Annotated in this window: 116 protein-coding genes, 3 pseudogenes and 1 riboswitch (2 of these 120 cut by a window edge); of the genes and pseudogenes, 56 read left to right on the forward strand and 63 right to left on the reverse strand. The window is 63.3% G+C overall.

Annotated features, from left to right (window positions below; translation table 11 throughout):
• On the reverse strand, positions 1–851 hold the 5' portion of the coding sequence (locus tag ACVWWD_RS05330) for an NAD(P)H-quinone oxidoreductase (RefSeq protein ID WP_352550698.1). The gene continues 160 nt to the left of window position 1, outside the view; 851 of the gene's 1,011 nt are visible here — the first part of the coding sequence; it begins with the start codon at positions 849–851; the stop codon falls past the left edge of the window.
• A gap of 122 nt (positions 852–973) precedes the next feature.
• Between ACVWWD_RS05330 and ACVWWD_RS05335 the strand changes: the two genes are divergently transcribed.
• From ACVWWD_RS05335 to ACVWWD_RS05345, 3 genes are all read left to right on the forward strand, one after another.
• Entirely contained in the window at positions 974–1,168 is a 195-nt protein-coding gene (locus tag ACVWWD_RS05335) for a DUF1192 domain-containing protein (protein WP_023773972.1), read from the forward strand.
• 82 nt (positions 1,169–1,250) lie between these two features.
• Positions 1,251–2,498: an MFS transporter gene (locus tag ACVWWD_RS05340; protein ID WP_023773971.1), complete on the forward strand. Its 1,248-nt coding sequence runs from the start codon at positions 1,251–1,253 to the stop codon at positions 2,496–2,498.
• A 31-nt stretch (positions 2,499–2,529) separates the two neighbouring features.
• Entirely contained in the window at positions 2,530–2,793 is a 264-nt protein-coding gene (locus ACVWWD_RS05345; RefSeq protein WP_352550700.1) for an ArsR/SmtB family transcription factor, read from the forward strand.
• A gap of 26 nt (positions 2,794–2,819) precedes the next feature.
• Here ACVWWD_RS05345 and ACVWWD_RS05350 read toward each other — a convergent pair whose 3' ends face one another.
• From ACVWWD_RS05350 to ACVWWD_RS05370, 5 genes are all read right to left on the reverse strand, one after another.
• On the reverse strand, positions 2,820–3,284 hold the full coding sequence (locus tag ACVWWD_RS05350) for an SRPBCC family protein (RefSeq protein WP_352550702.1): 465 nt from the start codon (positions 3,282–3,284) through the stop codon (positions 2,820–2,822).
• Between the two features lie 17 nt (positions 3,285–3,301).
• Positions 3,302–3,673: a nuclear transport factor 2 family protein gene (locus tag ACVWWD_RS05355; protein WP_352550704.1), complete on the reverse strand. Its 372-nt coding sequence runs from the start codon at positions 3,671–3,673 to the stop codon at positions 3,302–3,304.
• 13 nt (positions 3,674–3,686) lie between these two features.
• Positions 3,687–4,010 (reverse strand): ArsR/SmtB family transcription factor, encoded by a 324-nt coding sequence (locus ACVWWD_RS05360; RefSeq protein ID WP_031241517.1) that lies wholly within the window; start codon positions 4,008–4,010, stop codon positions 3,687–3,689.
• 5 nt (positions 4,011–4,015) lie between these two features.
• Positions 4,016–4,672 carry a glutathione S-transferase family protein gene (locus ACVWWD_RS05365; RefSeq protein ID WP_352550706.1) on the reverse strand — a complete coding sequence of 219 codons (657 nt, stop codon included), beginning with the start codon at positions 4,670–4,672 and terminating at the stop codon, positions 4,016–4,018.
• A gap of 88 nt (positions 4,673–4,760) precedes the next feature.
• Positions 4,761–5,597 carry an alpha/beta fold hydrolase gene (locus ACVWWD_RS05370; protein ID WP_352550708.1) on the reverse strand — a complete coding sequence of 279 codons (837 nt, stop codon included), beginning with the start codon at positions 5,595–5,597 and terminating at the stop codon, positions 4,761–4,763.
• A gap of 92 nt (positions 5,598–5,689) precedes the next feature.
• Between ACVWWD_RS05370 and ACVWWD_RS05375 the strand changes: the two genes are divergently transcribed.
• The 3 genes from ACVWWD_RS05375 (at position 5,690) to ACVWWD_RS05385 (ending at position 7,115) form a co-directional block, all read left to right on the forward strand.
• Positions 5,690–6,211, forward strand: a complete 522-nt coding sequence (locus ACVWWD_RS05375; RefSeq protein WP_352550710.1) for a winged helix-turn-helix transcriptional regulator — start codon at positions 5,690–5,692, stop codon at positions 6,209–6,211.
• Positions 6,212–6,287: 76 nt separating this feature from the next.
• Positions 6,288–6,521 carry a hypothetical protein gene (locus ACVWWD_RS05380; protein ID WP_023773965.1) on the forward strand — a complete coding sequence of 78 codons (234 nt, stop codon included), beginning with the start codon at positions 6,288–6,290 and terminating at the stop codon, positions 6,519–6,521.
• A gap of 162 nt (positions 6,522–6,683) precedes the next feature.
• Positions 6,684–7,115 (forward strand): GlcG/HbpS family heme-binding protein, encoded by a 432-nt coding sequence (locus tag ACVWWD_RS05385; RefSeq protein ID WP_457102942.1) that lies wholly within the window; start codon positions 6,684–6,686, stop codon positions 7,113–7,115.
• Positions 7,116–7,124: 9 nt separating this feature from the next.
• Here ACVWWD_RS05385 and ACVWWD_RS05390 read toward each other — a convergent pair whose 3' ends face one another.
• The 3 genes from ACVWWD_RS05390 to ACVWWD_RS05400 form a co-directional block, all read right to left on the reverse strand.
• Positions 7,125–7,526: a hypothetical protein gene (locus ACVWWD_RS05390; protein WP_023773963.1), complete on the reverse strand. Its 402-nt coding sequence runs from the start codon at positions 7,524–7,526 to the stop codon at positions 7,125–7,127.
• A 254-nt stretch (positions 7,527–7,780) separates the two neighbouring features.
• Positions 7,781–7,963: a 50S ribosomal protein L32 gene (gene rpmF / locus ACVWWD_RS05395; protein ID WP_008834724.1), complete on the reverse strand. Its 183-nt coding sequence runs from the start codon at positions 7,961–7,963 to the stop codon at positions 7,781–7,783.
• 141 nt (positions 7,964–8,104) lie between these two features.
• A complete protein-coding gene (locus ACVWWD_RS05400) occupies positions 8,105–8,866 on the reverse strand; it encodes a biosynthetic peptidoglycan transglycosylase (protein WP_031248212.1) in 762 nt (253 codons plus the stop codon).
• A 219-nt stretch (positions 8,867–9,085) separates the two neighbouring features.
• Between ACVWWD_RS05400 and ACVWWD_RS05405 the strand changes: the two genes are divergently transcribed.
• Positions 9,086–10,003, forward strand: coding sequence for a polyprenyl synthetase family protein (locus tag ACVWWD_RS05405; protein ID WP_023784526.1), 918 nt, complete (start codon positions 9,086–9,088; stop codon positions 10,001–10,003).
• 112 nt (positions 10,004–10,115) lie between these two features.
• Positions 10,116–12,455 (forward strand): response regulator, encoded by a 2,340-nt coding sequence (locus ACVWWD_RS05410; RefSeq protein ID WP_352564203.1) that lies wholly within the window; start codon positions 10,116–10,118, stop codon positions 12,453–12,455.
• A gap of 13 nt (positions 12,456–12,468) precedes the next feature.
• Here the strand turns inward: ACVWWD_RS05410 and ACVWWD_RS05415 are convergent, their stop codons facing one another.
• The 4 genes from ACVWWD_RS05415 to ACVWWD_RS05430 all read right to left on the reverse strand — a co-directional run bounded on the left by ACVWWD_RS05415 (position 12,469) and on the right by ACVWWD_RS05430 (position 15,966).
• Positions 12,469–13,335 (reverse strand): Stf0 family sulfotransferase, encoded by an 867-nt coding sequence (locus tag ACVWWD_RS05415; protein ID WP_352551155.1) that lies wholly within the window; start codon positions 13,333–13,335, stop codon positions 12,469–12,471.
• Positions 13,336–13,345: 10 nt separating this feature from the next.
• On the reverse strand, positions 13,346–14,200 hold the full coding sequence (locus ACVWWD_RS05420; protein ID WP_352551153.1) for a lytic transglycosylase domain-containing protein: 855 nt from the start codon (positions 14,198–14,200) through the stop codon (positions 13,346–13,348).
• A 5-nt stretch (positions 14,201–14,205) separates the two neighbouring features.
• Positions 14,206–15,456 (reverse strand): flavodoxin-dependent (E)-4-hydroxy-3-methylbut-2-enyl-diphosphate synthase, encoded by a 1,251-nt coding sequence (gene ispG, locus ACVWWD_RS05425; protein ID WP_023773956.1) that lies wholly within the window; start codon positions 15,454–15,456, stop codon positions 14,206–14,208.
• Between the two features lie 330 nt (positions 15,457–15,786).
• Positions 15,787–15,966 carry a YdcH family protein gene (locus tag ACVWWD_RS05430; RefSeq protein WP_015315338.1) on the reverse strand — a complete coding sequence of 60 codons (180 nt, stop codon included), beginning with the start codon at positions 15,964–15,966 and terminating at the stop codon, positions 15,787–15,789.
• Between the two features lie 238 nt (positions 15,967–16,204).
• On the opposite strand from ACVWWD_RS05430, the gene ACVWWD_RS05435 reads away from it, so the two are divergent.
• Positions 16,205–16,408, forward strand: coding sequence for a YdcH family protein (locus ACVWWD_RS05435; protein WP_015315337.1), 204 nt, complete (start codon positions 16,205–16,207; stop codon positions 16,406–16,408).
• 33 nt (positions 16,409–16,441) lie between these two features.
• On the opposite strand, the gene ACVWWD_RS05440 is transcribed toward ACVWWD_RS05435, so the two are convergent.
• On the reverse strand, positions 16,442–17,230 hold the full coding sequence (locus ACVWWD_RS05440) for an IclR family transcriptional regulator (protein WP_031241699.1): 789 nt from the start codon (positions 17,228–17,230) through the stop codon (positions 16,442–16,444).
• A gap of 170 nt (positions 17,231–17,400) precedes the next feature.
• On the opposite strand from ACVWWD_RS05440, the gene ACVWWD_RS05445 reads away from it, so the two are divergent.
• The 11 genes and pseudogenes from ACVWWD_RS05445 (at position 17,401) to ACVWWD_RS05495 (ending at position 25,672) form a co-directional block, all read left to right on the forward strand.
• On the forward strand, positions 17,401–18,231 hold the full coding sequence (locus ACVWWD_RS05445; RefSeq protein WP_174361987.1) for a transporter substrate-binding domain-containing protein: 831 nt from the start codon (positions 17,401–17,403) through the stop codon (positions 18,229–18,231).
• Between the two features lie 73 nt (positions 18,232–18,304).
• Positions 18,305–18,970 carry an amino acid ABC transporter permease gene (locus tag ACVWWD_RS05450; RefSeq protein WP_352551148.1) on the forward strand — a complete coding sequence of 222 codons (666 nt, stop codon included), beginning with the start codon at positions 18,305–18,307 and terminating at the stop codon, positions 18,968–18,970.
• Between the two features lies 1 nt (position 18,971).
• Positions 18,972–19,622 carry an amino acid ABC transporter permease gene (locus ACVWWD_RS05455; RefSeq protein ID WP_352551146.1) on the forward strand — a complete coding sequence of 217 codons (651 nt, stop codon included), beginning with the start codon at positions 18,972–18,974 and terminating at the stop codon, positions 19,620–19,622.
• A gap of 5 nt (positions 19,623–19,627) precedes the next feature.
• On the forward strand, positions 19,628–20,422 hold the full coding sequence (locus ACVWWD_RS05460; RefSeq protein ID WP_023773952.1) for an amino acid ABC transporter ATP-binding protein: 795 nt from the start codon (positions 19,628–19,630) through the stop codon (positions 20,420–20,422).
• Between the two features lie 37 nt (positions 20,423–20,459).
• Positions 20,460–20,921: a RidA family protein gene (locus ACVWWD_RS05465; protein WP_023773951.1), complete on the forward strand. Its 462-nt coding sequence runs from the start codon at positions 20,460–20,462 to the stop codon at positions 20,919–20,921.
• Between the two features lie 25 nt (positions 20,922–20,946).
• Positions 20,947–22,152: an aminotransferase class V-fold PLP-dependent enzyme gene (locus ACVWWD_RS05470; RefSeq protein ID WP_352551142.1), complete on the forward strand. Its 1,206-nt coding sequence runs from the start codon at positions 20,947–20,949 to the stop codon at positions 22,150–22,152.
• Positions 22,153–22,287: 135 nt separating this feature from the next.
• Entirely contained in the window at positions 22,288–22,509 is a 222-nt protein-coding gene (locus tag ACVWWD_RS05475; protein ID WP_352551140.1) for a hypothetical protein, read from the forward strand.
• A gap of 43 nt (positions 22,510–22,552) precedes the next feature.
• Positions 22,553–23,094, forward strand: a pseudogene (locus tag ACVWWD_RS05480) (sigma-70 family RNA polymerase sigma factor).
• Entirely contained in the window at positions 23,091–24,002 is a 912-nt protein-coding gene (locus tag ACVWWD_RS05485; protein WP_352551136.1) for an anti-sigma factor family protein, read from the forward strand. The pseudogene ACVWWD_RS05480 and the gene ACVWWD_RS05485 overlap by 4 nt, the downstream one beginning before the upstream one ends.
• Positions 24,003–24,101: 99 nt before the next feature.
• Positions 24,102–24,599, forward strand: coding sequence for a 5-(carboxyamino)imidazole ribonucleotide mutase (gene purE / locus ACVWWD_RS05490; RefSeq protein ID WP_023773946.1), 498 nt, complete (start codon positions 24,102–24,104; stop codon positions 24,597–24,599).
• Positions 24,596–25,672: a 5-(carboxyamino)imidazole ribonucleotide synthase gene (locus tag ACVWWD_RS05495; RefSeq protein ID WP_352551134.1), complete on the forward strand. Its 1,077-nt coding sequence runs from the start codon at positions 24,596–24,598 to the stop codon at positions 25,670–25,672. Before purE ends, ACVWWD_RS05495 begins: the two co-directional genes overlap by 4 nt.
• Before the next feature lie 12 nt (positions 25,673–25,684).
• Here ACVWWD_RS05495 and ACVWWD_RS05500 read toward each other — a convergent pair whose 3' ends face one another.
• Positions 25,685–26,104, reverse strand: a complete 420-nt coding sequence (locus ACVWWD_RS05500) for a lysozyme inhibitor LprI family protein (RefSeq protein ID WP_023773944.1) — start codon at positions 26,102–26,104, stop codon at positions 25,685–25,687.
• A 241-nt stretch (positions 26,105–26,345) separates the two neighbouring features.
• On the opposite strand from ACVWWD_RS05500, the gene ykgO reads away from it, so the two are divergent.
• From ykgO to ACVWWD_RS05520, 4 genes are all read left to right on the forward strand, one after another.
• Entirely contained in the window at positions 26,346–26,471 is a 126-nt protein-coding gene (gene ykgO / locus ACVWWD_RS05505) for a type B 50S ribosomal protein L36 (RefSeq protein WP_006327841.1), read from the forward strand.
• Between the two features lie 110 nt (positions 26,472–26,581).
• Positions 26,582–27,229 (forward strand): tetratricopeptide repeat protein, encoded by a 648-nt coding sequence (locus ACVWWD_RS05510; RefSeq protein ID WP_352551132.1) that lies wholly within the window; start codon positions 26,582–26,584, stop codon positions 27,227–27,229.
• Between the two features lie 81 nt (positions 27,230–27,310).
• Positions 27,311–28,378, forward strand: coding sequence for an alpha/beta fold hydrolase (locus ACVWWD_RS05515; protein ID WP_352551130.1), 1,068 nt, complete (start codon positions 27,311–27,313; stop codon positions 28,376–28,378).
• Positions 28,320–28,934 carry a hypothetical protein gene (locus ACVWWD_RS05520; RefSeq protein WP_457102943.1) on the forward strand — a complete coding sequence of 205 codons (615 nt, stop codon included), beginning with the start codon at positions 28,320–28,322 and terminating at the stop codon, positions 28,932–28,934. Before ACVWWD_RS05515 ends, ACVWWD_RS05520 begins: the two co-directional genes overlap by 59 nt.
• Here ACVWWD_RS05520 and pyk read toward each other — a convergent pair.
• Both pyk and ACVWWD_RS05530 read right to left on the reverse strand, forming a co-directional pair.
• A complete protein-coding gene (pyk, locus tag ACVWWD_RS05525; protein ID WP_352551128.1) occupies positions 28,904–30,337 on the reverse strand; it encodes a pyruvate kinase in 1,434 nt (477 codons plus the stop codon). The genes ACVWWD_RS05520 and pyk overlap by 31 nt on opposite strands.
• The gene (locus ACVWWD_RS05530) at positions 30,334–30,780 is read right to left on the reverse strand and encodes a DUF1036 domain-containing protein (RefSeq protein WP_435053042.1); all 447 of its coding nucleotides are present in this window, start codon (positions 30,778–30,780) and stop codon (positions 30,334–30,336) included. The genes pyk and ACVWWD_RS05530 overlap by 4 nt, the downstream gene beginning before the upstream one ends.
• A gap of 285 nt (positions 30,781–31,065) precedes the next feature.
• Here ACVWWD_RS05530 and ACVWWD_RS05535 point away from each other — a divergent pair, with 285 nt between their 5' ends.
• From ACVWWD_RS05535 to ACVWWD_RS05545, 3 genes are all read left to right on the forward strand, one after another.
• Entirely contained in the window at positions 31,066–31,863 is a 798-nt protein-coding gene (locus tag ACVWWD_RS05535) for an N-formylglutamate amidohydrolase (protein WP_352551126.1), read from the forward strand.
• 12 nt (positions 31,864–31,875) lie between these two features.
• Positions 31,876–32,184, forward strand: coding sequence for a DUF1244 domain-containing protein (locus tag ACVWWD_RS05540; RefSeq protein ID WP_023773937.1), 309 nt, complete (start codon positions 31,876–31,878; stop codon positions 32,182–32,184).
• A 99-nt stretch (positions 32,185–32,283) separates the two neighbouring features.
• Positions 32,284–33,465 carry an MFS transporter gene (locus ACVWWD_RS05545; protein ID WP_352551123.1) on the forward strand — a complete coding sequence of 394 codons (1,182 nt, stop codon included), beginning with the start codon at positions 32,284–32,286 and terminating at the stop codon, positions 33,463–33,465.
• Here ACVWWD_RS05545 and ACVWWD_RS05550 read toward each other — a convergent pair.
• Positions 33,423–34,337 (reverse strand): LysR family transcriptional regulator, encoded by a 915-nt coding sequence (locus tag ACVWWD_RS05550; RefSeq protein ID WP_457102944.1) that lies wholly within the window; start codon positions 34,335–34,337, stop codon positions 33,423–33,425. The two genes, ACVWWD_RS05545 and ACVWWD_RS05550, sit on opposite strands and share 43 nt — an antisense overlap.
• Positions 34,338–34,453: 116 nt before the next feature.
• On the opposite strand from ACVWWD_RS05550, the gene ACVWWD_RS05555 reads away from it, so the two are divergent.
• Positions 34,454–35,413, forward strand: a complete 960-nt coding sequence (locus ACVWWD_RS05555; RefSeq protein WP_457102945.1) for an SDR family oxidoreductase — start codon at positions 34,454–34,456, stop codon at positions 35,411–35,413.
• 63 nt (positions 35,414–35,476) lie between these two features.
• Here the strand turns inward: ACVWWD_RS05555 and ACVWWD_RS05560 are convergent, their stop codons facing one another.
• From ACVWWD_RS05560 to ACVWWD_RS05580, 5 genes and pseudogenes are all read right to left on the reverse strand, one after another.
• On the reverse strand, positions 35,477–35,635 hold the full coding sequence (locus tag ACVWWD_RS05560; protein ID WP_023773933.1) for a DUF3309 family protein: 159 nt from the start codon (positions 35,633–35,635) through the stop codon (positions 35,477–35,479).
• 97 nt (positions 35,636–35,732) lie between these two features.
• A pseudogene (locus ACVWWD_RS05565) lies at positions 35,733–38,910 on the reverse strand (efflux RND transporter permease subunit).
• 80 nt (positions 38,911–38,990) lie between these two features.
• Positions 38,991–40,166 carry an efflux RND transporter periplasmic adaptor subunit gene (locus tag ACVWWD_RS05570; RefSeq protein WP_352551115.1) on the reverse strand — a complete coding sequence of 392 codons (1,176 nt, stop codon included), beginning with the start codon at positions 40,164–40,166 and terminating at the stop codon, positions 38,991–38,993.
• Positions 40,167–40,994: 828 nt separating this feature from the next.
• The gene (locus ACVWWD_RS05575) at positions 40,995–42,125 is read right to left on the reverse strand and encodes a patatin-like phospholipase family protein (RefSeq protein ID WP_352551113.1); all 1,131 of its coding nucleotides are present in this window, start codon (positions 42,123–42,125) and stop codon (positions 40,995–40,997) included.
• Between the two features lie 219 nt (positions 42,126–42,344).
• Entirely contained in the window at positions 42,345–43,433 is a 1,089-nt protein-coding gene (locus tag ACVWWD_RS05580) for a citrate synthase/methylcitrate synthase (RefSeq protein ID WP_352551112.1), read from the reverse strand.
• A gap of 93 nt (positions 43,434–43,526) precedes the next feature.
• Here ACVWWD_RS05580 and ACVWWD_RS05585 point away from each other — a divergent pair, with 93 nt between their 5' ends.
• Entirely contained in the window at positions 43,527–44,669 is a 1,143-nt protein-coding gene (locus ACVWWD_RS05585; protein WP_352551110.1) for a citrate/2-methylcitrate synthase, read from the forward strand.
• A gap of 20 nt (positions 44,670–44,689) precedes the next feature.
• On the opposite strand, the gene phaR is transcribed toward ACVWWD_RS05585, so the two are convergent.
• Both phaR and ACVWWD_RS05595 read right to left on the reverse strand, forming a co-directional pair.
• A complete protein-coding gene (gene phaR, locus ACVWWD_RS05590) occupies positions 44,690–45,298 on the reverse strand; it encodes a polyhydroxyalkanoate synthesis repressor PhaR (protein ID WP_023773927.1) in 609 nt (202 codons plus the stop codon).
• A gap of 81 nt (positions 45,299–45,379) precedes the next feature.
• Positions 45,380–45,508 (reverse strand): hypothetical protein, encoded by a 129-nt coding sequence (locus tag ACVWWD_RS05595; RefSeq protein ID WP_023773926.1) that lies wholly within the window; start codon positions 45,506–45,508, stop codon positions 45,380–45,382.
• Positions 45,509–45,594: 86 nt separating this feature from the next.
• On the opposite strand from ACVWWD_RS05595, the gene ACVWWD_RS05600 reads away from it, so the two are divergent.
• The 7 genes from ACVWWD_RS05600 to ACVWWD_RS05630 all read left to right on the forward strand — a co-directional run bounded on the left by ACVWWD_RS05600 (position 45,595) and on the right by ACVWWD_RS05630 (position 53,615).
• On the forward strand, positions 45,595–46,773 hold the full coding sequence (locus ACVWWD_RS05600) for an acetyl-CoA C-acetyltransferase (protein WP_023784815.1): 1,179 nt from the start codon (positions 45,595–45,597) through the stop codon (positions 46,771–46,773).
• A 107-nt stretch (positions 46,774–46,880) separates the two neighbouring features.
• Positions 46,881–47,606 (forward strand): acetoacetyl-CoA reductase, encoded by a 726-nt coding sequence (gene phbB / locus ACVWWD_RS05605; protein WP_352551107.1) that lies wholly within the window; start codon positions 46,881–46,883, stop codon positions 47,604–47,606.
• A 193-nt stretch (positions 47,607–47,799) separates the two neighbouring features.
• Positions 47,800–48,102 carry a hypothetical protein gene (locus tag ACVWWD_RS05610; protein ID WP_156939419.1) on the forward strand — a complete coding sequence of 101 codons (303 nt, stop codon included), beginning with the start codon at positions 47,800–47,802 and terminating at the stop codon, positions 48,100–48,102.
• A gap of 231 nt (positions 48,103–48,333) precedes the next feature.
• Complete coding sequence (locus ACVWWD_RS05615; RefSeq protein WP_457102946.1) at positions 48,334–51,696, forward strand: helicase-related protein; 3,363 nt, start codon at positions 48,334–48,336, stop codon at positions 51,694–51,696.
• 10 nt (positions 51,697–51,706) lie between these two features.
• Entirely contained in the window at positions 51,707–52,093 is a 387-nt protein-coding gene (locus ACVWWD_RS05620) for an RNA-binding S4 domain-containing protein (RefSeq protein ID WP_023784817.1), read from the forward strand.
• A 232-nt stretch (positions 52,094–52,325) separates the two neighbouring features.
• Entirely contained in the window at positions 52,326–52,664 is a 339-nt protein-coding gene (gene fdxA / locus ACVWWD_RS05625) for a ferredoxin FdxA (RefSeq protein ID WP_015315302.1), read from the forward strand.
• A 369-nt stretch (positions 52,665–53,033) separates the two neighbouring features.
• Positions 53,034–53,615: a CarD family transcriptional regulator gene (locus ACVWWD_RS05630; protein ID WP_015315301.1), complete on the forward strand. Its 582-nt coding sequence runs from the start codon at positions 53,034–53,036 to the stop codon at positions 53,613–53,615.
• A 79-nt stretch (positions 53,616–53,694) separates the two neighbouring features.
• On the opposite strand, the gene ACVWWD_RS05635 is transcribed toward ACVWWD_RS05630, so the two are convergent.
• The 3 genes from ACVWWD_RS05635 to ACVWWD_RS05645 form a co-directional block, all read right to left on the reverse strand.
• The gene (locus tag ACVWWD_RS05635; RefSeq protein WP_023773922.1) at positions 53,695–54,465 is read right to left on the reverse strand and encodes an amino acid ABC transporter ATP-binding protein; all 771 of its coding nucleotides are present in this window, start codon (positions 54,463–54,465) and stop codon (positions 53,695–53,697) included.
• Entirely contained in the window at positions 54,462–55,142 is a 681-nt protein-coding gene (locus tag ACVWWD_RS05640) for an amino acid ABC transporter permease (RefSeq protein ID WP_023773921.1), read from the reverse strand. Before ACVWWD_RS05640 ends, ACVWWD_RS05635 begins: the two co-directional genes overlap by 4 nt.
• Before the next feature lie 134 nt (positions 55,143–55,276).
• Entirely contained in the window at positions 55,277–56,050 is a 774-nt protein-coding gene (locus ACVWWD_RS05645; RefSeq protein WP_023773920.1) for an amino acid ABC transporter substrate-binding protein, read from the reverse strand.
• A gap of 302 nt (positions 56,051–56,352) precedes the next feature.
• Here ACVWWD_RS05645 and ACVWWD_RS05650 point away from each other — a divergent pair, with 302 nt between their 5' ends.
• Positions 56,353–57,216 carry an RNA polymerase factor sigma-32 gene (locus ACVWWD_RS05650; RefSeq protein WP_023773919.1) on the forward strand — a complete coding sequence of 288 codons (864 nt, stop codon included), beginning with the start codon at positions 56,353–56,355 and terminating at the stop codon, positions 57,214–57,216.
• A 16-nt stretch (positions 57,217–57,232) separates the two neighbouring features.
• On the opposite strand, the gene ACVWWD_RS05655 is transcribed toward ACVWWD_RS05650, so the two are convergent.
• The 4 genes from ACVWWD_RS05655 to thiB form a co-directional block, all read right to left on the reverse strand.
• Positions 57,233–58,702: a M48 family metalloprotease gene (locus ACVWWD_RS05655; RefSeq protein ID WP_023773918.1), complete on the reverse strand. Its 1,470-nt coding sequence runs from the start codon at positions 58,700–58,702 to the stop codon at positions 57,233–57,235.
• Between the two features lie 230 nt (positions 58,703–58,932).
• Positions 58,933–59,709, reverse strand: a complete 777-nt coding sequence (gene thiQ, locus ACVWWD_RS05660; protein WP_352552816.1) for a thiamine ABC transporter ATP-binding protein — start codon at positions 59,707–59,709, stop codon at positions 58,933–58,935.
• Complete coding sequence (gene thiP, locus ACVWWD_RS05665) at positions 59,702–61,321, reverse strand: thiamine/thiamine pyrophosphate ABC transporter permease (protein ID WP_352552818.1); 1,620 nt, start codon at positions 61,319–61,321, stop codon at positions 59,702–59,704. Before thiP ends, thiQ begins: the two co-directional genes overlap by 8 nt.
• A 78-nt stretch (positions 61,322–61,399) precedes the next feature.
• Positions 61,400–62,398, reverse strand: coding sequence for a thiamine ABC transporter substrate binding subunit (thiB, locus tag ACVWWD_RS05670; protein ID WP_352552820.1), 999 nt, complete (start codon positions 62,396–62,398; stop codon positions 61,400–61,402).
• A gap of 43 nt (positions 62,399–62,441) precedes the next feature.
• Positions 62,442–62,556: riboswitch (TPP riboswitch) on the reverse strand.
• A gap of 86 nt (positions 62,557–62,642) precedes the next feature.
• Here thiB and ACVWWD_RS05675 point away from each other — a divergent pair.
• From ACVWWD_RS05675 to ACVWWD_RS05690, 4 genes are read left to right on the forward strand one after another with little or no spacing between them, the layout of a single operon-like run.
• A complete protein-coding gene (locus ACVWWD_RS05675; protein ID WP_352552822.1) occupies positions 62,643–63,302 on the forward strand; it encodes a thiamine diphosphokinase in 660 nt (219 codons plus the stop codon).
• A 1-nt stretch (position 63,303) separates the two neighbouring features.
• Positions 63,304–65,124, forward strand: a complete 1,821-nt coding sequence (locus ACVWWD_RS05680; protein ID WP_457102947.1) for an ABC-F family ATP-binding cassette domain-containing protein — start codon at positions 63,304–63,306, stop codon at positions 65,122–65,124.
• Between the two features lie 54 nt (positions 65,125–65,178).
• Complete coding sequence (locus tag ACVWWD_RS05685) at positions 65,179–65,421, forward strand: type II toxin-antitoxin system CcdA family antitoxin (RefSeq protein WP_352552826.1); 243 nt, start codon at positions 65,179–65,181, stop codon at positions 65,419–65,421.
• Positions 65,421–65,720 carry a CcdB family protein gene (locus tag ACVWWD_RS05690; RefSeq protein WP_023773911.1) on the forward strand — a complete coding sequence of 100 codons (300 nt, stop codon included), beginning with the start codon at positions 65,421–65,423 and terminating at the stop codon, positions 65,718–65,720. The genes ACVWWD_RS05685 and ACVWWD_RS05690 overlap by 1 nt, the downstream gene beginning before the upstream one ends.
• 18 nt (positions 65,721–65,738) lie before the next feature.
• Here the strand turns inward: ACVWWD_RS05690 and ACVWWD_RS05695 are convergent, their stop codons facing one another.
• Both ACVWWD_RS05695 and ACVWWD_RS05700 read right to left on the reverse strand, forming a co-directional pair.
• Positions 65,739–67,541, reverse strand: a complete 1,803-nt coding sequence (locus ACVWWD_RS05695; protein WP_457102948.1) for a hypothetical protein — start codon at positions 67,539–67,541, stop codon at positions 65,739–65,741.
• A gap of 75 nt (positions 67,542–67,616) precedes the next feature.
• Entirely contained in the window at positions 67,617–68,915 is a 1,299-nt protein-coding gene (locus tag ACVWWD_RS05700) for an adenylosuccinate synthase (RefSeq protein ID WP_023775399.1), read from the reverse strand.
• Positions 68,916–69,126: 211 nt separating this feature from the next.
• Here ACVWWD_RS05700 and ACVWWD_RS05705 point away from each other — a divergent pair, with 211 nt between their 5' ends.
• Complete coding sequence (locus tag ACVWWD_RS05705; protein ID WP_023775398.1) at positions 69,127–70,023, forward strand: DMT family transporter; 897 nt, start codon at positions 69,127–69,129, stop codon at positions 70,021–70,023.
• Between the two features lie 16 nt (positions 70,024–70,039).
• On the opposite strand, the gene ACVWWD_RS05710 is transcribed toward ACVWWD_RS05705, so the two are convergent.
• From ACVWWD_RS05710 to glmM, 6 genes are all read right to left on the reverse strand, one after another.
• Positions 70,040–70,444, reverse strand: a complete 405-nt coding sequence (locus tag ACVWWD_RS05710) for a c-type cytochrome (protein ID WP_352552832.1) — start codon at positions 70,442–70,444, stop codon at positions 70,040–70,042.
• A gap of 1,103 nt (positions 70,445–71,547) precedes the next feature.
• On the reverse strand, positions 71,548–73,149 hold the full coding sequence (serA, locus tag ACVWWD_RS05715) for a phosphoglycerate dehydrogenase (protein WP_023784281.1): 1,602 nt from the start codon (positions 73,147–73,149) through the stop codon (positions 71,548–71,550).
• Between the two features lie 63 nt (positions 73,150–73,212).
• Positions 73,213–74,388 (reverse strand): phosphoserine transaminase, encoded by a 1,176-nt coding sequence (locus ACVWWD_RS05720; RefSeq protein WP_352552834.1) that lies wholly within the window; start codon positions 74,386–74,388, stop codon positions 73,213–73,215.
• A gap of 260 nt (positions 74,389–74,648) precedes the next feature.
• The gene (locus tag ACVWWD_RS05725; protein WP_352552836.1) at positions 74,649–75,425 is read right to left on the reverse strand and encodes an outer membrane protein; all 777 of its coding nucleotides are present in this window, start codon (positions 75,423–75,425) and stop codon (positions 74,649–74,651) included.
• A 208-nt stretch (positions 75,426–75,633) separates the two neighbouring features.
• Complete coding sequence (locus ACVWWD_RS05730) at positions 75,634–76,494, reverse strand: outer membrane protein (RefSeq protein ID WP_023775392.1); 861 nt, start codon at positions 76,492–76,494, stop codon at positions 75,634–75,636.
• Positions 76,495–76,741: 247 nt separating this feature from the next.
• Positions 76,742–78,097, reverse strand: coding sequence for a phosphoglucosamine mutase (glmM, locus tag ACVWWD_RS05735; RefSeq protein ID WP_457102949.1), 1,356 nt, complete (start codon positions 78,095–78,097; stop codon positions 76,742–76,744).
• A 368-nt stretch (positions 78,098–78,465) separates the two neighbouring features.
• On the opposite strand from glmM, the gene ACVWWD_RS05740 reads away from it, so the two are divergent.
• Positions 78,466–79,338 (forward strand): hypothetical protein, encoded by an 873-nt coding sequence (locus tag ACVWWD_RS05740; protein ID WP_457102950.1) that lies wholly within the window; start codon positions 78,466–78,468, stop codon positions 79,336–79,338.
• Between the two features lie 293 nt (positions 79,339–79,631).
• Positions 79,632–80,084 carry a hypothetical protein gene (locus ACVWWD_RS05745; RefSeq protein WP_023784277.1) on the forward strand — a complete coding sequence of 151 codons (453 nt, stop codon included), beginning with the start codon at positions 79,632–79,634 and terminating at the stop codon, positions 80,082–80,084.
• Positions 80,085–80,153: 69 nt separating this feature from the next.
• Here ACVWWD_RS05745 and ACVWWD_RS05750 read toward each other — a convergent pair whose 3' ends face one another.
• Both ACVWWD_RS05750 and ACVWWD_RS05755 read right to left on the reverse strand, forming a co-directional pair.
• Positions 80,154–81,023, reverse strand: a complete 870-nt coding sequence (locus ACVWWD_RS05750; protein WP_352553723.1) for an NAD(P)-dependent oxidoreductase — start codon at positions 81,021–81,023, stop codon at positions 80,154–80,156.
• Between the two features lie 28 nt (positions 81,024–81,051).
• Positions 81,052–81,816, reverse strand: coding sequence for an SDR family oxidoreductase (locus ACVWWD_RS05755; RefSeq protein ID WP_457102951.1), 765 nt, complete (start codon positions 81,814–81,816; stop codon positions 81,052–81,054).
• Between the two features lie 231 nt (positions 81,817–82,047).
• On the opposite strand from ACVWWD_RS05755, the gene ACVWWD_RS05760 reads away from it, so the two are divergent.
• A complete protein-coding gene (locus tag ACVWWD_RS05760) occupies positions 82,048–82,368 on the forward strand; it encodes a winged helix-turn-helix transcriptional regulator (RefSeq protein WP_352553727.1) in 321 nt (106 codons plus the stop codon).
• Between the two features lie 67 nt (positions 82,369–82,435).
• Here ACVWWD_RS05760 and ftsH read toward each other — a convergent pair whose 3' ends face one another.
• The 9 genes from ftsH to ybgC form a co-directional block, all read right to left on the reverse strand.
• On the reverse strand, positions 82,436–84,364 hold the full coding sequence (gene ftsH, locus ACVWWD_RS05765; RefSeq protein ID WP_023775386.1) for an ATP-dependent zinc metalloprotease FtsH: 1,929 nt from the start codon (positions 84,362–84,364) through the stop codon (positions 82,436–82,438).
• A gap of 122 nt (positions 84,365–84,486) precedes the next feature.
• The gene (tilS, locus tag ACVWWD_RS05770; protein WP_457103615.1) at positions 84,487–85,854 is read right to left on the reverse strand and encodes a tRNA lysidine(34) synthetase TilS; all 1,368 of its coding nucleotides are present in this window, start codon (positions 85,852–85,854) and stop codon (positions 84,487–84,489) included.
• Positions 85,855–85,912: 58 nt separating this feature from the next.
• On the reverse strand, positions 85,913–87,007 hold the full coding sequence (gene ybgF / locus ACVWWD_RS05775; RefSeq protein ID WP_352553718.1) for a tol-pal system protein YbgF: 1,095 nt from the start codon (positions 87,005–87,007) through the stop codon (positions 85,913–85,915).
• A gap of 212 nt (positions 87,008–87,219) precedes the next feature.
• Positions 87,220–87,726 carry a peptidoglycan-associated lipoprotein Pal gene (pal, locus tag ACVWWD_RS05780; protein ID WP_015315272.1) on the reverse strand — a complete coding sequence of 169 codons (507 nt, stop codon included), beginning with the start codon at positions 87,724–87,726 and terminating at the stop codon, positions 87,220–87,222.
• A gap of 249 nt (positions 87,727–87,975) precedes the next feature.
• Positions 87,976–89,286: a Tol-Pal system beta propeller repeat protein TolB gene (gene tolB, locus ACVWWD_RS05785; protein WP_023771672.1), complete on the reverse strand. Its 1,311-nt coding sequence runs from the start codon at positions 89,284–89,286 to the stop codon at positions 87,976–87,978.
• Between the two features lie 39 nt (positions 89,287–89,325).
• The gene (locus ACVWWD_RS05790; RefSeq protein WP_352551099.1) at positions 89,326–90,483 is read right to left on the reverse strand and encodes a TonB family protein; all 1,158 of its coding nucleotides are present in this window, start codon (positions 90,481–90,483) and stop codon (positions 89,326–89,328) included.
• A gap of 7 nt (positions 90,484–90,490) precedes the next feature.
• Positions 90,491–90,946: a protein TolR gene (tolR, locus tag ACVWWD_RS05795; RefSeq protein WP_140712589.1), complete on the reverse strand. Its 456-nt coding sequence runs from the start codon at positions 90,944–90,946 to the stop codon at positions 90,491–90,493.
• A 10-nt stretch (positions 90,947–90,956) separates the two neighbouring features.
• Positions 90,957–91,667: a protein TolQ gene (tolQ, locus tag ACVWWD_RS05800; RefSeq protein WP_352551097.1), complete on the reverse strand. Its 711-nt coding sequence runs from the start codon at positions 91,665–91,667 to the stop codon at positions 90,957–90,959.
• Between the two features lie 269 nt (positions 91,668–91,936).
• On the reverse strand, positions 91,937–92,416 hold the full coding sequence (ybgC, locus tag ACVWWD_RS05805) for a tol-pal system-associated acyl-CoA thioesterase (RefSeq protein WP_352551095.1): 480 nt from the start codon (positions 92,414–92,416) through the stop codon (positions 91,937–91,939).
• A gap of 55 nt (positions 92,417–92,471) precedes the next feature.
• On the opposite strand from ybgC, the gene ACVWWD_RS05810 reads away from it, so the two are divergent.
• Complete coding sequence (locus tag ACVWWD_RS05810; RefSeq protein WP_352551093.1) at positions 92,472–93,722, forward strand: glycoside hydrolase family 5 protein; 1,251 nt, start codon at positions 92,472–92,474, stop codon at positions 93,720–93,722.
• Positions 93,723–93,730: 8 nt separating this feature from the next.
• Here ACVWWD_RS05810 and ACVWWD_RS05815 read toward each other — a convergent pair whose 3' ends face one another.
• The 8 genes from ACVWWD_RS05815 to ACVWWD_RS05850 all read right to left on the reverse strand — a co-directional run bounded on the left by ACVWWD_RS05815 (position 93,731) and on the right by ACVWWD_RS05850 (position 99,166).
• Entirely contained in the window at positions 93,731–94,627 is an 897-nt protein-coding gene (locus ACVWWD_RS05815; RefSeq protein ID WP_352551091.1) for a metallophosphoesterase, read from the reverse strand.
• 210 nt (positions 94,628–94,837) lie between these two features.
• Entirely contained in the window at positions 94,838–95,875 is a 1,038-nt protein-coding gene (ruvB, locus tag ACVWWD_RS05820) for a Holliday junction branch migration DNA helicase RuvB (RefSeq protein ID WP_457102952.1), read from the reverse strand.
• A complete protein-coding gene (locus ACVWWD_RS05825; RefSeq protein WP_032924243.1) occupies positions 95,872–96,276 on the reverse strand; it encodes a PIN domain-containing protein in 405 nt (134 codons plus the stop codon). The genes ruvB and ACVWWD_RS05825 overlap by 4 nt, the downstream gene beginning before the upstream one ends.
• Positions 96,273–96,557 carry an AbrB/MazE/SpoVT family DNA-binding domain-containing protein gene (locus tag ACVWWD_RS05830; RefSeq protein WP_023771680.1) on the reverse strand — a complete coding sequence of 95 codons (285 nt, stop codon included), beginning with the start codon at positions 96,555–96,557 and terminating at the stop codon, positions 96,273–96,275. Before ACVWWD_RS05830 ends, ACVWWD_RS05825 begins: the two co-directional genes overlap by 4 nt.
• 68 nt (positions 96,558–96,625) lie before the next feature.
• Positions 96,626–97,246: a Holliday junction branch migration protein RuvA gene (ruvA, locus tag ACVWWD_RS05835; RefSeq protein ID WP_023771681.1), complete on the reverse strand. Its 621-nt coding sequence runs from the start codon at positions 97,244–97,246 to the stop codon at positions 96,626–96,628.
• Positions 97,247–97,259: 13 nt separating this feature from the next.
• Positions 97,260–97,772, reverse strand: a complete 513-nt coding sequence (ruvC, locus tag ACVWWD_RS05840) for a crossover junction endodeoxyribonuclease RuvC (RefSeq protein WP_023771682.1) — start codon at positions 97,770–97,772, stop codon at positions 97,260–97,262.
• Between the two features lie 94 nt (positions 97,773–97,866).
• Positions 97,867–98,400: a protease adaptor protein RcdA gene (gene rcdA / locus ACVWWD_RS05845; RefSeq protein WP_457102953.1), complete on the reverse strand. Its 534-nt coding sequence runs from the start codon at positions 98,398–98,400 to the stop codon at positions 97,867–97,869.
• A gap of 385 nt (positions 98,401–98,785) precedes the next feature.
• Positions 98,786–99,166 (reverse strand): hypothetical protein, encoded by a 381-nt coding sequence (locus tag ACVWWD_RS05850; RefSeq protein WP_023794857.1) that lies wholly within the window; start codon positions 99,164–99,166, stop codon positions 98,786–98,788.
• Between the two features lie 326 nt (positions 99,167–99,492).
• Here ACVWWD_RS05850 and ACVWWD_RS05855 point away from each other — a divergent pair, with 326 nt between their 5' ends.
• Positions 99,493–100,044, forward strand: coding sequence for a DUF2269 family protein (locus ACVWWD_RS05855; protein ID WP_457102954.1), 552 nt, complete (start codon positions 99,493–99,495; stop codon positions 100,042–100,044).
• A gap of 14 nt (positions 100,045–100,058) precedes the next feature.
• Here ACVWWD_RS05855 and ACVWWD_RS05860 read toward each other — a convergent pair whose 3' ends face one another.
• Positions 100,059–100,829 carry a sulfite exporter TauE/SafE family protein gene (locus ACVWWD_RS05860; RefSeq protein WP_352551086.1) on the reverse strand — a complete coding sequence of 257 codons (771 nt, stop codon included), beginning with the start codon at positions 100,827–100,829 and terminating at the stop codon, positions 100,059–100,061.
• 205 nt (positions 100,830–101,034) lie between these two features.
• Here ACVWWD_RS05860 and ACVWWD_RS05865 point away from each other — a divergent pair.
• Positions 101,035–101,160: pseudogene (locus tag ACVWWD_RS05865) on the forward strand (transposase); the annotation flags it as partial.
• A 103-nt stretch (positions 101,161–101,263) separates the two neighbouring features.
• On the opposite strand, the gene ACVWWD_RS05870 reads toward ACVWWD_RS05865, so the two are convergent.
• From ACVWWD_RS05870 to ACVWWD_RS05880, 3 genes are all read right to left on the reverse strand, one after another.
• Positions 101,264–101,440, reverse strand: coding sequence for a hypothetical protein (locus ACVWWD_RS05870; protein ID WP_023771688.1), 177 nt, complete (start codon positions 101,438–101,440; stop codon positions 101,264–101,266).
• A 214-nt stretch (positions 101,441–101,654) separates the two neighbouring features.
• Positions 101,655–101,921 (reverse strand): DUF6894 family protein, encoded by a 267-nt coding sequence (locus ACVWWD_RS05875; protein WP_352551084.1) that lies wholly within the window; start codon positions 101,919–101,921, stop codon positions 101,655–101,657.
• A gap of 186 nt (positions 101,922–102,107) precedes the next feature.
• Positions 102,108–102,557: an Lrp/AsnC family transcriptional regulator gene (locus tag ACVWWD_RS05880; protein ID WP_023784265.1), complete on the reverse strand. Its 450-nt coding sequence runs from the start codon at positions 102,555–102,557 to the stop codon at positions 102,108–102,110.
• A 131-nt stretch (positions 102,558–102,688) separates the two neighbouring features.
• On the opposite strand from ACVWWD_RS05880, the gene ACVWWD_RS05885 reads away from it, so the two are divergent.
• The 8 genes from ACVWWD_RS05885 to ACVWWD_RS05920 form a co-directional block, all read left to right on the forward strand.
• Positions 102,689–103,594 carry a DMT family transporter gene (locus tag ACVWWD_RS05885; RefSeq protein ID WP_352551082.1) on the forward strand — a complete coding sequence of 302 codons (906 nt, stop codon included), beginning with the start codon at positions 102,689–102,691 and terminating at the stop codon, positions 103,592–103,594.
• Positions 103,595–103,727: 133 nt separating this feature from the next.
• Positions 103,728–104,375, forward strand: coding sequence for a thiamine phosphate synthase (locus tag ACVWWD_RS05890; protein ID WP_352551080.1), 648 nt, complete (start codon positions 103,728–103,730; stop codon positions 104,373–104,375).
• A gap of 46 nt (positions 104,376–104,421) precedes the next feature.
• On the forward strand, positions 104,422–105,417 hold the full coding sequence (locus tag ACVWWD_RS05895; protein WP_435054027.1) for a tetratricopeptide repeat protein: 996 nt from the start codon (positions 104,422–104,424) through the stop codon (positions 105,415–105,417).
• Positions 105,418–105,581: 164 nt separating this feature from the next.
• Positions 105,582–106,148, forward strand: coding sequence for an elongation factor P (efp, locus tag ACVWWD_RS05900; RefSeq protein ID WP_015315249.1), 567 nt, complete (start codon positions 105,582–105,584; stop codon positions 106,146–106,148).
• 89 nt (positions 106,149–106,237) lie between these two features.
• Positions 106,238–107,038 carry an inositol monophosphatase family protein gene (locus ACVWWD_RS05905; protein ID WP_023771696.1) on the forward strand — a complete coding sequence of 267 codons (801 nt, stop codon included), beginning with the start codon at positions 106,238–106,240 and terminating at the stop codon, positions 107,036–107,038.
• Positions 107,039–107,170: 132 nt separating this feature from the next.
• The gene (gene trhA / locus ACVWWD_RS05910) at positions 107,171–107,857 is read left to right on the forward strand and encodes a PAQR family membrane homeostasis protein TrhA (protein ID WP_352551076.1); all 687 of its coding nucleotides are present in this window, start codon (positions 107,171–107,173) and stop codon (positions 107,855–107,857) included.
• 120 nt (positions 107,858–107,977) lie between these two features.
• A complete protein-coding gene (locus ACVWWD_RS05915) occupies positions 107,978–109,003 on the forward strand; it encodes a MotA/TolQ/ExbB proton channel family protein (RefSeq protein ID WP_023771698.1) in 1,026 nt (341 codons plus the stop codon).
• A gap of 1 nt (position 109,004) precedes the next feature.
• Positions 109,005–109,192 carry the start of a peptidoglycan -binding protein gene (locus ACVWWD_RS05920; RefSeq protein ID WP_023784262.1) on the forward strand. Its footprint extends 844 nt past the window's final position, so 188 of the gene's 1,032 nt are visible here — the first part of the coding sequence; it begins with the start codon at positions 109,005–109,007; its stop codon lies beyond the right edge, outside the window.

Raw genomic sequence — 109,192 nt, forward strand, 5'->3', positions numbered from 1 at the left:
GCCGCCTTGAATTCGACGGTGCGCGGCCTGAGCGTGGAGCCCGTATGGGTCAGTCGCTTGACCATGATCTTGGAAAAATCGGCACTGGCGACAGCACCTGCCTGAACCGCGATCTGCACGATCCGGCCCTCGACAGCGGCGGCCTCGTAGTTTCGCTGGACATAATCGCCACCGACCATATCGAGGATGACGTTGGCGCCTCGGCCTTCGGTCGCCTCCTTGACCGCGGTGACGAAATCCTGCTCGCGGTAATTGATCGCACGGTCGGCACCGATCTTCAGGCAGGCGTCGCATTTCTCCTGGGATCCGGCGGTGGTGATCACATAAGCGCCGAAGACCGAGGCGAGCTGGATCGCGGTGGTGCCGATGCCGGACGAGCCGCCATGGACGAGCAGTGTCTCACCCTTCTTCAGGCCGCCCCGTTCGAACACATTGTGCCAGACGGTGAAATAGTTTTCCGGCACCGCCGCCGCTTCCGTGTGGGTGAAGCCCGCCGGCAGTGGCAGAACGCTGCCTGCATGAACCCTGACATATTCGGCATAGCCGCCGCCGGGCGTGAGCGCGCAGACCCTGTCCCCGATGCGCCAGCGCGATATCTGGTCACCAAGGGCCGCCACTTCTCCCGACACCTCGAGGCCCGGCAGGTCCGATGCACCGGGCGGAGGCGGGTAGGCCCCCTTGCGCTGTTGCACGTCCGGCCGGTTGACGCCGGCGGCATGCACCTTGATCAGGATTTCGCCGGGGCCGGGCTGCGGTACGTCGCGCGTTTCCGGTTTCAGCACCCGTGGGCCACCCGGCTCCGAGATAGCGATCGCCGTCATCCGTGCCGGAATTTTCTGTCCGCTCGCCATGAAGTTTTCCGTCTTTCCTCGCCGCACTCTTACCGGCTGTTTGCATCGACGTCCTTGCCCTATGTATGCTCATTGCCAAATCAGGCAAATGGCCAATCTGGTCTGGCGGAGGAGGAGCAACCATGGCGATCTTCGACGACGAACCCAAGAAGAAGGCACGTCCGCACGAGATCGGGCAAGACCTGTCGCTGCTTTCCGTCGGTGAACTGTCCGAGCGCATCGGCATCCTGCGCGACGAGATCTCCCGGCTGGAGGCCGAACTCAAGACCAAGGACACCACCAAGTCGGCTGCCGAGGCGCTGTTCCGCCGCGGATAAAAAATCCCTAGGTCGCCGCCGAAAAGCCCGAATGCGACTGTCTTCAAATCGCGTCCCGCCCAGTCCCCAGCCGGATCAAAAAATGCTCGCAGCCTACAGACCGATCCTTTCCCTGCTTCGCGGCACTGCCTTTCTTCTGGCTGCATCGGGACTGCACGGGCTGCTGTTGCCCTTGCGCGGCCAGGTGGAAGGGTTCTCGACCGCTTCGCTCGGCCTGATGGGCACGGCCTGGGCCGGCGGCTTCGTCACCGGCTGTTTCTTTGCGCCGCGCATAGTGCGCCGCGCCGGACATGTGCGCGCCTTCGGCGCCTTTGCCGCGTCCGGCGCCATCGTGGCACTGCTCACGGGCCTGGTCATCGACGAATATATCTGGATCCTGCTGCGTGCCTTCACCGGTTTTACCATGGCCGGCGCCTTCATGGTCATCGAGAGCTGGCTGAACGAAAAGGCCACCAACGAGAACCGCGGCACCGTCTTCGGCCTTTACATGATGGTCACCTATGCCTCGATCATGGGCGGCCAGATGATCGTCGCCGGCGGCGACGTGAAATCGGCGTCGTTGTTCATGATCACCGGCATCCTGTTTTGCCTGTCACTGATCCCGACCGCGGTGTCGACCGCCTCGCATCCCAAGCCGCTGCAGGACGTCAAGCTCGACGTCAAGGGACTCTACGCCAACTCGCCGGTGTCGGCGATCGCTTGCCTTTTGATCGGCATCGCCAACGGCGCCTGGGGCACGCTCGGCGCCGTCTACGGCGCGCGCATCGGTATCTCCACGGCCGAAATCGCCTTGATGATGAGCCTGGTGGTCGTCGCCGGTGCTGCCATGCAACTTCCGGCCGGGCGCCTCTCCGACAAGACCGACCGCCGTTTCGTGCTGGCCGGTGCCGCCTTCGGCGCGGCGCTGTTTGCGCTTCTCATCTTCCTGTTCGAGCCGCGCTCGGCGGTCTTCGTCCTCGTCTTCACCGCCGCCTATGGCGCTTTCGCCTACACGCTCTATTCGATCGCCGTGGCGCATGCCAACGACCACGCCCGGTCGGAAGATTTCGTCAAGGTATCGGGCGGGCTGCTGCTGCTTTACGGCTTCGGCACCATGATCGGGCCATTGCTGGCCGCCGCCCTGATGGGCTGGATGCGCCCGGAGGGCCTGTTCCTGGCGACAGCCTTCGCGCATCTGTCGCTGGCCGGCTACACGCTGCTGCGCATCAGCCGCCGCGCGCCGGTGCCGATCGGAGATCGCGATGCCTTCAAGACGCAGCCGGCCGACCGTTCGGTGACCCCCGAAGCATTGCGGCTCGATCCGAGAAGAAAAGCAGAAGCAAACAGTTGAGATTTGAAAAACTTTGCCTCACAAATGAGGCATGATGTTTTCCGACGCCTTCATGGCGATCGCCGACCCCAATCGGCGCCATCTTCTGGAAGAACTTCGACGCGGTCCGAAGACCGTCAACGAATTGGCGGCCGGGCTGCCAGTCTCCCGCCCGGCGGTATCACAGCATCTGAAAGTGTTGCTCGACGCCGGACTGGTCAATGCCAAGGCTGAAGGCACGCGCCGTGTCTATATGGTGAGCAATGCCGGCTTCCTCAGACTCAACATCTGGCTCGATCAATTCTGGGAAGCCTGATCCTCTTCGATCGGCAGCCACAATATTTAGGTTTCCATCCGCAAAAACTTGCCGAGCAGATCGACCAACACCCTGGTCCCATGCTCGCGTGTGTCGGACGTGTCATGGCCATCGAGGAAAGCGCCCTGCTCGGTCAGCACCAGGCGCGTGCCCTTGTCCTCGGCAAAAAGTTCGATCGTGGCCAGCGACACCGAAATTCTGATATTGCCGAACAGCATGTCGTAGCTGTAGACGATGCGCTGATCCTGCACGATGTCCTGATAGGTGGCGGTGTAGACATGCATCGGCCCATCCTTTGGCCCACCAGCGTTGATCTCCTTGCCGCCGACGCGAAAGTCCATCTCGAAGCGGCCAGGCATGGGATTGTCTGGATCGGTGAACCATTGTCGCTTGGCGTCAGGGTTGCTAAGCGCGAAGAAGACTTTCGCCGGCGCGGCCGGATAGAAGCGCTCGATGACAAAAGTGGAATGAACGACGGAACGTTCGGTCACGGTTGGGTCCTCGTTGGTCAGCTTGATGGATTCTGCGGAATGAAGGTGCCACCGCGATAGCTCGCGCCGAAATAGACCTCGACGCTGCGCAACTCGTCGCCGCGAAACGAATGCAGTTCGGTGTTGCGAAAGGTCTTTCCTTCAAGCGTCTCGCAGCTGTATCGAACGAATACGTCATTGCCGTCTTCGCAGATCCGCTCGATCGTCATCGACCGGAACAGCTTGCCGTTCGGCCAGCAGCGCTCGAAATAGGCCTTGCGATCGATGGCGTCGTCATAGGGGCTGGTGAAGGTGAAATCGTCGGCCAGGGCCGCCTCCATGACGGCGCGGTCGCCGGCCTGAAAGGCCGCGAAATAGCCGCGGACCAGATCGGATTTTCTCTTTGACATGGCATGCTCCTCTTCATTTCTCCGCAAGAAAGTCGCCGAGCCTATCCAGCCGGCGTTCCCATGAGAGACGCCGCTCGTTGATCCAGTGCTCGGCCGCGCGCAGTGCCTTCGGCTCGATCTGGCAGGTGCGCACCCGTCCCACCTTTTGCGTGCGCACGAGGCCGCTCGCCTCCAGGAGATTGAGGTGCTGGATCACCGCCGACAGCGACATCGCCAGCGGCTCGGCCAACTGGCTCACCGACGCCGGGCCGCGTGATAGCCGGTCGACCATCTGCCGCCGCGCCGGATCGGCGAGCGCCTGGAACATCAGGTCGAGTTGGGCGGGATCGTGCAACATTGCGATCAGCCGTTGTTGTAGGGAAAGAACTTGAAGTAAGGCTGCGCCTCCTCGATCACCCTGGCGAAGGCGGCGCGCCGCAGCAGGCGGTCGTGATAGCGCTTCACGGCGGGATACCTATCGCCGAACGGTTCGACCTTGTTGGCATAGAAGAGCGCCGGAGACGCCGCGCAATCGGCCATGGTGAAGGCATCGCCCACAGCCCATTCGCTCGACTGCATCTCCCGTTCGATGATGGCGTAGGAATTGCGCAACTGGCTCCGCGCCTGTTCGACACCGAATGGATCGGTGTTGTCGAGGGGCCGCAACCTGTCGCCGACGATCTTCTGCATCGGCTCCTGCACATAGAAATCATAGAAGCGGTCGGCTTGGCGGACAGCCAGCCCCAGGTCGACGTCGGCTGGAATGAGTTCGGCCGGTCCCGGATAGTGCGCGGCCAGATATTCCACGACGATGGTCGATTCCAGCACCGTCCGGTCACGCGCGTCGTCGCGCAGCGCCGGCATCTTGCCGGTCGGCGAAACCTTCAGAAAGGCCGCGCGCGATTGCTCATCGCCTAGATCGACGACGACAGACGCAAATGGCGTGGCGTTCTCATAGAGCGCGATCAGCGGCTTCCAGCAGAAGGAGGCCAGCGGATGGAAATGCAGCGTCAGGGACATTCTTGTGCTCATCTGTTCTGCGGCAACACTGAAGCATTTCCTTAACTATTGCGGCAGGCCTCGCTCGTCAAGGGCCGCCCGCGAAGTCTCAGCTGGATCGAACATGCTCGATGATGGCAGCTTCAAAATCAGGCCAGTCATCCGGATGCAGTTCGTGACCGCCGCCTTCGACACGAATGAGTTTCGCGCCGGCAACAGCTTGGGCCAGGGCCTCGCCATGCTCGACCGGAAAGATCGGATCCGACGTGCCGTGGATGACAAGAAGCGGCGCCGCCAGTTCGTGCAGACGACCCTTCCATCGGTCATTGCCGTTGAGCATGAAGTGATTGGTGGCGCTGAGCAAGCCGCCGGACCTGGTATAATCCCGCTCGATGAATGCCCTCATCCCGGTCTCGTCGAACAGATGCGCGGTGCTGGCGATCGCGCGTGCATCGCTGACCATGAAGTCGATGACTTGGCGGCGGTCCGCCCAGTCGACTTTGGCCCCATAGGCCGAATGCTCCATATAGGCGTCGGTCGTTTGCGGCAGATGCGAAGTGTCGGTGCCCACGGGCGAACTGCTGATCACGGTCAGCGAAGCGACGCGCGAAGGGTGCCGGAGCGCGACAAGCTGCGCGATCATGCCGCCCATCGACATGCCCGCGACATGCGCATTGCCGATGCCATGGCTGTCGAGAACGGCTATCGCGTCGTCAGCCATGTCGTCGAAAGTGTAGGGCGGCTGTCCCACCGGATATTTGGTCGACCGGCCGGTATCGCGATTGTCGTAGCGGATCACGTAAAGGCCGGCATCCGCGAGCTTCCGGCAAAACGCCTCCGGCCACCACAGCATCGAGGCCATCGCGCCCATGATCAGCAGCAGGGCGGGATCGGCCCGATCGCCAAAGGCTTCGGATACGATCTCGGGACGATCATTGCTCGTCATTTCATGGCCTCCTAAACTGATTGCATTTTGCAATCGGTTGCACGATATTAAAACCGATACGATAATGCAACCGGTTTTGTGGAGAAAATCGGATGACCCTCGATCGCCGGTCCGGCTGCCCGATCAACCTTTCGCTCGAGGTGTTCGGCGACCGCTGGAGCCTGATCATCCTGCGCGACATGATTTTTGGCGGCAGGCGCCATTTTCGCGAGCTGCTCAACGGGTCGATGGAAGGCATTGCCTCCAACATCCTCGCCGACCGTTTGAAGCGGCTGATGGAGCTCGGCATGCTGACCAAGGCGGACGACCCCAGCCACAAGCAGAAGGCGATCTACAGCCTGACCGAGATGGCCATCACGCTGGTGCCCATCCTCGCCCATCTCGGCGCCTGGGGCCGCGTCTGGCTGCCGACCAGCGAGGAACTCTCGATCCGTGCCGAACTCCTGGAAAAGGGCGGCCCTCCAATGTGGGAGAAATTCATGGACGAATTGCGCGATGAGCATCTCGGCACACCCCTCGATACTGCGGCCGGCTCCTCCGTCCGCGCGACGCTGCAGGCCGCCTATGAAGCGGTGGTTACCGAAAAGGCCCGCAACACCAGCCCGGCTGCCTGACCAACTATTTTCCCCGTTGAAAGGCCGGCTCTGCTACAAAGGATGGAAATCACACTTCACGGGATAGGATAGACTCTTGGTTGAGAACTCTAGGGACACTGCCCGCGCGCGTGCCGATCTGCGCTTCAAGAAGCAGGAAGAGGCGGCGACGGTCCGGCAGAAAGCCATGGCCGAATACGTCGCCGAGAGCGATGCCCGCAAGGCCAAGACCGACAAGCTGCGGGCGCTGCGGCTGGCGAAGGAAGCCGAAGATCTAGCCAACGCGCCTGCTGCACCTGCCAAGAAGCCGGCTCGCGCCAAGAAAAAATAACCCCGTCTCTCTGCCAATGCCTCGTCCTGGATCGAGCGGTCGTGACGCATCCGACAGGCGCGCCTTTAATCCCGCTGCTTCGCAGGAAGCAATTTCAACCGAAAGCGGGATTGCCTGGTCCGGCTGGCAGGCGATGATTGGGCTGTTCAACAGGAGATTGCCATGACCGCGCTGTCGCTCGAAAAAGCCGTCGAGATCATAAATGCCGCCTTCGCCAGGGGCGCCGATCTCAACCTCAAGCCGCTCGGCGTCTCGGTGCTCGACGCTGGCGGGCACCTGGTCGCCTTCCAGCGCCAGGACGGAGCCTCGTTCCTGCGCCCGCAAATGTCGGCCGGCAAGGCTTATGGCGCGCTGGCGATCGGCATGGGCTCGCGCAAGGTCGAGGCCTTCGCCAAGGAGCGCCCGCATCTGGTTGCCGGCATTTCCGACGTTTCGGGGGGACGCGTGCTGCCGGTCGTCGGCGGCGTGCTGATCCGCGACAAGGCAGGGAGTGTCGTCGGCGCTGTAGGCATTTCCGGCGACACGTCGGACAATGACGAGGCGGCCGCGATTGCCGACATCGAAGCCGCCGGCTTCACCGCCGATCCGGGCTGAGGCTCCGGTCTAATTCAAATTGATGTCGCGGCTGGCCGACCGCATCGACACCGCGAACCCGGCCAGCACGTCGAACAGCGCGATGATCATCAGCGTGAAGAAGATGGAGTGCGCGGCACCCTTCACCAGCAGGAACTCGACCAGGAAGGCAACGAAGACAAGCGTCGACAACAGATGGTCCATGATCGAGGCGGTGGTTGTGCGCGCCGACTTCACCATTTCAAGGAAGAGAAAAATCAGCCCGATCAGCACGATCAGGTCGCCGAGCGTCATCGAGAACACCCCGCCCGACATCATGCGGAACGAGAACATCTCGCTCGCCCACGGATCGTCGCCGCCGCCGAATATACCGAGCAGGCCGAGATTGTAGAGCACGAAAGGCACGATCAAAAGCGGGACGGCACCGAACATCTGGCGTCTCCATATGGGGGCACCTTCTGTAGAATGCCCCACAGGCACGGCGTCAAGATTTTTCGTGCACGGCCGCAAACACGGTCGAATACCGGATGCAATAACCATGTCAGCCGGTTGCCCGGCCGACATGAAAAACGAGAGACGAAAACTCAGCGCTTGAAGTAGCCGGCGCGCACGGCGAGGCCAAACGCAAAAGACCGGCCAAACGCCGGTCTTTTGTAGCTATAGTCTAGCCTTCGGAAAAGCTGGTCTCAGCTTTCCTTGGGCGTCAGCACCTGGCGACCGCGATACATGCCGGTCTTCAGGTCGATGTGGTGCGGGCGGCGCATTTCGCCGGAGTTCTTGTCCTCGACATAGGTCGGGGCCTTGAGGGCGTCGGCCGAGCGGCGCATGCCGCGCTTGGACGGAGAGGTTTTGCGTTTCGGAACGGCCATGGATGTGCTCCACTACATGGTCAAAAGCCCCGCCCGCCCTCGTGAAAGGGCCATGTCGGGGCCTAAATCTGAGAAAGTCGGGTGCCTATACACGCCTGACACCGTTTTGGCCAGCACCGCGGTGAATCTTTTTTATACCGGCTAGTCTAGGCAGCCGACATAGGCGCCGGAGCGGCCGGCGCGCCGCTCGATCAGATTGGCGAGCCTTCTCAAACCCGGCCCTGGTTTTGCGGGATTGCGGGCGATCGGATTGGGCAGCGTGACGGCGAGAAGGGCCGCCTGCCGTCTGGACAGCTGCTTTGCCGAAATGCCGAAATGGTGCTGCGCCGCCGCCTCGATGCCGTAGATGCCGGGTCCCCACTCGGCGATGTTGAGGTAGATCTCCATAATGCGCCGCTTCGACATCACCGCGTCGAAATAGACGGCCAGCGGCAGTTCGATGACCTTGCGCACAGAGCCCAGCGGCCGCGACCACAGGAAGAGGTTCTTCACCGTCTGCATGGTGATGGTCGAGGCACCACGCGTCGCCTCGCCGGCCAGCGCATCGTCGACGACCCCCCTGAGTTCGCCGAGGTCGACGCCGCGGTGAAAGCAGAACTGCCCGTCCTCCGACATGATGACGGAATGGGCGAGCACAGGCGCGACGTCATCGATCGACACCCAGCGCCGGTCGTAGCCGGAGAATGTCGCAAGGTCCTTCAGCATCAGCGTCGATACAGGATGCACGAAGAACGGTAGGTAGAGAAAGGTCAGCACCACCGGGATAAGCGCCAGCACGGCGGCCACGACGATGCCGCGCCGGACCCAGCGCCTGAGACTGCGGCGGCTCACGCCTCGCGATCTCGTCGCCATGTCCAGCTTTTCGGTCTCATGATCGACGATCGGTTCCGCCAAGCCGCCCAACCCATGCCAGAGAACTCGTTTTGAAACTGGCTGTCAGTCATGTGACGGTGTTTTCGAGAACCGGAGCGGAGCGTACATTCGAGTACGTGAACACCGGAAGCGCGGAAAACACCTTCAGATGACCGCAGGAGATGAGTTTCCAAACGGGCTCTTACTGCCCCGGCATAATGGCGCTTGCCTTCTTGCGCAACGTCTGAGTGTCGGCTACCGGTCCCGGCCATGACGAATGACGACGAAATGGCGTTCGAAATGGCGCTCATTAGGCGCGCGGCCGCCGTCGAGGTGATGCTGCGCCGCTTGCTCGACGACCGACCGCTTTCGGGCGAGATCGCGCGGCCCGATCGTCTGATGGCGGCGATGCGCCATGGCGTGTTGAACGGCGGCAAGCGCCTGCGCCCCTTCCTGGTCATGGAAAGTGCCGCCCTGTTTTCCGCCGATGGCGAAGCGGCATTGCGTGTCGCGGCGGCGCTCGAATGCGTGCATTGCTATTCGCTGATCCACGATGACCTGCCGGCCATGGACGATGATGACCTGCGCCGCGGCCAGCCGACCGTGCACAAGGCCTTTGACGAAGCCACTGCCATCCTGGCCGGCGACGCCTTATTGACTCTGGCCTTCGACATCATCGCCGGCGAAGCGACGACGCTGCCGGCGGGGCGCCGCGCAGCCCTGGTGCTGGCGCTCGCCCGCGCCGCCGGGGCCGGTGGCATGGTCGGCGGCCAGAAACTGGACCTCGAAGCCGAGCAGGTGCGACCGGACGAGGCCGGCATCATAACATTGCAGGCGATGAAGACCGGCGCACTGATCCGCTTCGCCTGCGAGGCGGGTGCGATCCTGGCCGGCGCACAGCCGGATGACCTGGAAAGGCTTGCCGAGTTCGGTTCGGCGATCGGCCTAGCCTTCCAACTGGCCGACGACTTGCTGGATCTGACGGCCGACGCCAAGCAGATGGGCAAGGCGACCGGCAAGGATGCCGCCGCGGGCAAGGGTACGCTGGTGGCCTTGCACGGCGCGGATTGGGCACGCAAGCAGCTCGACGGCCTCGTCGGCCAGGCGCACGCGCTGCTCGAACCCTATGGCGAAAAGGCCGCCCTGCTAAAGGCCGCGGCGATCTTCGTCGCAACCCGTAACAGCTGACGGCAGGCTCATATGGGTTGCGCGGTGCACCTGCGGTTGTGCCAACGAAATCTTAATGTAAATGAAGCGTAATCCCGATCCTTAGAATGATGCGTATGTGTTGGGGTTGCGCATGCCGGAATATTCTTCCTTCATCCGGTCCGTCCGGATACGTTATCTTTCAGGATTGTTGGTTTTCGCGCTGGCTTCAGCCGCCATCATGGTTTCGCTCAATCGCGTCAATTCCTTGCGCCATGAAATCGATGCGCTGAGCAGCAATCTCGTCATTTTTACCCGCGATCTGCGCAACGCCACCAGCTTCGCCGAGACAACCAGTTCCGCCTGGCGGATCGAGACGCGCGATGCGCTGACAGCTTCGGCGCGAGACCATTCCGAGCGGCTGACCGGCGAGATCGAGACGTTGACCGCCCAGCTCGCCGCGATCCGCCCGCGCCTGTCGGCCAAGACCGTCAGCGAGCTCGCAGCCGCTTCGGTCAATGGCGACCTGTTCTGGTCGCCGCGAGACATGGTCCGCAACTTCAACCTGATGTCGGTGGCGCAAAAGACCGATGAATGGAGCCCTCGCGAGATCCGCAACCAGAACGACCTGTTCGTTCAGCCCATGCTGGTGCGTGTCCGCACCGCGATGGACGACGAACGCCATCAGGCGGATGCCTCTAGCGACCGGCTGCTTTTGTGGGCCAGCGGCCTGTTGTTTGCCGTCCTGGGCATCGTCGCTTTCTGGATCTTCCGGCCGATGGAACAGGCAATCCGTCGCGCCTTCGCCCAGTCTGCCGAATCCTTGTTCAAGGCAGAGGCCGCCGATCGTGCCAAGTCGGAATTCCTGGCCAATATGAGCCACGAGATCCGCACACCGATGAACGGCGTGCTCGGCATGGCCGAATTGCTGGCCAAGACCGAGCTCAACCCGCGCCAGAAGACGTTCACCGACGTTATCGTCAAGTCGGGCAACGCGCTGCTCACCATCATCAACGACATCCTCGACTTCTCGAAGATCAATGCCGGGCAGTTGACGCTCGACCCAGCCCCCTTCCGCCTCTCGGAAGCGGTGGAGGATGTGGCGACGCTTGTCTCGGCGCGTGTCGCCGAGAAGAACTTGGAACTTATCGTGCGCGTCGACCCCAGGCTGCCGGCCTATGTGGTCGGCGACGCCGGCCGCTTCCGGCAGATCGTCACCAACCTGGTCGGCAATGCGGTGAAATTCACCGAGAAGGGCCATGTGCTGATCGATGTCGGCGGCGAAACCGTCAACGACGTCGTCCAGCTCAAGCTGCGCGTCGAGGACACCGGCATCGGCATCCCGGCCGAGAAATTGCAGAACGTGTTCGAGAAGTTCGCCCAGGTCGATGGCTCGTCGACCCGCCGTCATGAAGGCACCGGCCTTGGGCTCGCCATCGCCGCCCGTCTCGTCGACCTGATGGCCGGCAAGATCGGCGTCGAGAGCGAGATCGGCCGCGGCTCCGTCTTCTGGTTCGCCGTGCCGCTGCCGGTCCACCGCGCCGAGGCGCGCGACGCCATCGTGCCGGTCGACGTCACCGGTGCGCGTGTGCTGGTCATCGATGACAATCCGGTCAACCGCGAGATCCTGCTCGAACAGCTCAGAAGCTGGAGCTTCGACTGCGCCGCCGCCGAAAGCGGCGCGGTTGGCCTCGCCTTCCTCGATCGCGCCTGCCAGCTCGGCGCCAGCGTCGACTGCATCATCCTCGATTATCAGATGCCCGGCATGAACGGCGCCGATGTCGCCCGGGCCATCGCCGCCGACAGCCGGCTGTCCACCATCCCGGTCGTTATCCTGACCTCGGTCGACCAGGTCGATTTCGGCAAGATGATCATCGACTTCGGCATATCGGCGCATCTGACCAAGCCGGCGCGCTCGGCGGTCCTGCTCGGCACCGTCATCTCGGTCATCCAGAAGGCGCGTTCGCAGGTCGGCAAGGCGCACTTCATTCGCGAACCGATCCAACCGATGCCTCAGCCGGCGCCGCCGGCCTTCACGGTTATCCGCGGCCCCGCCATGCCGATCGCGGCAGTGCCGGAATCGAATGCCGCGCCGAACATCCCGATCGACATCCTCATCGCCGAGGACAATGACGTGAACCAGATGGTGTTCGGCCAGATCCTCAATGGGCTGGGCTTGAGCTACCGCATCGCCGGCAATGGCCGCACGGCGGTCGAGATGTACCGGTCGCTGCATCCGAGGCTGGTTCTGATGGACGTCTCGATGCCGGAAATGAACGGCTACGAGGCGACACGCGCCATCCGGGCGATCGAGGCATCGTCGGGTGGCCACATCCCCATCATCGGCGTCACCGCGCATGCGCTGAAGGGCGACCGCGACAAGTGCATCGAGGCCGGCATGGACGACTATCTGCCCAAGCCCGTTTCGCCCGATCGACTCGGCGCCAAGATCGGCACCTGGCTCAGCGAGACGGTGGTGGCCAAGACGGCCTGAACTCCGTCCGGCGTCAGACGGTTGCGTCCAGATGGTAGCGGCGCATCCAGTCGAGGCTTGTCGCGTCGGCGAGCTTCGCGACAGCCGGTTTCACATCCCCGGCGTTCGGCGGCTGTAGGCCCAAGGCCTGACAGATGGAAATCAGCGTTGCCGCCGGGCTGCTTGAAAGCCACTCGTAGCCAATCCGCAGCGGCGTTATGTCTTGCTCGGCGAACCATGTGTTCCACGCTGCGTCATAGGCTTCGAGCTTGGCGACTTCATCCCTGATACGCTGGAAGTCGTACCGTGGTTCTCCTGGCGATCCGACCCTTTCGATCTCCGTTCCATCGGAAGCGACGTGCCAAAGGCCGGTCTGCTCCGCCTTGACCAGGGAGACAGCCTGCGCAAGCTTGTTCTCACGCGACAGATGCACATAGAGAACGCGACCGAAAGCCCTTTCGAAACGCGCCTTGTCCGACGCAAGCCCCGGAAAGGTCCGGTCGAGGATCGCTGAAAGCTCGTCCAGGTTTTCTCGCATCAGGCGCAGACCGAAGATTTCCGTACCACCCTTGCCGGCATCGATCGCCGCATTGAGATACGCAAGCTGGAATTCAGGCTCGCCCATCAGGTCGCGAGGGGGCAGGTTCCATTCTTCGGCCCACTCCGACACATCCTGCCGCCGATAGAATGAGTGTGGATCGCCGGTCGTTCTGGTGGCCGCCAGCAGTTTGCACAGCAAGGTACTGCCGGTTCTAGGCGTGCCGCAGATAATGTACGCGTCGAACATCGCTGTCCCTGTAGCTGTCGAAGGCGGGCCAGCCCACCGGCCCGGCGCCGCTATAGCTGAAATCGTTGCTGGATACGATGGCGCATTCAAGCGGCGTGAGCCCGTGCAGCCCAACCCTCCTAGGCTACCGGTTGCGCACCACCACGCAGGCGCCACCGATGCTTTGCAGTTTCTGGCAGATGACATTGGCGGCGGCGCGGTCGTCGATGCCGATGCGGACCGCGTAGATGCCGCGCCGGCCGATCGGCGTACGCACTCGGCTGACCACCGGATCATGCCCGGCAAGCAGAGCCGGAAAACGGCCCCGCACCCTGAGCCATTGGCCGATCGCGGCGCTGCGGCGGAAATTGCCCGCCACCTGGATGCCCCATGGCTTGATATTGATTGAGGCCATCGCCACGGTTCTGGACATGATCACCGGCAGCTTGCGGCAGGCGACCGCGAAATCCAGCTTGGCATCGAGTGGCTCGACTTTGCCGGCATAGGCCCGGTCGGTGAACTTGTCGACCGGCTCGCCCATCACGTCGAAGACATAGCTTTCCGTCTCCATCGGCAGGAAGCCACCAGAATTCAGCCAGCGCGACACCCGGCTCTCGCCGGCATTGTAGGCAGCGGCCGCCAGACCGAGATTGCCATAGCCGGCCTTCATTTCCGCGAGATATCTAGCCGACGCCGGAATCGCCTGGTTGATGTCGAAGGAATTTTCCAGCCCCCGCATCTTGGCGGTGCCCGGCATGAACTGGGCGATGCCTTCGGCGCCGACAGGGCTCACCGCGTTGGGGTCGAACCGGCTTTCCTTCCAGATCAGGCGGGCGAAGAAATCCCGGGGCAGGCCGTTCTGGTCGGCATGCGCCTGGATCAGGTTACAGACCTTGTCGATCAGCCGCTGCTTGGCCGATTGCGGTGGATCCGCCTGGGCAAGCGTCGACCAGGCCATACCACACAGGACAATCAGCGCCACCCAGGGGAAACGCCGCATCTGGCCTACTCTGCCGCAGCCTTGCCGCGACCAAACCGTTGCTCGATATAGTCAGCGACCATTTTCTCGAAATCCGCCGCGATCGACGGCCCGCGCAGCGTCGCCGCCTTCTTGCCGTCGACGAAGACCGGCGCGGTCGGCGTTTCTCCGGTGCCGGGCAGCGAAATGCCGATATCGGCATGCTTGGATTCACCGGGACCGTTTACGATGCAGCCCATCACCGCGACCTTGAGGTTCTCGACGCCCGGGTATTTCTCCCGCCACACCGGCATGTTCTTGCGCAGGTCCGCCTGGATGTTCTGCGCCAGTTCCTGGAACACGGTGGAGGTGGTGCGGCCGCAGCCGGGGCAGGCCGCGACGATCGGCACGAACTGCCGGAATCCCATGGTCTGCAGCAGTTCCTGCGACACCTGCACCTCGCGGGTGCGATCACCATTCGGCTCCGGCGTAAGCGAGATGCGGATGGTGTCGCCGATGCCTTGTTGCAAGAGGATGCCCATGGCCGCGGAGGACGCGACGATGCCTTTGGAGCCCATGCCGGCCTCGGTGAGGCCGAGATGCAGCGCATGGTTGGAACGCGTCGCAAGCTCGGTGTAGACGGCGATCAGGTCCTGCACGCCGCTGACCTTGGCCGACAGGATGATCTTTTCGCGGCCAAGGCCGATCTCTTCGGCCATCTCGGCCGACAGGATCGCCGACTGCACGATCGCCTCGCGCGTCACTTCCTGCGCCGTCAGCGGGAAACCCTTGTCCTGGTTGTCGTCCATCAGCCGGGTGAGAAGCTCCTGGTCGAGCGAACCCCAGTTGACGCCGATACGCACCGGCTTGTCGTGCTTGATCGCCATTTCGACGATATCGGTGAACTGCCGGTCCTTCTTGTCCTTGAAGCCGACATTGCCCGGATTGATGCGGTATTTGGCCAGCGCCTCGGCGCAGGCCGGATGATCGGCGAGCAACTTGTGGCCGATATAGTGGAAGTCGCCGACCAGCGGCACGTTGATGCCAAGCCGCAGCAAGCGCTCGTGAATGCGCGGCACGGCGGCCGCGCTCTCGTCGCGGTCGACGGTGATGCGCACGATCTCGGAGCCGGCGCGGTGCAGCGCCGCGACCTGCGCGACTGTCTGGTCGATATCGGCAGTGTCGGTGTTGGTCATCGACTGAACGACCACCGGCGCGCCGCCGCCGACGACCACGCCGCCGACATCGACGCCGACCGAGGTGCGGCGGGGGAAGGGAGAAGAAAAATATCCGGTCATGCCGGCAGCCTTTGTCTCTGAGCGCTATGCGTCTCTCTTGAAGCGCATGCGTCCACCTGGACGCACAAGCCGGGCCGATGCGCTGAAGTCCGGCATGAGGTGGAGGAGCAAGGATGGCTTGTCAATGGCGACAGGTCGCCACTGGCAGCAATTGGTCACGGCCGGGACCTGAACAGCACACGACCTGGCGGCGGCCAGGTGGGCAAAATAGGTCCGAAGGATATTAGTTTCCGCTTATGGTGCAGCGCTGAAAATCGCAATCACTGCACCGGCGGCTGGCGCCGCCGGTAAGGAAGACCGCCAGTGGTGAGCGGCTATGTCAGGTGAGGATCAATGCGTGGTTGGTTGCGCCCTCAGTTTCTCAATCGCATCCTTGAGTGCCAGCTTGCGTCGCTTGAGATTTCCGATTTCGAGGTCGTCAACCGACGGGTGGTTCATCGCGTCATCGATTTCGCGTTCGATGTCGCCGTGTTTCCGCTGCAACTCATCAAGATGGGATGCAAGAGACATGATTGGTTCTCCCTTTCATGGTTTCCTCGATTGCAGCCGCCTAGGCACGTCCACCGCAGGTCGTATCTGTGACGGCACAATGACAGTGTGCCACCATCGAGCGGCGATGTCGAATGCTGCGTGGTAGCATTCCACGACAACGTGAAATGTGATATGGGCTGCGCGCCGGTGGCAGAAATTGCCGCCCCCGCCCAACCAGGCCCAGTTTTGGGCGCCGCAGACGTGCAGACGGTAGAGAATGTCCGATCAGGAACAGGCCGATACTCGCCTCGAATTTTCCCGGCTGAAGCAGGAACACGCCGATTTCGACGCCGCGATCAACGCGATGATCGCCATGAATTGCGACCCGCTGCAGATCCAGCGCATGAAAAAGAAGAAGCTGTTCCTCAAGGACCGGCTGATGAAGCTGGAAGACAGGATCATTCCAGACATCATCGCCTGAGACGCGAGCGCCCGCGCCGCCGGCGCTTTCCGCCTATGCGCCGATCGAGAGCCCAGCGGCGCGGCCGCGCAGCAGGCCGATGAGATCGGCGGTGCGCTCCTCCGACGTATCGATCGGAACCACCAGGCACATCGTCGCCTCGACCTTGCCTGGCGCTGAAAAAACCGGCACGGCGAGGCATTTCGTATAAGCGTCGACCAGGCCCGAGGTGACGCAGTAGCCGGTTACCCCTGCCCTTGCGATGTCGGCGATGAAATCGTCGAGCCGCAGCTTGCGCCCGTCAGGCAGCACGAGATCGTCATCAGACACCATGGCTTCGACCGCGGCTCTATCCTGCCCCGCAAGCAATAGCCGGCCAGACGCGGTCCAGGGCAGCGGTATCTGCAAGCCAGTGGCCGAACTGATGCGGAACGGCCTGCTACCAGGGCTGGAATGGACGATCGTATAGCGGCCGCTCTGCAGCATGCACAATTCCGAGGTCTCGCCCGTCTCGCGCGACAGATGATCGACCTCCTGGCGCCCGCGCCGCAACAAATCGTTGCCGCGCACATAGTCCATGCCGTAGAGGTAGAGCTTCTTGCCGAAATAGACGCGATTGCCATCACCGGCCATTTCCAGGAGGCCGGCATCGACCAGCGACCGCACCAGCGTGTAGGTGGTCGAACGCGGCGCATTGACGCCCTTGGCGAGATCACCAATCCCGATCGCACGCTGCGTAGTGTGAAGGAACTCCAGGATCTCCAGGACCCGGTTGAGGCCCTTTTCACGAGAGCCCGGTACCTTCTCGTCGGCCGAAGCAGCCAAAACACTCCCATCTTGCATTGTCGATTCCCGGTGCTAGTATCTGTCTTGTACAGGATACATGTGTCTCTTGTAATAGACAACCTGTGATAATCATTGCCGCGTGTATGGCCTGTGCATAGGGGAACACAACACGAAAGGAGGTCGCCGTGAACGACACATCCGGAAGACGTGATTTTCTGAAATTGGGAATGGCGGGACTTGCCACGGCCGGCGTCCTGGCAGCCGTCGATGCGCAGAAGGCCGCCGCACAGGCCGCATCCGACAGCCTGTTGCGCACCGTGCTCGACAGAGGCAAGCTGATTGTCGGGACCGGCAGCACCAACGCACCCTGGCATTTCGAGAACGATGCCGGCGAACTGGTCGGCATGGACATCACCATGGGCCGCATTCTCGCCAAGGGCCTTTTCGACGACCCGACCAAGGTCGAGTTCGTCATGCAGGATCCGGCCCAGCGCATTCCCAACGTGACCACCAACAAGGTCGACATTACTATTCAGTTCATGACCATGACGGCGCAGCGCTCGCAGTTGATCAATTTCTCCCGGCCCTACTATGTCGAAGGCGTTGCCTTGCTGACCCTGCCGACCGCCGAGAACAAGACCTTCGACAAGCTGCTGGCCGGTGGTTCGGCGACACGCATTTCCATCCTGCAGAATGTCGACGCCGAAAGCTCGGTCCACTACGCTCTGCCGCAGGCCCAGGTGTTGCAGATCGACACCCAGGCGAACGTGCTGCAGGCGCTGGAATCCAAGCGCGCCGACGCCGCCGCGGTCGACTTGTCCACCGTGCGCTGGCTCGCCTCGCGCAATCCCGACAAGTATTTCGATGCCGGCAAGAGCTGGTATTCGATGCTTTACGGCGCCGCACTGCGGCAAGGCGATTTGGACTGGCTGACCTTCGTCAACCAGACTTTCACCATCGCCATGTTCGGCCATGAATCAGCGCTCTATGACGCCGCCTTCAAGGACTATTTCGGCCAGGAGCCGCCGGCGCGTCACCCGGGCTTCCCGGTCATCTGATCCCGGATTGCGGAAGGGTGGCGTTGTCGCTCTTCCGCAATCGACTCGAGGTCCTTCACACCGAGGCGGATGCATGGGCTATGCCCTTAACTTCAACCTGATCTGGCGGCACTTCGACAAGCTCTGGGGCGGCCTGCTGCTCAGCCTCGAGCTTGCCGTGATCTCGATCGCCATCGGCGTCGTCATCGGGCTGGTGCTGGCGGTCTGGTACGTCTCGGCCGGACGCGTGGTGCGGGCGCTGATCGCCGCTTATGTCGAATTCATCCGCAACGTGCCGCTGATCCTGCTGGTCTATCTCGTCTTCTACGGCCTGCCGACCGTGGTCGACCTAGCCTACAGCGCACCAACCTCGTTTGTATTGACCCTGTCGGTCTATAGCGGCGCCTATCTGGTCGAGGTGTTTCGCTCCGGGCTCGAGGCTGTCCCGCGCGGCCAGCTCGACGCCGGCAAGGCGATCGGCCTGACGCCGTGGCAAAGGCTGTTGCACGTGCGTCTGCCGACCATGCTGCGCATCACGCTGCCGGCGCTCTCCAACACTTTCATCTCGCTGTTCAAGGACACCTCGATCGCCTCGGTCATCTCGGTGCCCGAACTCACCTTCGGCGCCCAGTGGATCAACTTCAACACATTCCGCATCGTCGAGGTCTACCTGGTCACCACGGCGATGTATCTGGTAACCGGCTATGCGCTGCTTTTCGGGCTGCGGCTCGTCGAGCGCCGATTCAGGGCGGCGCGCTGACATGCTGAGCCAGATCCTCTACGCACTGCCCTTCCTTGCCGAAGGCTTCGCCGTGACCTTGTGGGTGTCGCTGCTGGTCGTGGTGCTGTCGCTCATCGCCGGCGTCCTGCTGGGCGTCGGCCTGGTCTATGGTCCCGCTCCTTTGCGCTGGGCGGTGCGCATCTTCTCGGACACCATTCGCGGTATTCCGATCCTGGTGCTTATGTTCTTCGTCTATTACGGCCTGCCCGCGATCGGGCTGCATCTGCCGTCGTTCTGGGCCGCGGTCTCCGCACTCACCCTGTTCAAAACGGCGCAGGTCATCGAATACCTCAGGGGCGCGGTCGGCTCGATCCCGAAGGGACAGTCCGAAGCCGCGATGGCGATCGGGTTGACCTTTCGCCAGAGGCTCACCCACGTCATCTTTCCGGAGGCCTTCAGGCGCTTCCTGCCGCCCTGGATCAATGGCGTCACCGACGCGGTCAAGGGCAGCGCGCTGGTGTCGCTGCTCGGCATCACCGATTTGATGCAGGCCATCAACCAGGTCATCGGCCGCACCTACGAAGCGATGCCGCTCTATATACTGGGCGCGCTCCTCTATTTCGCGGTCAACTACGCACTCTCGCTCGCCAGCCGGCGGCTTGAGCGGCGTTTCTCCTTCATCCGGGAATAGCAACGATGTCCGAAGCCCCAAACGCCAGTCCCGCGCTGCTCGACGTGCGCGATGTCTCCAAGGCCTTCGGCGCCGTCGAGGTGTTGCGCTCCGTCAGCCTTCAGGTGAAGCGCGGCGAGGTGGTGACCGTCATCGGCCCTTCCGGCAGCGGCAAGACCACGCTGCTGCGCTGCGTCAACTTTCTGGAGAGCTACGACAGCGGCTCGATCCGCATCGACGGCAAGGAGGTCGGTTTTCGCGAGGCCGGAACGCGCCAGCGCCGCAGCGAGCGCGATCTTGCCGCCATGCGCGCCGAGACCGGCATGGTGTTCCAGAGCTTCAACCTCTTCCCTCACCTGACGGCGGCCGGCAACATCATGCTGGGTCTGACCAAGGTGCGCGGAAAAAGGGATGCCGAGGCGCGATCGATCGCCGAGCACTGGCTCGGGCGCGTCGGCCTTGGCCACAAGGCTGACAGCCTGCCGGCCGAACTCTCCGGCGGCCAGCAGCAGCGCGTCGGCATAGCCCGCGCCGTGGCCATGGAGCCGAAGATCCTGCTGCTCGACGAGATCACCTCCGCGCTCGATCCCGAACTCGTCGGCGAGGTGCTGGCAGTGGTGCGGAGCCTCGCCGAGGACGGCATGACCATGCTGATGGTGACCCACGAAATGGCCTTTGCCCGCGACGCTTCGAGCCGCATCGTCTTCATGGCCGATGGCGGCGTCAGCGCCGTCGGGCCGCCGAAGGAGATCCTCGCGGCGGAGACCAGCAACGAGCGCCTCCGCACTTTCCTGGCGCGCTTCCGCGCCTCGCATTTCTAAACTCAGGCGGCCAAAGCCGCCCAAGGAGCCTTTATCCATGACGCCTTATATCAGGCTCGCCGAACTCGGCCTGACGCTGCCCGAGCCGCCGACGCCCATCGCCAACTTCGTCACCCATGCCGAGAGCGGGCGGCTGATCTTCCTCTCCGGCCAGGGGCCGCTGCGCGCCGACGGCACGCTCTGCACCGGCAAGGTGGGCGAGGACGTGACGGTCGAGCAGGCCTATCAGCATGCACGGCTGACCGGGCTCAACCTGCTTGCCGTCATGCATGCCGCCGCCGGCGATCTCGGCCGTATCGTGCGCGTCGTCAAGCTGCTCGGCTTCGTCAACGCGACGCCGACCTTCAGCGACCACCCGAAAGTGGTCAATGGCTGCTCGGACCTATTCGCCGATGTCTTCGACAAGATCGGCGGCCATGCCCGCTCGGCGATCGGCGCCGGCTCTCTGCCTGGAAACATCACCGTCGAAATCGAAGCGGTCGTCGAGATCGCCGCCTGACCTGCCACCCACGGGATTAGCTCACATGAAAACCTCTTCCGATACCGGCTCCAACACCACCATCCGCGAGCGGCTGGGCTTGCGGCCGATCATCAACGTCTCCGGCACCATGACCGCGCTCGGCGCCTCCATTATCGTCCCGGAAGCAATCTCCGCCATGGCCGAAATGGCCTCGCAATGGGTGGAAATGGACGATCTGCAGCGCGCCGCGAGCACGGTCGTCGCACGCCTCACCGGCGGCGAGGCCGGCTTCATCACCGCCTGCTGCGCCAGCGGCATCACCATGGCGATCGCCGGTGCGATGACCGGAACCAACCTGCTCGCCATCGAGCGCCTGCCCGACGACACCGGCGATCTCAAATCGGAGGTCGTCATCCAGCTCGGCCACATCGTCAATTACGGCGCCCCGATCGACCAGTCGGTCCGCGTCGCCGGCGCCAGGGTGGTGCCAGCCGGCACGGTCAGCGTGACCCAGGACTATCATGTACGCGAGGCGATCAACGAGCGTACGGCCGCAGGCCTCTATGTCGTCGCCCACCACACCGTGCAATACGGCATGCTGTCGCTGGAGGAATTCTGCGAGATTTGCCATGCCAAGGGCGTGCCTGTGATCGTCGACGCCGCGTCCGAGTATGACCTGCGCGGTTTTCTGGCGCGCGGCGCCGATGTCGTCATCTACAGCGGCCATAAATTCCTGAGCGGACCGACCAGCGGCATCGTCACCGGCCGCAAGGACCTGGTGCGGGCCGCCTATCTGCAGAACCGCGGCGTCGCGCGCGCCATGAAGGTCGGCAAGGAAAGCATCGCCGGCACCATGGCGGCACTCGAAGCCTGGGAGAAGCGCGATCATGCCGGCATCCGCCGGCGCGAGGAGGCAGCACTCAATCTGTGGAAGGACGCGCTGCAGGGATTGCCCGGCATCGCCGCCATCATCATTCCCGACCCCACCGCCAATCCGCTCGACCGCCTACAAATCTTCATATCGCCCGAAAGCCGCTTCACCGCCGCCGGTCTTGCCTCTGTCCTTGCCGCCGGCTCGCCGCCGATCATCGTGCGCAACCACGAGGTCGAGCGCGGCCATTTCTTCCTAGACCCCTGCAACCTTCACCCCGGCGAGGCGGAGATCGTCGCCGAACGGCTGCGCGCCGTGCTGACCGCAAAGGAGCGCCCGGCCGACGCGATGAAGGTCGCTCGCAAGGATTCGTCAGGCGTCTTGCGCTGGCCGGATTGATCGTTGAACCGGCCATGCCGAAGGCACCCGGCTGATCACGCGACTGTGAACAACCGGATTTGCCGGCGCGGGAATAAATCGTCTCTTCAACAAGTCTCCTCGACATACGCCACGGCTGGCGTCGAGGAGACTGGCATGCCCCATCATCGCGAGCACAGCGGACACGGCTGCGACATCAGCTGCCGTCATGCGCTGCCGAGCATGATCGTCATCAGTCCCTCCTCTATGGCGCCCTTCTTTTTCATTGCGCTTGACACTGGTGACGCGGATGAACTCACTTTCAGCAAGGCAGACGACTTTGCGCGTTTCCGGAGGCTTTGCTCCTGCAAGCCAGGCGAAATCGCTGTCGCATCTTGAGGCGGCACGGTCTGTCCGCTCCGGAGGGGATCATGGTGCTGCTTTGAGCGACAGGGCCCTGGCGGAGCGTTTCAGCGACGTAGTGCTGCCGCATCTCGGCGATGCGCTGGCGCTTGCCCGCTGGCTGACCGGCAATGCCGCCGACGCCGAGGATGTCGTTCAGGACGCCTGCATCAAGGCTCATGCCGGCATATCAGGCTACGCTGGCGGCAATGCCCGCGCCTGGCTGCTGACTATCGTGCGCAACACCTCCTACACCTGGATGGCGCGCAATCGGCCGCGCGCCATGATGGCCGTCGGCGACCTCGGCGATCTCGACGACATGGCGGCGGGCCCACGGCACCAGCCTACCGGAGGAGGACGGTCCGGAAGCGAGCCTGATCGCCAGGGCCGACACGGCGGCACTGGAGGCGGCGATCGCCGCCCTGCCGCAGCCGTTTCGCGAAACGCTCGGTGCTGCGCGACATTAACGGCCTCAGCTATCGCGAGATAGCGGCCATGCTCGACGTGCCGATGGGTACGGTGATGTCCAGGCTGGCCCGCGCCCGCGGCCTGCTGGCATCCGAACTGGGGAGAGCGCCATGACCAGCCATGACGACGGACTGCCCAATGATCCCGAAGGTATCAGACTGATGATCCACGCCCTTGTTGATGGCGAGCTTGATGCGGCGGCGGCCCTTGCCGTGGAGCGTCGCATCGCCGTCGATCCCCGGCTTGCCGCCGAGCATGCCCGCATCCTTGCCTTGCGAGGCGCGGTCAGCCGCTTGCCGCGCCCCGACGTGAGCGACGCCTTTCGGGCCCGCATCGCGGCGATCGGCGTGGCGGATACCGAACGGCAGGATCACGCAGAGGTGGCGCAGCCGCAGCGCGGCACGCCGCCGGCGCTGCCGGGCTTGATTGCGGGCGCTGGCGCAGGCCAGCGGCGTGAAGCCGGGACGCGTCCTTCGCTGGCGCGGAGATCGCCGAGGGCAAGCCGCTTCGGCTCGTTCGACTGGCGCGCCATGGCGGCGTCGATCATGATCAGCGCGGTGCTGGCCAGCGGCGCGACGCAATGGGTGATGTTCAACGGCGCCGAAGACGGCTTGGCGGCGGCCGTCGCCAGCGGCCATCGTCGCAGCCTGCTCGCCGCGAGCCCGATCGACATCGTTTCCTCCGACCGCCATACGGTCAAACCGTGGCTCGACGCCCGCATCGGCGTCTCGCCGCCGGCGCCGGACCTTGCCCAGGACGGTTTCGCCCTCATCGGCGGCCGGGTCGAGGTGATGTCGGGCCGGCCGGTGCCGGCACTGGTCTACCGCCACCGCGAGCACCTGATCACGCTGGTCGCCGAGCCGCAGCAGGGCGGCAAGACCACCCAGCCGGACGATCTTTCCTCCGGCGGCTTTTCGATGGTGCACTGGAGCGACGGCGCCTTCTCCTACTGGGCGATCTCCGACATGGAGCGCCCCGAACTCGACGACTTCGTCGCTCGCTTCCGCAAGGCGGCGGTATGAGTCGGAACGTGGCCGTCGGCATCTCGTCGATGGCCTGAAATCCTTGCGGCCCCGCGCGAATTCCGCTAAGGCGCGCCTTTGTCGCCGGGGAGCAGAAGCTTGGACGATCAACGCGCCGACGTCGCCATCATCATGGGCAGCCAATCCGACTGGGCGACGATGCGTCAGGCAGCGGAGACGCTGGAGGCGCTTGGTGTGCCCCACAAACGGCTGATCATTTCGGCGCACCGCACGCCCGACCGGCTCTATGAGTTCGCCAAGGGCGCCAAGGCCGCCGGCTACAAGGTCATCATCGCCGGCGCCGGCGGTGCCGCGCATCTGCCCGGCATGACGGCGGCGATGACGCCACTGCCGGTGTTCGGCGTGCCGGTGGAATCGAAGGCGCTGTCGGGCCAGGATTCGCTGCTGTCGATCGTCCAGATGCCGGCCGGCATTCCTGTGGGAACGCTGGCCATCGGCAAGGCTGGTGCGGCCAACGCGGCCCTGCTGGCCGCCGCCGTGCTGGCGCTCAACGACGACAAGCTTGCCCAGCGCCTCGATGCCTGGCGCGCCTCGCAGACCGCCAAGGTCGCGGCCGAACCGACGGACACGCCGTGAGCCTGCCCGCCGGATCGACCATCGGCATCATTGGCGGCGGCCAGCTTGGCCGCATGCTGGCAATGGCCGCCGCCCGGCTAGGCTACCGCACCATCGCGCTGGAGCCTCAACCGGATTGCCCGGCGGCACAGGTCGCCAACCGGCAGATCACGGCCGCCTATGACGACCCGGCCGCGCTTGCCGAACTGGCGGCTGCAAGCGCCGTCGTCACCTATGAGTTCGAGAACGTGCCGGTCGCCGCCGCAACCGCGCTTGCCGCCAAAGTGCCGGTCTATCCGCCGCCGCGCGCGCTTGACGTGGCGCAGGACCGGGTGAACGAAAAGACATTCCTCAACGGCATCGGCATCGCCACAGCCGCGTTCCATCAAGTCGACACCGACGAGGAGTTGGCGGCGGCGCTGAAGGCATTCGGCGGCAGCGGCATCCTGAAGACGCGGCGAATGGGCTACGATGGCAAGGGCCAGCGCGTCTTCCGCAACATGGAAGCCGGCGGTTTCGCCGGCATCTGCGAGGCGATGGGCGATGTGCCGCTGATCCTGGAAAGCTTCGTGCGGTTCCAGCGCGAGATTTCCGTCATCGCCGCGCGAGGGCTGGACGGCACTGTCGCCGCCTACGATCCAGCCTGGAATGTGCACCGCGACGGCATTCTGCACACATCGACCTTGCCGGCCGGCGTTGCGCCGGCAACCGGGCGGGACGCGAAAGACGCGGCGACGAAAATCCTGTCGGCGCTCGACTATGTCGGCGTCCTCGGTGTCGAGTTCTTCGTACTGGCCGACGGCTCGCTGCTGGCCAACGAGATCGCCCCCCGCGTCCACAATTCCGGCCATTGGACCGAAGCCGCCTGCATCGTTTCGCAGTTCGAGCAGCATATCCGCGCCATTGCCGGCCTGCCATTGGGAAGCTCGAACCGTCATTCCGATTGCGTGATGCAGAACCTGATCGGCGACGACGTGCTGCGCGTTCCCGCCTTGCTCGCCGAGCCCGACCTGATGCTGCATCTCTACGGCAAGGCCGAGGCCCGGCCCGGTCGCAAGATGGGTCATTTCACCCGCATCAGCCGCCGGGGCTGATACCAGACACGCCTATTGCACCTCGTCGCTGTCCGCGTCGGGGCTGGCGCAACTTACATCGCCTTCCTCGCAATTGGCGGAGGCGGCGAGCTGCTTGATGCGATCATCGGTCAGCCTGGTCAGGCATTGCGAGACCTCCATCGCATGGATGGACCCGCCCTGGCTGGCGGCGGTGTTATGCGCGCATTCCGCATCCCGGAAGCTGATCCAGGCGCGTTGTGCCACCTGAAGCAATCTCTTGCCGTCGGCATCATCGGAGCCGATCAGCGCCTGATAGGTCGCATTGAGCCTGGCGTCGGCCGCCTGATATTCCTCGCCGGCACAGATATTCATCATCTGCTGGCTGTCGTCGGAGCGGTCGCATTCCTGCGCTCGGACAGCCGAGCTCGCCGCCAGGATGACGAGGCAGGCGGAGAGGGATATTCGGCGCATGGTCGTCCCCAAATCACTTGAGATAAACTGCATCATCCCAGCCGGCTCATGGCCGCGCAATGCCACGGGGCGGACATGGCGGATATTTGATGATATCAGGACATGGAGCACGCTTGCGGTTGACTTACGGTTGACATGGGCAAGTCTCCTCGTTTATGAGCCACCCACCGTTCAAAAGGCGCGTCTTCTGGCGCGCCTTAAAAATTCGACCCGGACCGGGTCCAGACCGACAGGCAAGACCATGAAGATCAAGAATTCGCTCAAGGCGTTGAAGGCGCGTCACCGCGACAACCAGCTGGTTCGCCGCAAGGGCCGCGTTTACATCATCAACAAGACCGCCCCGCGCTACAAGGCGCGCCAGGGTTGAGTTTTCGGCCGGAGGCTTTTTTCGCCTCCGCCCATGATGCTTGTCGGCCAGCCGGCCTTCCCATGCTAAAGTCACTTTGATGTTCCGCCGCCCGGGATTAAACTCGGGCGATGCGGATTATTTTTGTATTCTTGACGACTTTGCTGGTTTCCGGCGTCATCTCCCTGCCGACCCAAGCCGGTGATCGGCCGATCGCGCTGGCGGCCGCGGATGGTCAGCCGGCGCCCGCCGATGCCCAGCCAGCGGCTCCGGACACTCCGGCCACGCCGATGACGAAACAGGCCCGGCTCGACAAACTGTTCTCCGAACTGAAGCGCGAGCGCAACGAAAAGGCCGCCGAGCGCATTGCCGGCAACATCTGGAACGAATGGTTCCAGTCCGGCAGCGCCTCGATCGACCTGATGATGCAGTGGTCGCAAAAGGCGATGAACGAGCAGAAGTTCGACGTCGCGCTCGATTTCCTGGACCAGGTGGTGACGTTGCAGCCAAGCTACGCCGAAGGCTGGAACCGTCGCGCCACCGTTCATTTCATGATGAAGAACTACGGCAAGTCGATGGCCGACATCGACCGCACGCTGCAGCTCGAGCCACGCCATTTCGGCGCGCTGTCGGGCCTGGCCCAGATCATGGCCGAAACCGGCCACAAGCAATCGGCGCTCGAGGCCTGGCAGAAGGTGCTGGCCATCTACCCGATGATGCGCAGCGCCCAGAACCAGGTCGCAACCCTGTCGGAAGAGCTTGCCGGCGAAGGCATTTGATAGATCAGGAAATAGCCATTGGGCGCTGGAGCCAGCGCTACTGCCTCACAACTTATCCCCCTGCATTCCCGTATATCCCGCATGAACCTGATCTATGCCACGCTCGCCTTCCTGATGGCGCTTGTCCTTGCCCTTGTCGGCGTCACCCGAGCCGGCTCGTGGCTGATCGAGCGCCGCGGTCCGTCGGTCGGCGCGTTCGCCGACATCAACGGTGCCCGCATCCACTATGTCCACATCCCCGCCCCAGCCAATGCGGATCTGCCGCCGATCGTCTTCATCCATGGCGCCAGCGCCAATTTGAAGGACCAGATGCTGCCACTCAGGCCGCTGCTTGAAGGCCGCGCCGAAATGCTGTTCTTCGACCGGCCTGGTTTTGGCTGGTCCGGCCGCGGTCCAGGCAACAATGAGGACCCATCGGCGCAAGCCGCAACCATCGCCGCCCTCATGGACCGTCTCGGCATCACGAAGGCGATCATCGTCGGCCATTCCTTCGGCGGCGTGGTGACGGCGGCTTTCGGCCGCGAGCATGCGGACAAGACGCTCGGCCTGGTCTTCCTGGCGCCGGCGACCCATCCCTGGCCGGGCGGCGCGACGTCCTGGTACTACGACCTGACGATCATTCCGGTGATCGGCCGGCTGTTCTCCGAGACGCTGACCTACCCGGCCGGATCGCTGCGGATGGCGGACGCCACGACCTGCGTCTTCTCACCCAACAAGGTGCCGGACAATTATCTTGCCGCAACCTCGATCCCGCTGGTGCTGCGGCCGTCGGCTTTTCGCGCCAACGCCACAGACGTTGCCGGCCTCTATCGCTATGCGCTCGGCGCCGCACCGCACTACAAAGAGATCACGGCCCCGACCGTGGTCATCTCCGGCGACCGCGACAAGGTCGTCTATGCCCGGATCCACTCCCTCGGCCTCGTGCGCGACATCCCCGGCGCCGAGCTCGTCTGGGTGCATAATCTCGGTCATAAGCCGGACTGGATCGCATCCGACCTCGTCGTCGGCGCCATCGAGAAAGTCGGCGGCAAGGATATCGATCTGGAAGCAATCGCCAGGACGGTGGAGCTACGGATTGCCGGCGACACGTATGGCGCGGGCAAATGCTCCGACATCAAAGAACCTGAAGCGGAACTCGCGCCGACCTGATGCGTGCCGTCCGAAAACGGCCATCGCAGGCCGCCATTGGGATCAGAGCGGAATGTACGTCCTGAAACACGGCATAAAGAGAAATCCGCAAAAGCGATGGGCGCTGCCGGATCGCATCTTCTTCGGTCACGGCGCATGCGCCATTCTCGCCGGCACCTTCCTCAGGCATCCGCCATTGGAGGGATTTTACGGCGAACGGATCATTCCTGACGTAGGTTTTTCAGGAAACCATATCTATGTGACGAACGGCCTGATCGCTTTCGACTATCACGGCAATTGCGCCCGAGAGCGGTTGCTCGAACACCATGAAAGAAGCTGGGCTTCGCGCAACGCCGGATGGCATTGCACGATTGCGAAAGTGGATTTCGATCTGCTCGATAAGACCGAACTCAACCGGCGAAAGATGCTCGGCCCGGATCAGTATCCGCATGACCCCATTCCTCGCGCGCGACAGTTTCTCCAGCGAAGAAACCACGCGGAAGCCGCGGCAAGAGCGCTCAGGGCTGCAACGAGGTTGGCGGCCGACTACCGGCCGGCTGTTTCCGATCCGACATAGGCGATGCGCAGCATGTTGGTCGATCCCGGAGTCCGCAGCGGCACACCGGCGGTGATGATGACCCGGTCGCCCGGCTTGCCGAAGTCTTCTTCCAGCGCAATGCGGCAGGCGCGGTCGACCATGTCGTCGAGATCGGTCGCATCGGGCGAGACGACGCAATGCGTGCCCCACAAAAGCGACAGCCGTCGCGCCGTGTTGAGGATCGGCGACAGCGCGATGATCGGCACCTGCGGACGTTCACGCGCGGCGCGCAGGCCGGTTGTGCCCGATGCCGTGTAGGTGATGATCGCAGAAAGTTTCAGCGTTTCGGCGATTTCGCGTGCGGCCAGCGAAATGGCATCGGCGCCCGTCGCTTCCGGCTCGGAGCGTTGCGCGTTGATGATGCCGGCATAGGTTGGATCGGTTTCGACCTTGGCGGCGATGCGGTTCATCATCGCCACCGCTTCGACCGGATAGGCGCCCGCCGCCGATTCCGCCGACAGCATGATCGCATCGGCGCCTTCGAAGACGGCGATCGAAACGTCGGACACTTCGGCGCGGGTCGGCACAGGGGCCGTTATCATCGATTCCAGCATCTGCGTGGCGACCACCACCGGCTTGCCGGCGCGGCGCGCGGCGCGCGTGATCTGCTTCTGGATGCCGGGCACCGCTTCCAACGGCATTTCGACGCCGAGATCGCCGCGGGCGACCATCAGCGCGTCGGACAGTTCGATGATCTCGGCCAGCCGGGCCACGGCCTGCGGCTTTTCGATCTTGGCCATGATCAGCGCCCGGCCGCGGGCGATCTTGCGCGCTTCGGCCAGATCTTCCGGCCGCTGCACGAAGGATAGCGCGACCCAGTCGACGCCCGTGGCGAGCACCGCGTCGAGATCCTTGCGATCCTTCTCGGTCAGCGCGCCGACCGGCAGGTCGGTATCGGGCAGGCTGACGCCCTTCTTGTCGGAAATAGTAGTGCCGGCAATGACAGTGCAGACGATCGACTTGCCGTCGCTCTTTACCGCCTTCAGTTCGAGCTTGCCGTCGTCGATCAGGAGGCGATGGCCAGCCTCGACCGAGCTCAGGATTTCGGGATGCGGCAGGTAGACCCTTGTCGAGGTGCCGGGCTCGGGATTGGCGTCGAGCGTGAATGTCTGGCCCAGCGTCAAGACTTCCTTGCCATTGGCGAACTTGCCGACGCGCAGCTTCGGGCCTTGCAGGTCTGCAAGGATGCCGATCGGCCTGCCGACTTTTTCCTCGACGGCGCGGATGCGGGCGACCAGCGTGCGCATCAACTCATGATCGGTATGGCTCATATTGATGCGGAACACATCGGCGCCGGCTTCGAACAGCTTCTTCAGCATCTCCTCGGAGGAAGATGCCGGACCGATTGTGGCTAGGATCTTGACCTTGCGGCTACGTCTCATTGACTGTTCGTTCCCGGGGCGGCTGGAGCGCCTCCCGTTGCGGGCTCGTCGGTGAGCTGGACCATCCAGCTTGCCTGCTCGCCCGTGTCATATTCCTGGAATCCGGCGCGCTGGAAGCCCCGGGCGACGCAGTCGCTTACGCCGGCAATCCTGAACTCTTTTTCAGCCACGCACATGTTGATCGGGCCGTCCCAGCGTCCACCGCGCTCGGCGTCTTCTGCATAAAGATAGTAAAACCTTGATGACAGCGGCCCTTCGATCAACGTCTTGCAGCTCGATCCCTCGATGTGCCACCAGCCCTCGGTGATCCAGCCGGCCTTGGCCCGGTAGCCGATTCCGACGCCGACCAGGTTCTGCGTGGCGTTGCAGACGCGGAAGTCGGCGCGCGCCGGCGAAGCTGTGACCATCGCGGACAATCCCACGGCGAGCGTCAGGAGCGGCATGGCTAAGGCAAGGCGCGCGCGCTGCCCGCCGGCGGAAGCCATCCTAAAACCCCTCAAGAACCACATCAGCATCTCTCTGCGCCCCTTTTCGGAAAAGTCCGGGCGCATGTCAACGCGCCGTTTTGACCAATTCCAATCGATTTAGGAAGGCTCCCGGCGCGCGACCGTCGCCCGGTGCCAGATTTTCCGGGAACCTTGGCTAAACAACGGCATTGCGCAGAGGTCGTCTTCATGGAATGACGATAGCATCCTCCCCGAAGGCCAGCGAACGACCATTTTCCGCCAATGACCCGATCCACAGTTTTCGCGCCCTTCGACATTGTCGAGGGCGACCGCAAGCGAGGCATCGTGCTTCTGGCCGATCATGCCCGCCGCGACCTGCCGGAAGAGTATGGCAGCCTGGGGCTGCCCGCGGCCGAATTCGACCGCCATATCGCCTATGACATTGGCGTCGAAGCGGTGACGCGTGAACTAGCCGCCCTGCTCGGTGCGCCGGCGGTGCTCGCCAATTTCTCGCGGCTGCTGATCGATCCCAACCGAGGCGAGGACGATCCAACACTCATTCGCCAGCTTTACGACGGCACCATCATTCCGGGAAATTATCCCCTGGCGCAGGAGGAACGCGAAAGGCGGCTCGATCGCTTCTACCGCCCTTATCACGACGCGGTCGGCGCCGTGATTGCGTCGGTCGCGCAAGCTTCCGGGCAAGCACCTTTCATCTTCTCGGTGCATTCCTTCACCCCTGCCATGCAGGGCAAGCAACGTCCGTGGCATGTCGGTATCCTTTGGGACAAGGACGATCGGGTGGCGCGACCGCTGATCGATCTGCTGGCTGAGGACAAAGAACTCGTCGTCGGCGACAATGAGCCCTATGACGGCGCTTTGCGCGGCGACACCATGTTCAGGCACGCCATTGTCAATGGCTATGCCCACGCGCTGATCGAAATCCGCCAGGATCTGATAGCGGACCAGAAGGGCATTCTCGCCTGGGCCGGGCGGCTCTCACCGATCGTTGACGCGATCGACCACCGTCCCGATATACATGCGGTGAAGATGTTCGGCTCGCGCACCGGGCCGCTATGACGGAGGTTTCGGATGACCGAACTCAGCGACGAACAGAAGCGCGACTTCGAGGCCGCCGCCTTTCGGCGACTGGTCGAGCACTTGCGTGAACGGGGCGACGTGCAGAACATCGATCTGATGAACCTCGCCGGCTTCTGCCGCAACTGCCTCTCGAACTGGTACCGCGAAGCAGCCAATGCCGAAGGCGTCGAACTCGGCAAGGACCAATCGCGCGAGATCGTCTACGGGATGCCCTATGCGCAGTGGCAGGCGCTCAACCAGACAGAGGCTTCGGATGCCAAGAAGGCGGAATTCGAAGCGCGGCGCCCCAAGGATCACTGAGTCCGTTTGGCCCAAATGCTTTCCCATTAACAGCGCTTGACTGAAAATTGAATCGATCTAATTTGCCGCGCATAGCCATTTTCTGACCGGATTCGTCCCATGAACGCTTCGAACCCCATGCAGACTGCCATTCGCGGGCGATGGGCCGTGGCGGCCATTTTCCTCGCCAATGGTTTCCTGACCGGCAGCTGGGCGCCGCAGATTCCTGTCTTCCTGACCCGGTTGGACATCTCGAAATTCACGCTCGGCCTGCTGATCCTATTGTTCGGCGCCGGCGCGGTCACCGCCATGACATGGTGCGGCCACCTGATCTCCAAACACGGCTCGCGCACCGTGCTGCGCTGGTTCGGCCTCTGCGGCAGCCTCGGCCTGCTGGTCGTGGCGCTGGCCCCCAACGTGCCGCTGGCAGCCATCGCCATGTTCATCTTCGGCGGCTCCATCGGCGGCATGGATGTCGCCATGAATGCCAATGCGGTGGTGGTGGAACGGCGGCTAGGGCGCGCCATCATGTCATCGTCGCACGGCTTCTGGAGCCTGGGCGGTTTCGCCGGCGGCGCCCTTGGCGGCTACGCCATCCAGACTTATGGCCACCTCGCCCATGCCGCGGTGGTGACCGCGCTTGCCTTCGCGGCAATCGTGGCGGCGGTGCCCCACATCGTGGCCGAAAACAAACCGCAGGCGACCGAGCATCATAAATTCGCTCTGCCGGCAAATCCATTGGTCTACCTGATCGGCCTGATGGCCCTGCTGACGATGATTTCAGAGGGCGCGGTGCTCGATTGGGCGGCGCTGTACCTGCGGCAGGAACTCGGCGCCGACCTCGCCGTCGCCGGTCTTGCCTACGCCGCCTTTTCCGGGGTGATGGCGATCATGCGCTTTTTCGGGGATGGCGTCCGCAACCGCTTCGGCGCGGTGATGACACTGCGCGGCTCGGCCATCGTCGCGGCCGCCGGCATGCTGATCGCCGGCCTGTCGCCCTCGCCTTGGCTCGCCATCGCAGCCTTTGCGCTTTGCGGCTTCGGCATCGCCAACATGGTGCCGATCATCTTTTCCGCCGGCGGCAACCAGGAGGGCATGTCGTCGGGCACCGGCATGAGCGTCGTCACCACCATGGGCTATTCCGGCATTCTGGTGGCGCCGTCGGCGATCGGCTTCGTCGCCGAACATTCCAGCTTCGGGCCGATCTTCATCGCCATGTCGGTGCTGCTGATCGTCGTCTTGCTGATGGCGGGTCTCGCTCACCGCGCCGAATTCGCTCCCGACGTCGCACCAGCCGAATAGCGTTTCAATTCCTCATGGAGAAAGTCGGCCACGCGGCGTATGCGCACGCTGCTGCGCACGTCGCGATGCATCGCCAGCCATACCGGCAGCTCGGGCAGCGGCAGGCCGGGCAGCACCTTCTCCACCAGCGGATCGCGATCGGCCAGCGGCTCCTGGCCAAGACCAATGCCGTTTCCCGTCCGCACCGCCTCCCACAGGACCACTTGGCTGTCGGCCCTGAAGCGGAAGCTGCTTCGGCTGACCGGAATGCCTAATTGCGTAAAGCCCCGGATCATCTCGTCGCTGCGATCGAAGCCGATCAAGGGATGATCGACGAGATCGGCCGGCCCGAGCGGACGGCCGCGCCGGTCGAGATAGGCAATGGCCGCGCAGGCGCAGAGTGCGATATCGCAGACCTTGCGCGCCACCAGTTCGTTCTGCGCCGGCTTGACCATGCGGATGGCAATGTCGGCATCCCGGCGCAGCAGGTTTTCGACCTGGTTCGAGGCAACGATCTCGACCTCGATGCCGGGTTCCTCGATGCCGAGTCGCGCCATCATTTCGGGCAGCACATAGGCAGCCACCACTTCGCTGGCGGCGATGCGCACAGTGCCTTCGATGGCCTCGACCGAACCCAGCGCCAGCCGTGAAAAGGCACTGGCCTGTTCGCTGACCGTTTTTCCGCGCTCGAACAACGTGGCCCCTGCTTCCGTCAGCGCATAACCGCTTCGCCCACGCCGGAACAGGGTAACGCCGAGCGCATGTTCCAGTTCGGTGATGTGACGGCCAAGCGTCGGCTGGCTGGCCGACAGCTTTCGCGCGGCGGCCGACAAGCTGCCGGTTTCCGCGACCGTGACGAAGCTCTTGATCAGGTTCCAATCGATGTCAGTCATTCAATAATGAATATCAAGACTGCATCCATAGTCAATTTCAATTCATGCGTGAGGCACGCATATTCACCCTGCAAACAGCGATACGAACTGCAACCACTAACCAGGAGATCTCAGAAATGATCAGGATCGCAATTCTCGGCGCCAATGGCCGGCTCGGCCGCGTGGTCGCCAAGGCTTTCATCGATGCCGGCTTCGATGTCCGCGCCGTTACCCGCACTGGCAACGTACCGGCCGAACTCAAGGGCGCCACGACGGTTGCCGGCGATGCGCTGGACCGTCAATCGCTGATCCAGGCCACCGAAGGGGTGGATATCATCTTCAACGGCCTCAATCCGATCTACACCGACTGGGGCAAATGCCTGCCGATGGCTGAAAATGTCATGGCCGCCTGCCACGCCAACAACGCGCTGCATCTCTTCCCCGGCACGGTCTATAATTACGGCTCGCCCATGCCGGCGGTGATATCGGAAGACACGCCGTTCCATCCGACGACCGAGAAGGGTCGCATTCGCTGTGCCATGGAGGATCTGTTCCGCCGTGAGGCCGAGGCCGGTCGGGTGCGCACCGTTGTTCTGCGGGCCGGCGACTTCTTCGGCGGCACTGGCAGTGGCTCCTGGTTCGACCTTGTCGTCGCCGCCAAGATCAACAAGGGCATCTACACCGCGCCCGGCCCGGCCGACCTCGTGCATGAATGGGCCTATCTGCCCGATTTCGCCGTAGGTTTCGTGGCGCTCGCCAGGACCCTGGACAAACTCGGCTCCTATGAAGCGCTGAACTTTCCCGGCCACGCGGTCACCGACCTGCAGATCAAGGCGGCCGCCGAGAAGGCGGTTGGCTATCAGCTCAAGATGACTTCGATGCCCTGGTGGGTGCTGCGTGCCGGCAGCCCGTTCGTGGCGATGTGGCGCGAGATCGTCTCGATGTCCTACCTGCGCTTCGAACCGCACCAGCTGGCTTCGACGCGGCTGGAAGGCATCATCGGCGAAATCCCGCATACGCCGCTCGATCAGGCCGTGAACAAAGCCTTGCAGGATATCGGCATCGCCGTCGCGCCCGCCCGTCGCCAGGCCGCCTGATCGAGCTTGCTGGCCAGATGAGAACGGCTGGGCTCAGTAAGGGTCCGGCGGTGATAGTTGTCGTCAGATCCTTCCCAGCACAAGCAGGATCAGCACCACGACCAGGATGACGCCGACAATGCCCGATGGTCCGTAGCCCCAGGAGCGGGAATGCGGCCATGCCGGCACCGCGCCGATCAGGATCAGGATCAGGATGATAACGAGAAGTGTGCTGATGGCCATTTTGAGCCCTCGCCGTCTGGTTGCATTCCAGGGAACAATGCGAAAGGCCGTCCGGTTGTTCCCGGACGGCCTTTGTTGCTCGGGCTTGCGAAACGCTCTATTCCGCGGCCTTCGGGAAGCTGACCGCCGGCTCGGCGCCGACATCTGCCAAAGGTCCTTGGGACGAGATCTCGCCCTTGCCGCGCCGGAAGAGACGGCTGATTAAGCCGCGCCGCGCGCCGGGCTTGACCTTGGCGCGGGTGAAAACCATCAGCATCGACGGCGTCACCACCAGCGTCAGAATGGTGGCGAAGGACAGGCCGAAGACGATCGCCGAGGACAGCGAAATCCACCATTGCGTCGACGGCGCATTGATCGTCGTCTCGTGATGGAAGATTTCGAGCCCAAGGCCGAAGGCGATCGGCAGCACGCCGAGAATCGCCGACACCGCCGTCAGCACAACCGGTCGCGCACGCTCGCGGCAGGTCTGCAGCACCGCGTCCATCTTGTCCCAGCCCTCCTCGCGCAGCCGGTCGTAGGTGTCGATCAACACGATGTTGTTGTTCACCACCACGCCGGCCAGCGCGATGACGCCAATGCCGGACATGACAATGCCGAACGTCTCGCCTGTGATAAGCAGTCCGAGGAACACGCCGATTGTCGCCATGACCACGCAGGACAGCACCAGCCATACGCTGGTGAATTTGTTGAACTGCGCGAGCAGCACCAGGAAGATCAGGAAGATCGCCGCGCCGAAGGCCTTGCTGAGGAAGGCGCTGGCTTCCGCGCTGTCCTCATTCGATCCGGCGAGCTTCCAGCGTATTCCGCTACCCAGATTCATATCCGTGACGGCCTGGGTGACCTCCTGCTGCACGACAGCGACTTGGCTGCCGGCCGTGACGTTGGCCTGCACCACCACGGTGCGGGCGCCGTCGATGCGGTTGAGGATGCCGACCGTCGGCTCGGGTTTGCGCACGACGAAGTTCGAGATCGGCACCGACCCTTGCGAGGTCTGCACCCTGAGCTCGTCCAGCGTCGACAGCGTGCGCCGGTCTTCCGGAAGACGAAGGCGGATGTCGACGGCATCGTCGGCGCCAGCGGGCCGGTATTCGGAAAGCTTCAGTCCGTTCGTCACCAGCTGCACCACGGTGCCGACGGAAGTCGGGCTGATACCGTATTGCGCGGCCTTGGCGCGGTCGACCTCGAGAGCCCAGTCGACGCCAGGGCGGGGGCAGGCCATCGGAAATATCGATGACGCCCGGCACCTTGGCGATACGCGCAGCCACGGCGCGCGCCTTGTCGTCGAGGCCGGTTGGATCGACGGCCGAGAGCCTGATCTGGATCGGCTTGCCGGTTGGCGGACCGGCTTCCGGCACGCGCACCTCGACGTCGACCCCGGGAATGCCAGCCATCACGCCGCGCAGATCGCTTAGTATCTGGTTCGCGGACTTGCGTTCGCGCCAGTCGATGAATTCGTACTGGATGACGCCGACGACGTCCTCGGGCACATCCTGGCCGCCGCCCTGCGTCTTGCCGACGCGGGTGTAGACCGACTTCACGCCGGGCCAGCCGAGCAATCGGTTTTCGGCGATCTTGGTCGCCGTATCCATTTCGGCCAGCGAAAGGTTGCCGCGGGCATGCACGTAAAGCAGGCCATAGTCGGGTTCGACGCTAGGGAAGAATTCGACGCCGGCACCGTACTTTGAATAGCCAACGAAAATACCCGTCAGCAAGACGACAGTGAGCACGATCACGGTGATGGGAAAGCGCACCGCTTGCTTGACGACAGCCATGTACCAGCCGTCGCGATTGTCATCCTCGTGATGCTGCGGCGCCTTGGCGAATATGGCGCCCAGCGTCGGCGCGAAAACCAGCGCATAGAGCATCGAGGCCGACAGCGTGACGATTAGCGTGATCGGCATGTACTTCATGAAATCGCCGATGATCCCTGGCCAGAACAGGAGCGGCGAGAAGGCGGCGATACGCGTCATCGTGGCTGCGATGACCGGGCCGGCCATGCGCTTGGCGGCGAGCGCGAAGGCTTCCTGCTTCGGCATGCCCTCGCTCATCCGTCGTTCGGCGAACTCGGTGACGATGATAGCGTCGTCGACCAGCATGCCGACCGCCAGAATAAGGCTGAACAACACGATCATGTTGATCGTGTAGCCCATCATGGCAAGCAGCAGGATACCGATCAGGAAGGACGACGGAATGGCAAGGCCAATCAGCAGCGAGGCCCGGCCGGACAGCGCGTAGAGGATGACGATGAACACCAGGATGACGGCGATCATCACGTGGTTCTGCAAGTCGCCCAACAGCTGGTTGACGAAGACGGACTTGTCCTGCGTGTAGGTGACGTGCATGCCCTCGGGCATCGCCTTGACGAAAGCGTCGGACACCTCCCTGACCTTGGTCAGCGTATCGATCAGATTGGCGCCGATGCGCTTCTTGACTTCGATGGCGATGGCCGGCTTGCCGTTGAGGCGCGTGATTGTCGTCGCGTCGGCGAAGGTCGAGCGTATCGTCGCGATGTCCTTGGCCTGCACCACGGCATTGGGCCCGGCGACCACGGGCAGTGCCGCGACATCCTCCGGTGTCTCGATAAGCGACGGCACCTTGACGGCATATTTGCCTTCCGAGCCCTCGATATTGCCGGCGGCGACCAGGCTGTTGGAAGCACCGACAGCGCCGATCAGCTGGTCGAGCTGCAGGCCATAGGACGACAGCTTCATCGGATCGATGACGACTTCGACCAGATCGTCGCGCGAGCCCTGCAACGAGCCTTCCAGCACGCCGGGCACTTCCTCGATGCGATCACGCAGTTCACGGGCCGCAGCCGTCAAAACGCGCTCCGGCAATTCGCCGGAAAGCGTGACGACGAGCACCGGGAATTCCGAGATGTTGACCTCGGTGACGACAGGCTCCTCGGCCGCCTGCGGCAGGTCGGCCTTGCCGTCCTGCACCTTGGAGCGCGTATCCTGCAGCGCCGTCGCCAGGTTCGTCTGCGGCTGGAACTCGACCAGAACGTAGCCGCCGCCCTGGAAGGCGGCCGAGCGCATCTCCTTGAGGCCCTTCAGGCTTTTCAACTTGCTTTCCATCGGCCGCAGCAGAAGACGCTCGGAATCCTCCGGCGAAATGCCTTGATAGATCAGGCTGACATACATCATCGGAATCGGAACGTCGGGTTCCGCTTCCTTCGGTGTCGACTGATAGGCGACCCAGCCTGCAATCAGCAGGAAGACCAGGACCGAGATGGTCAGGCGGGCATTGTTGATTGCGAGTCTGACGATATCCATGACTTATGCCTGCTGTTGCTTTCGGGAGTGGCGAACGGACATGCTGTCGCCGGACAGGGCCCGGCGCCGGCGCCCACGCGCTACTGCGTCCCGGCGGTGGCTTCGCCGATCAGCTTTTTGATGGTCGCCTGATCGGCCTCGACCGGATGGACCTCGTCGCCTTCCTTCACCAGTTCCTGGCCTGCAACGATGATGCGCGCATCGGCCGGGATGCCGCCAAGCACGAGACCGGTCGGCGTATCGTCGACCAGATCGATCGGAAAGAACGCCACCTTGTTGTCCTTGCCGACGGCGCGGATCCCGAGATCGCCCTTGTCGCCCAGCGTCACCACCGAGCGCGGCAAAAGCACCGCGTCGGTCGGCAACGCGCTGAGCTGGATTTCGGCCGTCATGCCGGCCGGCACCGAGCCATCGGCATTGGGGATGGCAATCTCGACACGGAAGGTGCGGGTCGCCGACGAGGCGTCTCGGCTGATATAGCGCACGGTGCCTTCGACGGTCTGGCCGCTGACCAGCCGAACGCTGGCCTTGTCGCCGATCTTGAGATAGCCGAGGTCGCGCTCGCTGATTTCGCCGCGCGCGATCACCGGGTCGAGCTTGAGGATCGTCGCCACCTCGCCGCCCTGCATGACGGAGCTGCCGAGTTCCACCGGCACCCGGTCGATGACGCCGTCGAACGGCGCCTTCACTTCGTTGCGGTCGAGCTCGGCCTGCGCGGTATCCAACTGAGACTGCGCCTGGGTCAGGTTGGAACGGGCGGTGTCGAGCTGCAGCTTCGGCAAATTGCCTGTCTTGGCCAGCCGCTCGGCGGCATCGAGTTCGGCGTTGCGCTGCGCGACAAGCTGCTTGGCATTGTCGACCATCGAGATCTTTTCCTCGGCGGCGAGCATCAGCACCAGGTCGCCGGTCTTGACGTGGTCGCCCTGCTTGACCGGCAGCTTGTCGATGACGCCGGCGACGCGGGTTGCCAGCACCGCGCGCTTGTCGGCTTCGGTCAGCCCGGAAATGCGGATGGCGCGGGCATAGGTCTTGCGCGGCGGCGTCACCACGGCGACGGTACGCAGCGGGGCCTTCGGTTCGGCTTCCGCCGTCTTCGGCTTGCTCGCGTCCGGCGTCTTGCCCTGCTCGACTTCGGCTGCCTTGGCCTTGTTCGCCGCTACGCTGCCGACCGACGAGAACTCGCCCGTCGCCATCCACGCCGCGAAACCGATGAGCACAACAATGGCTGCAAGCTTGTGAAACCTGATTTTAGGCATCGTCATTTTTCCACTACGGGTCGGCCAGCACCGCGTCTGATGACGCGGGCGCGTCGCCGATATGGGTGCGCGCTTGACCGTGTTCAAATTGCCGTGATCGGCGAGCGCGCTTCTACATCAAAGTTGCATCGCAATATAGTCCCAAAGTTGCAGCAGCATTGCGTAGCCGAACAAGGTTGGGCCGTCATGAAACGGTTCTTCGTGACTTGCCAGGCTACTTGGTGAAGCCGGCCGCCGGTTCACGATCCGGCTCTGAAACGTCGACCGCTGGGGACCCGCCCGGCTCGCCATAGGCCCGTCCGGCCGTCTCCGAAATACAGCCGCGATCCGCATGGCATCGCTGATCGAAGTGCAGGCACGAACCCGCGATCCGCGTCAGCGCGATCGGCGACGGGGCGATGGCCGAGACACCACCAACACGGGCCAAAGGGCTGGAATCGCTCGGAAAAGAGGCATGGCAATCGCTCAGATCAGGCTCGCCCCCGCCAACGCACCGACGTCGAGCCAGATGCTGAAAATACCAATGCGCCCGCATTATTACGTCCTGGACCATCGCGTCCCGATACGCGCGACATAGGGCCCGGCGCGAGACAGGTGCGGGAACACCGGGTGTATTTCGTCCCAATCGCAATTCTGTATCGAGCATCGCACCCGACCCCTTCGAACGTCTCACGGCCGGCGCCATCTGACCGTTAGTGGCAGCAGGCGTCAGCATGATGACGGCTCTTCCGCACGCCAAGGTTGCTGTCACGCAGCAGCGCTGGACACGCGCTGCTCCGGAGACCCGCCATGCTGCCGGCGACACTGCCGTGGAGCCAGCCGGCGGGCTCAGGCCCGACGGCGCTCCGCCTCCGGGTTCTTGCGCGCTGCAAGAAACTCCTTGACCCGGCGGCCCGGTGCTGGACCGCGGACCGGCTTGAAACCGTCGTCGAGTTCGCCCGAGAGATCGAGCGTGGCATGCTTGCCGACGGCGTCGTAGTTCTCCTCCAACCAGTCGCTGGCGGCGGTGCGGCCGAGATCTCTGAGATAGGTCAGGAACGCCCATTCGGCATTGACCTTGGACGAAGCCGACAGATCCTTGAACGCCTCGTCGGCATCGATGCGGTGCATGCGGATGTCCCGGTATTCGCCATGCGGCAGACGCCGGGCGGCGATCAGTTCCTTGACGAAGGCGATCGAGCGGAATTCGCGCAACAGCCCGGCATTGAAGGTGATCTCGTCGATGCGGTTCTGAATCTCGTTGGCGCTTTTTGGTGTTCCCTCGCGCACCACCGGGTTGATCTGCACCAGAAGCACGTCCTCGGTCGCCGCCGTCTTGAAGAACGGATAGAGCGCCGGGTTGCCGCCATAGCCGCCATCCCAATAGGGCACGCCCTTGATCTCGACAGCACGGAACAGTTGCGGCAGGCAGGCCGAGGCCATTACTGCGTCGAGATCGATCTCGCCATCGGAAAACACTCGCAACTGCCCTGTCTCGACATTGGTGGCGGAGATGAACAGTTCCATCGACTTGCAGGCATGGACATTCCCGAAATCGATCTCCCGCGCGACGACGTCGCGCAGCGGATTGAGGCCGAGCGGGTTGGCGACATAGGGCGAGAATACCCGCGACATGGTGTCGAAGAAGACATAGCCCGGCGTGTTCTCGATAGACCAATTGCCCCAGGCGACATCCCAGGGCATGCGTTGCACGGGGCTGAACCGTCCCTTCGCGGCCACCGCGTGCCAGAAATCGTCCAGCTTCCTGCGCGCGCCCTCGACCCCGCCCCTGACAAAACCGTCAGCCAGCGCCACCGCGTTCATCGCGCCGGCACTGGTACCGGACACCGCCGATATCTCCAGCCTGCCATCCTCCAGCAACCGGTCGAGCACGCCCCAGGAAAAGGCGCCATGCGAGCCGCCACCCTGGAGAGCGATGTTGATCTTCTTCTTTTCCTCCGCCTTGCCGTTCTTCGTCATGGCGTTTCTGTCATCCTGATACGCCGGCCCGCCCCTACGTCATTCGAAGGAAGCAGCTATCGCCAGCTTATGTTGCAGTGCAGCATATAAGAATGGATCAAGGCAAGAACACGAACACGGTCGCGTGATCACATGAAATTTCGGTCATGCGAAAAGCCAATCCGCTGCATGGGAGAAACCGCAGCTTTCGAAACGGGCATGAAGCCCGGTAAATGGGAGCTAGGCGACGAGGTCCGGCACAGGCCCGATATAGCGTGACTGCGGACGGATCAGCCTTCCGGTGGTCTGCTGCTCGCGCGCATGCGCGACCCATCCGGCAACGCGCCCGGCTGCGAAGACATTGCTGAACGCCTCGGGCGGAAACCCTGCCGCTTCCAGCACCAGAGCGGTGTAAAATTCGACATTGGTCTGCAACGAACGCTGCGGCTTAGCGGTCCGAAGCACGTCGAGCGCGGCTTGCTCGACCGTCTCGGCGAAAGCCAGCCGCCTACCGGTGTCACCCTCACCGCCAAGCGTGCGCACCACCGCTTTCAGGACATCGGCACGCGGATCGCGCACGCGGTAGATGCGGTGACCGAAGCCCATGATGCGTTCGCCATGCGCGATCTCGTCGCGCAGCCAGCCGGCCGCATCGCCATGCGCGGCGATGGCGTCGAGCATCTCGATGACCGGGCCGGGCGCGCCGCCATGCAGCGGCCCCTTGAGCGCGCCAAGCCCGGCCAGCACCGACGATGTCAGGCCGGCCAGGGTCGAAGCGACGACGCGGGTGGCGAAGGTCGAGGCATTGAGGCCATGATCGCAAACGGTCACCAGATAGGTGTCGAGCGCCCTTGCCGATGCCGGCGACGGGACCGTTCCCCTGAGCATCCTCAACATGTCGGTGGCATGGTCCGCCTTGCCGTCGGGTGCGATCGGCTGCTCGCCGCGCCGCGGGCGCAGCAGGGCCGGCGTCAGCACCGCGGGCGCAGCGATCAGCCGCAAGGCGTCGGCCAGCGTTTCGCCATCCGGCAGCAAAGCCATGCCGGCGCGCATGGCGCTGTAGAGTTCGAGCGGCGCCAGCAGGGGCAGCGAAGGCGCGAGCCGTTCGAAAACCTCGACGCGTGCCTCGCCCAACCGTGCCGCCAGTTCGGCGTCACCGGGCAGATCGTCGAAGAAGCCGCCCAGCAGCAGGCGGACGACCCGGGCGTAACTCCATCGTCCAGCCAAGTCCCCAAGCGAATGGCCTCGGATCGTCAGGCGGCCGCCCAGGCCATCCACGTCGGACAGCACGGTTTCGGCCGCCACCACTTCATCGAGCCCATTCGCCATGGCCTTGTCTCCTTGAAGCTTTTCCCGGTGGGAGATAAGGATGGGCGCCATAAGCATCAATCTTGATCAATAGAATCAATATCCGAGCTCGATATGTCCGAATGGTTGTCGCGGGAAGAGGCGCTGGAAAGGCTCGGGGTGAGGCCGCAGACGCTCTATGCCTATGTCAGCCGCGGGCGCATCGGCATGCGCCCGGATCGGGCAGATCCGCGCCGCAGCCAGTACCGCGCCGACGACATCGCGGCGCTGGCAACCCGAAGGGCGCGCGGACGCAGCCCCTCGGCCATCGCCGAAAGCGCGATCGCCTGGGGCGAGCCGTCGCTCGTCACCGCGATTTCGACCGTCTGGCACGGCAGCCTCATCTATCGGGGCCGGGATGCCGTTGCGCTGTCCGACCATGCCACGCTGGAAGAAACCGCTGGACTGCTCTGGGCTCTGTCCGGCCCGGTCCATTTCGAAGCATCGCCACCAGATGCGCCGCGCCCGACCGGCCGCGCCCAGGCGTTTGTGCAACTCGCTTCGCTTGCCGGCCAGGCGCGGCCTTCGCTTGGACGAAATGCTGCCTCGCTGTGCACCGATGCCGCGCACGCGATCGGCGTGCTGGCCAGCGCCCTCGGTGCCGAGGCGGGGCCGGAACCAGTGCACCAGCGATTGGCGCGGGGCTGGTCGGTGGACGACGATGGCGCGGATGCGATCCGGCGTGCGCTTGTGCTGCTTGCCGATCACGAACTCAACGCGTCGACCTTCGCGGCCCGCGTCGCGGCCTCGACCGGAGCCTCGCCCGCCGCTTGTCTGCTGGCCGGCCTGACGACACTGTCCGGTCCCCGCCACGGCGGCGCCGGCGAAGCGGTGATGCAACTCGCCGAAGACGCGATGCGGCATGGCGCCGATGCCGCGGTCCGGCGCTGGCTTGGCCACGACCGGCCACTGCCGGGATTCGGCCACCAGCTCTATCCCGAGGGCGATCCCCGGGCCACGGCGCTTCTGGCGGACTTCGACAACTCCGACGAAACATTGCGGTCGCTGGAAATTGCCGCCATGGCGGCGACCGGCGCCCAACCGAATATCGATTTTGCCCTGGCCGTGCTGGCGCACGGCCTTGGCTTGCCGCGCGATGCACCGTTCCACCTCTTCGCGCTTGGACGCAGCGTCGGCTGGGCGGCACATCTGGTCGAACAGATCGTGAGCGGCAGCATCATCCGGCCGCGCGGCCGCTATGAGGGATTGCTGCCATAAATCGCGTGAGCGCTATGCTCTCACGACATCGTGTCGAGCTTGCGCTGCATGGCCGCGATCTGGTCCTTCAACTGCTGCAGATCGTCGGACTTCTCAGCCGCTTCCTTCCTGGCCGGCTCGGCGGGGGCCGCTGCCGGAGCCGAGCCCGCCGGCGGAAAAGGCGTGAACAGCCGCATCGCGTTCTGGAACATTTCCATGTTTCGGCGCGTCTGTTCTTCCAGTGCCTTGATCGGCGTCGCCATCTTCATCACGTCCAGTGGCGACTTGCCGATGGCGCCCTTCATCTGCTCGCGGAACCGCTCTTGTTCCTTGGAGAAGGCGATCATCGATTGCTCGAGGAAGCTCGGCACGATCATCTGCATCTGATCGCCGTAGAAAGCGATCAACTGGCGCAGGAACGGGATCGGCAGCATGTTCTGCCCATCCTTGTTCTCCAGCTCGAAAATGATCTGGGTCAGTACCGGATGGGTAATGTCGTCACCGGTCTTGGCGTCCTGAACGGTGAACTCCTCGCCCTTCTTGACCATTTCGGCCAGATCCTCGAGCGTCACATACGTACTCGTCCCCGTATTATAGAGGCGGCGATTGGCGTATTTCTTGATAATGATAGGGTCGTCTTTTGCGGCCATCTGCATCCTCCCCGGACACCGGCACGCCTCAGTAAGCAGCCGGTAACGATTGCGCCCTTTTTGAGGATATGCCCAAAAGCCTCATAATTCCAAGCAGTTTGTGCACTGCGGCATCATATAATGCTGCATGGCAGGCAAAATATGCTGCGCGGCAGCGACCGGACCGCCGGCACCGCGATGCGCGGCCCATTTGCGGCGCATCGGCGCCATGCCGATTTCCGGTTTGACTTGGGGTTGGGAAAGGGCAAGAAAAGTCCTCAACGGCACAACCACACCCTTGAAGTCTGGAGAAGAAAATGTCCGCTTCCATCGTAATTGCCAGCGCCGCGCGCACGGCTGTAGGCTCCTTCAACGGCGCCTTCGCCGCGACGCCCGCGCATGAGCTCGGCGCCGTCGTCGTCCAGGAACTTTTGGCGCGTGCCGGGGTCGAACCGGCCGAGATTGACGAGGTCATCCTTGGACAGGTGCTGACCGCGGCGCAAGGCCAGAACCCGGCCCGCCAGGCCTCGATCCTTGCCGGGCTGCCCAAGGAGACCACCGCCTGGGGCCTCAACCAGGTTTGCGGTTCGGGCCTGCGCGCCATTGCGCTCGGCATGCAGCAGATCGCCACCGGCGACGCCAAGGTGATCATTGCCGGCGGCCAGGAATCGATGTCGCTGTCGCCGCACGCCGAGCACCTTCGCGCCGGCGTCAAAATGGGCGACTACAAGATGATCGACACCATGATCAAGGACGGGTTGTGGGACGCCTTCAATGGCTACCACATGGGCAACACCGCCGAGAACGTCGCCCGCCAGTTCCAGATCACCCGCGACGACCAGGACCAGTTCGCATTGGCCTCGCAGAACAAGGCCGAGGCCGCGCAGAAGGCGGGCAAGTTCAAGGACGAGATCGTCGCCTTCACCATCAAGGGCAAGAAGGGGGACACGGTTGTCGATCAGGACGAATACATCCGCCACGGCGCCACGATCGACGCCATGACAAAGCTGAAGCCGGCCTTCGACAAGGATGGCACGGTGACGGCCGCCAATGCCTCCGGCATCAATGACGGTGCAGCCGGCGCGCTGCTGATGAGCGAAACGGAAGCCGCCAGGCGCGGCATCACCCCGCTGGCGCGCATCGCCTCCTGGGCGACCGCCGGCGTCGATCCGGCGATCATGGGCACCGGACCCATTCCCGCTTCACGCAAGGCCTTGGAACGAGCCGGTTGGTCGGCAGGGGATCTCGACCTCGTCGAGGCCAATGAGGCGTTCGCCGCACAGGCCTGCGCCGTCAACAAGGACATGGGCTGGGATCCCGCGATCGTCAACGTCAATGGCGGCGCCATCGCCATCGGCCACCCAATCGGCGCCTCGGGCGCCCGCATCTTCAACACGCTGGTCTTCGAAATGCGCCGACGCGGCGCCAAGAAGGGGCTGGCCACCCTATGCATCGGCGGGGGCATGGGCGTCGCCATGTGCGTGGAGGCTTTCTGATAGACTTTGGACGGGCGGCGCAAGCCGCCCGTTTCACATGTGGTGCCAATGGTAAATCCAGTGCCTGCCAAGCCCGACAACAGGGCGACTTCAAGAAGGGGAAATGCATGACCAAGGTTGCAATCGTCACGGGTGGATCGCGCGGCATCGGCGCGGCGATCTCGATCGCTTTGAAGAACGCCGGCTATTCGGTTGCCGCGAACTACGCCGGCAACGACGAGGCGGCGGCGAAGTTCAAGGCGCAGACCGGCATTCCGGTCTACAAATGGTCGGTCGCCGACTATGACGCTTGCGCGGCCGGTGTCAAACAGGTCGAAGCCGACCTCGGCCCTGTCTCGGTGCTGGTCAACAATGCCGGCATCACCCGCGACGCCATGTTCCACAAGATCACCCGCGAGCAGTGGAAAGAGGTGATCGATACCAATCTGTCCGGTGTCTTCAACATGACCCATCCGCTGTGGGGCGGCATGCGCGACCGCAAGTTCGGCCGCGTCATCACCATCTCCTCGATCAACGGCCAGAAGGGCCAGGCCGGTCAGGTCAATTACTCCGCCGCCAAGGCCGGCGACATCGGCTTCTCGAAGGCGCTCGCCCAGGAAGGCGCCCGCGCGGGCATCACCGTCAACGTCATCTGCCCTGGCTACATCGCCACCGAGATGGTCAAGGCGATCGACGAAAAGGTGCTCAACGAGCGCATCATCCCGCAAATCCCGGTCGGCCGTCTTGGCGAGCCGGAAGAGATCGCGCGCTGCGTGGTCTTCCTCGCTTCGCAAGATGCCGGCTTCATCACCGGCTCGACCCTCACCGCCAATGGCGGCCAGTACTTAGTCTGAGACGTCTGCTCGCGCGGTCCAAGGCTGCGGATCCATAAGTACCTGCGATAAGCGGACCGGAAATCGGTCCGTTTCCAAATGGCGCCTGACTCCTGGAAGACGTGCTGTTACGCAATGGCCCAATTCGGCACGCAAAGGTTAATGCCGGTAGGCGCGTCTGTGCGAACCCTGTGGTTAAGCCTGTGGATTCTCGGTGGATAAGCTGTTCACAACACAAGATATTGAGAGAACAAAAGCAGAAAATACGGCCGGCGCTGCTTTGTCGCCGATTCGTTCCGGCTTTGAGCCCAATGTTAAGATTAATGGCCGCGATAAGCTGCTATTCTTTAACGTCGAGTTTAGAAAGATTAACAGTTTCATAAGCTTATCCGAGCGCGCACCGACTCCCCCTCATTGTTCCCGGCGGAAGTTAACGGCAGGACCCGCCCAGCATAAAACGGGCCAGTTCGGCGATTCAGCATGTGGTGAGACTCGTGGTCCCAAAATCCATATCTAGTCGTGAACAAAAGCTGAATCTGGCGGAGTCGCCGATTCGTCGCTGATTCGTTCCAGACTCGTTCCAACTGTTAAGCAGGGCTGATTTGCGGAGTGAGGCGGGCGTCTGCGGAACCCTGCCGGAACATTCTGCTTTCGCTTCGCGCCCGAAAACCCTATGTGTCGGCTGTCATACCCGCCACCCTGGCACGCTCCCGACCACGAGAGGCCAGAAAGCCTTATTTCCGAGCCGATGAACATCCAGCCGAAACACACCGAGCCGCTGATCCTGTCGGGCCGCGACGTGACCGCCGTGCTTGGGCCGACCAATACCGGCAAGACCCATCTCGCCATCGAGCGCATGGTCGCGCACGAAACCGGTGTCATCGGCCTGCCGCTGAGGCTGCTGGCCCGCGAGGTCTACACGCGCGTCTGCGAAAAGGTCGGTGCCAATAAAGTGGCGCTGATCACCGGCGAGGAGAAGATCCAGCCGCCGGGCGCCAAATATTCGGTCTGCACCGTCGAAGCCATGCCGCGTGAAACCGACGCCGCCTTTGTTGCCATCGACGAGGTGCAACTGGCCGGCGACCTCGAGCGCGGCCATATCTTCACCGACCGCATCCTGCATCTGCGCGGCCGCCAGGAGACGCTGCTGCTTGGCGCGGCCACCATGCACGGCATTCTCCAGCGGCTGCTGAAAGGCATCTCCGTAGTGACGCGGCCGCGGCTGTCACATCTGGCCTATGCCGGCTCCAAGAAACTGACCCGCTTGCCCAGGCGTACCGCGATCGTCGCCTTCTCCGCCGACGAGGTCTATGCCATCGCCGAACTCATCCGCCGCCAGCAGGGTGGTGCGGCCGTCGTTCTCGGGGCCCTGTCGCCCCGCACTCGCAATGCCCAGGTGGCGCTGTTCCAGTCGGGCGATGTCGACTATCTCATTGCCACCGACGCGATCGGCATGGGCCTCAACCTTGACCTCGACCATGTGGCCTTCGCCCAGAACCGCAAGTTCGACGGCTACCAGTACCGCAATCTTACGGCAGCCGAGCTCGGCCAGATCGCCGGCCGCGCCGGCCGGCATCTTCGCGACGGCACGTTCGGCGTCACCGGCCAGGTCGATCCGCTGGACGAGGATCTCGTCCAGAAGATCGAGGGCCATGACTTCGACCCGGTGAAGGTGCTGCAGTGGCGCACCGCTCAATTCGATTTCGCCAGCCTTGATGCGCTGAAGCGCTCGATCGAAACCAACGCGCCGGTCGAGGGCCTGACACGCGCGCTGCCGGCCGTCGATGCGCAAGCGCTCGAACATCTCTCCCGCGACGAAGACATCCGCGCGCTCGCCACCAATGCCAAGCGCGTGGCGTTGCTGTGGGAAGCCTGCGCCCTGCCCGACTATCGCAAGATCGCGCCTGCCCAGCATGCCGACCTCATCGCCTCGATCTACATGGACCTCGCCCGGCAGGGCCATGTCGACGAGAACTACATGGCCGAACAGGTGCGCCGCGCCGACACCACCGAGGGCGACATCGACACGCTGTCGCACCGCATCGCCCAGATCCGCACCTGGACATTCGTGTCGAACCGGCCCGGCTGGCTGGCCGATCAGGCACACTGGCAGGAAAAGACGCGCGAAATCGAAGACAGATTGTCGGATGCGCTGCATGAGCGGTTGACGAAACGCTTTGTAGACCGCAGGACTTCCGTCCTCATGCGGCGCCTTAGAGAAAATACCATGCCTGAAGCCGAAATCAGTCCTACCGGAACCGTCCTTGTCGAAGGCCATCATGTCGGCGAGTTGCAAGGGTTCCGCTTCACCGCCGACCAGACCGCCGGCGGCGAAGACGCCAAGGCCGTGCGCACTGCCGCGCAAAAGGCGCTTGCCGCCGAGTTCGAGGCACGCGCGGAGCGCTTCGGCGCCTGCGCCAATGGCGATCTCGCGCTCGGTTCGGACGGCACGCTGCGCTGGATCGGCGCGCCGATAGGCACGCTGGTCTCGGGCGAAGACGCGCTGAAGCCGCGCCTGGTGTTGCTGGCTGACGAACAGCTGACGGGCCCGGCGCGCGACAAGGTCGCGGCGCGCGCCGAACGCTTCGTCAATTTCCAGATCGAGTCGTTGTTGAAGCCGCTGGTCGATCTGAAAAACGCCGAGCAGATTTCCGGCATCGGCCGTGGCATCGCTTTCCAGCTGGTCGAGAATTTCGGCCTCATCAACCGTCGTGACATCGCCGAAGAGATGAAATCCTTGGACCAGGAAGGCCGCGCGGCGCTGCGCCGGCTTGGCGTCCGCTTCGGCGCATACCACGTGTTCGTGCCGGCGCTGATCAAGCCGGCACCCGCTGGGCTGGTGACGCTGCTTTGGGCGCTGAAGAACGACGGCAAGGACAAGCCAGGCTTCGGCGACGTCGTCCACTCGCTGGCCTCGGGCCGCACCTCTGTTGTCATCGACCCGGCCTTCGACAAAGCCTTCTACAAGCTCGCTGGGTACCGCAATCTCGGCCGCCGCGCCGTGCGCATCGACATTCTGGAGCGGCTGGCCGACCTGATCCGCCCGGCGACCAACTGGAAGCCCGGCCTTGGCCAGCGTCCGGACGGCGCCTATGACGGCCAGTCCTTCATCGTGACGCCGCCGATGATGTCGATCCTTGGCGCAACCGCCGACGACATGGAAGAGATCCTCAAGGGTCTCGGCTATCGCGCAGAGCCGAAGCCGGCCGCGGAAGTCAAGGCACGGCTGGAAGCGCAGGACAATGCCGCGCGGGAAGCCGCCGCGGCCAGGCAGGCAGCCGAAGAGGCAGCCCGCGCGGAACAAGCCAAGGCGGCGGAAGAGGCGGCTTCGCCGGCCGCCGAGGGAGCCGAACTGGTGTCGGATGCGGCAACCGCCGTGGAGACACGGGTTCCAGCCGAAGTCGCAGCCGACGCGACGGTGGAAACCGTCGCGCAAGAGCAGGCGGAAGCCACCGCTGAAGTTGCGGAGGAGCCTGTAGCCGAAGCCGCTGTCGAAGTCGCCGAGCCGGCGCCGGTTGAGCCGTGGGCCGAACCTGAAACCGCCGAGGCTGACGCGGCACTCACCGAGGAAACCGCAGCGGCGGAGCCCGCCGTCGAAGCCTCCGCGTCGACGGAAGCTGCCGTGGCGGAAGCCGGTGAACCCGTGCCGGAAGCCGAAGCGCCAAAGCCGATCCTGCTGTGGCGCCAAGGTCGCTTCGACCAGCGTCCGCGTCATCGCGACGGCCGCAACAACCGGCCGCAAAACGGACAGGCGCGCGGCCGAAGCAACGCGCCGGCCGGCGGCGAACAGGCAACAGACGCGCCGGCGGACCGTCCCGCACACGAAGGACGCCGCGACGGCGCCGGAAAGCCGCGCTTCGACCGCTCGAAGTACAAGCCCAAGCCGCAAGCTGAGGGCGCTGAGCGCCACGACGGCCGCCCGCAGGGCGAGCGTCCCGAGCGCCGCGAAGGCCGGCCAGACTGGAAGGGCGGCAGGCCGGAAGGCAAGGGTCCCGATCGCGGCGGAAAGCCCGCCTTCCAGCCCAAGCCGCGCGAGGAGCGCCCGGTACGTTTCGATCCGGACTCGCCCTTCGCCAAGCTCGCCGCCTTGCGCGACCAATTGAAGAAGTAAATTCGCTTCGATGGTTGCTGAAGGCCGTCAGCGCATCGACAAATGGCTGTTCTTCTCGCGCGCGGTGAAATCGCGCTCGCTGGCGGCCAAATTGGTGGTCGCCGGCCGTGTTCGCATCAATCGCGACAAAGCAGCGCAGGCCTCCGATCTGGTCAAGCCAGGCGACGTGCTGACCATCACGCTCGACCGGCGTATCTTCGTCTGGAAGGTGCTCGGCGCGGGCGCGCGGCGCGGTCCGTCCGAGGAAGCTCGCACTCTTTATCAAGACATGTCGCCCCCGCCCGCACCGAAAGGCGACGCCCCGCCCGATGCTATCCCGGCGATGCGCGAGGCAGGCAGCGGCCGCCCGACCAAAAAAGAGCGTCGCCAGACCGACCGATTGCACGACGAAGATTGAGCCTGTCGATCGACGCGGATGTGCTCTCCCGCGGCAACGGCAACCAAAACAGATTTGGACCGGCAAACGAAACGAACGTCGGTGAGGGGTGTGGGACCGTCCCGGCACCGCCGATCTGAAATTCAATTCCCAAACTCTGGCGCCAGTGGGAATGGCTACTCTTGCAAGCAGCCGATAAAGGCGTTACCTCACGGAAAAAGCCAGCAAAAACGGGACATCCCGGAGCCGACCGATGACCTATGTCGTGACCGACAACTGCATCAAATGCAAATATATGGACTGCATCGAGGTCTGTCCGGTCGACTGTTTCTACGAAGGCGAGAACATGCTCGTCATCCATCCCGACGAGTGCATCGACTGCGGCGTCTGCGAGCCGGAATGCCCGGCCGACGCGATCAAGCCCGACACCGAGTCCGGCCTCGACAAATGGCTGCAGATCAACACCGAATATGCCGATAAATGGCCCAACATCACCGCCAAGAAGGAGCCGCCCGCCGACGCCAAGAGCTTCGACGGCGAGGCCGGCAAATTCGAGAAATACTTCTCCGCCGAGCCCGGCGAAGGCGATTGACAACGCCGCTGTAAAGGCTTGTATGACGCAGCGTAACAGGCACGCCGGATTAACCGCCTTGACAGGCGGCGATTGGTTGTGGCCTCCGCTTACGTAGCAAAACCTTGATTCTTCCGACTTTTTGTGTTACATCAGCGAAACATGCCGGTGACACAACGTCGATTTATGGCGCAGACGCCCCAAATCACTGAAAGGTGAAAATCCCATTTCGGACCAGAGCGATCTGGGCCAGGCGGTCGCAATTCTTGCGGTTTGCCGGTCCCGGCTTTTCCGGTGGGTTCATCTGTTGTGCGGCTAATGATCGGTGACCCCGGTCACGTGAGTTCAGCCGGCACCGCCGCCGGCCCACAACAAGGAGTTCAGGGCGTAATGGCAACGATCACCCCGCAGAAGAAGTCCACAGCTGCACGTCACGGTTTCAAGACCGGCGAGTTCATCGTCTATCCGGCGCATGGCGTCGGCCAGATCGTCTCGATCGACGAGCAGGAAGTGGCCGGCCACAAGCTGGAACTGTTCGTCATCGACTTCCAGAAGGACAAGATGCGCCTGAAGGTGCCGGTTGCCAAGGCGACCTCGATCGGCATGCGCAAGCTGTCGGAAGAGGATTATGTCGAGCGCGCGCTGAAGGTCGTGCAGGGCCGCGCCCGCGTCAAGCGCACCATGTGGTCCCGCCGTGCCCAGGAATATGATGCCAAGATCAATTCGGGCGACCTGATCTCGATTTCGGAGGTCGTGCGCGACCTCTATCGCGCCGATAACCAGCCGGAGCAGTCCTATTCCGAACGCCAGCTCTACGAGGCGGCACTCGACCGCATGGCCCGCGAGATCGCGGCCGTCAACCGCATGTCGGAGACCGAAGCCGTACGCCTGATCGAGGTCAACCTCAACAAAGGCCCTAAGCGTGGCGCCAAGGCCGACAATGAGGAAGCCGAGCAGGAAGAAGCTGCCTGAGCTTTTACGCATTCAAGTTGACGAAAACCCGGCCTCGCGCCGGGTTTTTTGTATTTGGGGAAGGCCGAGATTGTCGCGCCTATGCGCCCCCGTCCTTCTCCGCCGCCTCCTGCTTCAGCGTGGCGATGAACCGCTTGGTGCGTTCGCGCTCCGGATTGCCGAACAGCTTGGCGGATGGCCCCTGCTCGACGATGGTGCCGGCGTCGAGGAACACCGCCTCCTGGGCGATCTTGGAGGCCAGGCGCAAATCATGCGTCGCCATCACCATGGTCGTTCCCTCGCTAGCGAGCTGACCCAGCACATCGACCACCTCCTGCGCCAGCTCCGGGTCGAGCGCCGAAGTCGGTTCGTCGCACAGCAGCACCTTCGGCGACGGCGCCAGCGCACGGGCGATCGCCACGCGCTGCTGCTGGCCGCCCGACAGCGTCGCCGGCCAGGCATCCGCCTTATGCACCATGCCGACCTTCTCCAGCAGCGCGAGTGCCCGCTCATGCGCCTTCTGCGGCGACCATTTGAGCACCGTAACCAACCCTTCCATGACATTTTCGATGGCGGTGCGATGCGGAAACAACTGGAAATTCTGGAACACCATGCCGGTCTGCAGGCGCAGACGCCTTATGTCCGCCGCCGAGACCTTGCCGCCCGGGCGGAACTCAAGCGTCTCGTCGCCGATCCGCACCGTGCCCGAAGTTGGGATCTCCAGCAGGTTGATGCAGCGCAGCAGCGTGCTTTTCCCCCCGCCGGAAGGGCCGACAAGCGCGGTGACGCTGCCTTCGGCGATGGCGACAGTCACCCCCTTCAGCACGAGATTGTCGCCGAAACGCTTTTCGATGTTGGTGAGGCTGATCATGAGCGTGCCTCCAGGAAGCCGCCATAGCGGTTGAGCCGCTCCTCCAGCCGCGTCTGCAAGGCCGACAGCACCGAACTCATCGCCAGATAGAGGATAGCCGCCTCGACATAGAGGATGAGCGGCTCGTAGGTGGTGGCGACGATGCGTTGCGCCGCCTGGAACATCTCCGGAACGGTGATGGCGGCGGCCAGCGACGTGTCCTTGACCAGCGAGATGAAGGTGTTGGAGAGCGGCGGCACCGCCACCCGTCCGGCTTGCGGCAGAATGGTGCGCCGCATCGCTTGGCCCCAGGTCATCCCGATGGAATAGGCGGCCTCCCACTGGCCCTTGGGCACCGAGCCGATGGCTGCCCGGATGATTTCCGACGTGTAGGCGCCGATGTTTAGCGTGAAGCCGATCAGCGCCGCGGTGAAGGCATCAAGCAGGATGCCGACCGACGGCAGGCCGTAGAAGATCAGAAAGAGCTGCACCAGGAGTGGCGTGCCGCGGAAGATCCAGACATAGAAGCGCACGAGCGCCACCAGCGGCTTCGGGCCGAACAGCCGGCCTAGCGCCGCGCCCAGCCCCACCGTAAGGCCGAGCACGAAGGACAGCAGCGTCAGCGGCACCGTAAAGATCAACGCTGCCCACAGCAGCGAAGGCAGCGAGTCCAGCATCAGTTGCAGCCAGTGCGGCACGAACTATCCTCCGGAATGGAAGGGCGTCATCGAAGCGCGAATGCGTCAGCCATATCACGACAAAAGCGGCGAGCCGTCAAAGACGGCTCGCCGCTGGATGCGTGGCAGGGCGACAGCCGGCCCTTCTTGGTGAACTACTTCGAGACGTCCTGGCCGAAATAGGTGTCTGCGATCTTCTGGTAGGTGCCGTCGGCCTTGATGTCGGCCAGCGCCTTGTTGATGGCAGCGACCAGCTCCGGATCGCCCTTGCGAACGATGACGCCGGAGTAATCGGCATTCTCTTCCTGGGCGGCGATCTTCACGTTGGCGTCCGGCTTGTGCTTCTTGAAGTCGAGGAACGACAGGCTGTCATTGATCGTAGCGTCCGCACGGCCGGTCAAAAGCAGCTGGATCGACTGGTCGAAGCCGTCGGTGCCGACCAGTTCGGCGCCATTGGTTTCGGCCAGCTTGCCGAAATTGGATGTCAGCGACTGCGCCGCCTTCTTGCCCTTGAGGTCGGCGAAGGTCTTGATGTCGGTGTTGTCGCCGCGCACGATCAGCACTGCCTTGGAAGCGATATAGGGATCGGAAAAGTCGTACTTGGCCTTGCGGGCGTCGGTGATGCCGACTTCGTTGATGACGGCATCATAACGGTTGACGTCGAGGCCGGCGATCAGCCCGTCCCACTTGCCTTCGAGGAACTCAGCCTTGACGCCGAGCTTATCGGCGATCGCCTTGGCGATTTCGACATCGAAGCCAACCAGCGCACCGGAAGCGTCATGGTAGGTGAACGGAGCGTAGGTGCCCTCCGTGCCCACCTTGATGACTCCCGCCTGCTTGATCTGGTCGAGATTGGCGCCGGCGTGGGCCGATGCGATGGCCAGGGCCTGCAACGTTCCGGCGATGATGAGTGATTTGAGCCATTTCATTTTTCTGTGATCCCATCCTTGGCCGGTAACCCGGCATGCTGTGAGGGCTGGAAAATGGCAGATGCCGATCGAAAAAATAAGGAATGAAATTTCAAAGAGAGCGTCTCTCGGAAATCAAATTCTCCGGAAGGAATTTACTCGCAAGCTCGGAAGTTCCAGACAACTGCGCGGACGCTAGCGCTCGCCCTGCCCGCACCGGCGGAACCTTTCCCGCGCATGACAGTTTTGGCTGTTGTAGGGCACGCCGCCGTCATTTCAAGCCGGTGTCTGCCAAGTTGCCTCGCCGAGCCACGGAGCGCCTTATGATGGAAGACACGGCAGGACGGATCATGGTCCGCGCGGCAATGAAGGCGCCCTATCTCGAGCGCGAGGAGGAGCATCGGCTGGCATTGCTCTGGAAAGTAAACAACGACCAGAACGCGCTGCACAGCATCACGGTTGCCCACATGCGGCTGGTTATTTCCATGGCCTCGAAATTCCGCCACTACGGGCTGCCGCTCGGCGATCTGGTTCAGGAAGGCCATGTCGGACTGCTGGAGGCCGCCGCACGTTTTGAACCGGAGCGCGAGGTGCGGTTCTCGACCTACGCGACGTGGTGGATCCGCGCCTCGATGCAGGACTACATCCTGCGCAACTGGTCGATTGTGCGCGGTGGCACCAGTTCGGCGCAAAAAGCCCTGTTCTTCAATCTCAGACGCTTGCGTGCGCGTCTGGCGAACGGCGCCGAGCCGCTGTCCAACACAAATCTCTACCGCGAGGTGTCGGTTGCGCTTGGTGTCTCCGAGGCTGATGTGGCGATGATGGATTCACGGCTGTCGGCTCCGGATTCTTCGCTGAACGTACCGCTGGCCGACGATGCGGGCGGCACCGAGCGGATGGATTTCCTGGTCTCGGACGATCCCTTGCCCGACGAAATTGTCGGCGACAAAATCGATGTCGCGCGCCGCTCGCTCTGGCTCAAGGAAGCGCTTCACGCGCTCAACGCGCGTGAACTCAGGATCATCGAGGAACGCCGGCTAAATGATGAGGGGGCCACGCTAGAGGCGCTCGGCGAGACGCTCGGCATCTCCAAGGAACGTGTCCGCCAGATCGAGGCGCGCGCCATGGAAAAGCTCAAGGTCGCCCTGGTGAAGCAGAATCCGGAATTCATGGCGACGGCCGCCTGATCTCCCGCTCGGGCTTTCATTTGTCGGTGACGATCTTGACCTTGTCGCCGGCCGAAACCGCGGCCCCCGGCGACAGCGCATTGAGCACGCGGAACAGGTCGAGCTTGCGGTCGACGCCAACCATCTGCGCGGCAAGCGACCCCATGGTCTGTCCCGGCTGCACGGTGAGCACGCGAATATGCAGTGGTTTCAGTGCCGCCTTCTCGGCGGGGCTGAGGATGCGGAAGGAGCCGCTGACCGAGCGCGCCACCGTTTCAAGCGAGGTGCTGGCCGAGGGGGCGGCCGTCAGCAATCGGTAGACCTGACCGCCGGCGCGGATTACAGCGATGTCGAACTGCCAGCCTTCGGCGCCTGCATGCGCGGTCGCCGCCTCATTGCCGTTGATGGTTTCCTGCTTGACGGTGCTGTCGTCGAGGCCGGCCACCCAGCCGCTTCTGATATAGTCGGTCAGGGCGCGATTCTTGTCTATCGAAACACCGTCGAAGCGGATCGCTATATCGCCGGGGCCGGTCGCCGTCACCGCCGCCGCCGAATTGTCGATGATGAAACCGTCCGGCACCGTGAACGACACGCCCAAGCCTGGATGCAGGAAGGTTTCACCGCGCACATAGCCCTCTTCCGGTGTGTCGCCGTAAAGCAGGCCGTCTATGCCGGCGAGGAAGGAATCGCGGTCGCGTGTACCGAAGCCGGGCGCACCGAACTGTCGGGCGTGACGCTGTGCCAAATCGATGCGTTGCGGCGTGTTGGGGTGCGTCGCCAGGAAGTCGAGGCTGGCGTCGGTGGCGCCGCTGATCGAGCGGAAATCGGTATAGGCCGACATCGACTGCAGGAAGCGGCCGGCGGCATAGGGATCGTAGCCGGCTTCGCCGATCGACTTGATACCGATGGCGTCAGCCTCAAGCTCCTGGTTGCGCGAGAACTGCGCCAGCCTGAGCTTGCCGCGGATAAGTGCAGCCTTGGCGGTCGGGCTGTCGCCAAGCACATCGGAAACGACCTTGGTCGCCAGACCTTCCTCGGCCTCCAGCTGCTGGCGCTGCAGCCCATGATTGGCGGTGACGTGGCCCATCTCATGCGCGATGACGGCGGCGAGCTCGGACGAATCATTGGCCAGCGCCAAGAGGCCGCGCGTTATGTAGAGATAGCCGCCCGGCAGCGCGAAGGCGTTGACGTTGGGCGAATTGAGGATGGTGATGCGGTAGGTCTGGGTCGGGTTCGCCGACACCACGGTCAAATTGCCGACCACCTTGGCCACCATGCGTTCGAGCTTGGGATCTGAATATTCGCCGCCATAGGTCGCCAGGATGCGCGGATGCTGCGCCTTGGCGAGTTCCGCGAGCTTGTTGTTGGCGGCGACATTGTCGACCGTGATCGGCTTGTCGGATGGCTGGAAGCCTGATTCCTGCACTTCCGGAGGCGTGAACATCTGGCAGCTTGCCAGCGCCACGGCAAAGCCGGCCAGCGCCATAAAGCGCGCCAGCGGGTTCATTCGTAGCCTGTCAACGCCGATCGCCAGAACGGCTTCCTTTCAGGTCCCTGCGCATGACCACATGCGCAAAACAAAACTGCTACAGTATCCGTCACGCGCCCCTCGAAGCATGCGGCGGAAGCTGTAGGCAAATCACGGCCTGTGCCGGACCGGTATCGGGCGGACCTAGCCACACTACTCCAGTCATGGCAAGCAAGCGCCACATCGCGTCGGGCCGGTTTGAGCGTAAATTATGTCCGCTTCCGGGCAATATCTCGTGATAAAGCACCCCCGCCACCGGCTCCGATATAGCGCCGGAATGCCTCCGGACCAGCCCCGGCAAAGAAATCATCTGCCGTGCCGATAGCGGCGACGGCGCCGTTCTCGAGAAACACCAGCCTCCGAGCGATGCGGCGGGCATCTTGCGGCTGATGCGTGACGAACAGTACCGTCATGCCACGCTCGGCATGCAGGCCGGCAACGAGGTCGAGCATATCGTCTCGCAAGGAGGGCCCAAGCGAAGCGAAAGGCTCGTCGAGCAGCAACACCGGGCGGTCACGCACCAGCACGCGAGCCAGGGCGACGCGCTGGCGCTCACCGCCGGAAAGTTCGCGCGGCAGCCGCTTCTCCTTGCCGGCAAGGCCGGTGCGCGCAAGCGCATCGGTGATCGCAGCGCGGTCGGCTTCGGCTAGCCGCAACGATGGCGAACGGCCGAGCCCGACATTCTGCTCGACGGAAAGATGCGCGAAAAGGTTGTTTTCCTGAAAAACCATCGACACCGGCCGCGTCGCCGGTGGCGCGGTGCTGACATCGGCCCCGCCGATCAGCACGCGGCCGGATCGCGGCGGCTCGAACCCGGCCACCAGATTGAGCAACGTCGACTTTCCGGAGCCGCTCGGTCCCATGATGGCGGTGATTTGCCCCGCCGTGAACTCGGCATCGAAGGCGAACAACGCCTCGCCATAGCTGAACGAAACCTTGTCCAGCCGCACCGAAACCCCTTTGCCGCCACCCGCCTCGTCAGACATTGCTGGCCGTCTCCTTTCCCAGCCGGTCCGCCGCCAGCACCAATCCCAGGCAGACAAGGCCGAGCAGCAGCGCCAAGCCGGCGGCGTCCTCGGTTCGGTAGCTGCCCATGCGCGCCAGGAGAAGGTAGGGCAAGGTCTGCACGGAATCACTGCCGAACAGGGCGATGACGCCGAGATCGCCAAGCGACAGTGCCATGGCGAAGGCAAAAGCGGTGGCCACCGGGCGCCGCAACGTCGGCCGGTCGACCAACCACAGTCTTGACCAGCCGGAAATTCCGAGCTGCGCGCAGAGCCGCTCGTGCCGCTCGCTTGCCGCATCATAGGCGGGACGGATGGCGCGCAGCGCAAAAGGCATCGCCATGACAGCGTTGACGGTGACGACCATGAGCGGGGCGATGGCAAAGACATCGCCGACATGGCGCAGCAACAGGAACCAGCCGGCGCCGACGACGATCGGCGGCACGACCAGGACGAACCCAGCGCCGGTATCGGTGGCCTCTTCGAGCAGTGTCCTTGCCCCGAAGCGGCGGTTCGACGCCAGCGCCCTGCGCGCCATGGTCAATGCCAGCGAAAGCATCACCGAAAGCAATGCCGATAGGAAAGCGAGTACAGCACTGGTCAGCGTCGCCTGACGGACACTGGCCTCACCGGCAAGCCGGCCGAGGTCGGCGCCAAGTCCGGCCGCCACGGTCGCCACCATCGGCCCGGCGACGAAGAGCAAGGCCAACACGATGAGCGTCGCGTTCAGCCAGGCTTCAGTCCTGTTGACGGAGAGGTAGCGGCGCGGCGCGACCGGCAGGTTGGCGTCGCCGACGACGTCGGCTCCGAGCCGGGTCAACGTCAGCACCACGATGAAGGTCAAGGCGATCTGCAGCAGTGTCAGCGCAACAGCCCTCGCGGGATCGAAATCGAAGCGCAATGCCTGATAGATGCCGACTTCGAGCGTCGTCGCGCCCGGCCCGCCGCCGAGCGTCAGCACGATGGTGAAGGATGTGATGCACAGCATGAAGACAAGTCCGGCGACACCGGGCAGCGCAGCACGCAGCGTCGGCCACTCGATCAGCCGGAATGCCGGCCGCGCCCCCATGCCGAGCTGGCTCGCCAGCCGCCATTGGTCGGAGGGAATGGTCTGCAGCGCCTCGAGGAGCAGACGTGTGGCCAGCGGCAGATTGAAGAAGACATGCGCGACGAGAATGCCGGACAGGCCATAGATGCCCGGCCAACCCTGGCCGCCAGCCCAGTTGAACAGGCCCGCGAAATAGCTGGCGCGGCCATAAAGCGCCAGGATGCCGAGCGCCGCGACTATCGCCGGCAGCGCCAGCGGCACGGCGAAGAGCTGCAAGATGAAGGCACGGCCGAAAAACCGTGGATGCCGCGACAGCGCCCGCGCCACGAACAGGGCCGGCCCGACCGAGAGCAGCGTCGACAGGGCCGCTTGCAAGAGCGTGAACCGCACGACCCGGAACAGGTAGGGATCGAACGCGGCCCAAGCGCCGGAAAAATCGCGAGCACCTTCCACAAGCAGCCCCGCAAACGCGCCGCCGATCAAAATGGCGATGGCGGCGAGCCCTGTGATGCCGGCTGTGACGCGGGTATCAGAGCGGGTTTGCACGCCGCACCATCAACGATTGGGTGAAGCTTAGGGAGCGTCGCCGTAGAGCGTTCATGTCACGAAATTAGCCCACAAAAGCTACTTGCTCATCACCGCCAGCCATTCATCGACCCAGGCCTTGCGGTTGGCCGCCACCTCCTCCGGGCTGAACAGCAAGGTTTTGGTCGGCTTGACCAGTTTGTCGAAGGCGGGGTTGAGCGGCTTGTCGGTCTTGCCGGCCGGGAACATCCAGTTGGTCTCGGGAATGGCGTCCTGGAATTTCGGTCCGGTCATGAAGGCCATGAACTTTTCCGCTAGCGGATTCTTGGCGCCGGTCGTGGTGATGCCCGCGACCTCGATCTGCAGATATTCGCCTTCCTCGAACGACGCCGCCTGATAGCGCTCGGTGTTCTCGGCGACCATGTGGTAGGCTGGCGAGGTGGTGTAGGACAGCACCATCGGCGCCTCGCCCTTGGTGAACAGGCCATAGGCCTCGCTCCAGCCCGGCGTCACGGTCAGCACCTTGGTCTTGAGCTTGGCCCAGGCCTCGGGCGCCTTGTCGCCATAGACCGCCTTCACCCACAACAGCAGTCCGAGACCGGGCGTCGATGTGCGCGGGTCCTGGATGACGATCTTGTCGTCGGCGCTACCCTCCACCAAATCCTTCAGGCTTTTCGGCGGGGACTTCAGCTTCTGGGTATCGTAGACGACGGCGAAGTAGCCATAGTCGAAGGGAACAAAAGTACCGTCGCTCCAGCCACCCGGCACGTTGACGTCCCTCACTGCGCCATGTGGCGCGAACAGGCCCGAGGCCTTGGCATCGGCGGTGAGATTGGTGTCGAGACCGAGCACGATGTCGGCCTTGGTCGAAGCGCCCTCCAGCTTGACGCGGTTGAGCAGCGCCACGCCATCGGCGACCGAGACGAACTCGAGATCGCAGCCGCATTCTGCCTCGAATTCCTTCTTCACCACGGGACCGGGACCCCAGTCGGCGGTGAAGCTCTCATAGGTGTAGACGGTGAGCTTGTCCTTGGCCAAGGCCGGCCCGGACAGGGTCACTGCCGTGGTGGCGATCAGAGAATATAAAAGCGTGCGCATCGGCGCCTCCTTCGTTTGCGTTGAAAGGAATTGAGGCGTCGGAGTGTCCGAAACGTCTAATCCCTCCGCCGGTACAAACCGGATCAGGTTCAGCGGGTTGGCGAGACTGCCTCTCAGCCGGCCCGCGAAATTCGCGTCCGGCACCCCGTTAGAGCGTTTCGACACATAGGCCGGGCCGATGACCCGCGCAAGTGGGACTTTGCCGCCTTCCGTTTCCGGTGCCGGGCTGGTAAGGCGACGGGATATGAGCATATTCACCATCCTGCTTGGCGGCGATCTCATCCGCACGCCTCGGCTCGACCGCCAGGTCGAAGGCTCGCGCGTCATCGCCGCCGACGCCGGCATTGGCCATGCGCGGATGCTGGGCCTCGTGCCGGAACTGTGGGTCGGTGATTTCGACTCGGTTCCGGCTGATCTGCCCGCCGACCTCGCCGCCGTGCCGCGGCAAACCTTCCCGGCGGAAAAGGACAAGACCGACGGAGAACTGGCGATCGCGGCCGCACTGGAGCGCGGGGCGACCCGCCTTGTGCTGGCGGGCGCATTCGGCGGCAAGCGCGCCGACCACGCCTTCCTGCATCTGACGCTTGGCCTGCGGCTGGCCGAGGCCGGAATGGATGTGTGTCTGACCAGCGGCGCCCAGGAAGGTGTTCCCTTGCTGCCCGGTAGGGCCGGCTTCGATTATGCCGACGGCACGCTGTTCTCGATTCTCGGCTTCTCCGAACTCTCCGGCCTGACCGTCACGGGCGCCAAATGGCCGCTCGACAAGGTTGAGGTGGCATTCGGTTCGTCACTGACCATTTCCAACGAGGTCAAGTTCGGCAAGACCGGGGGCCGCCTCGACATCGCGCTCGGCCATGGCCGCGCGCTGCTGCTCGCCCATCCCTATCCATTGCCCGAAAGCTGACATGGCCCCGCCTCTTCTCAATCTCGACGGGATAAGACTGACCTTTGGCGGCGCGCCACTGCTCGACGGCGCCGCCTTGACCGCTTCGGCCGGCGACAAGATTGCGCTGGTCGGCCGCAACGGATCCGGCAAGTCGACGCTGCTCAAGATCGCCGCCGGCCTGATCGAGCCACAGGACGGCGAGGTGTTCCGCCAGCCTTCGGCGACGGTGCGTTATCTGCCGCAAATGCCCGACATGGACGGCTTTGCCACCGTGCGCGCCTATGTCGAGGCCGGGCTCGGGCCCGCCGACGATCCCTACCGCGCCAGCTATCTGATGGAGCATCTCGGCCTGTCGGGCGAAGAACGGCCTGGCGACCTGTCCGGCGGAGAGGCCAGGCGCGCCGCGCTTGCCCGCGTCATGGCGCCTGAGCCCGACATCCTGCTTCTTGATGAGCCGACTAACCATCTTGATTTATCTGTCATTGAATGGCTGGAGGAAGAGCTCATCCGGACTTCCTCGGCGCTCATCGTCATCTCCCATGACCGCCGCTTCCTCGAGCGCGTGTCGCGCGCCACAGTCTGGCTCGATCGCGGCCAGACGCGCAGGCTGGACAAGGGATTTGGCCATTTCGAGGAATGGCGCGACCTAGTACTGGAAGAGGAAGAGCGCGAGCAGCACAAGCTCGGCCGCCAGATAGTGCGCGAGGAGCACTGGCTGCGCTACGGCGTGACGGCGCGGCGCAAGCGCAACATGCGGCGCCTCGGCGAGTTGCAGACCATGCGCCAGCGTTTTCGCGGCCATCGCGGCGCTGAAGGCACCGCGACAATGGTGGCAAGCGACGCCGCCGAATCCGGCAAGCTGGTGATCGAGGCCAAGAACATCGAGAAGAGCTTTGGCGACCTTACCGTCGTCAGGGGCTTCTCGACCCGCATCCAGCGCGGCGACCGCGTCGGCCTTGTCGGGCCGAACGGCGCCGGCAAAACGACACTTCTGAAGATGCTGACCGGCGAATTGGCGCCGGACGTGGGTTCGATACGGCTTGGCACCAATCTGGAGATCGCCACGCTCGACCAGAAGCGCGAGGCGGTCGACCCGCAAGAGACGCTGGCGCAATATCTCACCGACGGGCGCGGCGAGAACCTCGTCATCAATGGCGAGCAGCGCCACGTCGTGTCTTATATGAAGGATTTCCTGTTCAAGCCGGAACAGGCCCGCACACCAGTGCGCGAGCTGTCCGGCGGCGAACGGGCGCGGCTGATCCTGGCACGCGTGCTGGCACGGCCTGCAAATCTTCTGGTTCTCGATGAGCCGACCAACGATCTCGACATGGAGACGCTGGAACTGCTGCAGGAACTGGTCGCCGGCTTTGCCGGCACCGTCATCCTGGTCAGCCACGACCGCGATTTCCTCGACCGCACCGTGACCAGCGTGATCGCGCCGGATGGCGGCGGCCGCTGGGTCGAATATGCCGGCGGCTATTCCGACATGCTGGCGCAGCGAGGCGGCACCAGGCTTGACGACCGCAAGGCGCGCGCCAAGGCGGAAGCCGGCGATGCGCCGACACCGGGCAAGAGCGATCCGGCGGCGCCAAAAGGGCCGGCGAAGAAATTGTCGTTCAAGCAGAAGTTCGCGCTGGAGTCCCTACCAAAGAAGATCGAGGCAGTGACCGCGTCGATCTCGCGGCTGGAGAATAACATCGCCGACCCGGCCTATTACGAACGCGACCCGGCCTCGTTCCAGAAGACGATCGCCGCCCTCGACAAGGAGCGTGCCACGTTGGCCGTGCTCGAGGAAGAATGGCTGGAACTCGAGATGCTGCGCGAGGAGATGGAAGGGTGAAGATTGCATGTTCCTTCATGCGCACATATTATGCGCATAAAGAGAGCAATTTCTATGCTGCAATCGACCCAGAAATCTCGACGAAAGTCCGTCAACACGTCCATTGACTCCCAGCTGCTCAAAGACGCCAAGGCGCTGGGCATCAACATCTCCCGTGCTGCCGAGGCAGGTATCGCCAAGGCAATTGCAGCGGAAAAAACGCGCCGTTGGCAAGAAGAGAACACGGAAGCGATTGAAAGCTCCAACGCCTACGTGGAGCGCAACGGACTGCCATTGGCCAAATATCGACTGTTTTGATGGCACGTTACGATCTTTATCGGAATATCGACGGCAACGGTTATCTTCTCGATGTTCAGTCCGACCTTCTTGACAGGCTGACCACGAGAGTCGTCATTCCGTTGATGCCGCCCAATATGGCTCCGGTGCCGGGCCGCCGACTAAACCCGACCTTCGCCATCGACGGCAAAGACCATGTGATGGTCACACAGTTCATCTCAGCCTTGACGGCCTCCGAATTGCCGGACGTCGAAGGAAATCTTTCCCGGCATCATGACGAGATCGTTGTTGCACTCGACATGCTGTTCCAAGGCTTCTGAACTGAGACGGACCTGGCCTCAGCCCGCCGTCTTGGCCTGCCAGGCCTTGATAGCCTCGTCGAACACCTTCTCGCCGGGAATGCCCTTTTCCATGGTCAGCAGTGCCCGCCGTCCGGTCTTGTAGACGACCGGCACGTCGATCCAGTCCTGGCCGCGCAACAGGGTCATGTTGGCGTCCTCGTCGGCCTTGGTGTCGTTGAGCGCGACGAGGAAGAAGCCGTCGGCGATCTTGGCCGGGATGCCGATCAGCGGGCTGCCGGCGTCCTGTTCCGAACTCTTCATGGCAACGCGCAATATGTTGTCGACGCCGCCGCCTTCGAACCCATCGGGGGTCAGGAAGATCATCTCGATGATATGGCTGGCCGGCAGGGTCTGGTCGGTGTTGCGACGGATGGTCATGCGCAACTGGATGTCCTTGCCGGGAATAGTCGCCTCGGCACGGATCGCCGGCTCGGGCGGCAGGTCGCCGCCTGGCGATTCCTGCACCAGCGACCAGACGATGCTGCCGGGTTCGGCTGAACCCTGCGCGGTGCTGGTGCGCTCCTCATAGAAGATCGCCTTCTGGCCCACCGGAACCGAGGTTGGCGCCACGGCCGCAGCCGGTGCCGTCGGCGGCGTTGCGGCTGCCGGTGCGGGCGGCGGCGTTGCGGCTGCCGGTGCGGGCGGCGGCGTGGCGGCGGCATCGGCCGGGGCCGCGGGCGCGGTTCCGTTGGTGGGTGGTGTCGCGAGCGGGGTGCCCGCCGCGGGCGTGGTCGCGGTTGGCGCGCCTGCCGCGGGCGTACCGGCAGCAGGCGTATTGGCAGCCGGCGTATTGGCAGCGGGCGTATTGGCAGCCGGCGCGGGAACCGCCGCCGCTGCCGTGGCCGGCGCATTCGTTGCCGTCGGCGGTGTCGTCAGCGCGGCGACGGATTCGCCCTCGCCTATGCCGCTTTGCCCACCGGCTGGGCCGGGGTCGCTTTCGCCGCCTTCAGGCGTCAGCCGCTGCGTGAATTTCGTGCCTTCCGCGCCGGTCGCCGGCGCCGGTGGCGTGGCCGTGGTATCGGTCGCCGGCTTGGCCGGCGTCGTCTTCACCGGTTCGGTCTTAGCAACAACCTTGTTGCCGTCCAGGCCCAACATCTTGCCGAAGGCATCCTTGTTCAGCCAGATCCCGTAGCCGCCGCCGGCAACGACCAGCAGTGCGACGACGGCGGCGATCAGCCCCCCATAGCTGCGCTTGCGTTCGGCCGGGCGCAAACGCTCGAAAGTGTCGGTGGCCACCGGCGCTTCGTCATCGGCAAAGACGTCGTCCTGGTCGTCGTCCCGATCCGCGTCCATCCCCGGCAAGGTCTCTTCGGAAAAGTCCGGAGCGGGCTGCACCGGCGTCGACCTTTGCCAGCCTGGCTCGACCTTGGCGGCTGGAGCGGCCCGGTAGGGCTCGACATTGGCAACGGGCTGCGCCGGTTTGTATGGCTCCGGGCTGGCCGCGGCAGGGGCGGGCCGATACGGGGACGGAGTGGGAGCCGGTTCGGCCTTGACCGGCTGCTTGACGTGGTTCGACTGGTTCTTGTTGCGGTCGATGGAGGAAAAGATGTTTTCCAGTTCCGCGAGCGGATCGGTCTCCGGCACGCTTTTGACGTACTCACGCTCAAGGCTCGATATTGCATCTTCCAGCCCGCGCTTCTGCCTTTCGGCATCCGACGGCGAAAGGGGCGGATCGCGCTCGGCAATCTTCTTTGCAATCGTCGAGCGCGCTTTGTCGTAGACTTTGGCCCGCAGCTCAGGCGTGGGATCGCCAAAATTGTTTATCGTGTCCCTCAGAGCAGAAACGAAATCTTTCGCCATGCGTCAGTCGACCTGTATTTTGCTTCCGGACCGGCCTCCGCAGATCAGCCGCAACGCCCGGGAAGGCTTGAGAAACTAGTCTTGAAACGGATCGGTCACAAGTATCGTGTCGTCCCGTTCAGGGCTGGTGGAGAGGAGCGCGACCGGCGCGCCGATCAACTCCTCTATGTATCGGACATATTTGACGGCCTGGGCCGGAAGATCGTTCCAGCTACGTGCGCCGGCGGTGGTGCCCTTCCAGCCTTCCAACGTCTCGTAGATGGGTTCCACGCGAGCCTGGGCGCCCTGGCTTGCCGGCAGATAGTCGATCGTCTCGCCGTCCAGCCTGTAGCCGGTGCAGACCTTGATCTCATCCAACCCGTCGAGCACGTCGAGCTTGGTCAGCGCGATGCCTTTGATGCCGTTGACGGCAACCGCCTGGCGCACCAGCACCGCGTCGAACCAGCCGCAGCGGCGCTTGCGCCCAGTGACGACACCGAATTCATGGCCGCGCGTGCCGAGGAATTCGCCGATCTCGTTCTTCTGTTCGGTCGGGAACGGACCTTCGCCGACACGCGTCGTGTAGGCCTTTGTGATGCCGAGAACATAGCCGATGGCGCCCGGGCCTACGCCGGAGCCGGCGGCGGCCTGGCCGGCGACCGTGTTGGACGAGGTGACGAACGGATAGGTGCCGTGGTCGATGTCGAGCAGCGTGCCTTGCGCGCCCTCGAACAGGATGCGCTCGCCGGCTCGGCGCTTGTCGTCGAGCACCTTCCAGACGCGGTCCATGTAGGGCAGGATGTCGTTCGCGACCGAGGTCAATTCCTGCATGATCGCATCATGCGTGACTTCGTCATGGCCGAGCCCACGACGCAGCGCATTGTGGTGCGTCAGCAGCCTGTCGACCTTCACGGGCAAAGTTTCCAAATCCGCCAGATCCATCACCCGCACGGCACGCCGGCCCACCTTGTCCTCGTAGGCGGGGCCGATCCCGCGTCGGGTCGTGCCAATCTTTGTTCCGGAATTCGAAGCGGCATCCTCGCGAAACCCGTCCAACTCCCGGTGTACGGACAGGATAAGCGCCGTGTTTTCGGCTATTTTCAGGCGATCCGGCGTCACGTCCACGCCCTGGCCTTTCAGTTTCTGCACCTCGGCGACGAAAGCATGCGGATCGAAGACCACGCCATTGCCGATGATGGACAGCTTGCCTTCCCGCACGACGCCCGAAGGCAGCAGCGACAGCTTGTAGACCTTGCCGTCGACGACCAGCGTGTGGCCGGCATTGTGGCCGCCCTGGAAGCGCACCACGACATCGGCGCGCTCCGACAGCCAGTCGACGATCTTGCCCTTGCCTTCGTCGCCCCACTGCGAGCCGACGACCACCACATTGGCCATGTTTCTTTTCCCTTGAGACGCCGCCGCGCGGCTTGGATATGGTTCGAAACGACAGGCCTCTATAGCGTCAAGACCTCGCGAGTGCGACCTTTCTTTGCCGCCGAAAATGCCCTGAGGCACAACAATTTTCGGCTTTGACATCATTTACTTGGGCTGGCCGGGGCAATAGGCCGGCAAACACCGCGGCCCATCCCGCGGCCGGAAGCCCGCGATGCATCGAAACGCCTACATGTTCCTGCTGCTCACCACCTTGCTGTGGGGCGGCAATTCGGTGGCCGGCAAGCTGGCGGTCGGCCACGTCTCGCCTATGACGCTGGTCTTCCTGCGCTGGATGCTGGCCGTCGCGATCCTGCTGCCGATCGGCTGGCGCACGATCCAGGAGGATTGGCCCGTCGTGCGCCGGCACTGGCTCGTGCTGGCAGCGCTTGGCGCCAGCGGCTTCACCCTGTTCAACACCATCTTCTACACCGCCCTCAACTACACCACGGCGATCAATGTCTCGATCGAACAGGCGGCGATGCCGATCCTGATCATGACAGCCAATTTCGTTTTCTTCCGCCTGCGCGTGAACTGGGCGCAGATAGCCGGCGTGGTGCTGACCGTCTTCGGCGTCATCCTGACCGCCTGCCATGGCGATCCGCGCCGGCTGCTGACGCTGGAGCTCAATTTCGGCGACGCCATCATGCTGGTCGCGGTCGTTCTCTACAGCAGCTATTCGGTCGGGTTGCGGCTGAAGCCGGCGATGCGCTGGCAAAGCCTGATGCTGGCCATGTCGTTCGCCGCGCTCATCACCTCACTGCCCTTCTTCCTGTGGGAAGCCGCCGCCGGCAAGGTGATCGTGCCCGACGCCCGCGGCTGGGCGGTCATCGTCTACACGGCGATCGGCGCTTCGGTTATCTCGCAGATAACCTATATCAGGGGCAACGAACTGATCGGCGCCAACCGGGCCGGCTTGTTCATCAATCTGGTGCCGATCTTCGGCACGCTGCTTTCGGTGCTGATCGTCGGCGAGACGTTCCAGCTCTATCAGGCGCTGGCGCTGGTCCTCGTTCTGGGCGGCATCGGGCTCGCCGAGTACAGCGGGCGCAAGATGGCGTCTGGCTTCTGACGTCGCGCCGGGATTATTACCGCACCAGTTCCTTGCGCACCGCCGCGATATCGTCCGACGAGACCGCCGGAGCGGAATTGCCCCAGCTGCCGCGCACATAGGTCAGCACGTCGGCGATTTCCTGGTCCTTCAGCCGCCATGCCACCGAGGGCATCGAAGGCGTCGTCGGCGCGCCGGCCGTGCGCACCGCCTGGCTTCCGGCGAGAACGACGCGAGCCAGGGTCTCGGGATTGCCCTGCGCGACAATCGAGTTGCCGACAAGCGCTGGGAAAAGCGCTCCGGCCCCGGCGCCATCGCCGCCATGGCAGGCCGAGCAATTGTCATGATAGATCGCCGCGCCCGCCACCATCCGCGCCTCGTCGGGCTTGGGCGCCTGCGCATTGCCGGTGTCCGGGCCCAGGCTCTTGAGATAGACGGCCACGGCCTTGAGGTCGGATCCGTCATTTTGGAGGTCGAGTTCTCGATCGCCTCGGCCATCGGACCGGATGCGATCGAATGCGCGTTGACGCCGGTCTTGAGGTAGGCGACCACATCCTCTTGCGACCATTTGCCTAGGCCAGACTGAGCATTGTTGGTGATGTCGGGGGCGAACCAGCCTTGCAGCGAGGCGCCTTGCAGGAAGCCGCTGTCTTGGTCCGCTCCAAGGAACGATTTGGGCGTGTGGCAGGTGACGCAGTGCCCGGCGCCCCGGACGATATAGGCGCCGCGGTTCCATTCCGCCGATTTGGAGGGGTCGGCCTGGAAGCTTGCCTCGCTGAAGTTGAGTAGGTTCCAGCCCCACATTGCCAGCCGGATGTTGAGCGGGAACGGCAGCTGGTTGGCTTCGACCTTGTTCGAGACCGGGTCGATCGTGGTCATGTAGGCCCACAGGTCGGAAATATCCTGCTCGTTCATCCCTGGTATAGGCGGGGTAAGGCATGGCGGGATAGAGCCGCACGCCATTGTGGCCGACGCCGGTCTTCATCATGTTGCGGAAATCGGCCTCGGACCAATTGCCGACGCCCGTCTCGTGGTCGGGCGTGATGTTGGGCGGCACCAGCGCCGAAAGGCGGGAGCGGCAGGCCACCGGCCAGCGGCTTGCCGCCCGGCCTGGTATGACAGCCCGCGCAATCGCCGACAGAAAAAGGCACCGGCTCGGTCGGACAGTACTGCGATGATCCATCGAAGGTACCACGACAGCAACAGAGGCGCGCCGGATGTTGCGCGCAAAATCATGACCAGTTAAGTCAGATCATATCCATCAATTGACTGCAGCGTGCGGAAAGAAACCGGGATCGTCAAGCAGATCACAAAATCGTTAGATTGGGCCAGTCCTTATGCTTATCTGTCTACTCTAATGTACTGATGGCTAAAAAGGACATCTTCCGGCAGCTTGACGCAAGGGCGCCGTTGGCGCGACGCCTGCGGCGGCGCCCGCGACGACGCAAACCGTCGGGCGGCTCCAGCGGTCGTGGAACGCCCCGCATGCATGCCGGCAAACGGGGCGTCTGATGTATGGCTTGTCACCTCAGAGGGTGTGGGGAGCTAGATCCCGCCCACGTCGAACCGCAGCCGCTTTGCAGAATCGATCGACTTATGGTCGCGCACCTGCTCCAGCACCTTCTCCGGAAACGGGGCGTCGAGATAGAGCAGTGCGATAGCGTCGCCGCCCGGCCGGTTGCGGCCGAGCTGGAAGTTGGCGATGTTGACGCCGTTCTCGCCGCAGACAGTACCGAGCAGGCCGATAATGCCGGGCGCATCGGCATTGGTCGTATACAGCATGTGCTGGCCGACCTCGGCGTCGAGATTGATGCCCTTGATCTGGATGAAGCGCGGCTTGCCGTCCGAAAAGCAGGTACCGGCGATCGAGCGAGTCATATGTTCGGTCTTGACCGTGAGCTTGATATAGCCGTCGAAGACGCCCGATTTATCGCGTTTGACCTCGGCGACGATGATGCCGCGTTCCTTCACCATGATCGGCGCCGACACCATGTTGACGTCGGCGACCTGCGGCCGGATCAATCCCGCCAGGGCGGCACTGATCAAAGCGCGCGTGTTCATCGTCGCGGTCGAGCCGTCGAACAGGATCTCCACCTCGCTGATCGGATCCTCGGTGACCTGGCCGACAAAGGCGCCCAGCACTTCGGCGAGCTTGACGAACGGCTTCAGCCGCGGCGCCTCTTCCGCCGTGATCGAGGGCATGTTGATGGCGTTGGAGACCGCGCCCTTGATCAGGTAGTCGGCCATCTGCTCGGCGACCTGCAGCGCGACATTCTCCTGCGCTTCCGCCGTCGAGGCGCCAAGGTGTGGTGTCGCCACCACGTTCTCCATACCGAACAGCACATTCTGCTCCGCCGGTTCGACCTCGAACACGTCGATGCCGGCGCCTGCCACCTTGCCGCTCTTCAGCGCCGCGACCAGGTCGGCCTCGACCACCAGCCCGCCCCGCGCGCAGTTGATGATGCGCACGCCGTTCTTCATCTTGGCGATCGCAGCCGCATCGATGATGTTGCGGGTCTTGTCGGTCAAGGGCGTGTGCAGCGTGATGAAGTCGGCGCGGGCGAAGAGTTCGTCCAGTTCCACCTTGTCGACGCCGAGCTCCTCGGCGCGCTTGTCCGACAGGAATGGGTCGAAGGCGACGACGTGCATCTTCAGCCCGACGCCGCGTGTGGCGACGATCGAACCGATATTGCCGCAGCCGATGACGCCCAGCGTCTTGCCGGTGATCTCGACGCCCATGAAGCGGTTCTTCTCCCATTTGCCGGCATGGGTCGAAGCGTTGGCTTCCGGGATCTGGCGGGCGAGCGCGAAGATCATCGCCACGGCGTGTTCGGCCGTCGTGATCGAATTGCCGAAGGGCGTGTTCATCACGATGATACCCTTGCGGCTTGCCGCCGGAATATCGACATTGTCGACGCCGATGCCGGCGCGACCGACGACCTTGAGATTGGTGGCCGCGTTGATCAGCTTCTCGGTGACCTTGGTCGCCGAACGGATGGCGAGGCCGTCATACTTGCCGATCACTTCGAGCAGCTTTTCCTTGTCCTTGCCGAGGTCGGGCAGATAGTCGACCTCGACGCCGCGATCCTTGAATATCTGCACGGCGGTTGGAGAGAGTTTGTCAGAGACGAGAACGCGGGGCGCCATGGCGGCCTCCTTGAAAATGGATTGATCCGGGAACGGACGGCCCTCGGGCCGCAACGGAAACTCTCAGGCGGCCGCTTTGAGCGACGCCTTCTGGCTGACAAAGGCCCAGTCGAGCCAAGGCAGCAGCGCTTCGAGATCGGAGGTCTCGACGGTTGCGCCGCACCAGATGCGTAATCCCGGCGGGGCATCGCGATAAGAACCGATGTCGTAGGCGACGCCTTCCTTGTCGAGCGTCGAGACGAGGCCCTTGGCAAAGGCCGCCTGTCCATCAGCGTCGAGCGCCGCGATATCCGGGTCGGTGAAGGACAAACAGACCGACGTGTTCGAGCGTGTCGCCGGCGTCACCGCAAGATGGCCGAGCCAGGACGATCTTTCCACGAACCGGTCGAGCACGGCGGCATTGGCGTCCGCCCTGGCAATCAGCGCTTCGAGGCCGCCGACCGACTTCGCCCAGTTCAACGCGTCGAGGTAGTCCTCGACGCAAAGCATCGACGGCGTGTTGATGGTTTCGCCCTTGAAAATGCCCTCGATCAGCTTGCCGCCCGAGGTCAGGCGGAAGATTTTCGGCAGCGGCCATGAAGGCTTGTAGCTCTCCAGCCGCGCTACGGCACGCGGCGACAGGATCAGCATGCCATGCGCACCCTCGCCGCCCAGCACCTTCTGCCAGGAGAAGGTGACGACATCGAGCTTTTCGAAATCGAGCTTTTGCGCGAAGGCCGCGGAAGTAGCGTCGCAAATGGTCAGGCCCTTGCGATCGGCGGGGATGAAGTCACCGTCCGGCACGCGCACGCCCGACGTCGTGCCGTTCCAGGTGAAGACCACGTCGCGGTCGAAATCGATCTTGGTCAGGTCAGGCAGCGCGCCATAACCGGCCTCGATCTTTCTGACATCGGCGAGTTTCAGCTGCTTGACCACGTCGGTGACCCAGCCGGAGCCGAAGCTCTCCCAGGCGACCATGTCGACGCCGCGCTCGCCGAGCAGCGACCACAGCGCCATCTCGACGGCACCGGTGTCGGAGGCCGGCACGATGCCGATCCGGTAGTCGGTCGGGACCTTGAGTATCTCGCGCGTCAACGCGATCGCCTGCTCGAGCTTGGTCTTGCCGATCTTGGCGCGGTGGGAACGGCCGAGTGCGGCAGCTTTCAGCGCCTCGACCGACCAGCCGGGACGTTTCGCGCAGGGACCAGAGGAGAAATTGGGGTTTGCCGGACGGAGTCCGGGCTTCGTAAGCGTCGTCATCGTGGTCTATCCTTCCAGATAGTGGCCCCTCGTTGGGGAGGGGTGGCCCACGGACGGCGATATGCGTTCAGGCATCGGGCGTCAAGAGGAAAGTTTTTGTCGCTGGCGGGATACCGATGCATGACGCCCTAAAAGTACGCGGCGGTTTTGGGGCTACGGCAGGCATCAAACAGGAATGCGCCGCGATCAGGATCGCGTGACTTCAAATGCAAACGGCGGACCCCGAGAGATCCGCCGTCAAAGTCCCGATCTGCCCAAGTCTACCAGAGATCGTAGCGCAGCCCGAGCTTGATCTGGTGATTGCTGATCCCTTTCTTGACCGGAAAGGAAGTCAGGCTCGCGGCGGTCGCGTATTCGACGCTAGGCGCGGAAAAATACTGATAGCCGAGATCGACGGAAACATTCTTGGACACTTGATACGCAAGACCGGCATTCAACGTATAGGCGAGGGAATACTGCGTCTTGCTGTCATCAAGCGTGAAATCGTTGGCGGGGGTGGCCTCTTCGGCATAGCTGGCGGAGAGGCTGCGTTTGCTCACGACGACGCCGACACCCGCACCGACATACGGTGTGATTCCAACATAGGTGCCAAGGTCAACATAGCCATTGAGTATGCCTGAGAACGCATAGTTCTTCAGGTTTCCCGATCCCATGATCGACGTTCCAGCCGGTGCGGTAGCAGTATCGTCATAGCCGAAGCTTGCCTTGTTACCCGGCAAATAGCCGAAGTTGAGATCGGCGCGGAGGTAATCGTTGAAATGATATCCGAAGCCGACGCTCGCAAAAATTGCATCCTCGCTCTCGCTAAAGTTTTCGTTGTTGATCGCCGACGGGAAGGTGAAATCCCCATTCTTGAAACTCTTCTGCACCAGATAGGAGACGGCACCGCGCAGATACCATCCGGAGCCGACCTCGACCGGCACATAATCCGGCGCCTGGTCGACATAGATCGGCGGATCGTAGTCGGCGGCGATTGCAGACGTCAGCGGCAACAGCAGTGCGGCAATCGCCAGCGCCATACGCGATATTGATATCATGGTCCCCGGCTCCCGAATTCAGCGCCGTCCAACAAGCAACGGCGGCCAACGTTTCATGAGCCATTGTTAACCATAGTGGTTAAGTGCCGGTTAAGGCTAACAGAGGGTTATTGAATTGATTTCGAACGGGCCGGCCTCGGGTCACCTCAAACGAAAACCGCCCGGCTGATGCCGGGCGGTCGACGAATTCCTGGAAACTTCGAAGCGATTACTTGGTGTAGATCGGCTCGGGCTCCGGCTGATAGGCCACCACCGGCGCGGCGCAACCGTTGTTGCCGCCGAACTGGTAACGCAGACCGCCGCGCACCTCATGGGTGTTGAAGCCGTGATCGAAGCCCGGCCCGGCGCCCGGCGTGGCGCCGGCTGGACCATACTCGAACATGCGACCGCCCTGAATATGGGAGAAACGGTAGCCAGCATCGAGGATGACTTTGTCGGTCAAGCAGTAGGAGGCGCCGGCCATTACCGCGTACGCGAAGCGCCAGCTGGATGTTCCGGGGTTGGACTCGGTTGCGCCCGGGGTCGGGTCGTAGACAGTATCCCACTTGACGCGCGCTCCGCCGATACCGGCGCCGACATAGGGCGTGATACCGTGCCAGGTTCCGATATCGACATAGGCATTTGCCAGAAGCAGCAAGGCGCTCATCTTCGACGACTCGACCGAGACCGTAGTGAGGTCCGAGGTGCCACCATTGAAGTTCGACTTGAACCAGTAGTCGGCGGTCAGGTCGGTGCGGAAGTGTTCGTTGATCTTGTAGCCGACGCCGGCGCCTAGCGAGAAACCGCCCTTGAGCTTGCCATAGTCGAAGGACTTGCTGCCGGCGACCCCGACTGGAGGCCCGCACGGGCAAGGCGCGGCGCCATAGGTGATGTAGTCGATGTCACCCACCTTCGACTTGTGATAGTCGATATCGCCACGGATATACCAGCCGCCGACATCGACCGGTTGCTCATAGACCGGCGGCGGCGCTTCTTCGACCTGCGGCTCGGGCAGGTCAGCTGCGAGCACCGGCCAGGCCAAGCCCGCGAACAGCAGCGCGAACAGGGCCTTTCTTGCTGTATTGAACATGCTTGTCACCCCTAGAAACCTCGGAACGGCGATCGTGTCCGAATAAGATTGGCTTTCAGGCGTGGATAATGAATTGCAAAAGTTAAAAGGCGTTTAACCCTGTCGATTAACCACGAATCTCTAAAATCCCAGAGATCCGGCGAAGATTTCGACAGAGGGAGACCGACCCTCCACCAACAAAACCCCGCCGGAGGGAGGCTTGGATGCAATGAAGGCGGCGGCGTGACGCCTTCCGGGCGGGCGGGGATCAGGCAGCGCTGCTGCGGGTTTCCGAGATGACTCCGACGACGTCGTTGACGACGGCCTCGACCAGTTGCGGATCGTCGCCCTCGGCCATCACACGGATCAGCGGCTCGGTGCCGGATGGACGGATGACCAGCCGCCCGGCCTTGCCGAGACGATGGCGGGCGTCCTCGATCGCGGCCTTGACCGGGGCTTCCTCCAACGGTTTTCCGCCGGCGATGCGAACGTTCTTCAGCAGTTGCGGGACCGGCTCGAACTTCTTCGACAGTTCGCTGACAGGGCGGCCTTGCCGCTTGATGCAGGCCAGCACCTGCAATGCCGAGACCAACCCGTCGCCCGTGGTCGAGAAGTCGGACAGCACGATGTGGCCCGACTGCTCACCGCCGACATTGAGCCCATGCGCGCGCATATGCTCCACGACATAGCGGTCGCCGACCTTGGTGCGGTGCAATTGCAGCTTCATGTCGCCGAGAAAGCGCTCGAGGCCGAGATTGGACATGACCGTCGAAACGACGCCACCGCCAGCCAGCCGCCCGCTCTGGTGCCAGGACTCGGCAATCAGCGCCATGATCTGGTCGCCGTCTACGATGGCGCCGTTCTCGTCGACGATGACGACCCGGTCTGCATCACCATCAAGCGCCATGCCGATGTCGGCGCGCACTTCGTGCACCTTTTTCTGCAGATCGGCTGGATGGGTCGAGCCGCATTCCTTGTTGATGTTGAAGCCATTGGGCTCGACATTGATGGCCACGACTTCGGCGCCCAGTTCCCACAGCGCCTCGGGCGCCACCTTGTAGGCCGCGCCATTGGCACAGTCGACGACGATCCGTAGACCCGAAAGCGACATCGAGCGCGGCAAGGTGCGCTTGGCGAATTCAATGTAACGGTCATGCACGCCGTCGACGCGCTTGGCGCGGCCAAGCCCGTCGGAATCGGCGAGCGCCAGTTCGATATCCTTGTCGAGCATGCTCTCGATGCGCTCTTCGATCTCGTCGGACAGCTTGTAGCCGTCTGGGCCGAAAAGCTTGATGCCGTTGTCGTAGTAGGGATTGTGGGAGGCCGAGATCATGACGCCAATGTCGGCGCGCAGCGAGCGCACCAGCATGGCAACCGCCGGGGTCGGGATCGGGCCGAGCAGAAACACGTCCATGCCGGCGGCGCAAAGGCCGGCCACCATCGCGTTTTCAATCATATAGCCGGACAGCCTGGTGTCCTTGCCGAGCACGACACGATGGCGATGGCTGCCGCGCTGGAACGAAAGGCCGGCGGCCATGCCGACCCGCATGGCGATTTCCGCGGTCATCGGAAACTTGTTGGCGCGCCCGCGAATGCCGTCCGTGCCGAAGTAATTCCCTGCCATGCCAGTCAGTTTCCTTGGTTGTCCTTAGCCGGCACGTCATGCCACAATTGGCCGTCGTGCCCCGATCACATTGTGTGATTATATGTTACCAATCCTTAGAAAATCATTGTTGTGCGGTGCACACAACATGGCCGCAGCCTAGCACGGAGACGCTGTAGCGTCACATATACCAGTTTTGCGAGCCATTCGGCGCGGATGCACCCCGAGAATTCTTGCCTCGGCGGCAGTCAGGCCGAATGATTTCATCACCTTGTCGTCAGAAAGCGATTTTCGGCGATATATAAGCCGCCTGGCATCTGGCGCAACCGACCGTTGAGCGGTATTGATTCGCTGGGACGTATAATGGGCTGCAGCCACGGAGAAACGCTATGCTCATCCACCGAATTGCTACTCTGACCGGCCTTGCGGTCGCGACGTTGTTCCTGGCCGCGCCAGCCAACGCGCTGACGATGGCCGAGTGCAGCACGAAGTATAATGCCGCCAAGGACGCGGGGACACTCGCCGGCGCGACCTGGAACCAGTTCCGCAAGGCACAGTGCGGCACTGACGCCGCTGCCACCACCGACACCAAGGCGGCCACGACCAAGGCTGCCACGACCAAGGCTGCCGAAACCAAGCCGGCCGAAACCAAGCCGGCCAAGACCACCAAGGCCGCCGCGGCGGCCACCGACAGCACGGCCAAGGGCCTGACCGCCAAGGAATGCAGCACCAAGTACCAGGCGGCCAAGGCCGCCGGCACATTGAACGGCATGAAGTGGAACGACTTCCGCAAGGCCGAATGCGCCGCTGGCGCATCCGCCGACATCACCAAACCGGCGACCACCAAGGCTGCGACCACGACCGCGCCTGCCGCTGCTTCTGGCAAGGGCCTGAGCATGGCCGAATGCAGCACCAAGTATCAGGCTGCCAAGACGGCGAACACGCTGAAGGGCATGAAGTGGAACGACTTCCGCAAGAGCGAGTGCGGCGCTAGTGCCTCGGATGACGACAGCGTGCCCGCTCCAAGCGAGGCGAGCTACACCAAGGAACCCGCAAAGCCGACGACGGTTGCCCCCAAGGGTGTCACCTTCCCGTCCGCGATCTCGGCGAAATATGCCAGCGAGACCCCCGGAAAAGGCCGCATGCATACCTGCCTTGACCAGTACTATGTCCTTAAGGACGCCAACGCGCTCGGCGGCCTGAAGTGGATCCAGAAGGGCGGCGGCTTTTACAGCCTCTGCAATGCCAAGCTGAAGGGCTGAGCCACGTGGCATTCCCCCGGATCCATGGAGCATGACGGTTGAGATCGAATTGAATTAGACGGAAAATCTGGCAAGACAGGCAAGGCCCGCGATGCATCTGCTTCGCGGGCCTTTTGTTGCGCGAAGACGCCCGGGTCTTGCTCGCGTCCGCATATCGCGGGAGCTGTGCATCATCAATTCGCTCCCACTGCCCTCCGCAAGGCTGTCGGTAACTCACAAAAATTCTGATTGAACATAAAGGGAACAAACAGTATACAAAAAGCATCTACCTTGTCATCAACCAGGAGAATCTTATGCCCAGTTTGAAATTGGCGGTATTGGCTGTGACGGCATCGGTTACTTGGGGCGTCGCCCCTGCAAGCGCACTGACGATGAAGGAATGTGGCGAGACGTATCGGACAGCCAAGGAGAGCGGCACTCTGAATGGCATGGACTGGGCCGCTTTCCGCAAGGAGAAATGCGCGACGACCACTGCGGAGAGTGTCAGCGCGGATACGGTCGAAACCGCGCCACAGCCGAACAAGGAAACCAGCGCGGCACTTGTCCCCACTGTAGCGCCCGCGGGCGTAACGTTCCCGACCACCCTCGCCGCCGAGTTCGAGACCGAAAAGCCCGCGAAGGCACGGATGAAGACATGCCTGCAGGGTTACCATGGCAACAAGGAGGCAGGTACGTTGAACGGCCTTCGCTGGATCCAGAAGGGCGGCGGTTATTACAGCCTCTGCAATGCCAAGCTGAAGGGCTGATCGTCTGCATCTGAAAACAATGCCCGCAAGCCGCAAGGCTCGCGGGCTTTTTGCTGGGCAATGGCCAGCTCAAGTGTCTTGTTTGGAGAGGAGCCCGACCAAGCTTGAAAGATCGGCATTGGCCATGCCAGCCGCCACACCGCGTCGCATAAGGTTTTGCATCGGCAAGACGAGTTCGATGCTGACATCAGCCGCCCGGCTGGCATCGACCAGATTGACATAGGCATCTGCCTGCATGCCCAGGTTGGAAACGACGTTGCTGGTGTGGTCGCCGCTGTCGACCTGTTGCGCCCATATCGGCAACGCGCCTTGCATCGCCTTAAGCCACGATGTCAGCAGCGGCATGAATTCGCCGGCAGGAATCCCAGCCTTGCCCGTCAAAGCCAATGCCTGCAGGACACCGGCGAACAACCCGTACATGCCGGCCAGGAGCGAGATGTCGTAGAGCGGCGCGAGACCGGCATCCTCGCCAAGATACTTGCTGGTGCCGAGCGCATCGAGCCGTCCTGCATGGGCGTCGAATGCTTGCCTGGACCCGCTATAGAGTATCAAGGCATGCTGCCCGCCGATCATCGGCGGTACCGCCATGATGCCGCCGTCGATATAGTCGGCACCGCATCGGGCGGCCCAGGCGGACATCGCCCGCGCCTGTTCGGGTGTACCGTTGGTGAGATTGACCAATGTGCGGCCCGAGAGCGCGTTCCCCGCGGGACCGAGCACCTCATGGACAGTGTCATAGACAAGAAGGCATACCACGACCAGCGGGCTCGACCTGACGGCCTCCTCGACATTCCTGGCCACAATGGCGCCCTTGGCCACGACGAACTCCGACTTTGCCGCTGAACGGTTCCACACCGTCACCGCGTGTCCCTTGTCCAGTAAGGCTTCGGCGAGCGCCGTGCCCATGGCGCCGAGCCCGATTACAGCGATATCACTCATTCTGCTTCTCCTTTGTTCGCTTTGCCGGTCACGCCGGCATCAGGCTCAGATCCTGCCCAAGGCCGCCATCGACGGTCAGCCGCGCACCCGTGGTGAAGGTCGCGTCGAAAGCCAGGAACAGCACCGCCCGCGCCACCTCCTCAACCGTGCCGTGACGCTTCATCGGCGTGACCGCATCACCTATCCTCATGAAGGCTGCGCGTTCTTCCTCGGACGCACCGGCCACACCCATGGTCGGCGTGTCGATGAAGCCGGGGCTGACCACATTCACGCGGATGCGGCGCGGCAGAAGCTCGGCGGCCAGCACCTTGGCGAAAGCACGGAGGGCTGCCTTCGATCCGGAATAGACGCTCATGCCACTGGTGCCGGATTCGTCGGCGACTGACGAGGTGAAGACGATGGCGCCGCCATCCCTGATCAGGGGCAAAAGCCGCTGGACGGTGAAGAAGGCGCCTTTAATATTGATGTTGAAGATGCGGTCGTAGCTGTCCTCGGTCACCTGCGGCACCGGCTCCAGATTGGCGACCCCAGCATTGATGTGCAGGAAATCGATATGCCCGAGCTTCTGCCCGACCTCGGCGCCGAGTGTAACGATAGCGGCCATGTCGCCGATGTCGGACCGCACCACATGGGCGCGCGAAAACAGCCTGTCCCGTGCGGCATCGATGTTGCGTTCGTCACGGCCGGTGACCAGCACCTCGGCGCCGCCCTCGACCAGCGCTTCGGCGACAGCGAGCCCGATGCCGTGCGTTCCGCCGACGACCACGGCTTTCCTGTTTGCGTATCGCGTCATGATGCATCCTTTTGACAAAGTCCCGCCATCAACGGCCTTTGCAGGCCGAAGCGGGGTACTGATATTGTGTTGTGGTGCTCGCCGGTGTTGGCGATCTGGTCCGAAGCTATGGACCGACTTGTTTTTTCTCAAGTACCGACAAAAATGTAAGCCACCCACCGATTGCTCAGAATTGGATGAAACATGGGAAAGAAACAGCCAGATAGTTGCGGACTGGGGCCGGCATTGGAGGTGATCGGCGGCAAATGGAAAGCGTTGCTGCTCTGGCAGATTCACAAGGCACCGGCGCGATTCGGGGAACTGAAGCGGCTGGTGCCCGACATCAGCGAAAAAATGCTGATCCAGCAGCTGCGCGAAATGGAGGCGGACGGCATCGTCCATCGCCAGGTCTTCCCCGAAGCGCCGCCCAGGGTCGAATATTCGATCACCGACTTTGGTATCGAACTGGACAATGCGCTGATCCCACTTGCCAGATGGGGCATGCAACACGCCGGGCGAACGGACCGGCAGCGGCCCGGCAAGGCCGACGCGCCGGCGCCCCACGCGTTGTAATCAGCGCCGAACAGCAAAACGCCGCGGGTTGCAGCCGCGGCGTTTTCTTGAACCCGGTGATCTCAGCTCAGCTTGACGGCTGTGGCTCCATGCCGCCTTCGGGCTCGGGACCCTTCTTGCGGCGGCCGCCGGACTTCGGCACGGCCGAGCCACGGCTCGGCGGCGTGTCGTCGCCGAGGTCGCGCGAGGGCTTGTTGCCCGCGATCAGCTGCTTGATCTCCTCGCCGGACAGCGTCTCGTATTCGAGCAGGCCCTGCGCCAGCGCGATCCATTCCTTCTTCTTCTTGGTCAGCACGGACTTCGCCGTCGAATAGGCCTCGTCGATCAGGCGGCGCACTTCGCCGTCGATTATCTGCGCGGTCTCTTCCGAGATGTTCTGCGTGCGCGCCACCGAATGGCCGAGGAACACTTCCTCCTGGTTGTCGCCATAGGCGACATGGCCGAGTTTGTCGGAGAAGCCCCAGCGCGTGACCATGGCGCGCGCCAGCTTGGTCGCCTGCTCGATGTCGGAGGAAGCACCGGACGTGATGTTCTCCTTGCCGAACTTGAACTCCTCGGCGACGCGGCCGCCCATCATGATGGCGAGGCGCGAGACCATGTATTTGTAACTCATGGAGTAGCGGTCGCCTTCCGGCAACTGCATGACCATGCCGAGCGCGCGGCCGCGCGGGATGATGGTCGCCTTGTGCAGCGGATCGGCCGACGGCACGTTAAGCGCCAGGATGGCGTGTCCGGCCTCGTGATAGGCGGTCAGTTCCTTCTCGGCCTGGGTCATGGCCGACGAGCGGCGCTCGGCGCCCATCATGATCTTGTCCTTGGCGTCCTCGAACTCGGCCATGGTGACGAGGCGCTTGTTGCGCCGCGCCGCCATCAGCGCGGATTCGTTGACCAGGTTCATCAGGTCTGCGCCGGAGAATCCGGGCGTACCACGAGCGACGACCTTGAGGTCGACATTGGGCGCCAGCGGCACGTTGCGCACATGTACCTTGAGGATCTTCTCGCGGCCGACGATGTCTGGGTTCGGCACCACCACCTGGCGGTCGAAACGGCCTGGACGCAGCAACGCCGGATCGAGCACGTCGGGCCGGTTGGTGGCGGCGATCAGGATGATGCTTTCGTTGGACTCGAAGCCGTCCATCTCGACCAGCAACTGGTTCAGCGTCTGCTCGCGCTCGTCATTGCCGCCGCCGAGGCCGGCACCGCGATGGCGGCCGACGGCGTCGATTTCGTCGATGAAGATGATGCAGGGCGCATTCTTCTTGGCCTGGTCGAACATGTCGCGGACACGGGATGCGCCGACGCCGACGAACATCTCGACGAAATCCGAACCCGAAATGGTGAAGAACGGCACGTTGGCTTCACCAGCGACCGAGCGGGCAAGCAGCGTCTTGCCGGTGCCGGGAGGGCCGACCAGCAGCACGCCGCGCGGAATCTTGCCGCCGAGGCGCTGGAACTTCTGCGGATCGCGCAGGAATTCGACGATCTCCTCGAGGTCTTCCTTGGCTTCGTCGACGCCGGCGACGTCCTGGAAGGTGACGCGGCCATGCGCCTCGGTAAGCAGCTTGGCCTTCGACTTGCCGAAGCCCATGGCGCGCCCGGAGCCGGACTGCATCTGGCGCATGAAGAAAATCCACACGCCGAGGATGAGGATCATCGGCAGCCACGAGATTAGATAGCCGAACAGCGAATTGGAGCCGTCGGTCTCGGGCCGCGCATTTATGGTGACGTTCTTGTCCTGCAGCCGCGAGACCAGTTGGGGATCGCCGGGCGAATAGGTCTGGAAGCCGCTGGAATTGTCGGTGTAGGTGCCGGTGATGCGGGCGCCCGCGATGGTCACCGTCTTGACCCGGCCGGCCGCGACATCCTGCAGGAACTGCGAATAAGGCACATCGCTCGAAGCCCCGCGCGTCTGCGGCGTCTGGAACAGATTGAAGAGGGCGATGAGCAGGACCGCTATGATCGCCCAGAGCGCGAGGTTGCGATAGTTCGGATTCATCAATTGTCCCGTTGGCGTCCGCGAGCGGACAACATCATGAGAGGAAACTTGGGCCTAACATAGGGAGAGCGTACCCCCTTGCCAAGCAGAACAGCATGTCTGGGTTAAGCTTTCGGCTAGCATCAACCGGCACTGTGGCCACGCAATGGCAAGGCAGGAAGCGGCGCCGCGCCGATCAACCCGGCGACGGCGCGCGCCGGGGCTAGGTCGAAGGACGGCAGGAAACGGGCAAAGGGAGCAACGACCGCCGAGGCCGCGAACCCTTGCGATGTCGGCCTATCAGGCTCCGGACCCACCTGCTCGACGGGTTGCGGCCATCCTGGTTCCGCCGCCAAGGCCGCACGCAGCAGGCTTGGCGGGGTTTCGCCCCCGCCTACAGCCAGCCGCTTCGCCGCCATTGCCCCGAATGGCGCGATCAACAATGCGCCGCCGGCGTCGTTCAATGTGATTTGGCGGCGCCCGTCCCAGATGGGGCCGTCGATCGTTACCGCCGCAGCCGGCAAGCCGCGCATCTCCCGACGCAGGAAGATGCCGGCGCGCCGGAAGTCGATCACTGTCCGCGACAATGTGGCGCAAAGAAATCCGGCTTTCAGCCGGGCGAACAACGCTTCGCCGCGGGCCTGGTCCGGAAGGAAGGCAATCCCACCTGACGTCGCCAGGAGAACGCGCAGTGCGTATACGGCCGCCCGATCGGCGCCGGCGCCGAGCAGGGCCGGATCGAGCCGGATGAGGCCCGCCGCCGGCTGGCTGGCAAAGCGCTCGATCAGACGGGCTGCCTCACCGCCAAGCCGCGTCCGGTCGCCGGCCTGCCGCGCGGCCAACGCCAGCGCGTCGTTCATGCGTTGTGCGCCAGCCTCCCCGGCAAGGGCTGCGCGCATGCGGGGCCGCTCGAAGGCTTTATCGGCATTGGTCGGGTCCTCGGCCCAGCCGACTTGTTGGCGCCGCAGGAAGTCGCGTAGCGCATGGCGCCGCACGCCAAGAAGCGGTCGCACGATCCAGTCGCGCCAGTCATGCAGGGTGGCGGGCGCCATGCCGGCCAGGCCCCGTCCCTCGCCGCGGGTCGCATCGTTGCGATCGCGCCGCATCAGCACCGTCTCGGCCTGGTCGTCCGCTGTATGTCCGGTCACGATCAGGCCGATGCCTTCCGCCCGGGCGGCGCTGGCCAGCAGCCGGTAGCGCGCCTCGCGCGCCGCCGCCGGCAGGCCGGTCGACGGCTTGGCGCCGGGCCAGGCCAGGATGTGGTGGGCGATGCCGCGATCCGCGCAAAGCTTCGCCACGGTCCGCGCCTCATCGGCCGAACCTTGCCGCAAGCCGTGGTCGATCGTGGCCGCGAGCAGCTTCGCGGACGGTGCGGTTTTGTCGAGATGCTGTTTGAGAAGGAGAAGGAGCGCAGTCGAATCGCTGCCCCCGGATACGGCCGCGACGGCGCCGTTGGAAAAATCGATATGCGAAAAGAGTCCGGTCGAAAGATCAGGCCCGGTATCGAGCATCAATCCATGTCGCCAAAAAGCGGTCCCGGCTTTGGGACTGCGACATCCCTGCGAACGATCAGCACGCAGCCAAGGCCTTCTCCTGCTTGACCCGTTCCTTGAGTGTGCTGGAAATGTCGGGATAGCGCTTGCCGACCTCGCTGAAGGTGGCGCAGGCAACATCGTGCTGCTTGAGGCCGACCAGCGACACGCCCAGCTTCAACAGCATGTCGGGCGCCTTCTTGGCTTTGGGATAGTCCTTGCTGGCGGCGAGGAACACTTCCGCTGCATCGCGGTATTTCTGCTGGCCAAGCAGCGATTCCCCCAGCCAGTAATGCGCGTCCGCCGCCTTGGCGTCCTTGGGGAAGCGCGAGATATGATCCCGGAAACCCTGTTCGGCGGTGCCGTAGTCACCCGACAGGATGAACTGGTAGGAGTTGCGATAAAGCTCTTCGGGATTGTTGGTCGCGGGCAGCGCCGCGACCACCGTGCCGCCGGACTTGCCGGCCTTGGCCGGCGCGCTGGCGGCTGGTGCCGTGTCCTGTGCCGGCGCGGTCGCCTGCGTGCTGCCGCCGGCATCGATCACATTGCCGTTCTTGTCGACAGTGATGGATCCAAAGGTCTTTTCGGGCGCTCCCTTGCCGGGAATCACCTTGCCGGGGTCACCGTCGGGCGATTCGACGATGACGTCCTCGACCGTCTTGCCGCCTGTGGATTGATCGCCGCCCGGCGCGGCGCCGGCATCGGCCGGCGCCTGGGTTGCCGGGGCCGAGGCCACATCGGTGCTGGTCCCGGTGGTGGCGTCTGATTTCTTCTGCGCCGGCGGTTGACCACCTTGCGAGCCGCCTTCTAGCTGCTGGAAGCGGAACTCGTTGTCTTCCTGCTGTTTGCGGATCTGCTCCTGCATCTGCAGGATCTGGAAATTGAGTTCCTCGACCTTGCCGGTCAGCTGCCGCAATTGGTCCTCGAGCCCGGTCACGCCGGCGCCGCTCGACTGGGCGAGCTGGACCTGGTCCTGCTTTTTCTTCTCGCCGAAAAGGCTGGGCAACTCGAGTGTCGGCAGATGGAAGGAAAAGCCGGGCTCGGCTGATTGCCCTGTACCGCTCGCCGAAGCGGTTAGGCCTGATAGGAGCAGCAGCGCAAGCGTGCCGCTCAGAACCGATCTCAAATGCATGTGTCTCTCGCCGTCCAATCGTTAGCTTGTTCGCGCCTTCCAATCGATGTGAGACCAGCCAAGCGCCCTCGGCTCATAGCAGGACGCGAGACTTCGGCCAAATTTTGTTTCGGGTGTCAGGATATGAAAAAGGCGGCCTGAGAGCCGCCTTTCGCAAAGAGGTGTTGTATTTTTGCCATCTGTGCCGCGCGCGCCTTTCGGCGCGCGACGCCTCAGGAGCCAGCGCCGCTGAGCGTGGTGACGGCGCGGCGGTTCTGCGACCAGCAGGAGATGTCGTCGCATACGGCGACCGGACGTTCCTTGCCGTACGAAATCGTCTTGAGACGGCTCGCCGAAACGCCCTTGGAAACCAGGAAGTCCCGCGTGGCGGCGGCACGGCGGGCACCGAGCGCCAGATTGTATTCGCGCGTGCCGCGTTCGTCGGCATGGCCTTCGACGACGATGGCATACTGCTTGTACTGGTTCAGCCACTGTGCCTGGCGCGACAGCGTCGTCTGTGCGTCGGCACGGATCGAGGTCGAGTCCGTATCGAAGAAGATGCGGTCGCCGATGTTGACGGTGAAGTCCTGTGCCGAGCCGGGTGTTGCGGCACCCGCGCCATTGAGGCCAAGGTCAGCAGCGCTGTTCGGGGTCTTCTTCGAAGCGCAACCGGTGATGGCGAGCATCGCCACCAGCGCGATCATGGCCGGGTTTCTGGTCAGTGCTGCGATACGGCCCATGCCGCCTCTCCTTCGTATTCGAGTGATCATGTTTCGAGTGATTTCGTTGATCACCCAGTAACCACGTTTGGGTTAACTGGCATTCAAGAAACACGGTTAAAATTTGGTTTAGGCTGCCCGTCCGCAGCTGTTTTGTCATAGGCCACAGTTGGCGCGGACCCTAGGCGGAAATGCGGCTAAAACGCGACGAAGGCATGGAAAAGGGGGGCGAAATGGCCCCTTTCGACGTGTGCGGCAATTCAGCCGACCCTATTCCAGCAGCGGCGACCAGGCCGGATCCGAAGCGAAATTCGTCGTCGGGATCGGCTGCTCGTTGCGGCCGGTGAGATCAACGGAAACCAGTTTCGGGCCGCCGTTGGCGTCGCGGAAGAACATCAGCACGCGGCCATTCGGCGCCCAGGTCGGGCCTTCCTGCTGGAACCCGGACGACAGGATGCGCTCGCCCGAGCCGTCGGTCTTCATGACGCCGATCTGGAATTCGCCGCCGCTCTGCTTGGTGAAAGCGATGAGGTCGCCGCGCGGCGACCACACCGGCGTCGAATAGACGCCGTCGCCGAACGAGATGCGGGTCTGGCCCGATCCGTCGGCGCCCATGACGTAGATCTGCGCGCGACCGCCACGGTCGGAGGTGAACACCACCTTGCTGCCGTCGGGCGAATAGGAGGGCGAGGTGTCGATGGCGGTCGAGTTGGTCAGTCGCGTCGTCGAACGGCTGCGCAGGTCCATGGCGAAGATGTTGGAATTGCCGTCGTCGCGCAGCAGGCTCATGATCACCTTCTGGCCGTCGGGCGAGAAGCGCGGTGCAAACGTCATGCCTGGAAAATTGCCGACCAGTTCGCGCTGCCCCGTCTCGATCTGCAGGAGATAGACCCTGGGCTGACCGCTCTCATAGGACATGTAAGTGATTTCCTGCCGGTTCGGCGAGAAGCGCGGCGTCAGCACGATCGACCTGCCGTCCGAAAGATAGCGGACGTTGGCGCCGTCCTGGTCCATGATGGCGAGGCGCTTCTTGCGCGCGTTCTTGGCGCCGGACTCGTCGATGAACACGACGCGCGTGTCGAAATAGCCCTTCTCGCCGGTCAGCCGCTCATAGATGGCGTCGGCGATGATGTGGGCGACGCGGCGCTGATTGGCGTCGTTGGCGAAGAACTGCTCACCGGCCATCTGCTGGCCCGCGAATGTGTCCCACAGCCGGTACTGGGCGCGGATGCGGCCGTCTGCTTCCTTGCTGACGCTGCCGGTGACCAGAGCCTGCGCATTGATCACCTTCCAGTCGTCGAAGCGGGGGGTTGCGTCGGGATTGGCGATCTTCTCGATGAAGGCGCTCTTGTCGATCGGCGCGAACAGGCCGGAGCGCTTCAAATCGGCGGTGACGATCTGGGAAATCTGGGCGCCAAGTGCGTCGCCGCCCTGAAAATCGGTGATGGCGATCGGCAGCGGCTCGACATTGCCCTTGTTGACGTTGAGCTCGACGAGCGCCAGCGCCGGCAGCGTGCCGGCAGCGGTCATGCCCATCGCCATGGCTGCGATCATCAGGAGCGGCTTGAGGATTGATTTCATGTCTTCTCGCTTCTCATACTGATTTTGGATGACAGGGCCTTAGAGGCCGAGCATCTCCCTTGGATCGAAGGTGACCCGGATGTCGTTCCAGATGTCCTGCTTGCCGGCGGGAACCTGCAGGCCGGCCATGTCGCATTTCTGAACCGCGCGCACCGCGCTCTCGTCGAACTGCCTGTTGCCGCTTGATGTTTCAACGGACGGACGGCCGTCGAGCTTGCCGGAGTTGTTCAGGTTGAAACGGACGACGACGACGAAATTCTCCGAACCTTCAAGCCCGGCCGGCAAGGTCCAGCAACCGCCGAGCTGGCTTTCCAGGGCACCCTGCTCCGACTTCGACAGCTTTTGGCCCTGATCCTTGTCGCCGCCGAGCGACGCTTGCTGCGTCGAGCGCTTGGCGCCGCCGCCGGACGGCTTCTGCTTGTCGAGCAGCGCCGAAATCTCATTGGCGTTGAACTGCTTGTCGTCCGACTTTGGCTTGGACGAGGCTTCCTTGACTGGCTTGTCGGCATCCTTGCGTTCCGGCGCCTTGGCGCTTTCGGCCTGTGCCGGCTGCGGCTTCGGCCGGGCCTCGGGCGCGGGCGCCGAATTCGGCAACTGCGTCTCCTCCGTGGGCGGGTCCTTGGCTATGGCCTCGGCGACGGCGTCCGGCTTGACCTCGGGCGTCGGATCGATGGCGGCGGTCTTGTCCTGCGGCGGCGGTGTCGGCGCGGGCTTTGCCGGAGTCGGCTTGGGCTGGGTCTGCTTGACCGGCTCAGGCTTGACCTCTTCCTTGGGCGTCGGCGCTGGCGCCACTTCCGTCGCCGGAATGGGCTTGGGCTTTTCCTGCGGCTTCGGCACGTCCTCGGTCTTCGGGATCTCCTTCGGGGTCGGCGCTGGCGCCGGAGCCGAGGTCGTGTCGACGGGTTTCGGCTTGGCTTCAGGCGTTATCGGCTTGTCGGTATCGACGCTGTTTTCGCCGACCTTCTGCGCATTCGGCACGATATCGGGACGCTGCGTCGGCAACGGCGCCGGCTTTTCATGCATGACGGCCTTCTTGTCGCCCTGCAGCGTCTGCGCAATTGCTTCCATCGGCACGATATCGACCGCGACGGACTCGACATCGGCGGACGGAAGCGCGGCAGGCGCCGACAGCGTGAACAGGCCGAAGGCCAGCACCGCCGTATGCAAGATCACCGATGTGGTGAGGCCGGTCCTCATCGTGCGTCTATTGATCCTGTTCCTGCAGTGAAACCAGGCCGATGTTCTTGTAGCCAGCGGCCGAAATGCGGGCCATCACCTTCATCGCCGTGCCGTAGTCGGTCGACTTGTCGCCGCGGATGAAGATGCGCTCTTCATAGCCGGTCTTCGAGATCGCCTGCAGCTTGGCCACCAGCTCCTCGATCGGAATCTCGGTTTCCTGCAGGAAGATCTTGCCGGTCGCATCGATCGAGACGGTGATCGGCTGGGTGTCGGCATTCATCGCCTTGGCCTGCGTGTCGGGCAGGTCGATCGGCACGCCGACCGTCAGCATCGGTGCGGCGACCATGAAGATGATCAAAAGCACCAGCATCACGTCGACCATCGGCGTGACGTTAATTTCCGACATCAATGCGTGATGGCGGCCGCGCCGCCTGTGGCCGCGCCCGCCGCGTCCTCCGCCCATGCCTACGGACATACCCATCAGTTACTCCTCAGGCCTTCGACGCGACTTTTTCATCGATTTGGCGCGAGAGTATGGCGGAGAACTCGTCGGAGAACCCCTCCATCCGCACGGCGATCTTGCTCGCATCCGATGACAGCTTGTTATAGGCGATGACCGCCGGAATGGCGGCAAGCAGGCCGATGGCCGTCGCCAGCAGCGCCTCGGCGATGCCGGGCGCGACCACCGCGAGACTCGTGTTCTTCGAGCCGGCGATGGCCTGGAACGAGGTCATGATGCCGATGACAGTGCCGAACAGGCCGATGAAAGGGGCCGCCGAGCCGGTGGTGGCGAGGAAGCCGAGGCGCCCCTCGAGCTTCTCCATCTCTCGGGTCAACGCCAGGTCCATGGCCTTGTCGATGCGGGTCTGCAGGCCAAGCGGCGACTTGGCGCCTTTCTCGAAACTCTTCTTCCATTCGCGCATGGCGGCGACGAAGATGGCGCCCATGCCTGTCGTCTTGCGGTCGGCAAGGGTGCGGTAGAGTTCCTCCAGCGACTGCCCGGACCAGAAAACCTGCTCGAAGCGGTTCAGCGCCAGGCGCATGCGGCCATAGGCAACCAGCTTGTCGACGATGATCGCCCATGTCCACACCGAAGCGCAGAGCAGCCCGATCATGACCAGCTTGACCACCCAGCTGGCCTGCATGAACAAGGCCCAAATCGACAATTGCGCGCCCGGTTCGGCGAGTGCGATATTTTCCATCGTTACGTCCTTAAGATTTCCGGGCGAAGCTGGCGGCTGGCCCAGGGCATCCCTTGTGGTCGGTTCGCACGAAGCTACCGGACACCCCAAACCGTGCCGTTAGCGGCCTTTTCGGGGCAAATATTGGTGAAAGGAAGGCGCTGGATAACGCCAATCTTTACCAATCTCTTCATGAACCGTTATGGTTAAGGATGGGTTAGCCCATAAGGCGCGGCGCATTGCCGCGCCGCAGCGCTGCCGCCGGCGAAGTCAGCACGCGACCCGTCCAATCAGTCTTGGGGAAAGACCTTGGGCATGAACGCCGCCACCCATTCCCTGGGAAAACGCCTCGGCCGGCCGTTCTCGCCGATGATCGCCGCCTCGACCTTGGCCTCGACCAGCACCTCGTCGCCGCGCTTGAGCTGCTGCGCCATGAAGATACGCGCGCCGGAAATGGTCTCGGTGCGGGTATCGACGGTCAGGATGTCATCGATACGGGCGGGGATGCGGAAGTCGATCTCCATGCGGCGCACCACCCACACGATCTTCTCGCCGTGCTTGCCGTCGGCGAGTTCGGTGTGATGCACGCCGGTGAGCCTGAGATAGTCGGAGCGGCCGCGCTCGAGGAATTCGAGATAGCGCGCGTGATAGACGACGCCCGAGAAATCGGTATCGGCATAATAGACCCGAGCCATCAGCCGGTGGCCGAACTCGGTCAGCGCACCGGAAAGCCCGGCCAGCAATGCCGCGGATTCACCATGATCGCCCATTGCGCTTCCCTTTTGGATGCCGACGCGGCAGGTATTTTCTTGGCGCATGAACCCGATGGCACTGTTGACGACGATGATCAAGAGCTTGATGGCGGTCGTGCTGGCGCTGGCCGCTTCTACACTTTCGGGTGAGGCGGCGACCTTCTCCATGAAGCGTGGTCTCAATCTCGACCAGTGGGTCACCTGGCCCGGTGAGGATCAGTGGGATGATGCCAAGGCCATCCTGCCCTACCCGGAATGGCGCAAATTCCTCAACGAGGACGACCTCAAGGCGCTGAAGGATGCCGGCTTCGATTTCCTGCGCATGCCGGTCGATCCGTCGCCTTTCCTCTCGGACAAGACAACGGACCTTCGTGACCAACTCTATGCCAGCGTGCTGGACTCGGCGCGCATGATCAATCGCGCCGGGCTGAAGGTCATCGTCGACATGCACCTGATTCCGGCCGGCGGCGGCCGCAAGATCGGCATGGGCGAGGTGATGGACGGCCCCGCGACCTTCGACCGCTATGTCGAGGTGGTTCGCGGCATGGCGCGCAAGCTGGCCGCCGAAGATCCCGAAAAGGTCGCTTTCGAGCCGATGAACGAGCCGATCGTCGATTGCGACAGCGACGGCACCAGCCTGTGGCCCGACCGCCAGCGCAAGCTGTTCGCGGCGGCGCGCGCCTCGGCGACGAAACTGACGCTGGTCCTGACCGGAGCTTGCTATTCCGCTGCTTCGTCTCTGGAAAAGATCGACCCGAAGACGATCCCCGACGACAACGTCATCTGGACCTTCCACTCCTACGACCCGTTCCTGCTCACCCATCAGGGCGCGACCTGGGCCGGCGACTTCATTCCCTATGTGACCGGCCTTCCCTATCCTTTGATCGCTGTGCCGAAGGCGCAGCTTGATGTGACGCTGGACACCATCCGCGCCCGGATCAAGGCCGAGGCGCCGTGGACACGTCAGAATGGCCTGCTTGCCTATCTCGACGAGCAGGTCGCCAGCATGGACAGCGCCGACAAGCTGCTTGGCTTGATGGATGCGCCGTTCAAGGCTGTCGAAGCTTGGGCGAAGGCCAACGGCATCAAGCCGGAAGACATCACGCTGGGCGAGTTCGGCATGGTCCGCCAGGAGTATGGCAATGCCTATGTGATGCCGGCCGAATATCGGGCCGCCTATGTCAGGGACATGATCGCTCGGGCCGAAGCGCATGGCTTCTCATGGTCGGTGTGGAGCTATGGCGGGGCTTTCGGCGTCGTCGGCGCGTTCAATGGCGACAAGGCCGAGCCTGACGTGCTGGACGCAATCCGAAGCCTGCCCTGACGCGCTGGTCAGCCGAGGTCGAGCTGTAGGATTTCCGGACGCATGCCGAAACGGATCGGCAAATTGCTGAAGCCAAGCCCGCCCGAGACGATCAGGTTGCGGTCGTTCTCGACGACATGGCCATAGGCGTAGCGATTGCCGAACTGGGACGGCACGATCGGCGAATAGCCGAACAGCCGCACCTGCCCGCCATGGGTGTGTCCCGATAGCGTCAGCGACACACGCCACGGCACTTTTGGAAAAATGTCCGGTTCGTGCGCCAGCAGGATGACGGGCGCGGCGTCGCTGATTTTGGCCAGCGTGCCGTCGAGATCATCCAATCCCCTGGGAGGCTCGTGCTTCTTTTTCGGCAACAGCGCCAACTGATCGGCGAGGCCGGCGATCCAGACGCCATGTCCGTCCTTTTCCAGACGCACGGCGTCGTTCTCCAGCACCGGGATGCCGGCTTTCTCCAGGGCCTTGCGCGCGATCGTCGGGCCGACTTCGGCACGCTGCGCGAAGCCGTCGGCCCACCAGTCGTGATTGCCAAGGATCGACAGCACGCCGAGCGGCGCCTTGAGGCCCGACAGGGCGCCAGCCCATTCCGGCGGCGTCACCCTTTGCGACACCAGGCGCATGCCGGCTATGTAGTCGCCGAGTAGCACGATCAGGTCCGGCTTAAGGGCATTCGCCTCTTCGGCAAGCGAAGCGATCCGCTCCGGCGTCATCCACGGCCGGCAGGCATGGATGTCGGCCAGCGCGACGACCCGCAGCTTCAATCCGGCCGGCCAATGCGGTGGCGTCAGCGCATAGCGCTTCACATGCGTCAGCAGCATCGGCTCGATGCCGACGGCGTAGGCGCTGAAGGAGGCGACCGACAGGAACGACCCGCCGATAAAGCGCAGGAACCCGCGTCTGGTTATCATCAAGTGGCTCCGGCACCTCACTTCGGCATGCGCTGCTACATGTCACCCAAAAGCGATCTCGGTCGGGAGGAGGACATGCAGGGATGCAGCGCACCCGATACAATCCAGCAATACGCCGGTAAACCGGCGAAGATGAGGAGAATTTGCGCAGGCCCGTTCACTGATGCTTGATCGCTGGTCCGGGAAACCCGCGCCCGATCGCTTGCGTGGCTATTCTTCCTGGAACAGATTGATCTGCTGCTGCGCCAGATCTTCCGGCGCATCGAGGCCGAGATGGCGCCAGGCATTGGCGGTCAGCACGCGTCCGCGCGGCGTGCGCTGGATGAACCCCTGCTGGATCAGATAGGGCTCGATAATGTCCTCGATGGCATCGCGCGGCTCGGACAGGCCGGCGGCGATGGTCTCGATGCCGACCGGACCGCCGCCGAAATTCCGGGCGATCATGCTGAGATAGCGGCGGTCGAGGGCGTCGAGGCCGAGCGCGTCGACTTCGAGCCGGGTCAAGGCCTCGTCGGCGATCAGGCGGTCGACATGGCCGTCGCCGGCGACCGAGGCGAAATCGCGCACGCGCCGCAGCAACCGGCCGGCAATGCGCGGCGTGCCGCGCGCGCGCCGTGCGATTTCCAGCGCACCGTCGTCGCCGAGTGGCATCTGCAGGATGCGCGCGCCGCGCCGGACGATCTGCTCCAACTCCTCGACGGTGTAGAAATTGAGCCGCACCGGGATGCCGAAGCGGTCGCGCAACGGATTGGTAAGCAGGCCGAGCCGCGTGGTGGCGGCGACCAGCGTGAAGCGCGCCAGGTCGATCTTCACCGAACGCGCCGCCGGTCCCTCGCCGATGATCAGGTCGAGCTGGAAATCCTCCATCGCCGGATAGAGGATTTCCTCCACGGCCGGGTTGAGCCTGTGGATTTCGTCGATGAACAGCACGTCGCCTTCTTCGAGATTGGTAAGCAATGCCGCGAGATCGCCGGCCTTGGCGATGACCGGACCCGAGGTCGAGCGGAAATTGACACCGAGTTCGCGCGCCATGATCTGCGCCAGCGTCGTCTTGCCCAGCCCCGGCGGTCCGACGAACAGCACATGGTCGAGCGCTTCCTTGCGGCCCTTGGCTGCCTCTATGAAGACTTTGAGATTGGCCCGCACCGCCGCCTGGCCGACGAAATCGTCAAGTGTTTGCGGCCGCAAGGTCTGCTCGGCATCCTCGCCGCGCTTTTCCGGTGCAATGAGGCGGGGGGAAAGGCTCATGCGAGCAATTCCATACCGGCAATGGATCTGGCGGCCCGCTGATCGAACGTGACTGTATGGGCGCAACCGAGATTTCGATTGTGCTCGGAGATCAGCGCATCGGCGAAATCCACGTGCGGCAAATTCGATCTTTCGAGCGCAATTACGATGGCATCGAAATCCTCAAAGACCAACGTCCTGATCTTTAGCAGTCGCTGGATTGCAGTCAGCACCTGTTCTTTAGGCAGCCTGTAGCGCGAACTCAGCGACCAGCTGAATTCGACTAGCACGATCAGGCTCACAAAGCCGGACTTGTCCTCTTTGAGGCTTTCGCCGAATGCGAGAGCCTTTGCGCGTTGCTCTGCATCGTCGTTCAGCACCATTCGAAGCAGAACGTTCGTATCAATGCCTATCGACGTCACGCGTCGCCCTCTTTCCCGCTCCGCAGCTTGTCTCCGAAAACATGCCGGCCAACGGCATCCTGCACCGCGGCGTCGATTTCCTCCAGCGAAGCTGGGCCACCGGGCGGATCTCCCAGAAATCCGGCGAGGTCGGCGAATTCGAGATTGCGAGGCGTCCCAACCAAATTGCCGTCGACGACCGTCCAGGCGATCATATCACCTGTTTTCAGTGACAACGCGTCCCGCACATCCTTTGGTATTGTGAGCTGGCCTTTCGAGGTCAGACTAGCATAAGCGCCCATTTTCTTACTTTCCGAGAAATTTTCTCCCGATCACAAGATAGTCGGAACTTTCTTTTCCAACAACCATATCACCGTGCCAGTTCCTTCAGCCCAAAACGGATCAGTTTGGACGCGTCGGCGCCCTCGCCCGCCGTCTTCAGCGCTGCCGACACCGCGTTGGCGGCGGTGTCGCGGGAATAGCCGAGATTGACCAGTGCCGAGACTGCGTCGGTGATCGGCGCGGGCGCTACGCCTTCGCCGAGTTCCTGCTTGAGCCCAATGGTGCCGGTGGCGGCGCCCGCATAGGCAGGCGCCTTGTTCTTCAACTCGGTGACGATGCGCTCGGCCACCTTCTTGCCGACGCCGGGCGCGCGGGAAACCATGGCGATGTCGCGCAGTGCAATGGCATTTGCAAGATCAGCCGGCGCCAGCGTCGACAAGATGGCCAGCGCCACCTTGGCGCCGACTCCCGGCACATTGTTCATCAGCAACCGGAACCATTCGCGCTCGAGCTGCGACTGAAAGCCGTAGAGCCGCAGCATATCCTCGCGCACATAGGTCTCGATGAACAGCACCACCGCTTCGCCGGGCGAAGGCAGTGCGGCCAGCGTGCGTGCCGAGCAATAGGCGACGTAGCCGACGCCATGAATGTCGATGAGGCAATGGTCCTCGTCGATCTCGTCGAGTGTTCCCTTGAGCTTGCCGATCATTCGCCGCGGCCCCTCATGACGCCAATGCCGCCATGCGATACGCCACGCTTTGCCGGTGATGCGCGTGACAAATGGCGATGGCCAGCGCGTCGGCGGCATGTTCGGTGTCGAAGATCGCTTTAGGCAGCAGCACCTTCACCATCATGTGGATCTGCTTCTTGTCGCCATGACCGACGCCGATCACCGCTTTCTTCACCGCGTTCGGCGCATATTCGGCGACGACGAGGCCGGCGCGCGCCGGCACCAGCATGGCGATGCCGCGCGCCTGGCCGAGCTTCAGCGTCGCCACGGCATCCTTGTTGACGAAGGTCTGTTCGACCGCGGCCTCATGCGGCATGGCCCGATGCAGGATTTCGGCGAGCCCGTCATGCAGCTGGCAGAGCCGCGTCGCCAGCGCCGCCTTGTCCTCCGAGCGCACGGTCCCCGCAGCAACAAAGCGCAAGGAATTGCCGAGACTCTCGACGATGCCCCAACCGGTGCGCCTGAGCCCCGGATCGATACCGATGATGCGAATCGCGTCCCCCATGGCGTGAGTGTACCTCCGGCGGACAGCGATGCCAGCGAAAAGTGAACAAACCGGAAACGCTCGCCCAGCCCGACCGAGAAGGCCTCGACGTTTCTCAGTTGCGGGCGAACGCCGTGTTGAGGAGGCTGATCTGGTCCGAGACCGGATTGGGCCGGCGAGCCAAGGGCTGCATGTCGACCACGGCACCCGCGCCATAGATCTCTTCGTCCATGCGGCGCACCAATGCCTGCAGTCGCAACGATCGGTTGACGAGATCGAGGAAATCGGTCGGCAGTTCGGCCCAGCCGGCCGCCTCGTCATGGGCGGAAGCGGTGTCGAGACGCACCTTGGATTTTTCCGAAGCGACTTGATCGCGGGTCATCTCGCCGGAATTCGCCGCACGCTGCAAAAGCAGCCACGAGGCAACCTGCATCAGCCTGGTGGTTAGCCGCATCGATTCGGCCGCGTAGAGCGTGGCCGTCAGCCGCGACAGTTTCTTGGCTTCTGCCCGGCCCTTGCCGTCGAGATACTCCGCCGCCTGTTCGACCAGGCCCATGCCTTCTTGGTAAAGCGGTTTGAAGGAGTGCGAAAACACCCGGCGTTCCGCCAGTTTGACGGTTTTCGCAATGCCCTTCGAAGGCTCGTTCATTGATAACGCCCCTGCACTTGCAACCGGACGATTCGGCTCTCTGCCGATACACCCGTGACCCTACAAAACTGAAGCTTGAAAATGCGCTTCGTCCGAGGTGAAGGCAAGCACATGTTTAACAGAAGGTTAACGGCTATCGGCCGTGCGGAATGCCGCCTGAACGTGGACAAAAAAAAGAGCCGCGGATAAGGCGGCTCTCAGGAGTTTAACAGGGAGGCGTCAAACAAAGTGGCTCCAACCACTCGGTAAGAATCCAGATCACTGGATGGACATAGTAAACGCCTGTAAAGCTTAATGAACTCTTAACGGCCGTGATGTTTTTTTACCCAACATCGTGCTCCTGTGCCGTAACAACACAGCCGTACCGGCCGAGTTCAGCCTCCACTCAGGCTTTTTTCCACACCACTGGCAAGGCAATGAAGGCGAACAGCAGCATGCCCGCGTAGAAGCCGATCGCAGATATCCCCAGCAACGGCTCGATCCCCGGATTTCCGGCGAGAAGTATATAAAGGCCGATCATCAGCCCGATGCCGCTGATTGCCGTCAGCCAGAAATGGACGAGGGCCAACGTCTTTTGCCCGGCAGCCGGAAACAGGTGGTAAAAGAACGCGAAGACCGCCGACATCAGCCAACCGGCCACCATCGTGTGGGCGTGGGTCGGCATCTGGCCGTGGTCTTCGCTGATCGCCATGTGGATGCCGAGCGCCATGCCGCACAGCGCGTAGATGATCGCCAGCGTGAAGAAATTCCGTGCTACCCCTTGCATATTAGTCCCCCGAATTGCCTTTTCTCAAGCTGGGAATGGTTGATCGTCAGGCGAGCGCTGTCGCCGCCGGATTTCCGGCGTCGGCACTAGCATCGACAGTGTTTCCGGACGATGTCGCCCCCCGACGCTGCCGACGATAGCAAAAAACCCGGGCGGCGGTTCATCATATTGGTTTCTGCTTTCATTAGCCGGCGCTCTGAAACACAGCTGGCTTTTCCTCGACATCGTTCCGAAACAGCCGCGGCTCTAAACGCTGAGGCATCGAAGCGGCGGGCGGGCAATGGCGCGGCCTCGCCATTAATCATTGGGCATCGGGGGACAAAGCCATGGATTGGTATTCCATCGTCAAATTGCTGCACATCCTTTCGGCGATGCTTTGGGTCGGGGGCGGCTTCACGCTGATGGTGCAGGCGACGTTGGCGGATCGTGCCGGCAACATCCAGGGAACGCTGCAGGCGATGCGTGCCACCGGCGAGCTGGGCAACCGCTTCTTCGCGCCGATGTCGATGCTGACATTGGTCTTCGGATTGATCATGTGCTGGTTCTGGATCGGCTTCTCCGATCTCTGGGTCCTGATCGGGCTTGCCGGTTACGCCACGACCTTCTGCATCGGCATGTTCGTCTTCAAGCCGACCGCCGACCGCATGGCCGCGATGATCGCCAGGGATGGCGTGACGCCGGCGGCACTTGGCTATGGACAGCGCATCCTGCGGGCAGCCCGCTTCGACTATGCGGTCATGCTCGTCATCATCACAGACATGGTTCTGAAGCCTACCCTGCACGACGTCGTGATTCTCGCCGGCATGATGGTGGTCCTTGCCGCCGGTGCGACAATGGCGCTCAGCCGGCCAAGACGCATGGTGCCCAGCGCCGCCTGACGCGGGCTGGAGCGCTACATGATGCCGGCGATCCCGTCCCACAGAAGCTTCACTGCCACGACCGCCACGGTCGCATAGGTGAAGGGATAAAAAATCTCTGGCCGCATCCGCCGCACCAGCCAAGCACCGGCGATGGTCGACAGTGGCGCCAGCGGCATCAGCACGGCGGACGCCGTCAGATTGGCGGTGTCGAACTGGCCGAGTGCGAAATAGGGGATGAGTTTCAGCGCATTGGTGGCGGCAAAGAAGATTGCTGCCGTGCCCGACAGCACCTTGGGGTCGAGCCGGATCGGCAAGGCATAGACCTGGAAAGGCGGGCCGCCGACATGGGCGACGAAGCTGGTGAAGCCTGCGACCGTGCCCCACATGGCCGCGGCCACGCGATTAGGTGCGGCCGCATGGTCGGAACCATGACGAACTTGCAGGTAAAGCCAGCGCAGCACGAAGATGATGGCAACGGCGCCGACGATGAGCCGCACCGCTTCCTCGGTGACCAGTGCCGCCGTCAGCCAGCCAAGCCCGATGCCGAGAACAGCGCCCGGCATCATGTCGACCAGCATCTTGCGATCGTACACGCCCCACCATGTCCACACCGAGACGAGGTCCATCAGGCACAGGATCGGCAGCAGGATGGCGGCCGCTTGAACTGGCGGCATGGTGAGCGCCATCAGCGGCACGCCGACGAAACCGACCGCGCCGCCGAAGCCGCCCTTGGACAGGCCGACCAGGATGACCGCCGGAATGGCGGCCGCGTAGAACCACGGATCGAGAAGTAGGCCTGACATGAGGAGGAACTGATCTGGAGGGAAGGCGCGTCAACGCTTGAATAGCCTAGAATCTTGAGCCGAGCGACAGCAAAAGCAAGCCGCCCGCCTAGCCATGACACCTTGACCAGCGGCGCGCCGACACCAGCAGGAACATCGGCCGCTCGAGTTCTTCAGCCAGGTCCGGTTTGGCCGCGTGTATGACAATATCGGCCCGAAGTTTGCGGCGCACGGCACCATCAACCATGGTCGTGAGGAATACGTTCGCGACGTCGTGCACACCAACACCTTGGAGGGCTACTATTCGGTCTTTAAGCGCGGCATGAAAGGTGTTTACCAGCATTGTGCCGAACACCCCCGAGCATCGTGGAGCTGTGTAACTGAGTCAACGCGGACCCGGAGCGTTACCGCATGAATCTGTTCGGTCTTCGTTCTTCCGGGCGATAACGGCTGGCCTAATGTTTGATGCCGTGCCCAAGCGCTGTCGCTGCCTCCCGGTTGAAGAGTAAAGCCTCTTCTTCGGTGTTGAAGGGGTGGGCAGTAGCTGTGCCGTCTGGTTTTAGGATCACGGCCAGAAAGGGGAACCCCTTGGCAGGCGGGCGATAGACGATGAAGGCCGGGTTTTTGCTCATGCCCGATTGTAGCACCCTTATCCCAAGTTAACGAAACGCCGCCTGTCAGGACCTTTCCTACGGCACGATAGCGCCTAAATTGGCGGCAAGCCGGTCTAGGAGCTTGCGGGATTCCTCGATTATACGGCGCGTCTCTTCGATATCTGAGCGCAAGTTCTCAACATGTGCCACCGCCCGTTGCTGATAGAGGCGCGCGCTCACATTGAAGTAATCGTCAGGCTCCCAAGGCTCCATCGTTCTCAGGCCTGTTTCGAACTAGCTCGAACGTAACCTTCACCACAAGGATTGGTTTGCTCGAACCGTCATGCACATGCAAGGCGACCTCTTCTCGGAAGGTGCCGTCCGAAATCTTGTCTTTGGCTATCTCCAGGAGTGCCTTTGCCGCCCCGTTTTCAGCCGATTCCAGGCTCGGAAGATCGGTTCCTCCCGTGTCCGGGTATGCGGTTCCGTTGTCGGTGAGGTCGAGATAGTAGAGCACCATCACGGCGAACGTGAAGGGTCAACGTTTGTTCCGCTTCGGCTTTACGCGTACGGTTTAATACGAAGGAAGCCTCGATTGGCCATGGTCTGCCAAATATAGTAATCGCCCTCTCCTCGGACGGTCATCCGGCGGAAGACTGACACTTGTGGCCGCCCCTTTCCACCACGGCACACGGTGTTAGGCCTACTAGGCCGCCGGCAATCCCAGTGGCGGCGGTCGCCGCCGGATCGGCTGTGCCTTGATGATGGCGGTGCTGGTCTCGGCCTTGTCGGCGATGCGATCGAGAATGCCGTCGAGGTCGCCGATCGAGCGCACGAACAGCCTGGCGACGAAGCAGTCGTCGCCGGTTACCTTGTCGCATTCTCCAAACGCCTCAATCTCCTCGATCAATTTCTGAACGATGTGCAGCTTGCCCGGCAGAGGCTTGATCCGCACGATCGCCTGCAGCGTATAGCCGAGCGCCAGCGGATCGATCTCGACGGTGAACGCCCGGATGACGCCGCGCTCCTCGAGGCGCCGCAGCCGCTCCGAAACGCTCGGCGACGATAGCCCAACCTGGGCCGCCAGATCCTTCAGCGAGGTTCGCGCATCCCTGACCAGGATTTCCAGCAGATTTCGGTCCAAATCATCCAGCATTTTCTATTTCTCGCGGATTTCGAGCTGATGCCTAATTTAATTAGGCAATATCCTCATAACGCCTTTTCTAGGAGGTGGATAGCCCAGACGTCACATGAGATTATGCCGCCTCAACGAATTCAGGGGCTATTATGAACGATACGGTACGAGGCACGGTCGAAATGTCGGCCGCAATGGCGATCCTGGGAACGATCGGCTGGTTCGTCATTATGTCCGGTCAGCCGATCATCTTCGTCGTGTTCTGGCGCTGCGCGTTCGGCGCGCTGACGCTGCTCTTCATCTGCGCTTCGCTTGGATTGCTGCGAAACAGGCTTTCGTTGCGCGTCATCGGCCTTGCGGCGCTTGGGGGTGCGGCGATCGTCATCAATTGGCTGCTCTTGTTCAGCGCCTTCTCGCGCGCGTCGATCTCGATCGCCACCGCCGTCTACAACACGCAACCTTTCATGCTGGTCGGCTTCGGCGCGCTCTTGTTCGCCGAGCGGCTGACATTGACCAAGCTGACATGGCTGGCAATCGCCTTCGCCGGCATGCTGCTGATCGTCGCCGCGGCTCCCGATGCCGCTGATGTCGGCACGAACTATTTCGCCGGCATCCTGATGGCCTTGGCCGCCGCCTTTTTCTGGGCCGTCGCGGCAATCGTCACCAAGAAGCTCAAGGGCACGCCGCCGCATCTGATCGCGCTGATTCAGGTCTGCGTCGGCGTCGTCATGCTGGCGCCCTTCGCCAATCTGGCGCATCTTCCCGGCGATCCATGGAGCTGGGCCATGCTGGCAACGCTCGGGATCGTACACACCGGCCTGATGTACATCCTCATGTACGGCGCCATCCAGAAGCTGCCGACACATCTGCAGGGGTCGCTGTCCTTCATCTATCCGGTCGTTGCCATCCTGGTCGATGTCACCGCCTTCGGCCATCGGCTGCACCTCAGCCAGGTCGTCGGCGCCGCCGCCATCCTGATCGCGGCCGCCGGCATGAACCTCGGCTGGACGTTGTGGAAACCGAGACCGGCCGCCGCGAGCCCCGAGCCGATCAAGTAAGGCGACGCGCCGGCTGTCCGGCGGTTCAAAAATCGCGATCCCGGCTGCCCGCCTGTTCAAAGCGGGCAGTTTGCTCTATGCCGCAATCCAACCATCTTCGCCCGGCATAGGCGAAACCCGGGATCGAAGAACCATGAATGACGCAACGCCCCCCAACCGCTGCCGCATCGTGCTGATCGCGCCGTCCGGCGTACCGGTGGATAGGATCACGGCCGCGTTCGACGGCGGCGATGTCGCCTCGCTGATCCTGCCCGAAAATGGCATGGACGAGGCCTCCTTCCAGGCCTTCGCCGAGCGTATCGTGCCGGCAGCGCAGGCCGCCGGAGTGGCCGTCATTATCGCTGGCGACACCCGCATCGCGGGCCGCGTCCAGGCCGACGGCATCCATGTCGAGGTCTCCAAGGCCGAACTCGCCGAGACGATTGAACATTTCCAGGCGAAAATGACGGTCGGCGCCGGCGGCGCCAAGACGCGTGACGACGCGCTCGAACTCGGCGAAGCCCGGCCCGACTACATTTTCTTCGGCCGGTTCGGCTACGACAACAAGCCCGAGCCGCATCCGCGCAACCTGTCATTGGGGCAATGGTGGGCGCAGATGATCCAGATCCCCTGCATCGTCGAGGCCGGTTCCGATCTTGCCTCTGTCGAAACCGTGGCCGCCACCGGCGCCGAATTCGTCGCGCTGTCGAGCGCCGTTTTCGCCGACGGCGTCGATCCGAAGGTGGCGATCGCGCGGGCCAATGCGCTGCTCGACGAAACAGCGCCGCGCCTCGAGGATTGACGTGTTTCTGACAAGGCTTTCCCTTCAGGCTCTGCTTGCGGCGGCAATGATTCTTGCCGCCGCCGCCGAAACCATACCCTTGCCGCAGCCCAAGCCCGAAACCGGCGTGCACACCGACAAGCCGATCGAAAAGCAGCTGCCGCAGCCCGCCACTACATCGGAACCCGCGCCGTTGCCGTCGGCCGATAGCGTCAATCCCGACCGCTTTGGCGCCAAGCCGGCGGACGCTGCCTATGGTGCCTTCCAGCGTGGTCTTTACAAAACCGCCTATAATCTGGCGCTGGTCCGTGCGCAGAACGGCGATCCGGCGGCGCAGACGCTGGTGGCCGAGATCCTGTCGCGTGGGTTGGGCGTGCCGTTGAACGCGGCCGAGGCCGCGAAATGGTACGCACTTGCCGCCGAGCAGGGTGTGCCGGAATCGCAGTTCCAATATGCGCTGATGCTGCTCGACGGCCGCTACGTCAAGAAGGACGCGAAGGAAGCCTATGCCCTGATGCAGGCTGCCGCCGAAGCCGGCAACCAGCTGGCGCAGTTCAATTTCGCGCAGATACTGGTCCAGCAGGATCCGGGCGATGCCGGCCTGGCCAAGGCGGTTTCCTACTATGAGCGCGCTGCCGCGACCGGTCTCGCCGACGCGCAGTACGCCATGTCGCAGATTTATGCCAATGGCGTCGGCGGCAAGCCGCACGACGATGCACAGGCACGGCGGCTTCTGGCGCAAGCCGCCCGTCAGAACTACGACACCGCGCAGATCGATCTCGCCGCCTGGATGATCGAGGGCCGGGGCGGCGCGCGCGACCTGAAATCGGCCTTCGGCTGGACGAAGCAGGCCGCCGAAGGCGGCAATGTCGCGGCCCAGAACCGGCTGGCAAAACTCTATATGCAAGGCATCGGCACCGATCCCGACCTCGTGCTCGCCGGCGCCTGGTACATCGCCGCCCGCCGCGCCGGCCTCATCGATCAGCAGATGGACGATTTCCTGCAAGGGCTGAGCGACGACCAGACCAAGCAGGCCCTGCAGAAGGCCAACCGCCTGCCCTGATGGCGGTAGGCGAAACCGGCCGGTGCCCGCCCCCGTTGCTCAGCCGCAACCCGCCCTCCCTTGCCTCTCCGGGCGATTTGTGGTCTTGGAGCCTTAAATCGCCTGTCACGGCGAACATTCATACCAATGGCCCGGCCGTTGGCAGCATCCCGGATCCCATCATCATGGCCAAGATCAATGGCAACGAAATCCGCCCCGGCTACGTCATCGAACACGATGGCGGCCTCTGGGTGGCGGTCAGGACCAACACCGTCAAACCCGGCAAGGGCGGCGCATATAACCAGGTTGAGCTGAAGAACCTCATCAACGGCACCAAGCTCAACGAGCGCTTCCGCTCGGCCGAGACGGTCGAGCAGATCCGGCTAGACCTGAAGGACTTTTCCTTCCTTTACGAGCAGGACGACGCGCTGGTGTTCATGGACACCCAAAGCTACGAGCAGCTCGAACTGAACAAGGATTTCGTCGGCGACCGCGCCGCGTTCCTGCAGGACGGCATGATGGTGACGGTTCAGCTCTACGAGGAGCGGCCGATCGGCATTTCGCTGCCCGATTACGTGACGTTGACCATCACCGAGGCGGATCCCGTGGTGAGGGGCCAGACGGCGGCATCCTCCTACAAGCCGGCGGTGCTGGAAAATGGCATTCGCGTGCTGGTGCCACCCTTCATCGGCGCCGGCGAACGCATCATCGTCGACACCAACGAAATCACTTACGTGCGCCGCGCCGACTGATGCATGCATGTCGCTCGGAAGTGGCCGCGGTTTGGGTCACCGGCATGCATCGAGACAGAATTTAAAGCGCCGCACCAGGAAGAAGCACTATGGCACGCTCAGCCCTCCTCAACGTCATGGTCCAGGCCGCAATGAAGGCCGGCCGCTCGCTGTCGCGCGACTTCGGCGAAGTCCAGAACCTGCAGGTCTCGATGAAAGGCCCCGGCGATTATGTCAGCCAGGCCGACCGCAAGGCCGAGGACATCGTTTTCGCCGAACTGTCGAAGGCACGTCCCGGCTACGGCTTCCTGATGGAAGAGCGCGGCGCCGTCGCCGGCGAAGACAGCCAGCACCGCTGGATCGTCGACCCGCTGGACGGCACCACCAATTTCCTGCACGGCATTCCGCTGTTCGCCGTCTCGATCGCACTGGAGCGCCAGGGCCAGATCGTTGCCGGCGTCGTCTACAATCCTGCCATGGACGAGCTCTACACCACCGAGCGCGGCGGCGGCGCCTTCATGAATGATCGCCGCCTGCGCGTTGCCGGCCGCACCAAGCTTGTCGACACGGTGATCGGCTGCGGCGTGCCGCATCTCGGCCGCGGCCATCACGGCAATTTCCTGGTCGAACTGCGCAACGTCATGGCCGAGGTCTCCGGCGTCCGCCGCATGGGTTCCGCCTCGCTCGATCTTGCCTATGTCGCCGCCGGCCGCATGGACGGCTTCTGGGAAGTGGGCCTGTCGGCCTGGGACATGGCCGCCGGCCTGCTCTTGATCCGCGAAGCGGGTGGCTTCGCCTCCGACATGGATGGCGGACAGGACATGCTGGACACCGGCACGGTCGTCGCCGGCAACGAGATCATCCAGCGCGCCTTGCTGAAGACGGTGAAAAAGCCGCTCCCGCCGCGCTGAAGCAATTCCAGGAAAAGTGTTCGCGGTTCCGTCCGGAATTGCGTCAAGGCAAGCGCGCAGTCGTAAAACCGCAAACAAAGCTTGAAATACTGTCCGTCGGCTGCCCAGATATGGGGTAATGCAGGACGATAGATGACCAACACCCCGCCACAGATCGAGATTCCGTTCATCGGACGCTGGCACTATTCGCGCGCCGAGACGATCGCCGACGGGATTGTCCATGCTGTCGGGATCGTGCTGGCGATCGCGGCCGGTTCGGCGCTGCTGGCGCTAGCCGCCTTCCGGGTCGGGCCGGGCGAATATATCGCCGCCGCCTTCTATGTCGTGTCGCTGCTCACCGTGCTCTCGGTATCGCTGACCTACAATCTGTGGCCGGTGACCTCGCCGGCGAAATGGATCCTCCGCCGCTTCGATCATGCCGCGATCTACCTCTTGATCGCCGCCACCTACGCACCCTTTCTCGCCCAGTTGGGAAACTCGCCGCTGGCGCGCTGGATGATCGTTCTGGTCTGGACCGCGGCCGCAACGGGCATTGCCATCAAGGTGGTTTTCCCCGGCCGCTTCGACAGGCTGGCAATCGTCTTCTATCTTGCCATCGGCTGGAGCGGCATCGTTCTCGTCAAGCCGCTCGTCGAGACGCTGCCGACCACGTCGATCGTGCTCATCGTCGCCGGCGGCGTCGTCTATTCCTGCGGCGTGATTTTCTTCGCCTGGAAGGCGCTACGCTTCCACAACGCACTGTGGCACGGCTTCGTCGTGACCGGTGCCGGCCTGCATTTGGCGGCCATGGTGGACTGCCTGGTCATCAACCGCCTCTGATGCGCCGGCTCCAAAGTCCGCCTGTGGCAATATTGCCAAGCACCATTCAATTTGGTCACAATTCCGTTTAGAGTCGCCAACTACGTGATCGGCGGCAGCGGCATCGGAAACGGGGCACGGATGGCTTTTCTCAGATCCTTCGGCATGGGCAGGCGCTCCGACGTGCTGATCTACGACCCGCATAAGCTGTCCAGTCCGCAGGTCTTCCTGCTGACCATGGTCATCTTCCTTGCCATCGTCGCTTTCATCGCCGCCATCCTGACCCGCCAGGTCACCACCGCTTTCGTCACCAACCCGGGCCTCAACGGCCTGATCGTCGGCGTGCTCGTCGTCGGTATCCTGCTGGCCTTCACGCAGGTCGGGCGGCTGTTTCGCGAGGTCCGCTGGGTCAACTCTTTCCGAGCCGGCTCCGAGACCACCGAACCGGTGCTGCTGGCGCCGATGAAGGCGATGATCGGCCGTTCCTCGTCCATGGCCTTTTCGACCTCATCGATGCGCACAATGCTCGATTCCATCGCCACGCGCCTCGACGAAAGCCGCGACACCTCGCGCTACCTTGTGGGCCTTTTGGTGTTCCTCGGCCTGCTTGGCACTTTCTGGGGCCTGTTGAATACGATCGGCTCGATTCGCGAGACCATCGAATCGCTCGATCCCGGCACGGGTGATGCAGCCGCGGTTCTCGATTCGCTGAAACAGGGCCTGTCGGCGCCGCTGGCCGGCATGGGCACCGCCTTCTCATCCTCGCTGTTCGGCCTGTCCGGCTCGCTCGTGCTCGGCTTCCTCGACTTGCAGGCCGGCCGCGCCCAGACGCGCTTCTACACCGAGCTCGAGAACTGGCTGTCCTCGGTCACGGATCTGTCGTCCGATATCGTCGTTTCCGACCCGGCCAAGGCCGAGTCTTCTGACGAGATCCGCGTCCTGTCGGAGCGGCTGCGCAGCTTGCAGGAGAATGGCGGCGGCTCCAACCCGCGCGTCGCCACCGCCATGGCCAATCTCGCCGACGGCATTTCGGGCTTGGTCAAGAACATGCGCTCCGAACAGCAGATCATGCGTGACTGGGTCGAAGCCCAGTCAGACGAACAAAAGGCGATGCGCAACACGCTGGAAAAGATCGCCGACGCGCTGAAGAAGCCCGGGGTGCACTAGGATGGCGCTTGCCAGGGGCCGGCGTACCGATCGCCGCATCGACTATTGGCCGGGTTTCGTCGACGCGCTGTCGACTCTGCTGCTCGCCATCATGTTCCTGCTTACCGTCTTCGTGTTGGCGCAGTTCCTGCTCGGGCGCGAAATCTCCGGCAAGGATACGGCGCTGTCGCGCCTCAATTCGCAGATCAA

It is taken from the genome of Mesorhizobium sp. URHB0026, from assembly GCF_054059755.1.

Bases quoted from the DNA above. Each gene is read 5' to 3' on its own strand.
- ACVWWD_RS05890 (WP_352551080.1), top strand. From the start codon at position 103,728: ATGAATGACGCAACGCCCCCCAACCGCTGCCGCATCGTGCTGATCGCG.
- ispG (WP_023773956.1), bottom strand. From the start codon at position 15,456: ATGACCGGATATTTTTCTTCTCCCTTCCCCCGCCGCACCTCGGTCGGC.
- tolQ (WP_352551097.1), bottom strand. From the start codon at position 91,667: ATGGAAAATATCGCACTCGCCGAACCGGGCGCGCAATTGTCGATTTGG.
- ACVWWD_RS05430 (WP_015315338.1), bottom strand. From the start codon at position 15,966: ATGTCTCTTGCATCCCATCTTGATGAGTTGCAGCGGAAACACGGCGAC.
- ACVWWD_RS05860 (WP_352551086.1), bottom strand. From the start codon at position 100,829: ATGTCAGGCCTACTTCTCGATCCGTGGTTCTACGCGGCCGCCATTCCG.
- ACVWWD_RS05515 (WP_352551130.1), top strand. From the start codon at position 27,311: ATGAACCTGATCTATGCCACGCTCGCCTTCCTGATGGCGCTTGTCCTT.
- ACVWWD_RS05855 (WP_457102954.1), top strand. From the start codon at position 99,493: ATGGATTGGTATTCCATCGTCAAATTGCTGCACATCCTTTCGGCGATG.
- phaR (WP_023773927.1), bottom strand. From the start codon at position 45,298: ATGGCCGCAAAAGACGACCCTATCATTATCAAGAAATACGCCAATCGC.
- ACVWWD_RS05675 (WP_352552822.1), top strand. From the start codon at position 62,643: ATGAGCATATTCACCATCCTGCTTGGCGGCGATCTCATCCGCACGCCT.
- ACVWWD_RS05875 (WP_352551084.1), bottom strand. From the start codon at position 101,921: ATGGTGCTCTACTATCTCGACCTCACCGACAACGGAACCGCATACCCG.
- ACVWWD_RS05405 (WP_023784526.1), top strand. From the start codon at position 9,086: ATGACGAATGACGACGAAATGGCGTTCGAAATGGCGCTCATTAGGCGC.
- ACVWWD_RS05655 (WP_023773918.1), bottom strand. From the start codon at position 58,702: ATGAACCCGCTGGCGCGCTTTATGGCGCTGGCCGGCTTTGCCGTGGCG.
- ACVWWD_RS05340 (WP_023773971.1), top strand. From the start codon at position 1,251: ATGCTCGCAGCCTACAGACCGATCCTTTCCCTGCTTCGCGGCACTGCC.
- ACVWWD_RS05650 (WP_023773919.1), top strand. From the start codon at position 56,353: ATGATGGAAGACACGGCAGGACGGATCATGGTCCGCGCGGCAATGAAG.
- ACVWWD_RS05595 (WP_023773926.1), bottom strand. From the start codon at position 45,508: ATGGCGCCGATGCGCCGCAAATGGGCCGCGCATCGCGGTGCCGGCGGT.
- ACVWWD_RS05410 (WP_352564203.1), top strand. From the start codon at position 10,116: ATGCCGGAATATTCTTCCTTCATCCGGTCCGTCCGGATACGTTATCTT.
- ACVWWD_RS05850 (WP_023794857.1), bottom strand. From the start codon at position 99,166: ATGCAAGGGGTAGCACGGAATTTCTTCACGCTGGCGATCATCTACGCG.
- ACVWWD_RS05740 (WP_457102950.1), top strand. From the start codon at position 78,466: ATGCTCATCCACCGAATTGCTACTCTGACCGGCCTTGCGGTCGCGACG.
- ACVWWD_RS05335 (WP_023773972.1), top strand. From the start codon at position 974: ATGGCGATCTTCGACGACGAACCCAAGAAGAAGGCACGTCCGCACGAG.
- ybgC (WP_352551095.1), bottom strand. From the start codon at position 92,416: ATGGGCGATCATGGTGAATCCGCGGCATTGCTGGCCGGGCTTTCCGGT.
- ACVWWD_RS05750 (WP_352553723.1), bottom strand. From the start codon at position 81,023: ATGAGTGATATCGCTGTAATCGGGCTCGGCGCCATGGGCACGGCGCTC.
- ACVWWD_RS05680 (WP_457102947.1), top strand. From the start codon at position 63,304: ATGGCCCCGCCTCTTCTCAATCTCGACGGGATAAGACTGACCTTTGGC.
- ACVWWD_RS05570 (WP_352551115.1), bottom strand. From the start codon at position 40,166: ATGCCTAAAATCAGGTTTCACAAGCTTGCAGCCATTGTTGTGCTCATC.
- ACVWWD_RS05705 (WP_023775398.1), top strand. From the start codon at position 69,127: ATGCATCGAAACGCCTACATGTTCCTGCTGCTCACCACCTTGCTGTGG.
- thiB (WP_352552820.1), bottom strand. From the start codon at position 62,398: ATGCGCACGCTTTTATATTCTCTGATCGCCACCACGGCAGTGACCCTG.
- ACVWWD_RS05895 (WP_435054027.1), top strand. From the start codon at position 104,422: ATGATTCTTGCCGCCGCCGCCGAAACCATACCCTTGCCGCAGCCCAAG.
- ACVWWD_RS05550 (WP_457102944.1), bottom strand. From the start codon at position 34,337: ATGACTGACATCGATTGGAACCTGATCAAGAGCTTCGTCACGGTCGCG.
- ybgF (WP_352553718.1), bottom strand. From the start codon at position 87,007: ATGCATTTGAGATCGGTTCTGAGCGGCACGCTTGCGCTGCTGCTCCTA.
- tolB (WP_023771672.1), bottom strand. From the start codon at position 89,286: ATGAAATCAATCCTCAAGCCGCTCCTGATGATCGCAGCCATGGCGATG.
- pyk (WP_352551128.1), bottom strand. From the start codon at position 30,337: ATGAGACGTAGCCGCAAGGTCAAGATCCTAGCCACAATCGGTCCGGCA.
- ACVWWD_RS05520 (WP_457102943.1), top strand. From the start codon at position 28,320: ATGGCGCGGGCAAATGCTCCGACATCAAAGAACCTGAAGCGGAACTCG.
- ACVWWD_RS05360 (WP_031241517.1), bottom strand. From the start codon at position 4,010: ATGTTGCACGATCCCGCCCAACTCGACCTGATGTTCCAGGCGCTCGCC.
- ACVWWD_RS05465 (WP_023773951.1), top strand. From the start codon at position 20,460: ATGACGCCTTATATCAGGCTCGCCGAACTCGGCCTGACGCTGCCCGAG.
- trhA (WP_352551076.1), top strand. From the start codon at position 107,171: ATGACCAACACCCCGCCACAGATCGAGATTCCGTTCATCGGACGCTGG.
- ruvB (WP_457102952.1), bottom strand. From the start codon at position 95,875: ATGAGCCTTTCCCCCCGCCTCATTGCACCGGAAAAGCGCGGCGAGGAT.
- ACVWWD_RS05720 (WP_352552834.1), bottom strand. From the start codon at position 74,388: ATGACGACGCTTACGAAGCCCGGACTCCGTCCGGCAAACCCCAATTTC.
- ACVWWD_RS05560 (WP_023773933.1), bottom strand. From the start codon at position 35,635: ATGGCCATCAGCACACTTCTCGTTATCATCCTGATCCTGATCCTGATC.
- ACVWWD_RS05375 (WP_352550710.1), top strand. From the start codon at position 5,690: ATGACCCTCGATCGCCGGTCCGGCTGCCCGATCAACCTTTCGCTCGAG.
- ACVWWD_RS05450 (WP_352551148.1), top strand. From the start codon at position 18,305: ATGGGCTATGCCCTTAACTTCAACCTGATCTGGCGGCACTTCGACAAG.
- ACVWWD_RS05725 (WP_352552836.1), bottom strand. From the start codon at position 75,425: ATGATATCAATATCGCGTATGGCGCTGGCGATTGCCGCACTGCTGTTG.
- ykgO (WP_006327841.1), top strand. From the start codon at position 26,346: ATGAAGATCAAGAATTCGCTCAAGGCGTTGAAGGCGCGTCACCGCGAC.
- ACVWWD_RS05460 (WP_023773952.1), top strand. From the start codon at position 19,628: ATGTCCGAAGCCCCAAACGCCAGTCCCGCGCTGCTCGACGTGCGCGAT.
- ACVWWD_RS05500 (WP_023773944.1), bottom strand. From the start codon at position 26,104: ATGCGCCGAATATCCCTCTCCGCCTGCCTCGTCATCCTGGCGGCGAGC.
- ACVWWD_RS05530 (WP_435053042.1), bottom strand. From the start codon at position 30,780: ATGCCGCTCCTGACGCTCGCCGTGGGATTGTCCGCGATGGTCACAGCT.
- ACVWWD_RS05485 (WP_352551136.1), top strand. From the start codon at position 23,091: ATGACCAGCCATGACGACGGACTGCCCAATGATCCCGAAGGTATCAGA.
- ACVWWD_RS05815 (WP_352551091.1), bottom strand. From the start codon at position 94,627: ATGATAACCAGACGCGGGTTCCTGCGCTTTATCGGCGGGTCGTTCCTG.
- ACVWWD_RS05915 (WP_023771698.1), top strand. From the start codon at position 107,978: ATGGCTTTTCTCAGATCCTTCGGCATGGGCAGGCGCTCCGACGTGCTG.
- ACVWWD_RS05615 (WP_457102946.1), top strand. From the start codon at position 48,334: ATGAACATCCAGCCGAAACACACCGAGCCGCTGATCCTGTCGGGCCGC.
- ruvC (WP_023771682.1), bottom strand. From the start codon at position 97,772: ATGGGGGACGCGATTCGCATCATCGGTATCGATCCGGGGCTCAGGCGC.
- ACVWWD_RS05580 (WP_352551112.1), bottom strand. From the start codon at position 43,433: ATGGCGAATGGGCTCGATGAAGTGGTGGCGGCCGAAACCGTGCTGTCC.
- ACVWWD_RS05905 (WP_023771696.1), top strand. From the start codon at position 106,238: ATGGCACGCTCAGCCCTCCTCAACGTCATGGTCCAGGCCGCAATGAAG.
- ACVWWD_RS05575 (WP_352551113.1), bottom strand. From the start codon at position 42,125: ATGACGAAGAACGGCAAGGCGGAGGAAAAGAAGAAGATCAACATCGCT.
- ACVWWD_RS05870 (WP_023771688.1), bottom strand. From the start codon at position 101,440: ATGAGCAAAAACCCGGCCTTCATCGTCTATCGCCCGCCTGCCAAGGGG.
- ACVWWD_RS05685 (WP_352552826.1), top strand. From the start codon at position 65,179: ATGCTGCAATCGACCCAGAAATCTCGACGAAAGTCCGTCAACACGTCC.
- thiQ (WP_352552816.1), bottom strand. From the start codon at position 59,709: ATGTCTGACGAGGCGGGTGGCGGCAAAGGGGTTTCGGTGCGGCTGGAC.
- ACVWWD_RS05830 (WP_023771680.1), bottom strand. From the start codon at position 96,557: ATGGGCGCTTATGCTAGTCTGACCTCGAAAGGCCAGCTCACAATACCA.
- ACVWWD_RS05880 (WP_023784265.1), bottom strand. From the start codon at position 102,557: ATGCTGGATGATTTGGACCGAAATCTGCTGGAAATCCTGGTCAGGGAT.
- ACVWWD_RS05390 (WP_023773963.1), bottom strand. From the start codon at position 7,526: ATGTTCGGTGCCGTCCCGCTTTTGATCGTGCCTTTCGTGCTCTACAAT.
- ACVWWD_RS05370 (WP_352550708.1), bottom strand. From the start codon at position 5,597: ATGACGAGCAATGATCGTCCCGAGATCGTATCCGAAGCCTTTGGCGAT.
- tolR (WP_140712589.1), bottom strand. From the start codon at position 90,946: ATGGGTATGTCCGTAGGCATGGGCGGAGGACGCGGCGGGCGCGGCCAC.
- ftsH (WP_023775386.1), bottom strand. From the start codon at position 84,364: ATGAATCCGAACTATCGCAACCTCGCGCTCTGGGCGATCATAGCGGTC.
- ACVWWD_RS05535 (WP_352551126.1), top strand. From the start codon at position 31,066: ATGACCCGATCCACAGTTTTCGCGCCCTTCGACATTGTCGAGGGCGAC.
- ACVWWD_RS05435 (WP_015315337.1), top strand. From the start codon at position 16,205: ATGTCCGATCAGGAACAGGCCGATACTCGCCTCGAATTTTCCCGGCTG.
- ACVWWD_RS05690 (WP_023773911.1), top strand. From the start codon at position 65,421: ATGGCACGTTACGATCTTTATCGGAATATCGACGGCAACGGTTATCTT.
- ACVWWD_RS05600 (WP_023784815.1), top strand. From the start codon at position 45,595: ATGTCCGCTTCCATCGTAATTGCCAGCGCCGCGCGCACGGCTGTAGGC.
- phbB (WP_352551107.1), top strand. From the start codon at position 46,881: ATGACCAAGGTTGCAATCGTCACGGGTGGATCGCGCGGCATCGGCGCG.
- efp (WP_015315249.1), top strand. From the start codon at position 105,582: ATGGCCAAGATCAATGGCAACGAAATCCGCCCCGGCTACGTCATCGAA.
- ACVWWD_RS05810 (WP_352551093.1), top strand. From the start codon at position 92,472: ATGGCACTGTTGACGACGATGATCAAGAGCTTGATGGCGGTCGTGCTG.
- ACVWWD_RS05635 (WP_023773922.1), bottom strand. From the start codon at position 54,465: ATGATCAGCCTCACCAACATCGAAAAGCGTTTCGGCGACAATCTCGTG.
- ACVWWD_RS05620 (WP_023784817.1), top strand. From the start codon at position 51,707: ATGGTTGCTGAAGGCCGTCAGCGCATCGACAAATGGCTGTTCTTCTCG.
- ACVWWD_RS05885 (WP_352551082.1), top strand. From the start codon at position 102,689: ATGAACGATACGGTACGAGGCACGGTCGAAATGTCGGCCGCAATGGCG.
- ACVWWD_RS05645 (WP_023773920.1), bottom strand. From the start codon at position 56,050: ATGAAATGGCTCAAATCACTCATCATCGCCGGAACGTTGCAGGCCCTG.
- ACVWWD_RS05385 (WP_457102942.1), top strand. From the start codon at position 6,684: ATGACCGCGCTGTCGCTCGAAAAAGCCGTCGAGATCATAAATGCCGCC.
- ACVWWD_RS05545 (WP_352551123.1), top strand. From the start codon at position 32,284: ATGAACGCTTCGAACCCCATGCAGACTGCCATTCGCGGGCGATGGGCC.
- ACVWWD_RS05755 (WP_457102951.1), bottom strand. From the start codon at position 81,816: ATGACGCGATACGCAAACAGGAAAGCCGTGGTCGTCGGCGGAACGCAC.
- tilS (WP_457103615.1), bottom strand. From the start codon at position 85,854: ATGCTCGATACCGGGCCTGATCTTTCGACCGGACTCTTTTCGCATATC.
- ACVWWD_RS05510 (WP_352551132.1), top strand. From the start codon at position 26,582: ATGCGGATTATTTTTGTATTCTTGACGACTTTGCTGGTTTCCGGCGTC.
- ACVWWD_RS05585 (WP_352551110.1), top strand. From the start codon at position 43,527: ATGTCCGAATGGTTGTCGCGGGAAGAGGCGCTGGAAAGGCTCGGGGTG.
- ACVWWD_RS05540 (WP_023773937.1), top strand. From the start codon at position 31,876: ATGACCGAACTCAGCGACGAACAGAAGCGCGACTTCGAGGCCGCCGCC.
- ACVWWD_RS05470 (WP_352551142.1), top strand. From the start codon at position 20,947: ATGAAAACCTCTTCCGATACCGGCTCCAACACCACCATCCGCGAGCGG.
- ACVWWD_RS05730 (WP_023775392.1), bottom strand. From the start codon at position 76,494: ATGTTCAATACAGCAAGAAAGGCCCTGTTCGCGCTGCTGTTCGCGGGC.
- ACVWWD_RS05365 (WP_352550706.1), bottom strand. From the start codon at position 4,672: ATGTCCCTGACGCTGCATTTCCATCCGCTGGCCTCCTTCTGCTGGAAG.
- pal (WP_015315272.1), bottom strand. From the start codon at position 87,726: ATGGGCCGTATCGCAGCACTGACCAGAAACCCGGCCATGATCGCGCTG.
- ruvA (WP_023771681.1), bottom strand. From the start codon at position 97,246: ATGATCGGCAAGCTCAAGGGAACACTCGACGAGATCGACGAGGACCAT.
- ACVWWD_RS05440 (WP_031241699.1), bottom strand. From the start codon at position 17,230: ATGCAAGATGGGAGTGTTTTGGCTGCTTCGGCCGACGAGAAGGTACCG.
- ACVWWD_RS05355 (WP_352550704.1), bottom strand. From the start codon at position 3,673: ATGTCAAAGAGAAAATCCGATCTGGTCCGCGGCTATTTCGCGGCCTTT.
- rpmF (WP_008834724.1), bottom strand. From the start codon at position 7,963: ATGGCCGTTCCGAAACGCAAAACCTCTCCGTCCAAGCGCGGCATGCGC.
- fdxA (WP_015315302.1), top strand. From the start codon at position 52,326: ATGACCTATGTCGTGACCGACAACTGCATCAAATGCAAATATATGGAC.
- ACVWWD_RS05445 (WP_174361987.1), top strand. From the start codon at position 17,401: ATGGCGGGACTTGCCACGGCCGGCGTCCTGGCAGCCGTCGATGCGCAG.
- ACVWWD_RS05700 (WP_023775399.1), bottom strand. From the start codon at position 68,915: ATGGCCAATGTGGTGGTCGTCGGCTCGCAGTGGGGCGACGAAGGCAAG.
- ACVWWD_RS05455 (WP_352551146.1), top strand. From the start codon at position 18,972: ATGCTGAGCCAGATCCTCTACGCACTGCCCTTCCTTGCCGAAGGCTTC.
- ACVWWD_RS05555 (WP_457102945.1), top strand. From the start codon at position 34,454: ATGATCAGGATCGCAATTCTCGGCGCCAATGGCCGGCTCGGCCGCGTG.
- ACVWWD_RS05345 (WP_352550700.1), top strand. From the start codon at position 2,530: ATGATGTTTTCCGACGCCTTCATGGCGATCGCCGACCCCAATCGGCGC.
- glmM (WP_457102949.1), bottom strand. From the start codon at position 78,097: ATGGCAGGGAATTACTTCGGCACGGACGGCATTCGCGGGCGCGCCAAC.
- ACVWWD_RS05695 (WP_457102948.1), bottom strand. From the start codon at position 67,541: ATGGCGAAAGATTTCGTTTCTGCTCTGAGGGACACGATAAACAATTTT.
- ACVWWD_RS05475 (WP_352551140.1), top strand. From the start codon at position 22,288: ATGCCCCATCATCGCGAGCACAGCGGACACGGCTGCGACATCAGCTGC.
- ACVWWD_RS05420 (WP_352551153.1), bottom strand. From the start codon at position 14,200: ATGCGGCGTTTCCCCTGGGTGGCGCTGATTGTCCTGTGTGGTATGGCC.
- ACVWWD_RS05745 (WP_023784277.1), top strand. From the start codon at position 79,632: ATGCCCAGTTTGAAATTGGCGGTATTGGCTGTGACGGCATCGGTTACT.
- ACVWWD_RS05790 (WP_352551099.1), bottom strand. From the start codon at position 90,483: ATGAGGACCGGCCTCACCACATCGGTGATCTTGCATACGGCGGTGCTG.
- ACVWWD_RS05630 (WP_015315301.1), top strand. From the start codon at position 53,034: ATGGCAACGATCACCCCGCAGAAGAAGTCCACAGCTGCACGTCACGGT.
- serA (WP_023784281.1), bottom strand. From the start codon at position 73,149: ATGGCGCCCCGCGTTCTCGTCTCTGACAAACTCTCTCCAACCGCCGTG.
- rcdA (WP_457102953.1), bottom strand. From the start codon at position 98,400: ATGAACGAGCCTTCGAAGGGCATTGCGAAAACCGTCAAACTGGCGGAA.